Source organism: Chitinophaga sp. (assembly GCF_017745275.1).
Lineage (GTDB): Bacteria > Bacteroidota > Bacteroidia > Chitinophagales > Chitinophagaceae > Chitinophaga.
Genome location: NZ_JAGHZS010000001.1, coordinates 230,686 through 346,028 on the forward strand (window position 1 = coordinate 230,686; position 115,343 = coordinate 346,028).

Annotated in this window: 82 protein-coding genes, 2 tRNA genes and 1 pseudogene (2 of these 85 only partly in view); 45 read left to right on the plus strand and 40 right to left on the minus strand. The window is 45.3% G+C overall.

Annotated features, from left to right (window positions below):
* The 8 genes from J7623_RS01020 to J7623_RS01055 form a co-directional block, all read left to right on the plus strand.
* On the plus strand, positions 1-1,097 hold the 3' portion of the coding sequence (locus J7623_RS01020; protein WP_291916192.1) for a porin. It extends 79 nt beyond the left edge of the window; 1,097 of the gene's 1,176 nt are visible here — the last part of the coding sequence; its start codon lies beyond the left edge, outside the window; it ends in the stop codon at positions 1,095-1,097.
* A gap of 11 nt (positions 1,098-1,108) precedes the next feature.
* Positions 1,109-2,539, plus strand: a complete 1,431-nt coding sequence (locus J7623_RS01025) for an anion permease (RefSeq protein WP_291916194.1) — start codon at positions 1,109-1,111, stop codon at positions 2,537-2,539.
* Positions 2,540-2,561: 22 nt separating this feature from the next.
* Positions 2,562-3,230, plus strand: a complete 669-nt coding sequence (locus J7623_RS01030; RefSeq protein ID WP_291916197.1) for a succinate dehydrogenase cytochrome b subunit — start codon at positions 2,562-2,564, stop codon at positions 3,228-3,230.
* 6 nt (positions 3,231-3,236) lie between these two features.
* Entirely contained in the window at positions 3,237-5,147 is a 1,911-nt protein-coding gene (locus tag J7623_RS01035) for a fumarate reductase/succinate dehydrogenase flavoprotein subunit (RefSeq protein ID WP_291916200.1), read from the plus strand.
* A 15-nt stretch (positions 5,148-5,162) separates the two neighbouring features.
* Positions 5,163-5,909 carry a succinate dehydrogenase/fumarate reductase iron-sulfur subunit gene (locus tag J7623_RS01040; RefSeq protein ID WP_291916202.1) on the plus strand — a complete coding sequence of 249 codons (747 nt, stop codon included), beginning with the start codon at positions 5,163-5,165 and terminating at the stop codon, positions 5,907-5,909.
* Positions 5,910-6,117: 208 nt separating this feature from the next.
* Positions 6,118-6,456, plus strand: coding sequence for an IPT/TIG domain-containing protein (locus J7623_RS01045; RefSeq protein WP_291916205.1), 339 nt, complete (start codon positions 6,118-6,120; stop codon positions 6,454-6,456).
* A gap of 89 nt (positions 6,457-6,545) precedes the next feature.
* A complete protein-coding gene (locus J7623_RS01050) occupies positions 6,546-7,313 on the plus strand; it encodes a helix-turn-helix domain-containing protein (protein ID WP_291916208.1) in 768 nt (255 codons plus the stop codon).
* Positions 7,314-7,402: 89 nt separating this feature from the next.
* Positions 7,403-7,831 carry a VOC family protein gene (locus tag J7623_RS01055; protein WP_291916211.1) on the plus strand — a complete coding sequence of 143 codons (429 nt, stop codon included), beginning with the start codon at positions 7,403-7,405 and terminating at the stop codon, positions 7,829-7,831.
* 77 nt (positions 7,832-7,908) lie between these two features.
* Here J7623_RS01055 and J7623_RS01060 read toward each other — a convergent pair whose 3' ends face one another.
* From J7623_RS01060 to rlmD, 11 genes are all read right to left on the minus strand, one after another.
* Positions 7,909-9,306, minus strand: coding sequence for an META domain-containing protein (locus J7623_RS01060; protein WP_291916213.1), 1,398 nt, complete (start codon positions 9,304-9,306; stop codon positions 7,909-7,911).
* Positions 9,307-9,415: 109 nt separating this feature from the next.
* Positions 9,416-10,321, minus strand: a complete 906-nt coding sequence (locus J7623_RS01065) for a hypothetical protein (RefSeq protein WP_291916215.1) — start codon at positions 10,319-10,321, stop codon at positions 9,416-9,418.
* A gap of 16 nt (positions 10,322-10,337) precedes the next feature.
* Positions 10,338-10,958 carry an alpha-ketoglutarate-dependent dioxygenase AlkB gene (locus J7623_RS01070; RefSeq protein WP_291916218.1) on the minus strand — a complete coding sequence of 207 codons (621 nt, stop codon included), beginning with the start codon at positions 10,956-10,958 and terminating at the stop codon, positions 10,338-10,340.
* Between the two features lie 41 nt (positions 10,959-10,999).
* A complete protein-coding gene (locus J7623_RS01075; protein WP_291916222.1) occupies positions 11,000-11,641 on the minus strand; it encodes a DNA-3-methyladenine glycosylase 2 family protein in 642 nt (213 codons plus the stop codon).
* A gap of 58 nt (positions 11,642-11,699) precedes the next feature.
* Complete coding sequence (locus J7623_RS01080; RefSeq protein WP_291916225.1) at positions 11,700-12,692, minus strand: M28 family peptidase; 993 nt, start codon at positions 12,690-12,692, stop codon at positions 11,700-11,702.
* Positions 12,693-12,712: 20 nt separating this feature from the next.
* Positions 12,713-14,257: a cysteine--tRNA ligase gene (cysS, locus tag J7623_RS01085; protein ID WP_291916228.1), complete on the minus strand. Its 1,545-nt coding sequence runs from the start codon at positions 14,255-14,257 to the stop codon at positions 12,713-12,715.
* Positions 14,258-14,370: 113 nt separating this feature from the next.
* Positions 14,371-15,513 (minus strand): endonuclease/exonuclease/phosphatase family protein, encoded by a 1,143-nt coding sequence (locus J7623_RS01090; protein ID WP_291916230.1) that lies wholly within the window; start codon positions 15,511-15,513, stop codon positions 14,371-14,373.
* Between the two features lie 28 nt (positions 15,514-15,541).
* Positions 15,542-16,597 (minus strand): endonuclease/exonuclease/phosphatase family protein, encoded by a 1,056-nt coding sequence (locus J7623_RS01095; RefSeq protein WP_291916232.1) that lies wholly within the window; start codon positions 16,595-16,597, stop codon positions 15,542-15,544.
* A 180-nt stretch (positions 16,598-16,777) separates the two neighbouring features.
* Positions 16,778-17,710: a rhomboid family intramembrane serine protease gene (locus tag J7623_RS01100; protein WP_291916235.1), complete on the minus strand. Its 933-nt coding sequence runs from the start codon at positions 17,708-17,710 to the stop codon at positions 16,778-16,780.
* Positions 17,711-17,757: 47 nt separating this feature from the next.
* Positions 17,758-18,585, minus strand: a complete 828-nt coding sequence (locus tag J7623_RS01105) for a rhomboid family intramembrane serine protease (RefSeq protein ID WP_291916237.1) — start codon at positions 18,583-18,585, stop codon at positions 17,758-17,760.
* Positions 18,586-18,591: 6 nt separating this feature from the next.
* Positions 18,592-20,007, minus strand: coding sequence for a 23S rRNA (uracil(1939)-C(5))-methyltransferase RlmD (gene rlmD / locus J7623_RS01110; protein WP_291916239.1), 1,416 nt, complete (start codon positions 20,005-20,007; stop codon positions 18,592-18,594).
* 119 nt (positions 20,008-20,126) lie between these two features.
* Between rlmD and J7623_RS01115 the strand changes: the two genes are divergently transcribed.
* From J7623_RS01115 to J7623_RS01130, 4 genes are all read left to right on the plus strand, one after another.
* On the plus strand, positions 20,127-21,533 hold the full coding sequence (locus tag J7623_RS01115; RefSeq protein ID WP_291916242.1) for a TlpA family protein disulfide reductase: 1,407 nt from the start codon (positions 20,127-20,129) through the stop codon (positions 21,531-21,533).
* A gap of 112 nt (positions 21,534-21,645) precedes the next feature.
* Positions 21,646-22,356, plus strand: coding sequence for a porin family protein (locus tag J7623_RS01120; protein ID WP_291916246.1), 711 nt, complete (start codon positions 21,646-21,648; stop codon positions 22,354-22,356).
* Positions 22,357-22,490: 134 nt separating this feature from the next.
* On the plus strand, positions 22,491-23,108 hold the full coding sequence (locus tag J7623_RS01125) for a porin family protein (protein WP_291916248.1): 618 nt from the start codon (positions 22,491-22,493) through the stop codon (positions 23,106-23,108).
* Positions 23,109-23,276: 168 nt separating this feature from the next.
* Positions 23,277-23,960, plus strand: coding sequence for an outer membrane beta-barrel protein (locus J7623_RS01130; RefSeq protein WP_291916250.1), 684 nt, complete (start codon positions 23,277-23,279; stop codon positions 23,958-23,960).
* A gap of 104 nt (positions 23,961-24,064) precedes the next feature.
* Here J7623_RS01130 and J7623_RS01135 read toward each other — a convergent pair whose 3' ends face one another.
* From J7623_RS01135 to mazG, 4 genes are read right to left on the minus strand one after another with little or no spacing between them, the layout of a single operon-like run.
* Positions 24,065-24,988: an IS3 family transposase gene (locus J7623_RS01135; protein WP_366838372.1), complete on the minus strand. Its 924-nt coding sequence runs from the start codon at positions 24,986-24,988 to the stop codon at positions 24,065-24,067.
* Positions 24,883-25,500 (minus strand): helix-turn-helix domain-containing protein, encoded by a 618-nt coding sequence (locus tag J7623_RS01140; protein ID WP_291916252.1) that lies wholly within the window; start codon positions 25,498-25,500, stop codon positions 24,883-24,885. The genes J7623_RS01135 and J7623_RS01140 overlap by 106 nt, the downstream gene beginning before the upstream one ends.
* A 33-nt stretch (positions 25,501-25,533) precedes the next feature.
* Entirely contained in the window at positions 25,534-29,337 is a 3,804-nt protein-coding gene (locus tag J7623_RS01145) for a HAMP domain-containing sensor histidine kinase (protein ID WP_291916255.1), read from the minus strand.
* 18 nt (positions 29,338-29,355) lie between these two features.
* The gene (gene mazG / locus J7623_RS01150) at positions 29,356-30,126 is read right to left on the minus strand and encodes a nucleoside triphosphate pyrophosphohydrolase (protein ID WP_291916257.1); all 771 of its coding nucleotides are present in this window, start codon (positions 30,124-30,126) and stop codon (positions 29,356-29,358) included.
* 302 nt (positions 30,127-30,428) lie between these two features.
* On the opposite strand from mazG, the gene J7623_RS01155 reads away from it, so the two are divergent.
* Complete coding sequence (locus tag J7623_RS01155; protein WP_291916260.1) at positions 30,429-32,702, plus strand: Tex family protein; 2,274 nt, start codon at positions 30,429-30,431, stop codon at positions 32,700-32,702.
* Positions 32,703-32,812: 110 nt separating this feature from the next.
* Here the strand turns inward: J7623_RS01155 and J7623_RS01160 are convergent, their stop codons facing one another.
* From J7623_RS01160 to J7623_RS01170, 3 genes are all read right to left on the minus strand, one after another.
* A complete protein-coding gene (locus J7623_RS01160; RefSeq protein WP_291916263.1) occupies positions 32,813-33,337 on the minus strand; it encodes a hypothetical protein in 525 nt (174 codons plus the stop codon).
* A 142-nt stretch (positions 33,338-33,479) separates the two neighbouring features.
* A complete protein-coding gene (locus J7623_RS01165) occupies positions 33,480-34,259 on the minus strand; it encodes an enoyl-CoA hydratase-related protein (protein WP_291916265.1) in 780 nt (259 codons plus the stop codon).
* A gap of 8 nt (positions 34,260-34,267) precedes the next feature.
* Positions 34,268-35,278, minus strand: a complete 1,011-nt coding sequence (locus J7623_RS01170) for a DUF3667 domain-containing protein (protein ID WP_291916268.1) — start codon at positions 35,276-35,278, stop codon at positions 34,268-34,270.
* 147 nt (positions 35,279-35,425) lie between these two features.
* On the opposite strand from J7623_RS01170, the gene J7623_RS01175 reads away from it, so the two are divergent.
* The 3 genes from J7623_RS01175 to J7623_RS01185 all read left to right on the plus strand — a co-directional run bounded on the left by J7623_RS01175 (position 35,426) and on the right by J7623_RS01185 (position 36,585).
* Positions 35,426-36,265 (plus strand): hypothetical protein, encoded by an 840-nt coding sequence (locus J7623_RS01175; RefSeq protein WP_291916269.1) that lies wholly within the window; start codon positions 35,426-35,428, stop codon positions 36,263-36,265.
* A 141-nt stretch (positions 36,266-36,406) separates the two neighbouring features.
* Positions 36,407-36,479: transfer RNA gene (locus J7623_RS01180), tRNA-Gly, on the plus strand.
* Positions 36,480-36,499: 20 nt separating this feature from the next.
* Positions 36,500-36,585, plus strand: a tRNA-Leu gene (locus tag J7623_RS01185).
* A 135-nt stretch (positions 36,586-36,720) separates the two neighbouring features.
* Here the strand turns inward: J7623_RS01185 and J7623_RS01190 are convergent.
* Positions 36,721-37,344: a hypothetical protein gene (locus J7623_RS01190; protein WP_291916272.1), complete on the minus strand. Its 624-nt coding sequence runs from the start codon at positions 37,342-37,344 to the stop codon at positions 36,721-36,723.
* Between the two features lie 280 nt (positions 37,345-37,624).
* Between J7623_RS01190 and J7623_RS01195 the strand changes: the two genes are divergently transcribed.
* From J7623_RS01195 to J7623_RS01215, 5 genes are all read left to right on the plus strand, one after another.
* Complete coding sequence (locus tag J7623_RS01195) at positions 37,625-38,986, plus strand: Fic family protein (RefSeq protein ID WP_291916275.1); 1,362 nt, start codon at positions 37,625-37,627, stop codon at positions 38,984-38,986.
* A 704-nt stretch (positions 38,987-39,690) separates the two neighbouring features.
* Entirely contained in the window at positions 39,691-41,160 is a 1,470-nt protein-coding gene (locus tag J7623_RS01200; RefSeq protein ID WP_291916278.1) for a DUF3375 domain-containing protein, read from the plus strand.
* A 5-nt stretch (positions 41,161-41,165) separates the two neighbouring features.
* Complete coding sequence (locus J7623_RS01205; RefSeq protein WP_291916281.1) at positions 41,166-41,762, plus strand: DUF4194 domain-containing protein; 597 nt, start codon at positions 41,166-41,168, stop codon at positions 41,760-41,762.
* Positions 41,740-45,138, plus strand: coding sequence for an ATP-binding protein (locus J7623_RS01210; protein ID WP_291916284.1), 3,399 nt, complete (start codon positions 41,740-41,742; stop codon positions 45,136-45,138). The genes J7623_RS01205 and J7623_RS01210 overlap by 23 nt, the downstream gene beginning before the upstream one ends.
* Complete coding sequence (locus tag J7623_RS01215; RefSeq protein WP_291916287.1) at positions 45,135-46,274, plus strand: DUF3322 and DUF2220 domain-containing protein; 1,140 nt, start codon at positions 45,135-45,137, stop codon at positions 46,272-46,274. Before J7623_RS01210 ends, J7623_RS01215 begins: the two co-directional genes overlap by 4 nt.
* Positions 46,275-46,367: 93 nt before the next feature.
* Here J7623_RS01215 and J7623_RS01220 read toward each other — a convergent pair.
* The 3 genes and pseudogenes from J7623_RS01220 to J7623_RS01230 all read right to left on the minus strand — a co-directional run.
* Positions 46,368-47,042, minus strand: a pseudogene (locus J7623_RS01220) (IS481 family transposase); the annotation flags it as partial.
* Between the two features lie 151 nt (positions 47,043-47,193).
* A complete protein-coding gene (locus J7623_RS01225; RefSeq protein WP_291916290.1) occupies positions 47,194-48,180 on the minus strand; it encodes a hypothetical protein in 987 nt (328 codons plus the stop codon).
* A 200-nt stretch (positions 48,181-48,380) separates the two neighbouring features.
* Positions 48,381-48,812 (minus strand): VOC family protein, encoded by a 432-nt coding sequence (locus tag J7623_RS01230; RefSeq protein ID WP_291916293.1) that lies wholly within the window; start codon positions 48,810-48,812, stop codon positions 48,381-48,383.
* A gap of 118 nt (positions 48,813-48,930) precedes the next feature.
* On the opposite strand from J7623_RS01230, the gene J7623_RS01235 reads away from it, so the two are divergent.
* The 3 genes from J7623_RS01235 to J7623_RS01245 all read left to right on the plus strand — a co-directional run bounded on the left by J7623_RS01235 (position 48,931) and on the right by J7623_RS01245 (position 51,564).
* Positions 48,931-49,908, plus strand: a complete 978-nt coding sequence (locus J7623_RS01235; RefSeq protein WP_291916296.1) for a helix-turn-helix domain-containing protein — start codon at positions 48,931-48,933, stop codon at positions 49,906-49,908.
* A gap of 70 nt (positions 49,909-49,978) precedes the next feature.
* Positions 49,979-50,548: a Crp/Fnr family transcriptional regulator gene (locus J7623_RS01240; protein WP_291916299.1), complete on the plus strand. Its 570-nt coding sequence runs from the start codon at positions 49,979-49,981 to the stop codon at positions 50,546-50,548.
* A gap of 68 nt (positions 50,549-50,616) precedes the next feature.
* Positions 50,617-51,564: an amidohydrolase family protein gene (locus J7623_RS01245; protein WP_291916302.1), complete on the plus strand. Its 948-nt coding sequence runs from the start codon at positions 50,617-50,619 to the stop codon at positions 51,562-51,564.
* Between the two features lie 214 nt (positions 51,565-51,778).
* Here the strand turns inward: J7623_RS01245 and J7623_RS01250 are convergent, their stop codons facing one another.
* The 7 genes from J7623_RS01250 to J7623_RS01280 all read right to left on the minus strand — a co-directional run bounded on the left by J7623_RS01250 (position 51,779) and on the right by J7623_RS01280 (position 63,821).
* Positions 51,779-53,296: a discoidin domain-containing protein gene (locus tag J7623_RS01250; RefSeq protein WP_291916305.1), complete on the minus strand. Its 1,518-nt coding sequence runs from the start codon at positions 53,294-53,296 to the stop codon at positions 51,779-51,781.
* A 24-nt stretch (positions 53,297-53,320) separates the two neighbouring features.
* Positions 53,321-54,418, minus strand: a complete 1,098-nt coding sequence (locus J7623_RS01255) for a discoidin domain-containing protein (RefSeq protein ID WP_291916308.1) — start codon at positions 54,416-54,418, stop codon at positions 53,321-53,323.
* Between the two features lie 36 nt (positions 54,419-54,454).
* Complete coding sequence (locus tag J7623_RS01260) at positions 54,455-56,320, minus strand: RagB/SusD family nutrient uptake outer membrane protein (protein WP_291916310.1); 1,866 nt, start codon at positions 56,318-56,320, stop codon at positions 54,455-54,457.
* A 32-nt stretch (positions 56,321-56,352) separates the two neighbouring features.
* The gene (locus J7623_RS01265; RefSeq protein WP_291916313.1) at positions 56,353-59,625 is read right to left on the minus strand and encodes a TonB-dependent receptor; all 3,273 of its coding nucleotides are present in this window, start codon (positions 59,623-59,625) and stop codon (positions 56,353-56,355) included.
* Positions 59,626-59,922: 297 nt separating this feature from the next.
* Positions 59,923-61,191, minus strand: coding sequence for a FecR family protein (locus J7623_RS01270; RefSeq protein ID WP_291916316.1), 1,269 nt, complete (start codon positions 61,189-61,191; stop codon positions 59,923-59,925).
* Between the two features lie 161 nt (positions 61,192-61,352).
* Positions 61,353-61,934: an RNA polymerase sigma-70 factor gene (locus J7623_RS01275; RefSeq protein ID WP_291916319.1), complete on the minus strand. Its 582-nt coding sequence runs from the start codon at positions 61,932-61,934 to the stop codon at positions 61,353-61,355.
* Positions 61,935-62,204: 270 nt separating this feature from the next.
* Entirely contained in the window at positions 62,205-63,821 is a 1,617-nt protein-coding gene (locus J7623_RS01280; RefSeq protein WP_291916322.1) for a glycoside hydrolase 43 family protein, read from the minus strand.
* A gap of 482 nt (positions 63,822-64,303) precedes the next feature.
* Between J7623_RS01280 and J7623_RS01285 the strand changes: the two genes are divergently transcribed.
* From J7623_RS01285 to J7623_RS01315, 7 genes are all read left to right on the plus strand, one after another.
* Entirely contained in the window at positions 64,304-64,867 is a 564-nt protein-coding gene (locus J7623_RS01285) for a TetR/AcrR family transcriptional regulator (protein ID WP_291916324.1), read from the plus strand.
* Between the two features lie 69 nt (positions 64,868-64,936).
* Positions 64,937-65,824, plus strand: coding sequence for an alpha/beta hydrolase (locus J7623_RS01290; protein WP_291916327.1), 888 nt, complete (start codon positions 64,937-64,939; stop codon positions 65,822-65,824).
* Between the two features lie 69 nt (positions 65,825-65,893).
* Positions 65,894-66,661, plus strand: coding sequence for a sulfite exporter TauE/SafE family protein (locus J7623_RS01295; protein WP_291916329.1), 768 nt, complete (start codon positions 65,894-65,896; stop codon positions 66,659-66,661).
* Positions 66,662-66,718: 57 nt separating this feature from the next.
* Positions 66,719-67,606, plus strand: coding sequence for an alpha/beta hydrolase (locus J7623_RS01300; protein ID WP_291916331.1), 888 nt, complete (start codon positions 66,719-66,721; stop codon positions 67,604-67,606).
* 252 nt (positions 67,607-67,858) lie between these two features.
* Positions 67,859-69,064 carry an FAD-dependent monooxygenase gene (locus J7623_RS01305; protein ID WP_291916333.1) on the plus strand — a complete coding sequence of 402 codons (1,206 nt, stop codon included), beginning with the start codon at positions 67,859-67,861 and terminating at the stop codon, positions 69,062-69,064.
* A 129-nt stretch (positions 69,065-69,193) separates the two neighbouring features.
* Positions 69,194-70,627 (plus strand): amino acid permease, encoded by a 1,434-nt coding sequence (locus J7623_RS01310; RefSeq protein WP_291916336.1) that lies wholly within the window; start codon positions 69,194-69,196, stop codon positions 70,625-70,627.
* Between the two features lie 340 nt (positions 70,628-70,967).
* Entirely contained in the window at positions 70,968-71,858 is an 891-nt protein-coding gene (locus J7623_RS01315; protein ID WP_291916338.1) for an EamA family transporter, read from the plus strand.
* 4 nt (positions 71,859-71,862) lie between these two features.
* Here J7623_RS01315 and J7623_RS01320 read toward each other — a convergent pair whose 3' ends face one another.
* Entirely contained in the window at positions 71,863-73,278 is a 1,416-nt protein-coding gene (locus J7623_RS01320) for a cation diffusion facilitator family transporter (protein WP_291916340.1), read from the minus strand.
* Between the two features lie 142 nt (positions 73,279-73,420).
* Positions 73,421-74,725 (minus strand): hypothetical protein, encoded by a 1,305-nt coding sequence (locus J7623_RS01325; RefSeq protein ID WP_291916343.1) that lies wholly within the window; start codon positions 74,723-74,725, stop codon positions 73,421-73,423.
* Positions 74,726-74,841: 116 nt separating this feature from the next.
* Here J7623_RS01325 and J7623_RS01330 point away from each other — a divergent pair, with 116 nt between their 5' ends.
* From J7623_RS01330 to J7623_RS01370, 9 genes are all read left to right on the plus strand, one after another.
* Positions 74,842-75,957, plus strand: a complete 1,116-nt coding sequence (locus tag J7623_RS01330) for a hypothetical protein (RefSeq protein ID WP_291916344.1) — start codon at positions 74,842-74,844, stop codon at positions 75,955-75,957.
* 113 nt (positions 75,958-76,070) lie between these two features.
* The gene (locus J7623_RS01335; protein WP_291916347.1) at positions 76,071-76,868 is read left to right on the plus strand and encodes a hypothetical protein; all 798 of its coding nucleotides are present in this window, start codon (positions 76,071-76,073) and stop codon (positions 76,866-76,868) included.
* Positions 76,869-76,883: 15 nt separating this feature from the next.
* Complete coding sequence (locus J7623_RS01340) at positions 76,884-77,783, plus strand: LysR substrate-binding domain-containing protein (RefSeq protein WP_291916349.1); 900 nt, start codon at positions 76,884-76,886, stop codon at positions 77,781-77,783.
* 78 nt (positions 77,784-77,861) lie between these two features.
* A complete protein-coding gene (locus tag J7623_RS01345; protein WP_291916351.1) occupies positions 77,862-78,131 on the plus strand; it encodes a hypothetical protein in 270 nt (89 codons plus the stop codon).
* Between the two features lie 165 nt (positions 78,132-78,296).
* Positions 78,297-78,863: a sigma-70 family RNA polymerase sigma factor gene (locus tag J7623_RS01350; protein ID WP_291916353.1), complete on the plus strand. Its 567-nt coding sequence runs from the start codon at positions 78,297-78,299 to the stop codon at positions 78,861-78,863.
* Between the two features lie 113 nt (positions 78,864-78,976).
* Complete coding sequence (locus tag J7623_RS01355; RefSeq protein WP_291916355.1) at positions 78,977-80,029, plus strand: FecR domain-containing protein; 1,053 nt, start codon at positions 78,977-78,979, stop codon at positions 80,027-80,029.
* A 266-nt stretch (positions 80,030-80,295) separates the two neighbouring features.
* Positions 80,296-83,475, plus strand: coding sequence for a TonB-dependent receptor (locus J7623_RS01360; protein WP_291916358.1), 3,180 nt, complete (start codon positions 80,296-80,298; stop codon positions 83,473-83,475).
* A 17-nt stretch (positions 83,476-83,492) separates the two neighbouring features.
* Positions 83,493-84,971 carry a RagB/SusD family nutrient uptake outer membrane protein gene (locus J7623_RS01365; protein ID WP_291916360.1) on the plus strand — a complete coding sequence of 493 codons (1,479 nt, stop codon included), beginning with the start codon at positions 83,493-83,495 and terminating at the stop codon, positions 84,969-84,971.
* A gap of 57 nt (positions 84,972-85,028) precedes the next feature.
* Positions 85,029-86,024: a hypothetical protein gene (locus J7623_RS01370; protein WP_291916362.1), complete on the plus strand. Its 996-nt coding sequence runs from the start codon at positions 85,029-85,031 to the stop codon at positions 86,022-86,024.
* A 114-nt stretch (positions 86,025-86,138) separates the two neighbouring features.
* Here the strand turns inward: J7623_RS01370 and J7623_RS01375 are convergent, their stop codons facing one another.
* The 4 genes from J7623_RS01375 to J7623_RS01390 form a co-directional block, all read right to left on the minus strand.
* On the minus strand, positions 86,139-87,731 hold the full coding sequence (locus J7623_RS01375) for a hypothetical protein (RefSeq protein WP_291916364.1): 1,593 nt from the start codon (positions 87,729-87,731) through the stop codon (positions 86,139-86,141).
* Between the two features lie 32 nt (positions 87,732-87,763).
* Positions 87,764-88,783 (minus strand): type IX secretion system membrane protein PorP/SprF, encoded by a 1,020-nt coding sequence (locus J7623_RS01380; protein ID WP_291916366.1) that lies wholly within the window; start codon positions 88,781-88,783, stop codon positions 87,764-87,766.
* A 33-nt stretch (positions 88,784-88,816) separates the two neighbouring features.
* Complete coding sequence (locus tag J7623_RS01385) at positions 88,817-102,097, minus strand: gliding motility-associated C-terminal domain-containing protein (RefSeq protein ID WP_291916367.1); 13,281 nt, start codon at positions 102,095-102,097, stop codon at positions 88,817-88,819.
* A gap of 393 nt (positions 102,098-102,490) precedes the next feature.
* Positions 102,491-104,596: an alpha-L-fucosidase gene (locus J7623_RS01390; RefSeq protein WP_291916369.1), complete on the minus strand. Its 2,106-nt coding sequence runs from the start codon at positions 104,594-104,596 to the stop codon at positions 102,491-102,493.
* A 294-nt stretch (positions 104,597-104,890) separates the two neighbouring features.
* Between J7623_RS01390 and J7623_RS01395 the strand changes: the two genes are divergently transcribed.
* From J7623_RS01395 to J7623_RS01410, 4 genes are all read left to right on the plus strand, one after another.
* On the plus strand, positions 104,891-107,800 hold the full coding sequence (locus J7623_RS01395) for a SusC/RagA family TonB-linked outer membrane protein (protein ID WP_291916371.1): 2,910 nt from the start codon (positions 104,891-104,893) through the stop codon (positions 107,798-107,800).
* Positions 107,801-107,810: 10 nt separating this feature from the next.
* Positions 107,811-109,121, plus strand: a complete 1,311-nt coding sequence (locus tag J7623_RS01400; RefSeq protein WP_291916373.1) for a RagB/SusD family nutrient uptake outer membrane protein — start codon at positions 107,811-107,813, stop codon at positions 109,119-109,121.
* 305 nt (positions 109,122-109,426) lie between these two features.
* Complete coding sequence (locus J7623_RS01405) at positions 109,427-109,939, plus strand: hypothetical protein (protein WP_291916375.1); 513 nt, start codon at positions 109,427-109,429, stop codon at positions 109,937-109,939.
* On the plus strand, positions 109,936-110,634 hold the full coding sequence (locus J7623_RS01410) for a hypothetical protein (RefSeq protein WP_291916377.1): 699 nt from the start codon (positions 109,936-109,938) through the stop codon (positions 110,632-110,634). The genes J7623_RS01405 and J7623_RS01410 overlap by 4 nt, the downstream gene beginning before the upstream one ends.
* A 26-nt stretch (positions 110,635-110,660) precedes the next feature.
* On the opposite strand, the gene J7623_RS01415 is transcribed toward J7623_RS01410, so the two are convergent.
* From J7623_RS01415 to J7623_RS01425, 3 genes are all read right to left on the minus strand, one after another.
* A complete protein-coding gene (locus tag J7623_RS01415) occupies positions 110,661-111,395 on the minus strand; it encodes a DUF92 domain-containing protein (RefSeq protein WP_291916379.1) in 735 nt (244 codons plus the stop codon).
* Positions 111,396-111,504: 109 nt separating this feature from the next.
* A complete protein-coding gene (locus J7623_RS01420) occupies positions 111,505-112,005 on the minus strand; it encodes a DUF5946 family protein (protein WP_291916381.1) in 501 nt (166 codons plus the stop codon).
* A gap of 77 nt (positions 112,006-112,082) precedes the next feature.
* Positions 112,083-112,838: an MBL fold metallo-hydrolase gene (locus tag J7623_RS01425; protein WP_291916383.1), complete on the minus strand. Its 756-nt coding sequence runs from the start codon at positions 112,836-112,838 to the stop codon at positions 112,083-112,085.
* 93 nt (positions 112,839-112,931) lie between these two features.
* Between J7623_RS01425 and J7623_RS01430 the strand changes: the two genes are divergently transcribed.
* Positions 112,932-113,759: a phosphatase PAP2 family protein gene (locus J7623_RS01430; protein WP_291916385.1), complete on the plus strand. Its 828-nt coding sequence runs from the start codon at positions 112,932-112,934 to the stop codon at positions 113,757-113,759.
* Positions 113,760-113,823: 64 nt separating this feature from the next.
* Here the strand turns inward: J7623_RS01430 and J7623_RS01435 are convergent, their stop codons facing one another.
* Both J7623_RS01435 and J7623_RS01440 read right to left on the minus strand, forming a co-directional pair.
* Positions 113,824-115,158: a sulfatase gene (locus tag J7623_RS01435; protein ID WP_291916387.1), complete on the minus strand. Its 1,335-nt coding sequence runs from the start codon at positions 115,156-115,158 to the stop codon at positions 113,824-113,826.
* A gap of 9 nt (positions 115,159-115,167) precedes the next feature.
* A protein-coding gene (locus tag J7623_RS01440) for a RagB/SusD family nutrient uptake outer membrane protein (RefSeq protein ID WP_291916389.1) crosses the window boundary here: on the minus strand, positions 115,168-115,343 show its 3' end. The gene runs 1,399 nt beyond the window's last position; the window shows 176 of its 1,575 coding nt (coding positions 1,400-1,575); the start codon falls outside the window, past its right edge; its stop codon occupies positions 115,168-115,170.

Genomic DNA, 115,343 nt, shown 5'->3' on the forward strand with positions numbered 1-115,343 from the left:
TAACCCCTGTACAAGACAGCACTGCAAAAGATTCTGCTGTACAGAAGCTGGCCGGTTTTATTAAGAAGATCTCTTTTGGTGGGGTTTTTCAGGCACGTTACACCGGTTCTTTGGTGAAGGATGTAGATGTTAATGGTGTCCACCAGCCTAACACGGATGAAGTAGTACGGAACAGCTTCAGTATTAAAAGAGCGCGTTTACAGGCCAAGGCACAGGTCAGCGACCGATTTACGGCTGCTATACTGGTGAATCTGGCGGAGTTTTCCGGCGACACAAAAGGGAAAGTCCTGGAAAATGCCTATATCTCTTACCGTTGGAATGATGCCTTCAACTTTACTATTGGGCAGTTCAGGCCCTCTTTCGGATTGGAAGACCTTTTTCCGGTAGACATTGTTCAATCCATGGATTTTTCCAATCAATACTATGCTTTTGGCAGCAATGGCTGGCAAAGTTTCCAGATAGGGGTATCTATGTTCGGCGCCTTTAATAAAGAAAGTAAGGTGCCGATGAAGTATGCCATCTCTGTAGTAAATGGTAATAACCGCAACCAGCCATCAGATAACGATAATGGCAAGCTGGGTACAGCCCGGCTGGAATTTGGAGATATGAATAAAATATCGCTGGGACTGAACGGAGGTTTTGGCAAGGTAAAGAAACAAAGCGTATATGCGTTGGGGATAGATGTTAACGGAGTAATCCCCCTGTCGCCCCGGTGGGATCTGCAGTTACAATCTGAATATAAGCAGGGCAACAATCACCAGTTGTATTATGCATTGCCGGATAGCCTGCGGAAAGGAGGCGTTGGTAACTATACTATGAACGGGATATATGTACTTCCCAACTTCCGGTATAAGATTAATTATCATAAGCTAACCTCCATTGAAGTGTCTATGCGGTATGAGTATTTTAATGAAGATGAGCAACATAATGGAAATGTACGCCGGTCTTATATTCCTATGGTGAGCCTGGCTTTTTTGAAAGACTACGGAGGGCGTATTCAGTTAGGAATGCAAATAGACCAATACAATAAAGATATTTCAGGAACCAAAACACACAATAGCAATCTTCTGATTGCACAGGTACAATGTAGATTTTAAAGGCTGTGTATATGAAAGAAATCAAGTATCCTCAATTATTAATTACCGCGGCCCTGGGCCTGTTAATCTGGTTTATACCGCCTCCCGCAGGTGTAAAGCCGGAGGCCTGGCATCTGTTAGCCATCTTCCTGGCTACTATTATAGGTATTATCATGAAAGCAGCCAGCATGGGCACTATGTCGATGATCGCCATCACGCTGGTGGCCGTTTCCGGCGTATTGGCGCCCGGAGATCCGGCAAAATCAATTTCCCTGGCACTCAGCAGTTTCGGCGACAAGGTAATATGGTTGATTGGTATTTCTTTTTTTATTGCGCGTGGATTTATTAAAACAGGATTGGGTAAACGGATTGCGTATTTGTTTATCCGTGTATTTGGCAGGAGTTCATTAGGACTGGCTTATGGACTGGGGTTGGCAGATCTGGTGCTGGCGCCCGCGGTACCCAGTAACACCGCCAGGGGAGGTGGGATCATTTATCCTATTATGAAGTCTATGGCAATCAACTTTGGATCTGTACCAGAAGAACCTGCTACACATCGCAAGTTAGGTGCTTACCTCACACTTAACAGCTATAACATGAACCTTATTACTTCTTCCATGTTTTTAACTGGTACTGCCAGTAATCCTATGTGTCAGAAGTTTGCGAAAAATATGGGGATTGATATTTCCTGGATGTCGTGGTTTACGGCCGCTATTGTGCCGGCTATAGCTTCTATTCTTGTAGTGCCCTGGATTTTATATAAGATATATCCACCGGAATTAAAGTCGACGGGTGATGCGCCGGCAATGGCAGCAGAGAAATTAAAGGAGATGGGCCCGGTACACAGAGATGAATGGTTGATGCTCCTGGCCTTTGTGATTCTTTTAGTGTTGTGGATCACCGGAGATCTTTTTGGTATTGACGCTACCTCTACTGCCTTGATAGGGTTGGTATTCCTGTTGATTTCCCAGGTGCTTACCTGGGAGGATGTGAAGTCAGAGAAAGGAGCCTGGGATACTATTGTATGGTTTTCTGCACTCGTAATGATGGCCAGCTTTCTGAATACGCTTGGCTTTATTCCCTGGTTCAGCGATCTGATGAAACAACAGGTGGGGGGCATGAAATGGACAATTGCCTTTCCGATTATTGTGCTGGTATATTTTTATAGTCATTACATTTTTGCCAGTGCTACAGCCCATGTAGCGGCAATGTACTCTGCTTTCCTGGGAGTAGGTATTTCAGTAGGAGTGCCGGGTACGTTGCTGGCGTTGGTGTTGGGATTCTGTGGTGGCATCTTCGGCACACTTACGCATTATGGACATGGTCCGGCGCCGGTATTTTTTGGTAGTACTTATGTAGATCTGAAAGACTGGTGGAAATGCGGGTTTATTTTAAGTGTGGTATTGATTATTATATGGATGGGACTGGGAGGCATTTGGTGGAAAATATCAGGTATTTGGTAAATATATCGTTAAATATATTTTTATGGGTCAATGGAAGCAGCAAACATTATCCAGGAAAAACTGGATGGCATTTACAGGATTATTTCTATGCTTTTTCCTGGTGATACATCTTGCTGGTAACCTGCAATTGTTTTTGCCGGCACACAGGGCGCATACACAGTTTAATCTCTATTCCCGTATCCTTTCAGACAACATCATTATCAAGGCCATCTCCTATATTCTCTTTGCCAGTATCATCGGACATGTGATATATGCTATCATTATCACGCTGGCTAATAACCGGGCAAGGAATGTAAAGTATCACTACGACCGGCGGGGCGCCGTAAGTACCTGGTACAGCCGTAATATGGGGCTGTTGGGTACCATCATTTTTATTTTCCTGGTTATTCACCTGAAGGACTTCTGGTACGTATACAAATACGGCAATCTGCCACTGGACGCCAACGGACATAAAGATTTATATATACTGGTGGTAAGTGTTTACAGCGAATTATGGTATGTGATCTTATATGTGATTTGTATGGTGGCGCTTTGTTATCACCTGTTACACGGTTTCTTCAGTGCGGCCCGCACGCTGGGGCTTTATCACCCCAAATATGCGCGTTGGGTCAGGATGATAGGCTGGATATTTAGTATTGGCATCAGTGCCGGATTTGCCGCCATGCCCATTTATGTTCATTTCTTAAAATAGTTGGTTATGCTGGACGCAAAAATACCGGGCGGGCCACTGGAAGACAAGTGGAGTTACTATAAAGCACATGCAAAGCTGGTAAATCCGGCCAATAGAAAGAAGCTGACTGTAATTGTGGTGGGAACGGGGCTGGCTGGCAGCTCTATTGCGGCTTCGCTGGGAGAGATGGGATATAACGTAAAGAGTTTTTGTTTCCAGGATTCACCCCGGAGAGCTCATTCTGTGGCCGCGCAAGGCGGTGTTAACGCCTGTAAAAATTATAAGAATGACGGGGATAGCGTTTATCGTATGTTTTATGATACCATTAAGGGCGGCGACTTCCGCGCCAGGGAAGGCAATGTATACCGGATGGCAGAATGTAGTGCTAACCTGATTGATCAAGCGGTGGCACAGGGAGTGCCTTTCGGCCGTGAATATGGCGGGTATCTGAACAACAGGTCTTTTGGTGGCGTACAGGTATCCCGTACTTTTTATGCGAGGGGGCAAACAGGTCAGCAGTTGCTGTTGGGTGCTTATCAGGCGCTCATGCGACAGGTGGGCGCCGGCACGGTGCAATTGTTTGCCCGTCATGAAATGCTTGACCTGGTGGTCGCTGGTGGAAAAGCGAAAGGCGTAATTGTTCGCAACATGGATACCGGGGAACTGGAGCGTCATGGCGCACATGCGGTGGTACTTGCCACCGGAGGATTCGGTAAAATTTATTATTTGTCTACGCTGGCTATGGGCTGCAATGGTTCTGCCATCTGGCGGGCGCATAAACGGGGTGCTTATATGGCCAACCCGAGCTGGACCCAGATTCATCCTACCAGTTTACCACAGTCCGGCGAATACCAGTCAAAGCTCACGCTGATGTCGGAGTCCCTGCGAAATGATGGGCGTATCTGGGTACCGAAGAAAGAAGGGGAAGAGCGGGAGCCGAACCAGATACCAGAGGAAGAAAGAGATTATTACCTGGAAAGAAGGTACCCGGCTTTTGGTAACCTGTCTCCCCGCGATATCGCTTCCCGTGCCGCCAAAGAGCGGATAGACGCGGGTTATGGCATTGGCCCGCTAAAAAATGCAGTGTATCTCGATTTTTCCAAAGCCATAAAAGATCAGGGAGAAGATACCATTCGTAAAAAATACGGCAACCTGTTTCGTATGTATGAAAAAATTACCGGCGTAGATGCGTATAAAGAACCGATGCGTATTTCTCCGGCGGCCCATTTTTCTATGGGCGGACTGTGGGTAGATTATGAGTTGATGACCACCATTCCCGGGTTGTTTGCTTTGGGAGAAGCCAACTTCGCTGACCATGGCGCAAATCGGTTAGGTGCCAATTCTCTCTTACAGGCCTGTGTTGACGGTTATTTTATTGCACCTTACACAATGGCCAATTACCTCGCAGATGAAATAAAAGCAGGGCCCATAGATGTCAGGGATGCTCCCTTTGCGGCTGCTGAAGAAAATGTACATCAACAGTTAAAAAGGCTCATGGGCATACAGGGCAATTTAAGTGCAGATTATTTCCATAAAACGTTGGGGAAGATCTTATATGATAAATGTGGGTTAAGCCGGTCGAAAGAAGGACTGGAAGCAGCGATTAAAGAAATAGCAGCATTAAGGGAAGAATTTTGGCAGCGTTTATACGTGCCCGGTGGGTATGCGATTAACACAGAGCTGGAGAAAGCCGGTAGAGTAGCGGATTACCTGGAGCTGGGAGAATTGATGTGTTATGATGCACTTGCCCGTGACGAATCCTGTGGTGCACATTTCCGGGTAGAACACCAAACACCGGAAGGAGAGGCGATGCGCAATGACCAGGATTTCTCTTTTATATCTGCCTGGGAATGGGAGGGCGCAGATAAACCGCCATTATTACATAAAGAGCCTTTGCATTTCGAATTTGTAACACCTACAGTAAGAAGCTACAAATAACTTAAACTAACGGTTATGCGTATACGATTAAAAATATGGCGGCAGGAAAATCAGCAGGATCCTGGTAAAATGGTGAATTATACGTTGGAAGATATCAATCCGCACATGTCTTTCCTGGAAATGCTGGATACGCTGAATGAGCAGTTGTTGCAGGACGGTACGCGTCCGGTGGAGTTTGATCACGACTGCCGGGAAGGTATTTGCGGGCAATGTGGTGTTATGATTAATGGACGTGCGCATGGACCCTTAGCGAATACAACAACGTGCCAGTTGCATATGCGCACATTTACCGATAATGAAGAAATTGTAATAGAGCCTTTCCGTGCAACTGCTTTTCCCGTAAAATGTGACTTAAAGATAGATCGTACTGCCTTTGACCGTGTGATACAATCGGGGGGATTCATTTCCGTAAATACAGGACAGGCACCAGAAGCAAACGACATGGCCATCGGCTCCCCAACAGCGGAAGCCGCCTTTGATGCAGCGGCTTGTATCGGTTGCGGCGCCTGTGTAGCGGTGTGTAAAAATTCCAGTGCCGCCTTATTTACCAGTGCAAAAATATCGCACCTGGTACTGTTGCCGCAAGGCAAAATAGAGGCACAGGAAAGGGTGAGAAAAATGGTGGATCAGATGGACAAAGAAGGCTTCGGCCACTGCAGTAATACGGAAGCCTGTGAAGCAGAATGTCCGCAACAAATATCCGTGCTGCACATTGCCCGCATGAACTATGAGTATAACAAAGCACAGGTACTGAAAAAGTAAAATCAACTTTTCATAGGCCCGTACACGTAATACTACTTATTTTAAAAATAAGTTAGGATACGTGTCTTTTTTTGAAAATTACGTCGTAAATTTGCGTCCGTTTGAATACCGAAATATGCTGTTGCTGATAAGAGTTGCAATTGCAATAGTGTTAACCCCGGTGAATTATTTGTTAACAGGGCTGTGACCCCCCAAAAGAATTAATAAGATGAAATTTAGAATGTTTGTAGCAGCTATTATGCTGTTGATAACAGCCATGACGGCTTGTTCCCCTAATCAGAAAGAAAACACCACTGAAGTAGTAACTGGTAATGCAGGTAATTTCCTGATCATTAAAGGACATGGTTTTAGTGAAGACAAAAACCTGAACAAAGTAATCTTTGGAACGGTGCCTGCACAGGTGTTGCGGGCAGAGTCGAATTACCTGCTGGTACAGGTGCCTGCACAGAAAGTTGCCACTGTTCCTGTTGTAGTTACAGTTGGTGAAAATATCTCTAACGCAATGATGTTTGCATATCATCCTAAGTTGGTAGCGGCCAGCTTTTAAAAGAGTGTGAGTTAAATGTAGTGGGTAGGGATCTGTTAAGATCTCTACCCATTCTGTTTTAATTCACTTTTTTTGCCTACACTTGCTATATGTACAAGGAGATACGGCCACATCATTTGCTAATGGATTATGTTGATGCCTATTGGGTAAGCACCACGGTGTCGTTGGGCCAACAGCGTATTTTACCGGATACTTGTGCCGATATTATATTTAATATCGGGGAAGAAATAATTACCATCGACAATGGTGACAAAATTGCCCCACATACTGCTTTTGCAGTAGGCACCATGACAGCTTTCCAGGACTCGCAGATAGCAGCAGGTACGCAATTGCTGGGAATCCGTTTCCGGCCGGGAGGCCTGTATGCCTTTATCGGGTTGCCTTTACAACTGATTACAGATATACACCTGCCATTAAAAGTAATGGCGGGAAATTGGCATACCCTGTTGGAACCTATATTGGCAAAGGAACGTTCAGTGCCGGCAAAAATCCGATGCCTGGAAAAATTCCTGTTGCAACAACTTCCGGAAAAGAAAGTGATCACCGGCAGTATACACCATACTATTACGCAGATCCAGCAATCCAAAGGCAATGTTGCAGTAGAAGCACTGGCTGCATCTGTGTTTATGAGTCCCCGTAATTTCGAAAGACATTTCCTGCAAACAGTAGGTGTATCTCCCAAGAAATTTTCCCGTATTGTACGCTTTATCGCCATTAAACAGCAGTTGAAAGGAAGTACCAATACACCCTTATTATCATTGGCATTAGAGAATGGATTTTATGATCATGCACATCTGACACGCGAGTTTAGCGCGTTTGCAGGCGTGAGCCCTACTACGTATTTACAGCGCCTTTAAATAGAGAGGTACTATAATTGTCGTTTTTATACAAATCATATTTTTCAGGTCGTCTTACCTTCATAAATCAGTTATAAAGCCACTATTTTATGGAACAGCGATTAACACTAATAACACTGGGCGTGCGTGATCTTTCACGTGCATTAAAATTTTACGAACAAGGACTAGGCTGGAAAAAATCTGCGGCCAGTAACGAACACATTGCATTTTTTTCGCTGGGCGGAATGGTGCTTTCGCTTTATTCCCGGGAAATGTTAGCAAAGGATGCGCTTCAGCCGTCAGTGGGGAAAGGCTTCAGTGGTATCACGCTGGCCTATAATACCAGGAGCAGGGATGAAGTAGATGCCGTATTAGAACTTGCTGCTAAAGCGGGTGCGGAAATTCTTAAACCGGCACAGGAGGTTTTCTGGGGCGGTTATAGCGGCTATTTCAGCGATCCGGAAGGGCATATATTTGAAGTAGCACACAACCCTTTCTGGGAGCTGAATGAGCGGGGAGAAGTAGTACTTCCTTCCTGATGATATATACCTATAAAAAGTGAAGGCAGCTGATAACCTGGAGATTATCAGCTGCCTTCACTTTTTATAGTTCATTATTATTTATCCTGCATACCAAACATGACAATAATTTTTCCATCCTTATACAGGTTGAGTGTTTGATCAGCTACATCATACCGGTAAGCATTTTCACTGAGCAGTTTGATAAACTCGGATTCACGGCGCATGGCAGTAGCATCGGGGCAAGCCATGCGGGTGCTGATAACAGCAGAGAATTTAATTTCCTCTTTTGTGGCGTTATAACCACCGGAAATGCTGTTGCAGCCACCTTTACCGTGGAAACGTTTTTTATCTGTATCAAATTCTATCCACATACCGGCATTGGTCAATGTGGCATCATTCATTTTAATTACGTTCCATTTTTTGCTGGCAATGAAAGCCCATTGTTTGCTGTCAGGGCTTGGATCTTCTATTGCAAACTGCATCACTGCTTTCCCATTTTGAGAGAACGTTACAGTTTGGCCTTCTACGGAATAGGTAAAGCTGTGTCCTCCAAGTAATTGCTGAAAGGTGGATTCGCGGCGCATTACATCGGCATCCGGGCAGGCCATCATGGTGCTAACGCCTCTGGTGAAGGAGACTTTATTTCCTGCCATAGTATAACCACCGGAGATACCGTTGCAACCACCTTTACCGTGAAAGTTTTTCTTTTTGGCATCCAGCTCAATCCATACACCAGAGTTGCTGATACTTTCATCATTGAGTTGGGTGAGGGTTAGTTTTTTGCCGGTAATGCCTGCATTTCCGGAAGTACTACCTTTCGGCTGCAGGTTGAATTGCATCACAGTTTTACCGTTTTGAAGGAGGTTTACATTGCTGCCTACCACTTCATATTTGAAAGTCTGGTCGCCTAAATGTTGCTGGAAGGCGCCTTCGCGTTGCATGATATCTCTATCCGGGCAGGCCATCAGCGTACCGGCCATTTTACTGAAAGTAATATTATTACCAGCGGAGGTGAAGCTTCCCATGGTGCGGTTACAACCGGCACTACCTGAAACGCGTTTGTTGGCAGCGTCAAATTCCAGCCAGGTTTTCCCATCAGAAATGTTGGCGTCATCCATTTGAACCAGTACCCATTTTTTGTTGAGGATACCTGTTAACTGGTTACTGGTACGAATTCTCTTTTTCTCCAACACTTTTGTTAAAGTGTACTTAATGTTAGGGGCGTCTGCTGGCGGGTTTTTTACCGGGGTAATTCTTACTCTCAATTTATAACGGTAGCCAGGTACGTATTTAAAGCCGTTTATGTTGGTGTATAAATTGGACCAGTCTGCGTCATTAACGCCTTTTATCTGCAAACACTCCATAGGCGCCACTCCTGTGCAGGGCTCCTTGGTTTCTTTCACATAGATCACCTGTGTTTTTGCAGGTGCTGGCTTGTTTTGAATGGGGGCCATGAAAGTTGTGGCGAGCGTGATGGCTAATTCGAATAGCATAAAATATAGATTTTAATAAATAACAACAAAAGGAACGATCAGGTTTTATCTTTTGTTACAATAGGCTATATTTTTCAAAAACGCTGCCAGACTCACTCTGAGGCATATACTATTCGCTAACACAGCCATGGTGGGCTGTTTTGTTTGTTTTGCCAATGCCATATATAATAGATTCATAATAGGCCAGCTTATCTTTTCCCGGCAAAGCAATGATCGTTACATCATTGGCAGCAAGTAAATCCAGCTTGAATTTGGATGCCACTACATATTCTTCGGGGATGTAATAATATATTTTATTAGGTACCGGCACATTTTTATGGTGAAACTTTTGTCGCGCTCTGTAGGTCAGTAACCACCACAGGTCTGTTTCTACAAAGTCGAGCGATAAGCCGAAGATGTGAATATCATCCGTAAAGAATAAGTCAATCCACGAATGAAAGTATACTTCTTTGGAATGTATACGACGTAGTAATGAACGCCGTGGTACTTCTTTAGACGTATACACGGTACCGCTGACTACATAGTTGCGCATCATCTGTAATTGTCCGCCATAGTGCTCAAAGCCCAGGTTAATACTCATTGGATTGAGGCAGTCACCGTGTATATGCCAGTAATTAGTATCCCCAACTTTATATTTTCTGAAGATGCTGTAAAACTTTTCGTTGATCAGACTGGTATTTTCCAACGGAGTGCTGCCTTCCAGTGTGAACTCGTAATTGGTGGTAAGGATATGCGCCGGTTTAAGCGCCCTGATGGCGCTATGTATAGGATTGCCTTTAATCTCCGCCGCTTTGATAGCGATGAATGATTTCAGGTCTTTCTCCCGGATTTTATGATTTTTGCTGGCGGTTAAAAAGATTTCTTCATACAACAATGGGAAAGGTTTTTTATTGTCCAGCTCTACACAGTCGCCTGCATGGCAGAAGGTGATAATATCCTGTAGCAGGTCTTTCCAGCTTTGTCCGCTGGAGATGTTGTTGATGTCATTTCCAATTAATAGCACGTGGTTTTTCATAAGATACATTCGGTTTTTAAGGGTTGATGAATCGGAAGGTGAGGTTAATTCTTCCCGTATTTACTTTAGTAGTTTTAGGCACCTGGTGTTCCCAGTAGGTTTGCAGGGAGCCTTTCATAATGAGTAAGGAGCCATGTTGTAGCGGCAGCTCATATTTGCGGGAATGATCATTTTTATACCGGAGCATGAAGCGCCGGGTAGCGCCGAAGTTTACAGAGGCAATCACCGGTTCTGGGCCCAGCTCCGGCTCATCATCGGCGTGCCAGCCCATAGAGTCGTTTCCGTTACGATATAAGTTCAATAGTACACTGTTGAAAGCATGTCCGCTTACCGGGGTAATCCGCTCGCGTATTTGTACCAGGGCGGGCGTCCAGCTTTCGGGGGAATAAGTAGTCCCGGCAAAGCGGTAAGAAGAGGTAGCGTCGCCATACCAGGCCATCAGCCTCGGAAATAAAACAGGTTTCCCATACATCATCATTGACTCCTGTTTCCAGGCAATGCTGTCTGTTAGTATACGCATGAAATCGTCGCTTTCCACTGTCGTAAAAAACTGTGGATAATAGGCCAGCTCTCCATTCAGTAATGAAATCTCTTTGGCTGCATCCCCATCGTCGAAGAAACTTCCCTGCACATTCATACTATAAATTTAAGAACACGCTACGCAGTGTATATGTGGAGTTATTTGTCGGGCGTATTATCTTTCCAGGACCACAGATAGCGACAGGCATGAGTACGGTAGGGCGACCATTTCGCCGATATTTTGCGCAGTTGATCCCTGAATTCTTTCTTGTTGTCCCGGTCCAGTTTATATAGTTTAATCATGGCCTGCTGCAACCCCCAGTCATCTATGGCAAAAACATCTTCCCGGCCCAGGTAAAACATCAACAGCATTTCCACCGTCCAGCGGCCTACGCCCTTGATTTGCGTCAAATAAGCGATGATGGTTTCATCATCCATTTTTTTCAGCTTACTATCGGTGACTTTTTCTGCAATCACAAAAGCAGCAACGTTATGCACATAGGTGACTTTGGCGTTGGACAAACCAATACCGCGAAGGGTCAGTGCCGGGGTATCCAGTATTTGTTGGGCAGTAGGTTCCTTGCGGCCGTAAAGGTCCAGGAAGCGGGAGTAGATCACATCCGCTACCTTAACGGACAGCTGTTGACTCATAATAGAGCCGATCAGCTTCAGGCAGATATTTTTTCGTATAGTCAGCTCCGTTAATGGGCCGTCAATAATTTTTCCGAGCTTTTTATCTTTGCCCAGGTGGTCCAGGTAGTGAATCCGCCTGGCTTCCGGAGCGCCTGTTGATTTGGGCATAATACGTTTTTTAATGAAATACGTCACTTGTCATCCACCCCGGAATACCAGTCCCTGATTAATAATTGAAAGGCTGTGTATAGATCACCTGCAGCAGGGTTTGACCCACTGATTGCAGTGTTTTTTTATCTATCACATCCATGTTGTCGTTCTGTGTATGCCAGTGAGGAGCAAAGTCGTTATTAGCCTGCAACGCAATGATATCAAATGTCGGGATATTAGCGATGGTGTTTACCGCAATATGATCATCTGTGATAAAAGCGCCATTGTTTTCATAACGGAACTGATCAGAGTAGCCCAGTTTGTTAGCTACATCCCAGAACATTTTCATTTGTGCAGGTGCATATTGCTTGGAAGAGCCTTCCATATAAAACTGTGTACCACGGCCGCCTACCATGTCCAACAAGATACCATAGTTAGCCTTGTAGCCTGGTACATGAGGGTTTTTAGCCCAGTACTGGGTGCCAAGGCAAAAAGAGTTTTCATCATTTTTGGCACCGTAGTCTTCCACATCTACCAATAAAATATCAACACCCGCTTCCGGCTTCTGTAAACGGAACTGACGGGCCACTTCCATGAGTACTGCTACACCGCTGGCGCCATCATCCGCGCCATCCAGCTTCTTCGTTTTGTCAAAAGCATCTTCATCTGCCCAGGGACGGGTGTCCCAGTGGGCCAGTAGTAATATGCGCTGTTTGGCTGCCGGATTAAAGCTGGCGATGATATTAATACAGGGTAGCTTCTCATTTTTAGGGCCGGTAACGGTGGTTTTTTGCACATATACCGTATCCGCCCAGGAACGGAAACGACCAATCAGGTAATTGGCGCATTTTTCCTGTGCTGGTGTATTGGGTATTCTGGGTCCGAAACTCACCTGCTTTGCGGTGTAAGCATATGCAGAATCTGCCTGGAAAACAGGCACCGGTACATCCAGCTTGGCTACCTTGCTGGCGCCGGTACTGTCGTTGTTGTTGTCGCTTGTTTGGCCATTCTGCTGACAGGCGCCAGCCACAAGGGCCAGCGCAGTCAGCGTAATAAGAGCTTTACGCATTATCTTCGGAAATATTTAGTTTATTGAAGACTGTATGAAACAGATCCGTCTTTTTCATCTTTTAACTGCACGCCAATAGATAATAATTCATTCCGGATTTTGTCGGAAGTGGCGTAGTCCTTACGGCTTTTCGCTTCTTTCCGCATTTCAATCAGCATCTGTAACACCCCATCCAGTTTATTATCTTCACCGGTAATTACTTCCTGTTGAATGCCCAGGATGTCTACCAGGAAGGTTTTCCAGGTTTCCTGTAACAAGGTGAAAGTAGTTTCGCTGAGTTCGTGCATTTTTATTTGCCCGCCTTTCAGCGAGTTGATGACAGGTGTCAGTTCAAACAGATTTGCCAGTATTTTTGCCGTGTTGAAGTCATCATTCATGAACTCCGTGCATTCTTCGCACCAGGTACGTACCTGTTTGTCCAGTTCCTCATTAATGCCTTGTCCGTTGCTGCCGGTATACGTGAGCTTTTGTAAAGTTTCATAGGCGGCCCATAAGCGCTGCAGGCCTTTCTCAGCAGCCTGGAGGGCTTCATTGGAGAAATCCAGCGTACCGCGGTAATGTGTCTGCAACACAAAGAAACGAATGGTCATGGGGCTGTAAGGCTTATCCAGCTGCGGATTGGAGCCGGAAAACATTTCAGTGAGCTTAATGGTATTGTTGTAAGCTTTTCCCATTTTGCGGCCGTTAATGGTGATCATGTTATTGTGCATCCAGTAACGGGCCATCATTTCTCCATGTGCTACCTCGCTTTGCGCTATTTCGCACTCGTGGTGCGGAAACTGCAGGTCCATACCACCACCGTGGATATCAAACTGACCACCGAGATATTTGGCGCTCATGGCAGAGCACTCAATATGCCATCCGGGGAAACCTTCGCCCCATGGGCTTGGCCAGCGCATCAGGTGTTCAGGCGGCGCCTTTTTCCATAATGCAAAATCCGCTTTGTTGCGTTTATCATCCTGTCCTTCCAGCTCCCTGGTGGTTTCCAGCATATCTTCCAGTACACGGCCGCTTAAAATGCCGTAGTCGTGGCTGGCGGCATATTTTTTCACGTCAAAGTATACACTGCCATCTACTTCATAGGCATAGCCTTTTTCCATGATGGTTTTAATCATTTCTATCTGCTCAATGATATGACCGGTAGCAGTAGGTTCTATGCTGGGTTCCTGGCAGCCGAATTGCAGCATGGCCCAGTGGTACAGGTTGGTGTATTTCTGTACCAGCTCCATAGGTTCCAGCTTTTCCAGGATGGCAAACTTTGAAATCTTATCTTCTGCGGCGCGGCCTTCTTCTTCAAAGTGACCGGCGTCGGTGATATTACGTACATAACGTACTTTATAACCCAGGTGCTTTAAATAGCGAAATACCACGTCAAATGTGATGTACGGGCGGGCATGGCCCAGGTGCGACTCTCCTGATACGGTTGGTCCGCACACATACATGCCTACGTGGCCAGGGTGTAAGGGGGTGAATACTTCTTTTTGTCGATGTAATGAATTGTATATCCTGAGTTCTGACATATGCTGTAAATGACAGATGCCGTCCGGGCTACCGGATTCCGACATCTTATTTTTTATTGATGGATGGCAAAGATAAAAATTGTTTTCCGGGTACGATTAAATCCCGGAACAACATCGCTCTATCCAATAGATATGATACATTTTCATAATGATTACAGTTATTTATTTACTTCTACTTCCGTTTTTCCACTGCCCATTAAACTCAGATTGGCAATTACAGGATAATGATCAGACAGGTCGGAAATGATTTTCCGGAAGCTATTTACCTTAAAATGGTTGCTCACAAAAACATAATCGATACGTAATGTAGGCGCCAGCCCTGTAAAAGTACGCCCTATTCCGAAACCTTTTTGCAGAAAAGCATCTTGTAAATCCCCTTTAATGGTAAAGTAGGTATAAGAGGCCGGGGTATCATTAAAATCACCACAAACGATTACAGGATAAGGGCTTTCCCGGATAAAACTGCCTACAATATCGGCCTGTTGACTGCGACGTATATACGCTTCCCGCATTTTTTGGATAATGCTTTTAGTCGCTTTCAACCCCGTATCTTCCTGCTTTTTTATTTTCTCAATGGCCGTATAATCTTTTTTATCAAACCGGTATGATTCCAGGTGCATGTTAATAATGCGGATGGTATCATTTCCCTTTACGATATCTGCATAAATCAGGCTCTCGCTTCTGGGACCTACGCTCATCTTCACTTTATCGGATGCAATGATCGGAAAACGGGAATAAATGATAGATCCCCAGTGTTGCATACCATCACGGTTAAAATCGCTGGAAAAGTAACGATACGGCAGGGACATCTCCCTTGAAATATCTTCCCGGTTGTTAAAATCATTCTTTTTTTCCGAGGTATAGAAGTCCTGGAAGCAGGCAATATCCAGCTCCTGCTTTTTTATCATGGCAAACATCGCCTGACGGTTGTATTTACTGTCCCTTTCCCGGTATAGTCCAAACTGGCTAACATTATAGCTCATGATGGTGAGCGTATTGTCGCCCTTTGCCGCCTTATTGCCCGAAGGCAGATGAAAAGCCACAAAAGCACTGATAGACTTCCATCCCAATAATAGCGCAATCAGGGATAGCAAGGCATAGCGATAATTAAAAAATAGCCACCCGATAAGGAATATGGTCAACACACCCAGTAAAAACGGGAATGCCAGTGTAATAAAACTGATGGGCCAAAACCACGCCGGCGAAATATAAGGCGCCAGGCAGGCTCCCAGGAAAAGTAATACCACGGCGAAGTTGATGATCAGAAAAAATCCTTTCGTAAAGAGTCGTAAAAATCGCACCGCGTCGTACTTTGTTGAAGTACTAAAGTTAGTATTTTTTCAACGACAGACAGGCCATAACCGGGAAATGCTCTGAAGGATGTGTAGGGAGCACCTGCCCTCCATGAATACGAAAGAGCCGCTGCGCCAGGATATAATCGATCCGCAGGGAGGGCGATAAAAAAGATAAGGTACGTCCCCAACCACGGCCAGTTTCCAGGAAAACGTCCTGCAAATTCCGGCTAACCGTTCTGTAGGTATATGATACCGGCGTATCATTGAAGTCGCCACAAACAATAGTCGGGTAGGGGCTTTTAGCTATCAGTGCCGCCAGTTGCTCTGCCTGCGAAGCTCTTTTCCGGAAAGTGGCCCGCATTTTATGAATCAGCCCCGAGCTGCCAGGGGCTTTCATATTTTCATAATCATCACCTTTAAACATATACGAAGTTAGCTGCACCGAAAACACCCGGATAGTATCGCTTTGTACCACCAGGTCTGCCTGTAGGAAAGTGCTGCCGCTGCCTGCCTTGCTTTCTCCACAGGGAATAGCTTGGGCAGTCGCTATTGGAAAGCGGGAAAACAGTGCGATGCCGTAATGCCAGGTATTCCACCCGGTTTTGTCGCAGGTAAAATAATGGTAGGTGTAATGTCCTGCCTGCATCAGGCTGTCTATATGGTGTTCCAGGTCCGGTTTATCATTGCTGTAGAATTCCTGCATGCACAGGATATCCGGACTGTTTTTCAGTACCACGTTATAGATAGCAGCAGCTTTGTCTTTATCCGTTTTATAGGCCATCAGCCCCATGCTGCTGGTATTGTAGGTCATGAGGGTAAACTCCTGGCTATTGGGGTGCTTGGCAATATTGTTATTAGGGAAGATGTGAACGCCCCAGGTAGTCAATGCCGCGGGAATACAACAGAGTACTGCGATACCGCACAGCCACCACAGTTTTTTGTATTTAAGCCACCACAGCACAGGTATCAAAAGTAAACTAACAGGAAACAGGAGGGGAAAGAAGAAGCCAGAGAACCCGGTAATCCAATATTTGCCGGGGTTGAGATACGGAAGATAGGCACTTAATAGCAGGCCTGTCAATATGATCAAACTACCCCAAAGCAAAAGCTGTCGAAAAATTTTTTGTAGCATAGGGTTTACAAGCAGTTGCGAAATACAAATTACGGATTACAGCCATTAAATTAAAAATTAATGGGAATACATGAACGGATAAACACCGTTTCTGTATTCCCATCTATCGTAATTCAGAATTCGTAATTCGTAATGCTTTTATTCTGTTCGGCTTGCCCGGACTAAAGTGTCTCTTTCGTCAGGAGTAAGAGAGGACAGGCCGTTTTCATTGATCTTATCAAGAATTTCATTCAGTCGTTGTTCCGGCACTTTGCCAATACGTCTGAATGGTTGTTGCTCAGTATCGACTGTTCCCAGCTTTTTTTTAAGCTCGTCGGGATTTACCTGTTGGGAGGCCGGATGAAAAACGTGTGTCAGCTTAAATGCAAGCCTGTTAAAACCAGCGCCCCAGTCGTTACCTTTTTTCCACTGTGTCATGTAAATCAAACCTGCAATGCCACCGCCTGCCAATAAAGGAATGTAGGTATAACCATAGGCAGATGACATGAGCAGCGATCCCACGGAAAGTACAACAAATAACAGGGTGATCACCCAGAGGGATATACCACCGGCCAGTAAAGGGAAGATGCGATAACGCGGTGCAATAGCGGTAACGCCCACGGCTATTGCCATAATGCTGCCACCTGCTCCCAGCCAGTATTCGGCACCGGCAATAACGTGGAAGGATGGAATTACAGCCATAGCTGCTACATAAAAGAGATTACCTACAATACCACCGAAAAGATATAAAGGTAAAATTCGTTGATGGCCGGCCAGGTGTTGCATAAAAGTGCCAAAGCACCACAACCACACCATATTGGTAAATACCTGCCAGACACTGATATGTGTAAACAGGGAGGTGACCAGCGTCCATGGACGTGTTAACAGTTTAGCCGGGCTGGCCGGAAGCCTTAACCAGGACATGATATCCTGATGAAATCTTGGCTCTCCCACATTCTCCATTTTGTAGATCACAAGGGTGAAGAAGAGGAATATAAAAACAGTGAGATTAACGATCAACAATTGTGTCACCATATTTCGTCCTTCTCCTAAAGAGAGGCGGGGCAATTTCTCTTTTTCCAACGCATGCATGGTACATAATTTTTTCAATACAAAAATACGTTATTAATACAGTTGTATTAATAAAAATCTGTTCGGTGTTTGTTCCAGTTCCTTAGCAGCAGGTAGGCAAAAAGGGCACCGCCCAGGTGAACAAAGTGAGCTACGTTGTCGCCCGGATTATTCTGGATACCAGACCATAATTCTCCTACTATCATGAATGCTACCACGTATTTCGCCTTAATCGGAAACATGGCAAAGAAATACAGGTACCTGTTCGGGAACATAAAGCCAAAGGCGAACAGGATGCCGTATACTGCTCCGGAAGCTCCCAACGTTGGGATATTCCGGTAAAAGGTTACATAGTCGTGTACATATATCTTGGCAATCTCTACTGCCCGTGGATCGCCGTTAGCCAACGCATTTTTGAGCCCCTCCATATCGAAGTTCGATACGCTTCCCAGGTCAAATTTGTTGTCCAGTGGTACGAAGTTGCTAAAAGTGGGATCACTAAGGAAGGCGTCTGCATACCTGGTCAGGTTCATGTTTTCATAGGTCAGCACTCCCATATAACAGAGGGCGGCGCCAATACCACAAATCATGTAGAAAATCAGGAAACGCTTGGAGCCCCAGATGTTTTCAAGCGTGGAGCCAAACATCCACAATGTAAACATATTGAAGAGCACATGCGTAAAGTGCTTCGGGTCGTGGAGAAATAAATGCGTGACAAGCTGATGTGGCCGGAATAGTTCAGAGCGCCAATAGTGCAGCGCAAATAAACGACTCATATCATAATCATACCTTTTTAGCAGGGTAATCTGCACTAACCAAACCAAACCATTAATGATCATCAGGTTTTTGATCACCAAGGGGAGGTACTGAAATTTTCCGGGCCTGTAATCGTTCATTGTTGCTTAGTTATTATCTCTTTTTTTCAACAACACCACATTCTCAATATGGTGTGTATGTGGAAACATGTCTACTGGCTGAACCTTTTCCACTGTATACAGCGCATCCAGCAAAGCCAGGTCCCTGGCTTGTGTTGCCGGGTTGCAGCTTACATATACAATTTTAGGTGCTGCAATTTCAAGCAATTTGTTGACCAGCTTTTCGTGCATGCCTGCCCGTGGTGGATCCGTGATAATTACATCCGGCTGCCCATGGTGTGCAAAAAAGGCATCATCACAAATATCAACTACGTCGCCTGCAAAAAACTCGGCATTGTTAACATTATTTCGGGCGGCATTTTCTTTCGCATCATCTATGGCTTCTTTTATCAGCTCAATACCCACTACTTTGCCGGCATTGCGTGATACAAAAATGCCGATACTACCTGTACCGCAATATAAATCGTATACAGTTTCCGTTCCTGTTAACCCGGCAAAATCCCTGGTTACCTTATACAGAACTTCGCCCTGGTAAGTGTTGGTCTGGAAAAAGGATTTAGGTCCTATTTTAAATACAAAGTCTTCCAACTTTTCCTCTGCATATCCTTTACCAAAATATACTTTGGGCTCCAGGTCGAAAATGGTGTCGTTACCTTTTGGATTAATGGTATACAGCAGTGTGGTAATAGCGGGAACCGTTTTCAGTAAATGATCCAGCAGTGCAATCCGGTTCTCTTTATCCTCATGACGGATCACCAGGTTCACCATAATCTCGCCGGTGGTACACAGGCGGATCACCAGGTTTCGTAACCAGCCTTGTTGGGCACGGATATCGTAAAACGGTAGCTCATGCGCAATGGCGTATTCACGAATGGTATTACGGATCAGGTTTACCGGTTCCTGCATAAGATAGCAGGTGTCTATATTAAGGACCTTATCGAATAATTTGGGTACATGGAAGCCCAGTGCGGGTTTTACAGGTATTTCCCCTTCATTGGCCTTTATCTCCTCATTGGTCAGATAAGCTTTATTGCTAAAAGTAAACTCCAGCTTGTTACGGTAATGTTCTGTGTGCACCCCGCCCAGGATAGGATCCATAGGAGGCAATACCAGTTTGCCGATACGTTGCAGGTGGTCAGCCACCTGCTGCTGTTTGAATTCCAGTTGCTGTGAATAAGGAAGCATCTGCCACTTACAACCGCCACAGATGCCAAAGTGCTGGCAAAATGGGGTTACCCGCTTGTCAGAATAGCTATGAAAGTGGACCACTTTCCCTTCTGCCCAGTCTTTTTTGTTTTTACTAAGGCGAACATCCACTACATCTCCGGGTACCACACCACCTTCAATAAATATCACTTTCCCGTCGTGACGGGCCAGGGCTTTACCCTCTGCCGCATAGGCAGTAACAGGTACATTTTCTAAAACAACATTTTTTTTCCTCACGGCTGCAAAGGTAATTGGAAATGCTGAATCCTCGTCTTAATTCATGTAATTACCACTCACCACACTGCTTTCGGTTTTTACTTTTTTCCGCTTACATTTACATATTGCTTGTAAATATTATGCGTAAATTATTTGTTACACTAATAGCCACCCTTTTAGGCCACTTTACCCTGCAGGCACAGGGATACCAGATTGCTGTTAAACTGAAGAATTTTACAGGTGGAAAGTTCTTTCTTGCCCATTATATGGGCAGATCTACTTACCTCGCCGATTCGGCAGAGGTAAGCCCCACCGGCGATGCCATCCTGAAAGGCAAAGAAAAACTGTTGCCAGGCATCTACCTGTTGGTATTGCCGGGAAAGGAAAAATATGTGGAAACGCTGATCGATAAACAACAATTCTTTAGCGTTACACTTGATAGCGCTGACCTGATCAATAAAACAGTATATAAAGGCAGCCCGGACAATGATCTGTTCCTCTCTTACAATAAATTCCTGTTCCAGCAGGAAGCCCTCAGCCGCAATATTCAGCAACAGTTGCAGGCAGCCCATTCCGCAGCCGATACGGCAAAAGTGCTTCCGCTTCAGAAAGAGCTTGGGAGGAAGATCCAGGACTTCCGGAGCAACTTTATCGTTCAACATCCCGGCACTATCTTAAGCACCATATTCCTGGCCATGAAAGAACCGGAAGTGCCCCAACAGCCGGCCGGGGCGGATTCTACCTTTGCTTATCGCTATTTTAAAAGCCATTATTGGGATGAGGTAGACCTGGAAAGTGACCGGTTGGTAAGAACACCGATCCTGGAAGGAAAGTTGAAAAAGTATTTTACGCAACTGGTAATGCCCTCACCAGACTCTATTATCGTTGATTGTGACGCTCTCATTGCCCGCACGCGAAAGAGCAAAGAGACATTCAAATTTGTGCTGTGGTGGCTGACCTACAACTATGAAAGCTCTCCCTACATGGGAATGGATGCCGTATTTGTTCACCTGGTGGAGAAATACTATGTACCCGGGGATGCTTTTTGGTTGACTAACGAGCAACTGAATAAAATTGTGGACCGGGCTTATGCCCTGGCGCCTAACCTGATTGGAAAGCAGGCCGCTCCGCTGGAATTTAAAGATTCTGCTTCCAATATGCTCTCATTATATAAAACCCAATCGAAGTATACCGTCCTGGTTTTCTGGGATCCCACCTGCGGGCATTGTAAAACAGAGCTGCCCCGTCTAGATTCAGCTTTCAAGGCCAGTTGGAAAAGCAAAGGAGTGACTATGGTGGCTGTAAAAACAGAAGGTACCCGGGAAGAGTGGTTGCAGTTCATAAAAGATCACGACCTCCGTGATTGGGTGCACGGTTCTGATCCTCAATCTGCCACTAATTATCGCCGTTTATACGATGTATATAGTACGCCCATGATTTACCTGCTTGATGATAAAAAGAAGATTGTGGCAAAAAAACTGGGAGTGGAGCAATTACAGGAGTTTTTGGATCGAAACACCGCAAAAAATGCGGCGGCTTCGCGGTAACGGCAGGAAATGGCAAGTGTGGTTGTGTTTGATAATCAATCTATTATGGTATTTTAACAATCCTTTGGCATAGTCTTTGGCTGTGGGCTAGCAGACCATAAAACCAAAGATTATGAAGAAGACGTTATTATTATCAGTTGCGGCTCTCAGCATATCTTTTGCTGCCATGTCGCAGGCCCGGGTCGGGATTAAAGCTGGGTGGAATCTTTCAAACATTACTACTGACAACGCCGGAAGTGTTAAAAACGATCGTTCACTATCCGGGTTTAATGCAGGTGCCATCGCAGATTTACCTTTAGTCCCTAAAATATTATCGTTTCAGCCGGGAGTATTTTATACTACTAAGGGTACTAAATTCGAAGTAGGGGATAAAGACCATATCACACCAACTACACCGTACACTAAGTTTACTTCTTCGCCATCTTACATAGAAATTCCATTGAATTTCGTCGGCAAATTACCCATCGGTGAAAATGCCCGGTTATTTGCAGGAGTAGGACCCTATTTCGCATTTGGCGTAGCCGGGAAAAACAAGTGGGAAACCATTACCAGTGTAGGATCTTCCAGTTCTTCCTCCAGTATTAAATGGGACGATGATACGCCTTTTAACAACGGAGACCCCAACCAGGGCTTCGACAAGTTTAAACGTTTCGACTGGGGAGGTAACGTACAGGTGGGTGCGGAATTACACAATTTCCTGATTTCAGCACAGTATGGTATTGGATTTGCTAAGATCCGCTCCGGACAGGACAACAGTACAGATGACAAAGGTAAAAACCGTGTTTTCAGTGTATCCGTTGGTTACCTGTTTGGAGGAAAGTAAAACAATTCATTGAATAAGTTGTAATAACAGCAGCAAGCAAAAAAACAGGTTCATTTTTAGTTGGCAATCAAAAAAATTAGGAGGCGGTGCCTCACCTGTGGCACCGCTTTACTATTCATCAAATTACATCACACATGAAAAAGGTATTATTATCTGCAGCGGCTTTATTAGTAGCCAGTCTTTCTTTTGGTCAAACTAAATGGGGTATCGTTGCAGGCCCGCAGTTTTCCAGCATTACAGGAAAAGCATCAGGTTCTTCAAAAGAAACAAGCAATCTCCTTGTTGGAGTAAGAGCCGGTGTTACTGCAGATCTTCCATTGGGAGATGATTTTTTTATTGGAACAGGATTATTGTATTCCGGTAAAGGTGGCAAGGCAAAAAATTCAGATATAAAAACAACGCTATCTTACCTGGAGCTGCCTGTTCACTTTATGTTTAAACCAGAAGTTGGTAGTGGTAGACTGGTATTGTCTGCCGGTCCTTATTTCGCCTATGGAATCAGCGGTAAAATGAAGGATGTTCCATTACTTGGCGACGTTGACGTATATGACGACAAGGCTGGATTCTCCAAACAAAAACGTTTTGATGCCGGTGCCGGTATTAATGTAGGCTATGAAATGCCTATGGGGCTTTATTTTGGCTTGAACACAGACCTTGGCCTTATTAATACTGCTGATAACACCAGCAACGACCGTAAATTTAAAAATACCTCCTTCGGAGTATCTGTAGGATATAAATTTGGTGGAAAATAAGCCCCCGCAAAATGAATTCTTTATTAACCACCCGGTAAATCCGGGTGGTTTTTTATTTTTATCAAAACCTTTTTATACTTTAGCGGCAGTAACCAGCTGAGCATTAAGACTTTTCCCCAAATCGTGTGTCACAGTGAATATTTATAATCTTTTAGTACCGAACTACTGATGAAGTTTTTTACACTCCTATGTGCAGCACTGCTGCTGTTTGTTGTTTCCAATTCTCATGCCCAGGTAAGCTTAGGCATACGTGGTGGCTACGTAAATGCCGGGCTAGCGGTTCCAGAGCATAGCACTGCCCCGGGAACCTCTCACCAGGACCGTTGGCAGGTGGGTACCTATTTAAATATTCCCTTGTTTAAGGGAGGGTATCTGCAACCAGGTGCCAGCTATATTGTAAAAGGGGCAAACCTGAATTACATCTCTCCTCATCCGGATCTGTTCACTTCCGGCGCCACCAAATTAACGCTGCGATATCTGGAGTTACCTGTAAATTTTGTTTATAAGGTACCGGTAGGCTTTGGAAAGCTCCTGGTAGGTGCAGGGCCTTATGCCGCTTATTGTGTACGCGGCGATTATAAGCTGGAGGCTATTGATGCCGGCGGACAGGTGTCTTCCGGATCGAAGCGCATAGATTTTAAGTCATCTCCTAATATTTTTGGTACCGGCATGAATATCCAACGCTGGGATGCAGGGCTGAACTTTACTGCCGGCGTGGAGTTGAATTGTTTTCTTACATTGACCGGCCATTATGGCTATGGACTGATGAATCTGGATAAATCAACGAACAATTTAAACAATCGCTATTGGGGCGTAAGCCTTGGGTTTATATTTGACCGCGAAGACTGGTAATTTGAGCAGAAAGCAGAAGGCAGAAAGCTATTATAGCGAATGATCAAAGCGATTTTATAGTGAAGTGCACCCTAAAGGTTAGACTTTTTTTAAACGTTTAAAAATTATGCGGCTTGAGTTCGGTATTCAACTGGGCTCAAGCCGTTTAGTTTCAATTTGATCCTGTCGTTGTTATAATAGTGTATATATTCAATTAGTCCCTGCTTTAAAGCTGATATCGAATCAAATTTTTCAAGATAAAATAGTTCTGTTTTGAGGATAGCGAAAAAACTTTCCATCGCTGCATTATCCAGACAATTTCCTTTTGCAGACATACTTTGTTTAATTTTCTTGTCTCGAAGAATCGCTTGATATTGCTTCATCTGATACTGCCAGCCCTGATCGGAGTGCAATATCAGATTATTTTTCTTTGGTAGCCTGACAAAAGCCTTTTGTAACATATCAACAATTTGACTAAATGTTGGACGTTCCGATATGTTATAACTTATTATTTCCCCATTGTATAGGTCCATTATTGGAGAAAAATACAGCTTTTTATCCCCGATTGAAAACACTGTTACATCAGTAACCCATTTCTGACAAGGCTTTTCTGCTTTGAAGTTCCGCATTAAGAGATTGGGCGCTATTCTACCTTGCTCTCCTCTATATGACTTATACTTTTTCACTCTAACCAGGCTTTTGATATTACGGGATCGCATGATTTTTAGTACTGTCTTATGATTAACCATTTTGCCTGTCTTCTTTATATCCCTGGTTATGCGCCTGTAACCGTATCTGCCTTTATGACGATGATAAACAGCCATGATCTCCGTTTCTAATGCCGCGTGCTTTTGAGGCTGCGCTGATAGTTTCAGACAGTAATAATATGTACTGCGTGCCATACCCGCTGCTTTTAGCAGTAAGTTAAATGGATAAGAAGGCCTTAATTCCCTGATGGCTTCTGCCGCTTGTTTTGACCGGCTTGTTCTTTTTGAATTAAGGCCTTTAACTTTTTTAAAAGTGCATTTTCGGTCCGCAGATATTGCAATTCGGCCTCTAAAGCGGCCAACTTTGCCTTATCGGGGTCCGTTATTATTTCATTCGCCTTACTTTTTTTTCCCATTTGATTCTTTTTTAAACCTCGTTTACTCTTAAGTAAACCTGCAGCCCCTTCACGTTCATACTGCCTTAGCCATATGCCAACTGTATGATCCTGAGCGATGCCAAATAACATCGCTGCCTGCATTAAAGATAATCGCTTTTGGAATACGGTTCGGATAACTTCGAGTTTAAACTCTCCACTATAGGTAACACCTGCACGAGGTTGCAAACCTGCTATTCCATGATACTTGTAAAGCTGTAACCATCGCTGAACGGATACATCTGTTGTCCCTAGCTTACGAGCCGCTGATGCTATATGGTCTTTACCTGAGATAACTGCATGCACTGCTGACAGCTTCTGTTTTAAACTGAATTTTGTCTTTCCTGCCATAAAAATGCCCCCTAAAAGTGTCCAACTTTTAGGGGGCATTTCAATATCCACTTCTGTCAATCGCTTCAATAGCTTTTTGCTTTACGCTTTCTGCTTTCTGCTCTATTTCATATCCAACGGCAACTTCACATAGAATGTAGTTCCTTCATTCAGCTTGGTTTCAAACCAGATCTCTCCCCTCGCCTGCTCCGCAATATTTTTACACATCGCCAGCCCCAGCCCAGTACCGGATGATTTGGTAGTGAAGTTTGGCACAAAGATGCGCGACTGCACTTCCGTAGAAATACCTTCTCCATTATCTGCCACACTGATAATTACGTTATGATCTGCGGTAGCCCATAATTTTACTATAATCTGCCCTTTCCGGTCGTCCGGAATGGCCTGAATAGCATTGAGCAACAGGTTGGTAAAGAGCCGGTTCATCTGGGTTTTATCGGCAAATACAAAGTAGTCCTGCTCCGGTTCTACATAGGTAACCTCACAATCTTCGTGCCCCTGGTAAAGAGAAGTCAGCGAATGCAATACTTCATTGATCAGCACCTCTTCATTATTAGGCTCACCGATACGGGCAAAGGCCGAGAAGTCGGAGGCTATATTCGACAGGTGTTCTATTTGCTCAACCAGCGTACCCGCTACGTTGCGCGACAACTCCTTCACATTGGGTGAGTCGTTGGCAATAGCACGCTGCAGGTATTGTATGCTCAGCTTCATTGGCGTCAGCGGATTCTTGATTTCATGGGCTACCTGCCGCGCCATTTCACGCCAGGCTCCCTCCCGCTCACTCTTCGCCAACCGCACCGCGCTCACTTCCAGCTTACGCACCATCTTGTTGTATTCTTTTACCAGCGCGCCAATTTCATCATCTTTATCCCATTCAATTTCATCATTACGTTGCCCGAGGTTTACGTGGCGCAGTTTTTCTGTGACCAGTGAGAATGAACGGGTAATAGAGTTGGTAATCAACAGGGCCACCATCCCTGCAATGAGGAAAATGAAAGCGTTGAAGTTAATCAACGCTACCAGGAAGCTGGATATCTGCTCATTCAGTTCCGTTTGCGTGGCAAAATAAGGGACGTTCAGGTAAGCAATCACTTCATGCGTATCATGATTACGCAACGGCATATAACCCGACAGGAATGGCATCACGCCAATGTATTCCGTATGTATAAACTGGATTTGCTCCATCCGGAATAACCGGTAATAAGCCTGTGGATCCATTTTCGCGGAAATGAGCCCTTTGTCGGTCATCATAGGCTGCGTAGTTAACTGCAGATTTCCATCCCGGTCGTATACATTGATATCCAGTGCCCGTTCGTTGGCGATATCTCCCAGCGACGTTGACAGCTTCTTCATCAGCTCAGAATCGTAGATATCCCCTACCTGGTCCAGGTCGCGCTGATTCTCGAACACCTTCTCCACATCTTTGGCTACTTCCCGCATTGTTTTACCCAATCGCTCACGGTTCTGTGCTTCTGAGCGATAAATAAAGAACTTGATCGTGGTAATGGCCAGGATGAGGAATGAAAAGATGACAACAAAGATGATAGTACCATGCACCTTTTTACGGATACTCACGTTGATGAGTGTACGTAAATTACTGATCCGCATCCTTGCTTTAATGAGCAGGTCGAACACCTTATATACGGCCACTATGAGCAGGAACAGGCAGAACATGTATGCAAAGAGCGTAATGAATTCCACAAACATCCTGTTCTCTTTTACCACCATTACTACCTTGTCCGGCGAGGCGCGATATAATAATTCAGAATAGCCTTTGATAGATATCACCGACACATCCGACAGTGGCAGATCATGCGGATAGAGGCGGATAGGGAATGGGAAATCATTGTTATTGGTAACGAGTATACCTTTATCATAAACTGCATAAGAATAGGCGCCGGCGTATTCACGGCCCGGGTCAGCGAGGTCTCCTTCTACCAGTAGTTCCGGGTAAAGCCGGTCGCTGCTGACGGGCTTGGGCACCAATGTATACACCAGCCAGCCACTGATATCGCCGGTGGGTTTATGAAATTCCTTCTTGGCAATGTAGCTGTAATCATTAAAGCTGCGTTCGTAGTAATAGAGATCGTTTCCCGGCACCAGTGATGGCGTGGATTCAGAGAACATCAGCTTATTGAAAGTGGGCAGGCTCATGGTATCTGAGCCAAACAGTGATGCGCCGTTTTCATCGTAGGCGTAAATATTTACGCGAAAGCGGCTCAGGTAGCCCTGGAAATATTTCTGCAGCAGGAGGCTGTCGAACCGCGCCTTGCTTTGCTCCCTTCCCACGCTGTCCTGGAAAAAATACTGGATGGTTTCATCGTGCTCAATCTTTCTTCCTATATCATTCAACAACATTTCCAGGTAAGGATCTTTTTGCCTGGACAGGTCTTCCGCCAACTTTTGGCGGGCCAATACTTCCTTGTGGTTATTATAGTGTACCAGTGCCCCGGAGGTGGTGACAGTGAGCAGGAAGAGCCAGAACAGGAACGGCACGGTGGCCATGCTGCTTTCAAAGCGATCGGCCAGGAAGTCGAGTAATACAATGTAGGCCAGCAGCCAAACCACCATGGAAATAGAGAACGGCAATTCCGGGTTGTGTACCCGTACCAGCAGCCAGATAATTCCTACGGCACCCAGCCAGATGTATTTGGTACGATACTGGAAATTGGTGAGCTCATTCAGCAGGTAGTTAATAATCTGGGAGAAGAATAAAAAGCTGAACGAAATGAAGCCCAGGACCACAAAGCCGATGACACTATATTCTGTAATGCTGAAGGAATTGGTGACATCAAAAGATATTTTGGAATCTATCACCAGGCTTTGGATCAGGTCTGCCAGGAATTGTTCTACCAGGTATAAAATGAGACTGGCAATAATGATCACCACGCTCTGCGCCCATCGTTTTTTAAGTACAGGCGGATTGATGGTTTTCACGTGTTCCCGGAAGAAGAGGATCATCCAGAAAGTAAGCAGTACGTTGATCAGCAGATCCCCCAGCGAATAAAAGATCTCATCTTTTGCGTAGATACGGGGATCAAAAATGTTCAGTTCCTTCAGGTTAAACGGAAACGGGTATACGTAACTGAGTACGCGAAGTCCAAACACCACCAGCAGCAGGAACAGGAAGCCATACAGTGGATTCGTTGTTTTAGCCAGTAGTGTGGCGAAGAGATTCAGGAATATCAGTACACAAAGGCATCCCAGTACACGCAACAACACACTCAGGTTATTGGGTGGATGTACGTGCATGCCACTGTTGTAATCGAGATAGAATAGCGTTTCTCCGTCGCCGTTATTCACGGCAAAAGTGGTGTGTTCCGGCAGCATCAGGGCGGGTTGTTCCCGCAGAATGCTGTACTCTTCGCCCAGTTCTTCCTTGTGATAGAAATGGCTAACGAGGTAATTATTTTTGATAGCATATTCCAGGCGAACAGGGATGACTCCTACCAGGTACTGTCCGTGGCCGGAAGCCGACTTCACTTTGCGGGTCACTACCTCGTAGTAGCCGTTTTTCAGCTTCATAAAGCGGGAGCCATCTGCGAGTGTTGTTTGGAGTTCTTCCGGTTGTACCTGGCTGGTATTCCAGAAGGTGAGCCAGATGCCACTGCTGCTGGAATCGTAGGCGAAGATGTAATATTCCAGGTTGGTGAGGCGGTCGAGTGTTTGTTCGCTATAGCTGCGTTGAAACAGGGAGGTGGAGAGACTGGTGTCTTTCGCCAGCCTAATGAATTCTTTTTCCCGTTGCTGGATACTTTTTTCCATACTGCGTTTCACGCCCTGTGGCGAGGAATAGTAGGACCAGTAGTTACTGAACAGGAAGGCGAAGGTAAACAACCAGGCCGCGATGATCAGGAGATAGCCATGCCGCAGGAAAAAAAGCCGTATTTCTTTAGTATCGATCAATGCGAGTGGTTATGAAATTTACAATTGCTCTGTGGTTTTCACCTGGTTCCAGAGTGTATCCATTTCCGTTAAAGTCATGTCATTGAGTGTGCGTCCCTGTTGCAATGCCAGGGCTTCCATGGCCTGAAAGCGGCGCTGGAACTTTTTATTGGTACGTTCCAGTGCATTTTCCGCATCTATATCAAGGAACCGGGAATAGTTGACGAGGGAGAACATCACATCGCCAAATTCATCTTCCATAGCATCTTTATTCCCTTTATTAACGGCTTCTTCCAGCTCATCCACTTCTTCCTTTACCTTTTCCCATACCTGGCTGGTATTGTCCCATTCAAAGCCGGTTTGTTTGGCTTTTTCCTGGAGGCGCATAGCTTTAACGAGGGCAGGGAGCGACACAGGTACGCCACTGAGAACGGACTTCTTACCTTCTTTCAGTTTGAGTTTTTCCCAGTTTTGCTTTACCTGGTCTTCTGTTTCGGCTTTCACATCGCCGTAGATATGAGGGTGACGGTGGATGAGTTTATCGCACACGCCATTGATGACATCATTGATATCAAACTTTTGCTGTTCTGCGCCTATTTTAGCGTAAAACACGATATGCAGGAGAATATCGCCCAATTCTTCCTTAATTGATTTCCAGTCTTCGTCGGTAATGGCGTCTGCCAGCTCATAAGTTTCCTCGATGGTGAGCTGCCGAAGCGTTTGAATGGTTTGCTTGCGGTCCCAGGGGCATTTTTCCCTTAAATCGTCCATGATCTGCAGGAGGCGATCAAATGTGGCTGTCTTTTCCATATTTTGTAAAAATAGGGATCATTTTTTAGCTTTTAGCCATTAGCTGTCAGCTTTTAGCAAATGCCCCGAAGACCGTTTACAGTATTTACTATGGGCTAAAAGCTAACGGCTAAAAGCTAAAAGCTGGTTGGGGAATTCTTTTTCTTGGTAAAAAGCCCATTTTAATTACATTTGCGAGCTATAAAATGGTAGTGATTTCATGGTTTTGAGACGATGGGATTTTGTTGTGGCAGTGCATTTTTACTGCGATAATATCTTTCTAAAAATCTTATAATCAAAAGATCCCAAAAATGTACTGATTTATGAATCCGAAACACATTGCGCTTATTTCATCGGAGTTAGGTATTTCCGGCAAACAGGCAGAAAATACTATGACCCTTTTATCTGAAGGCTCTACGGTACCCTTTATCAGCCGTTATCGTAAAGAGGTAACAGGTAGTCTGGATGAGGTGCAGATAGGCCGTATTGAAGACTTGCAGAAGCGCTACAAGGAAGTAGATGATCGCCGCGAATTTATTATCAAAACGATCACCGAGCAGGAAAAAATGACGCCTGAGTTGCTGGAGAAATTAGAGCAAACCTGGGTGTTAGCGGAGTTGGAAGATATATACCTTCCCTATAAACCGAAGCGTAAAACACGTGCTACAGTGGCCATTGAGAAAGGTCTGGAGCCATTGGCCAAACTGTTGTTTGAGCAGCAGGATGGAGATGTTGACACGGCGGAAACATTTATCAATGAGCAGGTAGCTACTTCTGAAGAAGCCCTGAAAGGTGCGCGGGATATCATTGCCGAGTGGATCAATGAAAATGCCGAATGCCGCGACAAACTGCGTAAATTATTTGCCAATACCGGCAAGCTGACTTCTAAAGTAGTAGAAGGTAAGGAAGCGGAAGGCGATAAATATAAAGACTATTTCGAGTTTTCGGAAGACCTGCGGGAGATGCCATCCCACCGTGTACTGGCGATATTACGCGCAGAACACGAAGGTATTTTGTTTAGCTCTATTGCGCCTGAAGAAGAAGAAGCGAATGCGCTGATCAACAAACAATTTGTAACGGGTAAAGGTAAAGCGGCGGAACAGGTGACCAAAGCGGCAGCAGATGCGTACAAACGTTTACTGCGTCCATCCCTGGAAAATGAATTCAGGGCGGTAGCGAAAGAAAAAGCAGATAGTGAAGCCATCGAGGTATTTGCTGAAAACCTGCGCCAGTTGCTGCTGGCAGCGCCACTGGGCCCTAAAGGTGTGATTGCCATCGATCCGGGTTACAGAACAGGTTGTAAGGTGGTAGCGCTGGACAACCAGGGTAATATGCTGGATAATGATGTGATTTACCCGCTGGAAAAGAATTACAAGAGAGATGATGCAGAAGCCCTGCTGAAGAAGTGGGCTGTGAAATATGAAACGGAAGCGATTGCCGTAGGTAATGGCACCGCAGGCCGTGAAACAGAAGAATTTGTGAAGAAGATTGATTTTGGTAAAAAAATCAATGTATTCATGGTGAACGAAAGTGGCGCCTCTGTATATTCTGCGTCTGAAGTAGCGCGGGAAGAGTTCCCCGACTTCGATGTAACGGTACGTGGTGCGGTATCTATTGGTCGCCGCCTGATTGATCCGCTGGCTGAACTGGTAAAAATAGATCCGAAGGCTATTGGCGTGGGTCAGTACCAGCATGATGTGAGCCAGTCGTCACTGAAGCAGAGCCTGGACCGTGTAGTAGTAAGTTGTGTGAACAATGTAGGGGTGAACCTGAATACGGCTTCCAAACACCTGCTGGCGTATATTTCCGGTCTGGGTCCTTCCCTGGCAGAAAATATCGTCAAGTATCGTAAAGAAAACGGTGCTTTCAGTAACCGTATGCAGTTGAAGAAAGTACATCGTTTGGGCGACAAAGCTTTTGAGCAATGCGCGGGCTTCCTTCGTATTGAGAATGGTGACAACCCATTGGATAATTCGGCGGTGCATCCTGAGCGCTATGACCTGATCAGGGAAATGGCACAGAAGCAACACAGCACTGTGGAGGATCTGATGGCGAAAGAAGAAGTACGCAAGCAGATTAATCCAAAAGATTATGTGAGTGCGGAAGTAGGTTTGCTTACTTTGGAAGATATCTTAAAAGAGCTGGCGAAGCCCAGCCGCGATCCCCGCGACGAGATTTCGATTTTTGAATATGCAGAAGGTATTCACAAAATGGAAGACGTAAAACCAGGTATGGTACTACCAGGCGTAGTAACGAATATTACTGCATTTGGCGCCTTCGTGGATATCGGTGTAAAACAGGATGGGCTGGTGCATATTTCCCATCTTTCCAATAAATTTATCAGCAATCCTAATGAAGCAGTAAAGCTGAATCAGAAGGTACAGGTAACGGTATTGGAAATAGATGTGGCCCGTAAGCGTATTTCTTTATCTATGAAAGATAATGAGAAAGGCGGTGGTAACAGATCTTCACAAGGTGGAGAGCGTAGGTCAGAACCGCGTAAAGAAGTGCGTGGTAATAAGCCTGCAGCGAAAGAAGCGCCATTGAATGACTTCCAGGCGAAGCTGGCAGCGCTGAAGAACAAATTTGATAATTAGCAGAAAGCGTAAAGCATAAAGCAAAAAGCTATTGTAGCGAATGAAAAGAGCGGATATACGCTTTAATCATTCGCTACAATAGCTTTTTGCTTTATGCTTTACGCTTTCTGCTATCGTTCATATTTCTGCATCCATTGCAGGAATTTTTCCGGGTAATCGGTATCTCCTTTTTCGCTGAAGAGCATGAGGCTCCTGTTGACGGTGAAGCCAAGGTAGATAATATCGCGGTCCAGGTCTACTGCAATAACGGCTTCATCATAGCCTGATTTACCGGGCATATAGCCTTCATTAAAAAGAATTTTATTTTCCACTTCCACGGGTGGTGTTACCTTAAATCGTTCAAAGAAAGATTTTTTGGCTTTGCCAATGAGGGTGTTAAAGCGGGTTTTAAGTGGTTCATTATCGAAGAGGCCATTTTCCATGGCGTACTTGCCATCGTAGCTGAGGAAGCTGTTCCAGGAAGCTACAAGGTCTGTTTGAATCGCATCGCCGCCGGCGATCATTGTATCTGTGTGTGGTAAATTAGTTTGGTCTGCCAACTCCACTGATCTTATTTGCCGGGCCGGGCCATTACAGGCGGCTACAAGGAAGGTTAAAGGTAACAGTGACGCTACCCGAATCCGTTTCACACTCATGGTTAAATTTTATTTTTTGATAGTAACGGGGCTCACAGAAGCCAGCGGGTACCACTTTCCCGGCAGCTACAGTAAAATGTGTCAGTGGAAGGTTAACAAGTCAGATAACAAAAAAGTTTAATGGTTTTCAATAAAATGGGTGTTACTTTCCTTTAAATACAGCGGGCCTTTTTTCCATAAAAGCCTGCATGCCTTCCTTCTGATCTTCAGATGCAAAGAGAAGATAAAAATTCTTACGTTCAAAATGTAATCCTTCTTCCAGGGAAGAATCGAATGTTTTTAGCACTGCCTCTTTGGCCATTTTAAGGGCGACAGGGCTCATGGCAGCGGTTTCGCTGGCCAACTTCACGGCTTCCTTCAGGAAGAGCTCTACAGGCACCACGCGATTAATTAAGCCGGCTTGTAATGCTTCCTGTGCGGTAATAAAGCGACCGGTGAGTACCATTTCCATGGCCAGGGCTTTTCCCACGGCACGGGTCAATCGTTGGGTACCGCCGGCACCGGGCATTACGCCCAGTTTTATTTCCGGTTGTCCGAAGCGGGCAGTTTCGCTGGCCACGATCATATCGCACAGCATGGTGAGCTCACAACCACCACCGAGGGCGAAGCCGCTGACTGCCGCAATGATAGGTTTCTTTATTTTTTTGATGGCATCCCAGGTACTGAACTGGTCGATATTATACATGTCCATGGCCGTTTTATCGGCCATCTGCTTAATATCTGCGCCTGCTGCGAAAGCTTTTTCGTTGCCGCTGAGTACAATCACCCTCACCTGTTCATCAGCATCCAGCATTTTCAGTGCATCTCTCAGTTCTCCCATGAGTTGCAGGTTCAATGCATTCAGTTCTTTGGGGCGGTTTAATTGGATGTGGGCTACAAAAGGCGCCACTTGCTGGTGTATGATAATGTATTCCGGGTTCATCTTTAAAGTTAAAGAAATATGCTAAAAATAAGGAACAGGAAGCCTAAAAATACGAATACAGCTGCCGCAAAATAAGCGGTGAGCAAGCCTACGGCTTTCCAGAACGACTTGAAGAAGCCCTGGCTGTAGTTGTTCATCAACGCCCGTATCAGGTAAAGGAAGATCAGCCAGTATGCGATAGTCATGAACAGATCGCTATGGAAAATAGCTTCCCATAAAAACCCAACCAGGAGTACTATAAAGGCAAAAGAATGAAAGTGAATAGCGAAGATAGCATGGTCCGCATAGAGCCATCTTTTCTTATCATACAGCCATTTCATAAACAATGCAAACAGTGGTAGCATCAGGAACATCAACTTTGGCAGGTTATGCATGAATATTTCCACGATAGCTGCCTGGATATTTTTCCCATATTTATGACGGATTTCCGCTATGCGCCGGAAGAAAAGTCGTGACGCACCGTGATAACGTTCGCTTTCCGGCAGCTTCGCCTGTGCGGAGTCAAATGCTTTCACGGAACTAAAGTTGCCGGCATCTTCGGCTAATCTTTTTATCTTCTTTGTTTTCGCCGATGAATCCCCGGCGAAGGCCTGATCAAGACCTTCATTCAGTGTTAAATTCCTGATGGTATCTCCCTCCGCCTTAGTGGCAGCGTTGTCAGACCTTGTCTCTGCTGTTTCCGGCTCTTCTTCTTCAGGGTGACTGGAATGAAGGGCAAAAACGCCAAAGAAAAAGACGAAAGAAACGAAGACGTATAGTTTGATTGGGTTTACATAACGTACTCTCCTGCCAGCCATATATTCCCTGGAAAGGAATCCTGGCCTGAAAAGCAGGGATTTCAGCGTCATCAGGAACTGAGAATCATAATGGAAAATATCGGCTACAAAGTGCTTAAAAAGGTGGCCAAAAGTTTCATGAGGTACTGTATTTTCCTGCCCACAATGGGTGCAAAAACGCTCAGGAACTTCTGTGCCACAGTTCAGACAGTGTTTATCCTCTCGTAAAGGTTGTGTTTTCAAGTGATTTAGATGGTTGTTGTACTCAAAAAGTATACAAGATAAAGAAGAAATTACGAATTATCCGCCAGAACCATACGGTTAAAAAATTTTAATATGATTTTTGCGTTTTACCTTTGTCACAATTAAAAATCAGCGATTTTTACATTCATGAAGAAAACGATTCTACTGGCACTAGGGATGCTGGCCTTTGCAGGCAGGGGGTTTTGTCAATATTACTTCCAGGATATCTACAATACGCAACAGACTATTGCCACGATGGCGCTGCTGAAAAGCAACAAGGTGAAGACCCAGAAGGTACAGACGCTGGACGCCAGCCTGGAAATAGATCCGGACTTCCGTTGTGAACGTAATCTGAGCCCTACCTACCACCAGATGCGGTCGCAAACGCAGTCCAGTGCAACCGGCTATTCAGCGATGACCTCTTCTTTTTCCACCAAGGGGCAGCTCACCAAAACAGTAGACAGCTCTTCTGCCAGTGTGACCACTACTTTATACCGGTATAACAACGAGGGTCAGCTGCAATATATCAGCAGCACATCGATTGCGTTACAGAGCAAGATGCGTTTTGATGAAACGCGGAGCTATAGCTATGATGCGGCCGGCCGACTGCAGCAAATGATACAGAAGAAAGGGAACGGCAGTGATTCTACCGTAATTGCATTTAAAACAGATAGTCTTGGTCATGTTATAGAGGAGTTTGATCAACGTCAGCGTAAACGGACTTACTACAACTACGATAAATCCGGGCATCTGACAGATGTATATCGTTATCAGCCTGCGAAGAAACGGATGTTGCCGGATTATATTTTTGAGTATAATGCGCAGGGCCAGGTAACAAAGATGACTACCGTGAACGCACAAACGTCGTCTTATACGATCTGGGCATATGAATATCAGCCGAATGGGTTACCTTTGAGGGAAACCTGCTATGGCAAAGGAAAAGAGATGTTAGGAATGGTGAAATACAGCTATGATCTGAATCCGTAAAAACAGTTTAGAAAAAAAGAGATTTATAAAATATTTCAGTTCAGGCAGAAAAAAATTTTGCAACTTCAAAAAGAATCCTATCTTTGCAATCCCAACGAAAAAAGCTGATAGCTGAAAACGTTGTAAAGTTCTTCATTTCAAGCGAAAGTAGCTCATTTGGTAGAGCACGACCTTGCCAAGGTCGGGGTGGCCGGTTCGAGCCCGGTCTTTCGCTCAGTGTAAAATTCCCTACACACCCTGGTGGTGGAATTGGTAGACACGCGGGACTTAAAATCCCGTTTGCAGCAATGCAAGTGTGGGTTCGACTCCCATCTGGGGTACTTTTAGAGCGGACGCTCTTAAGTTTTGAGAAAAGGCATCGACGATAGTTGGTGCCTTTTTTGTTATGAATGAATCCAATTTTCTACTTACTCTCTAAAAGAGTTATTTTCATCGGTTATCTAATATCTTTTGTTTCATACTTCATTATTTCGTGCCTCATACTTTTTCTTTAATCTTAAATATTCTCTGAACTCTCTTTCATCCTCTTCCTTTTTTACAGCATCCCAATATTCTCCCAGTTCGTTGCTATTACGATCCATATAGCCAGGAATAATAATCAAAGCCCATTCATTTGCGATATCAGTCCAAGCTTGTGCAGCTGCATCTATAATAGATGTTATCTGGATTTTCTTTCGCTCTTCAAATGAACGTGGAAAATAGTGATGATTGATGCTACTATAATATGGAAATATATGCTTTGCGCTGGCATTCCACCAATCACGATAATTCTCATTGAATTTTTTAAACGGCTCGTCAATAATAAAATTAAAGGAATCATCTAGTTGATTAAATCTTAAAAAAGCAAATATTTTATATGCAGCTATTAACTCCTTAGGTTTGTCTTTTAAATAACGTCCCAGATGAGCACCTGTATTCAAAATGGGATTTTCCGAAAAGTAAAATTGAGCTTGTCTATTTTTTTCAAACCAAGGAGAATGCGGCGAATGCTTTTCACGATTAAATTTAATAAACGTCACATCAGGAACATTCAAAGAAATCCAATATTCATAGATGCTACTCCAATTTTTCAAATTCATAACAAACAAATTTTTTGGGTAAATACTCAGATAAAATCCATAAATGGATGAGATAAACTAAAATTCTCAAAAATTGAAATTACAATATTTATGTATTATAACTTAGCGTTCCATAGTAGTAAAACCAAATATTGAAAGCTATTTGAGATGTGGGCTTTATCTGAAAAAATTTAAACTTGGCTGAAATATCCGCTTTATAAATATTTACGACAAAAAAAATGTCGCAAAATAATTTAACGACATTTTTTTGTCGTAAATTCAAACAAATATTATAATAATCATGGCTTTCTCCACTCCTGAAAAAACTGCTATTGTGAAAGCAATTCAAGAATTTCCTGATGGCGCTACTCTTGAAGATATTATCTCATCAAGCGGATTGGTGTTGAATCGTCGTACATTTCAACGAAGGTTAGAAACTATGAGAAAATCAGGTGAAATAATAATATCTGGCGCAACTCGCAACCTACGTTATCACTTGGCCGATCAATATTTGGAAGAAAAGAAGATCCAGTCCTCCGATATTCTACTATCTAATCCGGCACAAGAGATTCTTTCAATTGTCCAAAAGCCGATCCAGCAACGTGCTCCAGTTGGCTATAATCGCAGTTTTCTGGAGAAGTATCAGCCGAATATCACTAATTATCTATCTCCAACAGAACTGCAAAAGCTGGCGGTGTTAGGTAATACTGCCAGACTAAATGAACCTGCAGGTACCTATGCGAAAGAAATCCTGAATAGACTATTGATAGACTTATCCTGGAACTCCAGCCGCCTGGAAGGTAACACTTATTCCCTTCTCGACACCGAACGACTGATTTCTTCCGGACATATCGCAGATAACAAATCCGCGAAAGAGGCTCAAATGATCCTAAATCACAAGGATGCTATTGAATTTATTGTGCAATTAGCAGATGAAATTGGATTTAACAGGTATACCCTGTTAAACCTTCACTCTCTCCTTTCTAACAACCTTTTACCTAATCCTGCTGCATCAGGAAGATTGAGACATATTCCAGTAGGCATTCAAAACAGCGTTTATACTCCACTAGCTGTTCCACAGCTCATTGAAGAAATGTTTGATCTGATACTTGATAAAGTCTCTCAAATCGAGAATCCCTTTGAACAGGCATTTTTCATTATGGTACATATACCTTATTTACAGCCTTTCGATGATGTAAATAAAAGAGTATCCAGATTAGCTTCTAACATTTCATTGAATAAGCATAATCTGGCTCCTTTATCCTTTATTGATGTTCCGAACGAATTGTATACAAAAGGCCTGATCGGGGTTTATGAGCTTAACAGCGTAGAACTACTAAAGGATGTCTTTCTCTGGGCTTATGAGCGCTCAGCGGCCCAATACTCGGCACTCAGACAATCTCTCGGCGAGCCAGATCCATTCCGGCTGAAATATCGCGATCAAATCCGTTCCATTATCCGTAAAATAATATCCGAGGCAATGACTAAATCCAAAGTAGAGCCATACTTGCAAGATCAGGCCCAGGAGTTGCCTGAGATGGATAGACCTAAGTTAATCGAGGTGGTAGAAACAGAATTACTATCGCTGCATGAAGGGAATTTCGCCAGATATATGGTTCGCCCCTCTGAATTCAAGAAATGGCAGAAAGAGTGGAAAAATTAAATATCCGTGATCGTAATCATAATACCACGGATTTCGGATAAGAATGAAATAACATTTTCCAAATAACTCCCATCTGGGGTACACAATCAAAACTGGCGTTCTGAAAATTTTAAAAGGCAACGCGTGAGCGTTGCCTTTTTTGTTTGTGCAAGATTCGATAATAGCTACTGCGCCTTACAAATAACAATACTATCAGTGCCGGCAAACACGAGGTGCCTCCGGAAAAATCAGTTTCATTAGTTTAATTTTTTCCGCCTTTCTGTATGTAGTAAACAACTCTTTCAAATGCATCAATTTCTCCTCCGCTATTGAGCATATCCAGTACTGGTAATTTCTTGATGATGAAGATGCCAGGGGATTTCTATTCAGCTATGAAAAGTTATTCGGAGTTAAAGATCTTTCAGAAACGGACATAAAAAGTCAAAAAGAATCCAAAGAGACGAGTATTGACAGAACATTGTGCCTGTTCTACGTAGGATGTAGTAGAGCTGAAAAAAGTCTTGCTATAGTCATTTACACTAAGGAGCCGGACTTAGCTAAGCAAGATATGCTCAGCCAAAAATGGTTCACGGAGAATGAATTAATAATGATCTAAAAAACCAATTTTCACTTCTATTATATTGAACAAAACCAAGATGAATCTGTATGATAGTCTCTATAGGTATATAGATGTAATAATCAATTGAAAATGTTATATTAGGGATATGACGTTTGAGAAACTATCCTTACAATTTAAAACTGCACGCCCACTAATCATCCTCCGCGCTGGGAGCGCCCCATTTATGCTTTCCTTTTTCCAGAAGGTTTTCCGTCAGTCTCACATCACTACTATTAGCAATCATGAGCTAAGAAATAAACTGGAGTCCTTCATGGAGGACTTAGAATATTCACAAAGAGATGACGAACTAGATAACAATACGTTATTTGACGACTATTCTCAAAAGGCATCCCAATATATTGATAAATGGAGTAATGCAGGTTTTCTCAGGAAATATCCTAATGACTCTGGTGAAGATCTTCATGAACTTACTACTGATACTATTAAAGTATTTGACTGGTTGGAAAGCCTAGACAGACCGGATCATATTGGAGCCAATAGTAGGTTTAGGGATATATTCTTTAAGCTTAAAACAATAATTGAGCAAAATACAGAAAATACAGAACTACGTATACAGAAGTTGGAGCAAAAAAAATGGGAGATTGAGAATGAAATTAATCTTCTAAAATTGGGAAAGCAACCGACCTTCTCCGACAATACTGAAATAAAGGAGGAATTCTACAACTTAAATAAAATGGCAAGAGAACTCCTGAATGATTTTGCAGAAGTGGAACAGAATTTCGAACAAATCAGAAAAGAAGTACAACGCAAATACACAGAAAAAGATATTGTCAAAGGCTCTTTATTAGTATATGCCTTAGATGCACTTGATGAAATTGAAAATAAAGATCAGGGAAAAAGCTTCAAAGCATTTTGGGAATTTCTGATGGATGAAAAAAAACAGCAGGAATTCATGGAATTGACCGACAAATTATATCAATTACTACAAGATAGGGAAATTGATTTTAATAATGATCGTTTTTTAAGATACATTAAAAGATACCTATATACATCTGGTCGTCGAGTAATCGATTCTAACCAAAAATTAAGTGAAAAAATAAGTCGGGTTCTTTCGGAGAAAAATTTATTAGAACGCCGGCGTGCATTAGATTTGATAAATGATATTAGGAAAATGGCCTATGATCTGGTTGAAACCAAGCTAAAAGACGATGCCTTTATTTCGATCGAAATGGAGTCTGATATTGCTTTATTTAACCGTTGGGAATTACATGACGGAAAAGAAATAAACATCAACACTATCTATCCAGATGGTGTTGGTGGCAATCTTTCTGAAGACGTTAATCTTAGAGCCTTGTTTGATCAATTTACCATTGACAAAAAGAAACTACAACAAAATATTGACTCCATGCTTATTGGAGAAACCAATCAAGTTACATTAAAGCAGATAATTGATAAATATACCATACAGAACGGCCTGAGCGAGGTAATTGGTTATGTATCCATTGCCAGTAGTTCTGATCAACATCTTATTTTAGATGAAATTAACGACCCTATCTGGATAAATAATAGGAAGGTAAATGTACCAATGATTATATATACTAGGCCCCCAAAATAGTTTATATGGAACAGTCAAATACTCGAACCCATTACGCCCATATTATAATTAAACTTCTACAAGGTCCTATTTACGTAGAGGAAAAGGCATCATGGCGCGATCTACAGGCATGGAAAACCTCCATATTGGAATATATATCCAAAATCGGGCTTGAATTGATTTTAAATGAAATCGATGGATTTGCATATTTGATTCAACCTGATGCAGACGAACATGACGAAAATCCTTTACCTAGGCTCATGCGCAAGCAAAATCTCAGTTATGAAACCACTTTGCTTTGCATTATACTTAGAGAAATGCTTGAAGAATTTGATATACTAAAGGAAGGGAATACGTTGTTTTTGACTCAAAAAGAAGTCAAGGAACGAATTGAGTTATTTTATAAAGAACAAGCCAACAAGAGTAAATTATGGCGGGAACTAGCAAGACCAATAAATAACTTACAGACTATTGGCATTTTAAAATTAAATCGTGAGGATCCACTCAACAAGGATAATAATCAATATGAAGTTAAGCGAATTATAAAGGCGTTGATAAATAATGAGAAACTGGAAGAAATCAAACAAAAGCTAGCATCCTATGTCAACACTGTTCATGAATAATAATGCTGAAGGCGGATACCGTTTGCGCTACATGGAGATTTATAACTGGGGGACATTTCATGGCAAAGTTTATAAATTGATTCCAAATGGGCGAACCTCTCTACTGACAGGTGCTAATGGTAGCGGTAAAACAACACTTATTGATGCCTTACTTACTTTGTTAGTTCCATCAAATAAACGGTTCTATAATCAATCTTCCGGCGCAGAGATAAAAAAGGAACGCGATGAACAATCCTATTTTTGGGGATATCATGGAAAAACATATTCCGAGGAAGACGAAACATCTAAGACTGAGCAACTACGCAATAAGGCAGAGAATCCATACTCGGTTTTGTTGGCATGCTTTCAAAACTCTGGCACACTACATACAATCACGCTTGTACAAATCAGGTGGTTTTCGGGAGGCAGTCTTAAGAAAGCATATATTATCGCGCCTTACCCCCTTACTGTCGCGGAACATTTTGGAAAAGATCAATTTGATATTAGAGGAGAATGGCGTAAAAAGATAAAAAAGCAATTCCCCAAATTAGACTTATATGATAGCTTTAAGGACTATAGCAGCCGATTTAGCGACCTATTTGGATTAAAAGAAAAAGCGCTATCTCTCTTTAATCAAACGGTAGGGATCAAAGTGCTAGGTGATTTAACCCAGTTCGTTAGACAACAAATGCTGGAGGAACCCGAGTCTGAAGAACAATTCAAGCATCTACATAGTCACTATATGGATTTGCTTATTAGTCATAATGCTATCAAGAAAGATGAAAAGCAACTGGAATTACTAACTCCTATTGTAGATAATAAAATTTCATTGGTAAAACAAGAAAACGATCTTGATATCCTTTTACACCTTTCTACTCTGGCTCCCTTATATGCGGATAAACTAGAATTTACCATATTAAATAAAAAAACTGAATCTTTAGAACAAAGCATATCAATACAGAACCAAAAGAAAGAAGAACTAAGTAATATAGTCCGACTAGAAGAGATGGAAAGGGATCAGCTTATTTCTCAAAAGGCAGCATTAAATATTGACCACCAAATTGGATTACTAAACAAGGATCTTACCTCTGAAATTGAAAAGCGAGATCGAAAACAAGCACACTCCACCGACTATAACAAACTGGTTGTTCATCTCGGGTTACATACCGTCGCCAATGAAGTGGATTTCCATGAGAATTTAAAAATTCTTCAGGAAAAGAAAACCAAATTAGAAGATCAATTGGAAGAACTAACTGAAAAACGCTTTGACTATAAGTCTATCCAAAAACAACTTCAGGAAAAAACTGAACAATTACAAGCTGCTGTTAACTCTTACATGAACCGGAAAAACCGAATTCCTCCGGATTTAATTCATGTAAGGGCTCAACTACTAGATTTATTGGAAACAGGAGAGGAAGAGCTACCATTTGTAGGAGAGCTTTTAAGAGTAAATGATAGTGAATCTCACTGGGAAGACTCAATTGAAAGAGTTTTAAATAGTTTTTCTCGCCAATTGGTTGTACCCGAAAGATACATTAAACAGGTCAATCATTTTGTACATTCCAATAACTTGGGCACCCGGCTAATCTATCAGTTGGTAGATACAAAAAAAGGGCAATCTTATATTATTTGGCCAACCGAAGAGGAGTTACTTATTAATAAACTCGAGATAAAAAATTCTACATCTTATAAAGATTGGCTAAAGAACCAGCTATTTGAGCGATATAATTACCTCTGTACAGATAATCTAGAAGTTTTTTATGGGTCAAGGAAATCCATTACATCTAATGGACTGATTCGTAATCTCCATCGTCACGAGAAAGACGACCGTCCAAATAAATGGAGTAAGCTTAATTACACATTAGGCTGGGATAATAAAGAAACTATACAACTTCTTATGGGTGAAAAAGAATTGGCCCAGAAGGAATACCGAAGCATCAACAAACAGCTTGAAGAGCACTTACTCGTCATAAAAAAACTAGAAAACGTCAGACCTCTACTAATACAAATGTCCCTAGTAGCTTCTTTCGATGAAATTAATTGGGAAAAACACGCTGTCAAAATTGAATCCATATTACGTCAGGTTGAAGAACTAAAAGGATCCTCCGATCAATATCAGGCAATTTCAAAGCAACTGGAACAGATAGAAGCATCATTGATCGAAAAAAAGAAGACTGTAGAGACCTATATAAAGGAGATTACAAAACAAGAAAGTGATTATCTAAGATTTAATCAGCGAAAAATAGCTATTAAATTTGATATTTTATCAGAGGAGGAAGAAGCATCTATACAATCATTCTTTGCTATAGAAAAAATTGAAACGAATGAAGTTATTACCCTGGAAGCTTTGGCAAAATTTAAAGAGGAAACGCAAGAATTATTAAAAAAGAAGACCACTGTATCCGCCGAAAACATTAGAAAGATTAAGGAAAGTACTATTGAAAAAATAGCTGAATTCTTACATCCTCCCGACAACCTACTGCGCGAATTTCCCGACTGGAGTGGTGATGTGATTAATATTTCAACACAGCTCACAAGTCTGGACGAATTGGAGGATATATATAATAATATCCGCCACCAAAGACTAGTAGAACATAAACGGCGATTTAGAGAATATATGGATAAAAGTATGCTTGATGCGCTGACTAGTTATCGCACCTGGCTAAACAATGAGGAGGAAAAAATTAAAGACGTAATAGCTGAACTAAATATTCCTTTACGTAAGATTACTTTCAACAAAAATCCAGACACCTATCTTCAACTAGAGTACCGTCCAACAAAGGAGCAAGAGATTAAATTATTCAAAGAGCAGCTTAGCTCCGCTATTCCCAGTGCGCTTGAATTCAGTATCCAAACAGATGATGCCTATAGAGAGAATGTATTTCAACAGATAAAAAATTTGATAACTGAATTACAAAAGGAGGAAACATGGCGAAAAAAGGTTACCGACATTCGAAACTGGCTTAGTTTCAGTGCTAGGGAACATTCAGCTGCAGATAATAAACCTGGACAATATCATGATAATACCGCCAGTTATTCAGGTGGACAAAAGGCGCAATTCACCTATGCTATCCTAGGTGCAGCTATAGCCCATCAATTTGGCATTTTTGAAGAAGGGAAGCAGCATCGAAGTTTAAGATTTATTACTGTGGATGAAGCTTTTAGCAAACTAGATCCCGAGAAAAGTCAATTCTTAATGGAATTCTGCGCTCAGCTTAATTTACAGATTTTGGTTGTAACCCCATTGGACAAAATTAATATAGCAGAGCCTTATATCCATGCAGTCCATTTCGTCGAGATTAAAAATAAACGGCATTCCGTAGTCTATAATCTAACAATGGACGAATACAGAGATAGGAAAGAGGAATTTAATCACCTAGCCACAATTACAGAATGATCACTCCCGCTGAACTAAAGACAAAAGCAGATAAACAATTTTTTAAAATAATGTCTGCTCAATTAAAAGGTTCTCTCATTTTTCCTATAGCTATTCGTAGTGATAAACAAATCACAGGGAGTAACTACACTGACTGGAAAAATGATGTACTCCCTCTTTACCAAGGCTCTAAATCGATTATAGGAAAAGGATATTCGGTTGACTGGAAATACAAAATCATCAACGGTACCCGTCAACAGGTACCGACAAATATTTACATCGAAACACTGGAGGACTATTTATACTTAACTCATCGCTCAGTCGATTATAAAAAAATTAGCCATGCCCATAGCTTGATAACTATATATTTTGCAGAATTGGTAATTTGGGCAAGCAACAATCCTTCAATTCTGCTTACTTATGCAACTGAATGGGAAGAGCTGTTATTAGTTTGCAAATTCTTTACATCAAATAGTGCCCCTTATCCATACTACATCCGAGAACTACCATTTGAAGTCCATTCAAAATTTATTGAACAACATACAGGCATTTTAAAAAAATTATTGGATATCCTGCTACCAGAGAAAATGATTAACAAGAATGAGACTGATTTTACTTTAAGATACTATTTAAAAAAAGCAAATACTTTCACTCAGATCCGATTACTTGATGATGAGCTCAAACCTTACCTTGGTTATAAAGAATGTAGTCTTCCGTTAGACGATGTTGCATGGTTAAAATGGACTCCATCAAAAGTTTTTATAATTGAAAACAAGACCTGCTTTCTAACATTTCCCAAGATCAAAGACGCTATCGCCATCTTTGGAGAAGGGTTTAAAAGCAGTCTAACTAAACATATCCCCTGGCTGCAAAATACAGATATTTATTGTTGGTTTGATCTAGATGGATCAGGATTTGAAATGTTAAATATGATTCGTCAATACTATCCAAATGCATCGAGCTTTCTGATGGATATCAAGACATTTGAAGCTTTTGAAAACTTTGTAGTTGCAAATAGTCCAAAAATAAAGACGCTTAACTATCTGATGCCAGATGAACGAAAGCTTTATCACTATCTTGTCAGCCAAAAACTACGATTAGAACAAGAAAGAATTTCTCAACAGTTTGTCCAACAATCTATACAGAAATTAAATTAATAGCTAATGGAACATGAGATAAAATCTAATTCAGTTAAAAATGAAGTGTAATAGCTACTACTTGATCTGACAGTACGAGGGATTTTTGTATGGTTAAGTAGTAGCTAAAGATAGCTCATTTATTTGTTTTTCTTTAGCCCGGTGCTTACTTACCATAAAGGTCTCCATTGGCGTTTTTCCGTAACAATATTTTCCGCTGTGTGGCCTTTGATTATTATAATATTCCAACCACCCGTCCAGGTCAGCTTGTAGTTGTTCTAATGTTGTGTAAAGTCTTTTACGGAAAGCAACCACATAAAATTCCTCTTTAATAGTCCGATTAAGCCTTTCACAAATACCATTAGACTGAGGGCTTCTGACTTGTGTTTTAGAGTGTTCTATGCCCTCTATTGTTAAATACAGCTCATATTCACGATGCTCATACTTGCCTTTATATTCAGATCCTCTATCAGTTAAAATGCGCATCATAGGTACCTGCTGTTCTTCAAAAAATGGCAGCACCCTGTCATTAAGGAGGTCCGCTGCTGTAATAGCATTTTTCCGGTCATAAACTTTTGCAAAGGCAATCCTGGAATAGGTATCAATAAAGGCTTGCTGGTAGATCCTTCCAACTCCTTTAATATTACCAACGTAGTAAGTGTCTTGTGCACCAAAATAGCCTGGGTGCTCTGTTTCTATTTCTACGAAGGCTTTCCTTTTCTCTTTTTTGCGCTCAATTGCCATCATCTGTGCTTCTGTAAGAACTATTCCATCCTGAGCGACCCTAGCAAGCCCTAATGATGTTTCATCCCCGAAAATAAACTGCTGCCTTCTATTTGGATTGTGTCTTCCGGGAAATACTCTGCCTAAGAAAAAAAAATTGCGTGTCTATGCCTGTTTATCAAAGTAACTTTTGCAGATGTTGATATAACGCTAACGACTATTGCGTCCGACAAATAACAATACTATCCGTGCCGGCAAATACCAGGTTGGAATGCCGGTTCACTAACAAAAACACTTCATTATTATGATCAATTACCCGGTAATCCGAAAGCGCTTTCGGAAGTTCCAGTTCTATAAGCTGTTTCGTATCCAGCTCTAATAACTTCTGTTTGTTTTTCCAATCATCTGATTTAAATGCCGGCGTCAGTATGGCATACTTGCCCGATGAAGAGAATATGCATTCTTTACCTCCCTTTTTATTCTCTTTGTACAATCTCCCCAGAGAAAATAATGTTTCTTTTACTGTTCCTTTTTCATCTACCGTACTTAATTCCGAGAACTCCATTCCAGGCTTTAAATAACCGCCATCCCTGTCGCCGATCCCGTACAGGAGTGAAACGTTCTTTTTATTCAGCGCATGCAAGATTGTAAATGCTTTCTGCGGCTTATCGAAACTTTCGTTTTCCACGGCGATCGGTTGTTTGTTGTTCCAGTATTTTAAATCCAGCCAACTGGCAGTCTCTTTTTCTACATCGACCAACAGGTTGGCTGCATATACAGGTAACATGCCTGCATTGGTGAAAAGTATAGGTATTATGTTGGTATCAGTGTTGCCGGCCGAATAGTAATTAGACAGGGCTCTATCGAAATTTGGATACTTTGTTTTAGGAAGATGATTAGTGATAGAAATCCTGGTGGGTGTGTTTTTATTGCCTTCACTATATAGAATGACGATATCATTTTTAGAAGAATAAAGCCCTGCATAGTTTTGAAAATGGAAGAAAGCCGGCGTTTCGAAAACATCACAGGCTATTTCATCTACCCGTGTTTCCACGATTTCATTCCCTTTAAACCACGCTAAAAAGCAGGTGTCGTCCTGTGAATAATATCCCACAACGGTTCCCGTATTTAAGAGTACGATCCTGTGAAATTGTTTTTGTGCGGCATCCTGGATTTCAAATGTCTGGGTAGGTGCTAATTTCATTATGCTTTATTTGGGCTTTAGAGCTGGTTAGTACAGTGGTTAAACTAATATAAACAAACCTGCAAATAGGGGCAAATTTTATTAGAATGAGCTGAATATATACAATATAACACACAAAATTAAAGGCACTGATAAAGCTTATCAGTACCTTTAATTTGGGTCAGAATAAACCGATCGAATCAATCAGGAATTCTGCTTTATTAATTAGCGACAGGATAGGTATAATTAAACATCCATTTGATACCAAACTTATCTTCACACATGCCAAAATAAGCGCCCCAAAACGTTTTATTCACAGGCATTTCAATTTTTCCACCAGTTGAAAGTGCTTTAAACAGGCTATCCACTTCTTCTTCTGAATCGGCCTGAATCACCAGGTGTATATTATTTCCCAACTGCACTTTCTGTTCCATTGACTCCAGGAAGTCTGTAGCCATCAGCACAGCTCCACTTTTCGTGGTGAGTATTATATTCATAATTTTATCCCGCTCATGCGGCTGCATATTTTCGCTACCGGGAGTATCCCTGAAACGGGCGAAGGAAGTGAACTCTCCGCCAAAAACAGACTTGTAGAAATTCATGGCCTCTTCAGTATTACCCTGAAAATTGAAATAAGTGGTGATTGCTTGCATGATAAAGATGTTTTATGCTGAAAACAAAGGTAAAGACAGAAAGCAATCACCATAAACGGTAAATCCGGCAACTTATGACAGGTGTTTGCGTCATTTGTTTGATTTACATTTGGTCATTATGATCAAGATATTCATCCTCGCCGTAAGAAATGCCGGCGTGGCATCCATTGTGGACTGCCAGCAAGTTTTTACCATGGTGAACACCTTTCTGACCGAGCGGGGCAAAAAGGCGCTGTTTGAGGTACGACTCGCAGGCATTACAGACGACGTAAACTATAATGGAGGCCTTTTTAAAGTAAAACCGGAAGTGAGGCTGCAGGATATACAAACTGCAGATCTCATTATAATCCCTGCCTTAACAGGTGATATGACTACTGCGGTGATGCTGAATACACCCTACTCGCTGTGGGCCGCCGAACAATATAAAGAGGGTGTTGAAATCGCCTGCTTAAGCTCCGGTGTTTTTATACTTGCCTTCTCCGGGCTCCTGAAAGGCCGGCAATGTACCACCCACTGGAGTTATGCCAATGAGTTAAAGTTCTACTACCCTTCCATCGATGTGGCAGATGAACGTATGATCACCGACCAACATGGCCTGTATTCCTGCGGAGGTGGTAATGCCTACTGGAACTTACTGCTACACCTGGTGGAAAAATACGCAGGCCGGGAAATTGCCATCTACGCTGCTAAATATTTCGTTATTGACCTCGATAAAAGTATACAGTCACCCTTCATTGTGTTCCATGGCCTGAAAGAACATCACGATGACAATATCAAAGAAGTACAATCATATATTGAAAAGCATTATAAAGAAAAGCTCACGGTAGATGAACTGGCGAAGGCATTCAACATGAGCCGAAGGTCCTTTGAACGACGATTTAAAAAAGCCACCAGGAATACCGTTGCTGAATATATACAACGGGTTAAAATTGAAGGAGCAAAAAAACAACTGGAAATAGGAAGAAAATCTATCCGGGAAGTAATGCTGAATGTTGGCTATACAGATACCCAAAGCTTTAGAGACGTTTTCCGGCGCTTTACAGGCATGACTCCTGTAGAATACAAAAACAAATACGCGAGGAAAATACTGGACTGACCAAAATCTATGCTTCTATCAGCGGAGTACCTGCTTCTTTTTCTTATTATTGTTACCACAATTCATTAGCATGCAGGAGCAACTGACTAAATTTATTACAGACAGGATTCAATTAACCGAAGCTGATCTACAACAAGTACTTTCCTGTTTCCATCTGCTGGTTGCAAAAAAGAATGAAATAATTGGAAGAACAGGAGAACCATCGAGACGAATGTTTTTCGTCAACAAAGGATGCCTGCGCGTATATTACATAAAACCCGACGGAAGAGAAGCTACGCGCCGGTTTGCTTTCGAAAATTCCTTTTCTACCTCTTTAACGTCTTTTATCGGTGGTACATTGCTCAAGGAAGATACGCAAGCCGTTGAGCCATCACAGTTGCTGTATATTAACCGGGAAGATTTTTACAGGCTGCTTAACACCATTCCTAACTGGGAAAAATTCTATCGCGGTTTCCTCGAACAAGCCTATATCATTAATACCAGCAGGCTGGAAGACTTTATTACCCTCAATCCACGGGAGCGTTATCAGTTACTGCTAAAAGAAAACCCCGAAATGGTGCTCCGACTCCCTAATAAGTTAGTGGCAAATTATCTCAATATTACCCAGGAAGCACTCAGCAGAATAAAATCCGGATCCTGATTATTTGATCCTGATCAATGTTATAGAAAACAGATAGCTGGACTTTTGTGTCTCAAATTAATTCAGCTATGCGTATTATCACATTAGAAGAACACGTTACTTTACCTGAGTTTGCCCACGAGATACAACAATGGCCTCTTCCACCACAAGCAATGGAAAAACTGGAAGACATCAACAATGCCCGCTTACAATCCATGGACGATAACGGTATTGATATACAGGTATTATCTGTAGTAGGCCGGGGCGCGGAAAGTTTACCTCCCCGGGAAGCCCTGCAATTTGTTGCCAGGTATAATGATTTGCTGGCCGCAAAAATTGCCGTACATCCTACCCGGTTCAGGGCATTTGCGCATTTACCCATGTGCGCTCCTGAAGCAGCTGCAAACGAGCTGGAAAGAGTAAAATCAGCACATCATTTCTGTGGCGCTTTAATCAACGGGCTTACCAATGGTAAATTCCTCGACCATCCTGATTTCACGCCACTGCTGGCAAAAGCAGAGCAATTACAAATGCCGCTGTACCTGCATCCTGGCCTGCCACCCAAAGCGGTTGCCGATGCCTATTACAACGATCTGCCGGGATCATTAAGTGTGATGCTTGCGTGCGGCGGTTGGGGATGGCATGCGGAAACAGCCCTGCACATACTACGTTTGATTACCACAGGCACACTGGACCGGTATCCCCGGTTAAAGCTTATCATTGGTCACATGGGAGAAATGATACCGATGATGATGTCCAGGCTGGATGAAAAATTCGAGGCAGGCACGGGCTATCATCAGCGGTCTGTGAGCCAAACCCTGCGTGATCAGGTACACATTACTACCAGTGGCATTTTTACATTACCTCCACTGATGGCCGCACTGGGAACTTTTGGTATTGATAATGTCATGTTCTCGGTAGACTATCCTTTCAGTACAAATGAAGTAGGGAAGCAATTACTGGAGAGCATTCCATTGCCACCTGATCAAGTAGCGAAGATAGCAGGCGGAAATGCAGAGAGATTATTGGGCTTGTGAGGGTAAACAGTGAACCCGGTTAATGGTAGTGTTTAATAACATTCTAATCCGTCTTCACGGTCAGGCCTACCGGGAATTACTTTTTGTCAGAAATTCCGAAAAATGTCACAAATCGATGCATTAAATTAAACAAGCGAGGCCTTCCCCAGGGAAACGCCTCGCCTGTATTAACCACCTCTATGTTTCACAAAAGCTTCTCCTGTTGCCAGGTGAATTAATAAGCTCCGATCTCCGCCAGCGCGCAAGATCTGCCATCATCATAACTGCTGCTGGTTACGATCCGGAAATACCGGGCATCTACCGGTGTAGTAAAGGAAATAAACTGGTCCATATCACTTTTTCTCAAAGTAAACACTCCTGCCTGCGTCCAGTTACCGGTGGCTGTTTTAGTGTATACGGTCACATCTTTTATGCCTGGCCATACTCCCTGACGATCCCTGAAAGTGAGTCCATTCAATAAATGCGAAGTACCCATATCTATTGTGAGTTGATGAGGGTGGGTGGGCTCTGCACCACTGTATTGAGTATGCCAATAGGTAGATGGATCATTATCCAGTGCGTTGGTAGCAGGATAGCCGCTTTCTTCTGAATCAACATCCGCGATCACCCAACCGGTTTTAGGAATTTCCGGTTTGGAACCGATAGCCGGATCCAACACGGGTTCCTGGTTGATAAACGAATAATGATACGTTACAATGGTTTGCCGGTATCCATTTGTTCCTAACAGGTCAACACGCAATGCATAAGTGCCGGTCAGGTCCCAGAGCTCACTGATGGGCGTTGAAATATTAAAACTATCTGTTCCTATTGGAGCGGCGGACCAGCTGGGTGTATCATAGGAATCTGCATTTGCATCAGGGTCCTGGTACACATTGATGCCATTCACAGGTTGTGCGGCAAAGAAACGTCCGCTAACTACCATGTTACCATTGGAATAGCTGACATTCACTTTTTTTACATAAGATTTAAAAGACTGCTGGTAATTGGTCACCGGTGTATTATTAAATAATTCACAGTTGTTTAAAATAGCACAGGCAGCTTTTGATAAAATAGTTCCTTTAGTGAAATCGTTCCAACTCATCAGCGAGGTGCCAATGGTAGCGGCTTCACTCTTCTTTTCTTTGTCGTGCGGTAACCCCAGTCCATGGCCCAGTTCATGTGCATTGCCTGCTACCCAGTCGATTCCCACACCGTACTGTTTGATGTCCAGTTTGGAGTGGTCCAGAATAAAAGCCCAGTTGCCAATACCATAGTAAGGTACATCTGCATGTGTCACATCGGGTACTGGTGTAATGACGAGATAATGCTCACTTCTTTTTTCGTCAGGATGCTGCTGGAAGTAAGCATTGATATCGTCCATCATAGGTCCGGCGCCGCCGTTATATGGATACGAAGACGCCGGATGCGAACCGTGAATAACAGAAAATACCACCTGGGTACCGGCAGCATTGGTTTGGAGGCCGAAGGTTTTAGAACCAAATCCATTGCGGTTCATTTCACCGCGATAAAAGTCCCGGTAAAAAAACAACATGTCCGTCATTCGTTCCCGGTAGCGTGTTAATGTATCTTGCCCTTGTGGTAGGAAATAGATGACATTCAGTTTATAAAGACTTTGATTAGCAGGCGGTGGTTTCTTTTCCTCCGTATTCTTCTCCGCTATTTTAGCGCAGGAAGCTAATGAAAGTACCAGGCCGATAAAGGCGGCGTAAGTCCAGCTTGTAATTGTTTTCATATGTTTATTTTGAGGATGAAAAATCTACAATGCTCCATACAGGTTGATTTCAGCCAGGAAGCCGAAGAAATTCGGCCCCTTGGTGAGTACCACTTTTATATATTTCCAGGACTTTGGCGCTACAGAAAAAAATTGCTCTTCATTTTTCTGTTGGAAAGGAAATGTTCCCAGGTCTGTCCAGGTTTGACCATCGTTGCTTCCCATGAGTTGTATTTCTGTTTGTCCGCCTTTATTATTCTGTCGGTTCACCAGGCCTACCCTGGAGATGGTAGCCGTTGTTCCCATATTCACCGCAATCCAGTGTGGATAAGGGGTTTCGGCTTCCGCCCAACTGGTATGCCAGAACGTACCGATGTTGCCATCTATAGCTGCCGTAGCGTAGCCACTTACCGGGCCCTCCCCTCCTGCTTCCTGGTCACTGAAACCGGCGATAGACCAGCCGGTGCGGGAAAGTTTGATTTCAGTTAATGGGGTGATGGTAGCCGTTACCGGGTTGGATTGACGTCGTGATATATCCGTCACCGTTACTACCACTGCCAGCGGACTACCACCCGGCATGCCGGAAAGATAGCCGGCACCGTGCTGCGCGGCAGAGGTAAACGACTTAGCCATTACTTTATTGGTTGCCGGATCTGTATAGGCAGCATTTACGATCACGGTTTTACCGGAATTATTTTCCCAGGTAACCAGTGCTCCTCCTATAGATGGCGATATCTGCAGCGTACCGGCAATAGCGATATATACCGGTGGCTTGGGTGTCAGCGTCAAAGCAGTAATACCACTCACAGCGCCCGAAGGCCCCACTGCTTTGATGGTAAAAGCATAAGGCTTATCTGTGAGACTACTCACTACGGCAGTATCGGTATAGCGACTGAATTTAAATTCATTGACCTTCCCGGTACTATCGGTATAACTAATGGAAGTATAGAGATAATTAGCGGAATCGGCGGGCTTGTTGCTTACCGGATCCCAGGTAAAAATAGCTTCGCCATAACCGGCCACTCCTTTCACATTATTAAGCGGAGCAGGTGGTATACCTGCTTCTTCTTTCTTCCTGCAACTCACCAGGTTCATCAATAGCATCCCTGACAGGATACCTGCTAATAGTTTTTTATGCAGCATAATGAATGTTTTGAGATAAATACTTTTTTAAGATGTTTACCAACCCGGGTTCTGGACAAGGTTTACGTTTTTGCTCAGTTCCTGTACGCTGATCGGGAAAAGGTAACTGGCGGGTGTTTTAAACACCTGTGTCAACACTGGCGTCACCTGGTTAAAAGTACCTTCATCGCTTCCCTGGAAATTCATTCCGTAGATAGTTTGATTCAGGTATTTATCCCCCTGTTTCCAGCGGCGTATATCCCAGAAATATTGTCCTTCGAACACCAGTTCTATGGTACGTTCCTGCCGTATAATGCTCCTCATTTCCTCTTGCGTAAACACCGCCGCATGGCCCGCCATTGCCCAGGAAGCCTGTACGGTGGGCAACATAGATCTTTGCCTGATCGCATTCAGGTTATCCAATACCTGTTGTTGTGCGGTGGTACCATAGTATTCATTCAATGCTTCTGCATAAGAAAGATATAATTCCGCCATGCGCATGAGTGGCCACGGATAATGCACTAATGTGAAATTGTTATCGTCTGCCACCGTTTGCGGATGCACCACTTTCTGTACCAGGAAACCGGTAAGCGAATAGTTGGTAGCTCCGGAGCGCCATCCATGCGCTTCTCCGGCTTTGAAGTGCATGGTTTCAATGGTACCATTTACCAGGTAGTTACCATTATCATAAGCCACAGATGCATAATACCGTGGATCGCGATGCAGGTTTACATTCATAGTATGTGCATCCGGATCTACTTCATATCGTTTCGCATAAGCCCAGGCAGGATCTTTATCGATCGGTAATCCATTTTCTGTATAGAATGTTTCCACCGTTCTTAAACTCGGGCCAATACCATTGTAGGTGTTACCACTCAGCGGCGCACAGTTCTGCTGCCATTGGTAGTTTCCTTCCGGTACAGAATATCCCCATATCAGTTCTATATTCCAGGGATCTACCATGGCAAAGCGATAAGCAATCATGCCGGTATCACGACGCGTTTTTTCGAAGATATTGGTCGGACCTTTATAGTCGGCAAACTGGTAGAGGCGTCGGCCTCCTTGCGTAGCCGCATCCATGGCATCTTTGATGGCATCAATGGCGCGCTTCCATTTTTCTTTATCATAGGCCACATTCATGAGTGGCTGGCCATTCCTGTTTTTGAAATTGGCGTAGTATTCACTGTTACCATTAAACAGCGGAGATGCGGCAGTAAGCAGCAATCTTGCTTTCATGGCTTTTACGGCAACCGAGGTAACACGGCCTAATTCATTCTGGGCAGGAATGGTAGCTGGCAACAGCGCCATAGCTTCATCAAATCTGCGTACCAGGTAATTCACGCAGGAGTCATACGACTGCCGCGCCGGGAAGATATCGTCACCGCTGGTGGCAGTGAAATCTATCTGATGATCAATCAGCGGAATAGGCCCATACTGACGCAGTAGGATATAATGATAGTAGGCAGATAGAAAAACGGCTTCTCCTTTCCAGCGCTTCGCTATTTCAGGAGTAACACCGGGTACTTTGTCTACATTATCGAGAAAGATGTAACACTGCCGTATGCCCTCAAATAAACTGATACCGGGAATACTGTTTTTTCCTTCCCAATAGTTGAATAAAGGATCAGAAGAGTTCTGTTCTCCTCTCAATAACCTGGCAATTACGTTGTTCTGCCATACAATCACCGCCTGGTCGGTAGCACAGGCGCTGATGTTACCCACACCTGCATCATTTTCCGTTGGCATATAACCGTACAGGGAATATAAAAACCGTAATGCGGTGCTATAGTTTTGAAAAGCAGTATTAATAGTAGCAGTATTGGGAGGAACTATGTCGAGGTACTTTTTACAGGACAACAATCCTGACAGCAAGAGCCCCACCAAAAGGCTGCTGAATATATATTTACGTTTGAAGAGATTCATAAATTTCTTTTTCGACTGATGAATGGATGTTATCAGAGATTAAACTGCGCGCCTAAATTGACTACCGCCTGTGGAGGATATCCCAGGCCATTACCGCCTCCCTGTTCGGGATCCCATAACTTAAACTTCGAGAACGTAAGCAGGTTGATACCTCTCAGGTATACCCTGGCAGCTTTTACCGGGTTGTAACCTATTTCCACTTGTTTCAGGCGAAGGAATGAGAAATCCTGCAGCCACCAGGATGAGCGCTGCTCATTGTTGGGCGCCGTTTCCAACGCAGTGAGTCTTGGATAAAAGGCATACAGGTTCTGATTATCGGGCGACCAATGACTATCAGCAATGGCGGCTATCACGTTATTCTGAGAACGTCCGAAAGGCCGGAACCCACTGATGTAATCAGACATATGGGATAATCCCTGGAAGAAAACACCTACATCAAATTTTTTATAGGTCACTGTAAACCCGGCACCGTATACAATTTCAGGTACCCTGGGATAGCCCATCGCTATACGGTCGTTGTTATTGATCACTCCATCGCCGTTGAAATCTTTATACTTAATATCTCCCGCTTTGGAAGCAACGAATACCGGGCTGTTAGCAGCTTCTTTATCGTCGATAAATAACCGTTCTGCTATTAATCCAAAATTGGTATTCAGCGGATGATTGACGAACGACAGGTTAGGCAGACCTGCTGCTGCATAATTCGGTTCATCGTAATATAATATTTTGTTGGTAGCGTACGTGAATGTTCCGCGGAAAGACACCTGCAGATCATTGCTGATGGTGTGGTTATACAAGAGCGTTGCATCAATACCATGATTCAATACCCGCCCGATATTGGAATAGGGCAATGCACTCAGCACTCCTGCTGTTGCCGGTATGGTAGCCCGCTGCTGATAGATATTGCTACGTATCTCGCGGAACCAGTCGACATTCAGGGTCAGGTCGTTGAACAAGCCCACATCTACCCCCAGGTTCAATTTTTTACTTATCTCCCATTGAATATTATTATTCGGATAACGGGTAATTTGTATACCAGACATCCCATTATCGAAGTTGTAACCGGTAGTGAAACCATTACCACTATTCATATTCACCACACTCAGATAAGGAAACCGGTCGCCCCCGATCTGGTCATTACCAGACAAGCCATATGAAGCACGGACTTTGAACAGGTTGATGGCATGAGTCCATACCATGTCTTTAAAGAAAGATTCATTAGACGCTACCCAGGAAATACCACCTGCAGGGAAGAAACCGTAACGATGTCCGGCGGCGAAGTTTTCAGAACCGGTATAACCTAAGTTCGCTTCCAGGTAATAGCGGGAATCGTATCCATATGCCAGGCGGCCCGCCCAGCCTTGCTTACGGGAGGGTAACGCATCTACAATTTTATCACCGGGCTTGTTGGTATTGTATTCATTTCTTAAAAACACCAGCATACCGGCTACATCATGTTTATCGCTAAACACGCGGTTGTAGTTCAGCGTGGTTTGCATGTACAATGTTCTGTCGCCGTTGTTATCACCAGATTGGGCCAACGCCGTGGAACCACCTGCCGCTGCAATCCAGTTCAGATTATAAATATATCTTCCATCGGCCTCTTTACGATAGCTATCCAGGGTATAGTAATAAGGCGTATAAGTTCTTTCAATACTACTGCTGGACCAGTTTTTAAAGGAGATGAGGGCATTAAAACTTAATCCTGGCGTGATCATATCCAGTTGTTGCTTTCCTCTCAGCGTGGTGAGGATGGTGGAGGCAGCCGATTGATTATATCCTTTGACCATGTCGGCATATGGATTATCGCGTGTATTGGCTCCCAGGAACCCATCCGTTTTATTGCCGAAATAAATATGATCCGGTGCTCCGTCGGCCGGCGTAGGATAATAAGCCGGGAAATCTACTCCATTGGCTCCCATTACACTACCAAACAGGTCAGAAGCGCTGGTAGCGGGTCCAATGTTCCGGTAATAATCAGCGTTGATATTCAGTTCCAGCTCCGTTGTTTTTGTAGCTTTTACGCTTACGTTATTAACGAAGTTGAAACGGTTGTTATCGATGTTGTTTTTAAACCCGGTGAGTAAGCCGTTGTTCAGGATCCCCATGTCTTTGTAATAAGCGATCCCCATGTAGTAGCTCGCTACCTGTCCTCCGCCCTGCACATTCAGGTTGGCGTGATGACTCAGCGCATAATCTTTAAACAACATTTTATACCAATCTACATTAGGATAGATATAGGGATCTAATCCCTGCGCAGTGCCATTAATTTTTTCAGGAGAATAACGATCGGCATTATAGGGGTTATCATTCCGCAATGCTTCGTTGTAGAGCTTCATATAGGAAACACCATCCGTAAACTTTACAATCTGTGTAGGTGAGGAAACCGAGCTTTCCACCAGGCCTGTGATCCTCGGCTTTTCCATGATCCTGCCCCGTTTGGTTTCGATCAGTATTACGCCGTTGGCGCCTCTGGCACCATATAATGCCGTGGAGGAAGCATCTTTCAGAATAGAGAAACTTTCTATATTACTGGGATCGATGCTATTCAGGTCGCCGGAAGAAATTTGTACCCCATTGAGAAATATCAGTGCACCGGTTCCGCCGTAGGTAGATACTCCCCTGATCCAGAACTGGGCGCCGCTGCCGGGTTCACCGGTTGATTGCCGGGCAATCACACCTGATAGTCTACCTGCAAATGAAGAAGACAAAGTACTGGAAGGCGTTTTCAATTCCTGCGGAGAAATAGTAGTGATAGCGCCAACGATACTGATTTTCTTTTGTTTGGTATTAAAACCGGTGACTACCACAGAGTCGATACCGATGGAAGATGGCGCCAGCTGTACTTCTACGAAGCTTTGATTATTCACGGCTACTTCTTTGGTGGTATAGCCGAGATATTTAAAGAGCAGGATAGCATTCCCATCTCTGACGGTGATCACAAATTCACCTTTCTTATCGGAGTAAACACCGTTGGTAGTTCCTTTTTCCTGGATACCTACTCTTTCAAGGGGCAGTCCTTTTTCGTTGACCACGTGTCCGCGGATGGTCATTACAGGGGCAGTAGTGCCTTCTGTATCGGCGGTTTTCTTCAGTATAATAGTATTGTAACGGACCACATAGGTGAGTCCCTGATTTTTAAGGCATACATCGAGTACCTCCTGCAAAGAAGCCTCTTTCAGATTCAGGTCGATATTGGCAGCATGCTTTACCAGGTCGGGGTTATATATAATCTGGTAGCCACTCTGCTGACCAATCATCCAGAACACCTTTTCCAATGAAAGGTCTTTTCCAGAAAGATTCATCTTTTGAGAATAGGCGTTGCCCCGTACCTGCAGACAGACGACTAATAAAACAAAAAAAGCTAGTCTCATAACAATGTGTAACAAGATTCTGGTTCTTCGCATGCTCCAATAAAATGAGCGTGCATATTGCGTAAGCAAATACATATATTTGTATAGTTTCGTTTTAGACAACAGGAATTCTACGCCTTGTGGAAAAAGCGGACGTTTACTACCGGAATACCGCCTGGCCGCGGATTCCGGTTTATTTTGGCTGATGTGTGCTGGTATACTTTTTTTATTTCATTGTTCCTCCTTGTTTTATTTTGAAATGCGTGATACCATAATTTTGTTCCCTGTGATGAGGAAGCGCAACCGGCCGTCCGCTTCCAGTATTTCTATTAATTCCCTGATATTTTCTTTTCGTTCAATGTTTCCGGCAAAACGGATATCGGTCATATCTCCGTTGTAGTCTACGCTTACATCATACCACCTGGCGAGTTGCCGCATGATGGTTTGGATATCTGTAGAGCGGAACAGAAAACGCCCGTTTTTCCACGCAGTTTCCGCCTCCAGGTCTGCAGGTTTTACCTGCAGGGTATTGGTTTGTGGGAACCATAAGGATTGCTGACCTGGTTTAAGCACCACTGCATTTGTTCCTTTTTGCATACTCACAGATCCTTCTACCAATGTGGTTTTCACCGCTTTTTCATCATCGTAGGCCATCACGTTAAAATGAGTGCCCAATACTTTTACGGTACCTTCCTCCTGGTTTGCGCGGCGTATTTTCACGAGGAAAGGCCACGCCTTTCCTTTCTCCGACAGATGTGTTACTTCAAAGTAAGCTTCCCCTGTGAGCACCACTTCACGGCTATTTGGATGGAACGGTACCGGGAATTTAACCGTAGAAGCAGCGTTAAGAAAAACATGTGTACCATCGGACAATACAATTTCATATTTACCGCCTTTGGGCGTGGATACGGTATTCCAGGTACTGGCGTCCTTCACGGCTGCAGCAGCTTTTTGATAAACCAGCACTCCTTCCTGGTGCTGGGCAATGAGGCTGCCCCCCTGTAATGCCACGGTATCTGCCGCTACATCTTTTAACGCGATGGCATCACCGTTGCCTAGCACCAGTGTAGCTTTATTGCTACCTGGTGTTATGGCCACGGGGGGGATTACCGGCTTATTCACTGGGATATGCGTATTTGTTTGCATATTGATCACATACCGGATCATGAGTGTTCCCATGCAGATCACTGCCGCGGCCGCCGTTAACTGCCATAAAACACGGCGAAGTCCGCGCCGGGAAGCGTTCTGCGGAATGCTGGCAGATGTTTCGGGCAATGATAAACCAGCCGACTTAAAAACCCGTTCGGTAAGTGCGTTGATATCATGTTTTCCAATAGCCTGCCACTCATGCTCCCAATGTGACGGGTGGCTAAGTTGCCGGAATGTGGCCTCATTTTTCTCATCGGCTGCTCTCCACGCCTGCAGGGCCTGTAACTCTTCGGTTGTTATTTTTCCCGTTCTCAGTTGTTGTATCAGCGCTGCTATACGCAAGGCCTCATCCATTCGTTCATCGTTCATGGCATGCAAAAGAATTTTCTGCTTATATGATTACAATGCCGCATACCCTGCTTTGTACCATCGGTTTGGCAAAGTTTTTTTTCAGTGGGTAAATGCAAAAAATAAAAGCGTTCTGACAGGGAATTAAAATCGCCCCATTGGCGGCAGGATACGGCTATACACTAACGAAACAGCAATAATATAGCAAGATAAATTTCGAGATGTGACCGGTATCCCAGCTTATTCCTGAGGATAGTGAGGGCTTTGGTTTTCTGATTCCGGACCGTTTGTTCCGAGAGGTTGAGTTGCAGCGCTATTTCCTGGTTAGTGAGTTGGCGCACATATCCCAGGATAAATACTTCTTTCATTTTGGCTGGTAATGCTGCAATGGCTTTTTGTAATTCTGCCATCATTTCTGCATAAATCACTTCATCCACCGCGATGCCGTTATGCACTTCGTTGAATGCCTCGAATTTCCGCTGCTCCCGCTGCCGGTCGCGTATGTATTGCAATGCGGCATTCCTGGCAGCTACGTAAAAAAAACGTTTTACGTTATTAAATGAATTGAATGTTTCCCGCTTCTCCCATACTTTTACCAATACTTCTGTTACAATATCTTCGGCCGCTGCACTGTTCATAATCATCCTGTCGGCATAACGGCATAATACCGGCCCATACACGCCTATCAGATGACGAAATGCGAATTCATCACCTGCCCTTAACCGGTTGTAGCAATCTTCGTCATCTAATACATCTAACACCATATCAAAGGCAAGTACCTATGCGGTAAATTAAAAATGCAGATTTTCAGGCGATCAAAAATAGTAGCGCAGATACTGCACCAGTAAGCCTCACGCTGCTTTCATCAGGAATAAAAACCGCATGTGCGCTAAAGTAACGGGCAATCGTTCATAAAACTACACCAAAATTGATTGATTCATATCTTTTTTTCACCCTTGCTGTTTTACCTGATGCAAAATAAAAGGCAGGACTCAAAAAAAGAGATACCCTGCCTTTCATTTTTAGCAGCACAGCTACTTCGTTGGTAGGCTGCCGGTAAAATGGAACCAGTTAACATCTACGTAGCCGCCATCATTTCCCTTGATAGTATTAAAATTAAACAGGGCAAAACGGTTAGCGGTCCATGGATACCCCAATCCCATTTTCAATTGATCTCCGAAAGGAGTAAAATGTTTACCATCGAGGCTATACGAAAAGTTGGCAGTGAAACCTTTATCTGTTATAGCCGCACTGAACCATATCCTGGTTTGCGACACGGGGATACTGTCTATCACTTTACCATCGTTGACCATTACCAGTGTATTGGCATTTTTCTCTTTCCTGATACCAATAAAAGCGTAGGGACTTTGGAAGATGCCCAGGCCGCTGATATCTCCTTCTTTTAGGCCGCTCATATCCATTTCTGCCTTACCAGTGGAGGATGGTCCCTGCACCCGTTGGGTTAGTGTATTACGCGCTTCTGTGAGTGCGTTGGCATATGAAGCATGTAACCGCATGCTGCCTTTCTTTTCTGTAAGCGACCATTTGCTGTTATCAGGGTTGTGATTCCATTGCCATTGTAGTCCCAGCTGCGGGGTATTAAATTCATCGGAGGTAGCAGGTACGGTCACTGCCACAGCTTTTCCTATGTCTGGTTTTTTTCCACTGTTGTATCCTTTCCCATTGTCACCAAGGATAGGCCATCCATCCACCCATTTAACAGGCAACAGGTGTGGTACGCGTCCGATAGCACCGCGATCCTGCATAATGATAAACCACCAGTCGCCATTCTTCAGTTGTACCATGCCTCCCTGGTGAAGCCCGTTGGATGGATAACTGCTTTCATCCTGGTAAATAATTTTTGATTCGTATGGTCCGGTAATCTGTTTGCTGCGCAAACACACCTGCCATCCTTCTGTACCGCCGGCAGGATTGGTGATATAATAGTAGCCGTTGATTTTATACATATGAGAACCTTCCATGCCATAAGCCGTGCCGGGCGCGGAAGAGCCCTGGGGACGGGTAATAGCGCCCTGCCATATCTTTACCTTTTCTCCTTTCACGGATAAAGCATCGGCTGCCAGCTCCGTTAGGTAAAGGGTTCCGGTGCCATGTACCACATATACTTTGCCGTCGTCGTCAAAAAATAATCCGGGATCATAGAGGTATTCCGGGAAAATAGTCCTGGTCCAGGGCCCCTTGACATCTTTCGCAGTGCAGATAGAAAAGTGCCCTTTTTCTGTGCCCCATCCATACGGTGTACAAAATCCCACATAGAACAACCCGTTATGATACCGGATGGTATTGGCCCAGGAGCCATTGAGGTACAAAGTTCCTCCCTGCATATCATACCGGGGATCTTCATCGTAACGGTCTACAGCATAACCCGCCATTTCCCAGTTCACAAGATCTTTGGAGCGCAATATGGGACTGCCCGGAACAAAATGCATGCTGGTAGTGACCAGGTAGAACCAGTCGCCCACGCGGATAACATCCGGATCGGGCCAGTCGCCCCACAGGAGCGGATTCTTAAATGTTCCATTGCCATTATCTGCAGTCCACTGTTGGTTGTTTCCTTTCTTTTGCGCATGTACAATACCGGGTATTACGGCCATTGGCAGCAAAAAAAACAAGCATACTATTTTTTTCATGATGACGATTACATTTTTAATGATTCCTGTTTGCGTACCCTGTTTTCCGGACAGGATCAGTTTCCGGGGCGTAGCTGTTAAAAGACTTCCGCCACCATCTGCTGCTGATTGCAACAAAAAGGAATAGATACTGATGACAACGTGTCCCGGCCGGGGAGCTATTATCGTGGAATAACAGTAAGGAACACGCTATGTTTAATTGTTCACTGAGTGCCGACCTCATTTACCATTTATGCAAGACAAGCATCTGTTTATATCAGCCAATTACAGATCACCTTGTTACCATGGTCATGTGTCCATCTTTCTTTATTATAAAAATACCAGGGGCTCAAAGATGCAAAATATTTTTTGTTTTTTCTTTCCCAAAAACCGGCAGATCAAATTTGATCATCTCCCTAAAAGAAAAAAAGTCTTGAGAAAAATTTTAAAAAAATATTTTACCGAACGTTTGGTAATATCAAAAAACGCCTTACCTTTGTTTCATGAGACCGCAGAAAATAGACGACGCAAAATTGATAGAAGGACTGATGTCTGTGTTACAATCAAAGGGTTTTGAAGGCGCCAGCCTCAATGACCTGGCTAAGGCTACTGGTTTGCAGAAAGCAAGTTTGTATCACCGGTTTCCTGGCGGGAAGAATGAAATAGCCGTGATGGTGCTTGAATTCGTGTATACGTGGATAAAAGACAACATCTACCTGGTACTGACAGAAAAAGGTGTGGCGCCGGCCACCAAATTACAACGGGCTATCCAACACACCAAAGAGTTGTATCAGAATGGTGAGAAAAGCTGTATACTGAATGCGCTGTCGCTTGACTCAGGATTAGTAGCAGTAGGTGATCAGATCAGCAAGATAATGCTGCTGTGGATGGAAGCGTTTACCGCGCTGGGTGTAGAGCAGGGCTTCACTGCCGCGCAGGCGAAAGCGAAAGCAAGACAATCTCTGGTACTGGTGCAGGGAAGCCTGGTATTGTCCAAAGGATTAAGTGATCCCTCCCATTTTCAAAAAGCGATGGTTGATGTGAAAATGCTTTTCACTAACGAGTAAAATTTTTTTCACTTTAATTTTACCGAACGTTCGGTAATAATATTTAAAAAACTTTAAAAACTTAATAAGATGAACAACGTTAAACACCACACCACCCAGGTAAATGGCATCGATATCTTCTACAGGGAAGCAGGTCAGCAAGACAAACCAGTACTGGTATTATTACACGGCTATCCTACTTCTTCCCACATGTACCGCAACCTGATGCAGGAGCTTTCTGACGAATACTACCTGATAGCGCCCGACTATCCCGGCTTTGGCAGAAGCGCCCAACCACATATGGCGGACTTCCCCTACACCTTTGCCAGCCTGGCCGACATTGTACAGGGCCTGCTAGACCAACTCGGACTGAAACGTTACAGTCTTTACCTCATGGACTATGGTGCACCGGTGGGCTACCGTTTGGCGGCTGCACACCCGGAAAGAATTGAATCATTGATTGTACAAAACGGATGTGCCTATGATGAAGGACTGCAGCAGTTCTGGGATCCTATCAAAGCATACTGGAAAGATAAAAACGATAAAGTAGCAGAACGTACCCTGGAAGGATTCCATAGCGTTGATGGCCTGAAATGGCAGTATACACACGGTGTACCGGATGCCACTGTGATCAGTCCCGATAACTGGGAACTGGATCTGCGCCACCTGCAACGCCCCGGCAATGATCGTATACAGTTACAATTATTCTACGACTATCAAAACAATACCACCTTATACCCTCAATGGCAGGAATACTTCCGCACGCATAACCCGGAAATGCTGATTGTATATGGTAAAAACGATTACATATTCCCCGTAGCCGGCGCTGAAGCTTATAAAAAAGACGTAAAGCACCTTGAATATCATTTATTCGACGCCGGTCACTTTGCCCTCGAAAGCCATGGGAAAGAAATTGCCGCCACCATCAGGGAATTCCTCGGAAGAAAAGTAGCCCGCAAATCATTAGCCACTGCCTGATTGTCCTGTTACACACCAGGGACGTAAAGCGCGTCCCTGGTTTTCACACCGCTAAATTGTACTTACGCCATGATACTTGCACAAGATGCCCTCGTTTTATTTGGTGCCGCCATTTTTGGCAGCTCCATGAATGCTGCCGCCGGCGGTGGTGGTTTCGTTGCTTATCCTTCATTGATATCCATCGGGACCGCACCATTAGCTGCCAATGCCAGCAGCACCGTAGCGCTGTGGCCGGGGAACATCGCCAGTATCAACGCATACCGTACAGATACCGACTATAGCTGGAAACACACAGGGCCACTCATTATTGCCATTACGCTGGGAGGCCTCATCGGCGCCAGCCTGGCGGTGATGTCATCCCCCCGCCTGTTCAGTAAATTCGTTCCGTTTTTCCTGCTTTTCACCTGGCTGCTATTCGTAGCCAGCCCTGTACTCATCAACAGGTTCCTGAACGGACGGCAATATCATATCGGCCCCACAGGCAAAGCAGTTACTTTATTACTCATCGGGATTTATGGCGGCTTTTTCGGTGCCGGGCTGGGCATGATACTGCTCACTGTTTTCAGCTTCTTTGGATACAGGCAACTCAACGAAATGAACGGCCTCAAAGTATTGTTAGTGTCCTTTAACAACGGGATTGCAGCCATTGCGTTTATCGTTTCCCATATGATTGTTTGGGAGTACACACTGATCATGCTGGCTGGCGCTTTACTGGGAGGATATTACGGCGCAAAATTAACACGGAAAATACCGCAAACGATACTACGCAACATTATCATTGTACTGGGAGCCACTATCACCTTATTATTCTTTCTAAAAGAATATTATCAACATTAAAATTATCAACAGATGAAATACCGATTAACTTTGCAAATCTTTTTAATATTCATACTTATGACAACTTCTTTAGCCGGCACCGCACAGGAAAAATACCCGGTATACCACAAAACTCTGAAGATAGACGGCCTTAATATCTTTTACCGGGAAGCAGGCGACCCTGCCAAACCTACGCTGCTCCTGCTTCATGGCTTCCCCTCTTCTTCCCATAATTTCAGAACACTGATACCTTTGCTGAAAGATCAGTTTCACATACTGGCACCCGACTATCCTGGTTACGGATTCAGTGATATGCCGGCAATGACAGACTTTGACTATACCTTCGAAAATTATTCCCTCATCGTAGAAAAATTCCTGCAACTGAAAGGCGTGACTAAATGCAGCATGTACATCTTCGATTACGGTGCACCGGTAGGAATGAGAATTATCCAGCGCAACCCGGCCATACTTGACCGGCTGATTGTACAGAACGGAAATATTTATGCAGAAGGATTAAGCGATATCCTGAAATCATACAGGAAAAATATCGACGAAAATACAGAAGCATCCCGCGCAAAAGTATACAGTGCGTTTGAACTGGAGTATACCAAATTTGAATACCTGCATGGTGTGAGCGATTCCACCAAAATAGCCCCCGAAAGCTACCTGCTGGATCAATTACTGATGGACAGACCCGGTAACAAAGAGATACAATACAAATTGAAATATGACTATCGCTTTAATATAGCAGAGTATCCAAAATGGCAGGAAACCCTGCGCAAACTGTCTCCGAAAGTGCTGATTGTTTGGGGTGAAAATGACCCGGTATTCCTGAAACCTGGCGCACTGGCTTATAAAAAAGATATGCCGGATACAGAAATGCATTTCTATCCAACCGGGCATTTTGCATTGGAAGAATATGCAGTAGAAATAGCAGCACGCATCAGGACTTTCCTGCAACACTAATGGCTAATATTAGCAATCATACTACACTAACAATAAAAAAGCGTCGCGTCTGCGATGCTTTTTTATTGTTAGTGTAGTAATAGTATTTACTTTCCGGGCTTATCCACATCATAAAAAACACCTGGTATGAAAGGCGCCTTTCTATTTCACCGTTATAATTACTCCTTTCACCGGCTGCCACCCGTTATCTCACCTGTTTCCCATTGTTATGGCTACCCGGCGTGAATAGTTTTGCATCATAAATGTTTTATTATGATCAACAATACCCAATCACAGCATGTATTGATTATTGGTGGAGGAGTTGCCGGTCTTGCACTGGCCTTATTCTTAAAGAAAGCCGGTATTTCCTGTAGCATTTACGAAGCATACGCTTACAAAGGAGCAGCCGGCGGCGGAATGAATATTGCCCCCAACGGCATGAATGTATTGGCTGCGCTGGGATTGGCAGATAAGCTGGCCGCCCGCGGCGCTGTTACCCAGGAACATTGTTTCCGGAGTGAAAACGGCAAAGTATTGGCGCGTATTCCCTATGGAAATACCCGCAAATATGGACAGCCGGGCGTAAGTATATCCAGGTCGGCATTATACGAAGTATTGACCAGTGAAATCAATAACGCCGGTATTGAGGTCAGCTACAACAAACGACTGCAATTTATTGAAGAGCTGCCCGGCGGCGTTACTGCTTATTTCGAAGATGGATCCAGCGACAGCGGCCACATACTCATTGGTGCAGATGGTATCCGTTCCAAAACGCGCAGCCATGTTTTGCCTGTGGGCCCAACACCCTCTTTTACCGGTATAGTAGGCGTTGGCGGATTTGTGAAACTGGAAAAAGTACCGGAGCTTACTTCACAGGATTTGAGCAGCCTGAATTTTACTTTTGGCGCCAAAGGCTTTTTCGGCTATTGTGCCGCAGATACAGGGTATGCCATGTGGTGGTCTAACCTGGAGGCAGCTCAACCTATGAGCGAAGCGGCATTGCGGGATACTTCCATGGATAAACTACAGGAGGAAATGCTGGGTATTTACAGGGATTTCCACGTGCCCGTAGCCACCCTGATTAAACATACAGAACGCCCCATCCGGCAAAATATCAGCGACATCCCCTCACTACCCACCTGGCATAAAGGGCGTGTATTGCTGATTGGTGACGCCGCGCATGCCGTAAGTCCCAATTCCGGCCAGGGCGCCTCCTTAGCATTGGAAGACGCGATGTATCTCGCAAAACTACTCCGGGACGGACAAGCTGATTATAAAAAGGTATTTACGCAATTTGAAGCTGGTCGCAAGCAGCGTGTGGAAAAAATTGTAGCAGAAGGGCGCAGACGTGGCAACGACAAAAAAGTACTGAGTCCCATGCAGGCGAAAATACGCAACTTCATGATGAGCGTGTTTCTTAAACTATTTGGCATCAAAGGAATTGATTGGGTATATCGATATAAAATTGATTGGGAATAACGCTCCTTCCCGATAGATTTATTCCGCAAATGTTCATGTAAATGTGGCTGGCATCTGATATTTGAAACAAATATGTTTATCTTTTTGCGGAAATTAACTCAATTTGCAATCTTATCCAGCGCATTTACATTGAAAGCAACCGACACTAAACCAGCCGCGCAGCAACTGCGAAGAGGACTACAAAACAGGCATATTCAGCTGATTGCCCTTGGGGGCGCCATCGGTACGGGCTTATTCCTGGGCATTGGCCCGGCAGCCGTACAGGCAGGACCCTCTGTTATTTTAGGTTATGCCTTTGCGGGTATTATCGCCTTTTTCATTATGCGACAACTGGGAGAAATGGTGGTAGAAGAACCGGTGTCCGGTAGTTTCAGCCATTTTGCCTATCAATACTGGGGCACTTTTGCAGGCTTTGCATCCGGATGGAATTATTGGGTGCTCTATATCCTGGTGAGTATGTCTGAATTAACTGCTATCGGCATGTACGTGCATTTCTGGTGGCCGGGCATTCCGTTATGGTCGTCCAGTTTGTTCTTTTTCATTGCGATTAATGCGCTCAACCTGAGTTCTGTTAAAGTATACGGAGAAGCCGAGTTTTGGTTTTCTATTGTAAAAGTAGCGGCTATTGTGGCCATGATCTGTTTCGGTACTTACCTGCTGATCAGCGGTAGTGGCGGATCTCAGGCCAGCATACAAAACCTGTGGAACGATGACGGATTTTTTCCGAAAGGGCTATTACAGTCAGACGGGAAAGGAGGCTACCAGGGATTATTTGCGGCCATTGCCATGATCATGTTCTCTTTCGGAGGCCTGGAACTGATCGGGATTACCGCTGCAGAAGCAGATCAGCCGGAAAAAACAATTCCGAAAGCCACCAACCAGGTGATTTATCGTATCCTGATTTTTTATGTAGGCGCACTGATTATCCTGTTTGCATTATCTCCGTGGAGAAGCATTACCACAGACAGTAGTCCTTTTGTAACGGTATTTGAAAGCTTAAAAGGCTTCCAGTTCACGCTTTTAGGCCATACGGTTTATTTCACCAGCCTGATTGCCAATGTATTGAACCTGATTGTACTCACGGCTGCGTTATCTGTTTACAACAGCTGTGTATATAGCAATAGCCGGATGCTGTATGGCCTGGCTGAACAGGGGAATGCACCTAAGTTCCTGTCTTCCCTAAACAAAAATCATGTACCGGTAAAGGCGATACTGGTATCCGGTGGCTTTGCTGCCGTGTGTATTATTATCAATAAACTGATTCCTGAAAAAGCGCTGGAACTATTGATGTCACTGGTAGTATCCTGTTTGATTATCAACTGGATCATGATTACCGTAGTGCATTTCCGGTTCAAACGCACGAAGAGAGAAGCACAGATAAAAACGAAGTTCCCTTCTTTCCTGTACCCGGTATCTAATTACATCTGCCTGGTGTTCCTGGTTGGTATATTAACCCTGATGTGTATAACGGGCATGTGGGTGCCGGTGGCCATGATACCGGTATGGGTGATCTGTTTGTTTATTTGTTATCAGTTGGTGAGGAAAAATAAATCGCAAGCATAGCCTGTTGCCATCATATCATTGATGGCTCAAAATATACACTGAGAAATATTACCAAACAAGCACTGATACTTAATGCGCTACCAACATTGTTGGTAGCGGCATGTCCTATCTTCCTGAGCAAATTCCCCGAGACAATTTTGATATAGTTTTTGAACATAAGGGCGGTGTGAGTTAACTGCTATGTAATAAAAATATGCCAATCGCGGAGCTCCTTGATTCTATTGCTATTAATGCCGCGCACTGTCAGAAAAAACGTCCGCTTATGATAATATTGTGTCCGGAGATGGACAGGCTGTTAAATAATTAAGAAAACGGTTATCTTGTACTACGGAAACATGCTATGAGAAAAATAGTTTTAACGAATCGTACCAAAGGATTCATCAGTATCATTTTCGTGATGCTTATCTGGGGCAGTTCTTTTTCTGTTACCAAAACGGTGGTACAGGAGGTACATCCTTACCTGTTTGCTGCTTTACGTCACCTGATTGCTGCTGCAGTATTGCTGCCTTTCTATCTTAACAGGAGAAGAAAAATAAGACAGTCTTTACCAATGAAAAAACTGGCGCTGATGGGCATTGCCGGCATTACGGTGTACTATGGACTCTTCAATTTTGCCATGACTTATATTCCAGCCTCCAGTGGCGCCCTGATAGAAGGGTTAATTCCGGTAGCGATAGCCATACCGGCGGCGCTTATTTTAAAAGAACATTTGTCGTCCAGGAGCATTGCTGGTATTATACTTTGTGTAACTGGTGTGATACTGGTGGGCTTCGTGGGTGCACCGGATGGATCCTCGCATACGCTGATTGGAAGTGGCCTTATGGCCCTGGCAGTTTGCTGCTGGAGTGTATACACGTTGTTATCCAGGAGTATTAAGGAGACGGATACCTTGTTATCGACTGCCGTCAGCACATTTATAGGTACGGCTTTACTTTTGCCGGTGGCCGCTATAGATGTGTACAACCATGGGATGCCTGAGATCTCCGGAAAAGCCTGGGCAGGTATTATTTACCTGGGCGTATTTGCTTCTGCACTGGCTTATTTCCTGTATAACCAGGCGCTGGAAAGTTTGCCCGCTGCACAGGTAGGAAACTTCCTGAATTTAAACCCGGTGATAGGCGCCATCATTGCTATTATATTTCTGAAAGATACATTTACCGCCTGGCAAATGACAGGCGGAGTGCTGGTACTGGCAGGAATATGGCTCAGCTCCCGCCGTGTGGCCTCTTAGCTTTTTACGCCATCGGCTCCGGATCTATATGCACACGGATAATATCCGGTACCTCTACTTTCAATGCACGTTCCAGGTCGTACATGATGGTATGTGTATATGCCAGGGAGGTATCGCCCGCGAGGTAAATAATCAGGGTGACCACCAGGCCTTCGTCTGTTTGCAGTACTTCGTCGATCTTTACATTAGGCCACGCCGTTAGTTTGATCAACGCCACTTTCACCCGTTCAAAGGCTTCTACCTGCCGCCGGGCCGCTTTAGGCATTTCATTTCTGGGTTCAATATGCACCGCTACTTTTACAGGCAATGGGAATTCCTGTATCAGCGCAGATTCCAGCAATTCCGATTTCATATGCGCTTCCCGCAGCGTTACTTCTTCCGACACTTCGAGGTCCAGTTCTATCCTCATTTCGTCTCCTACCAGGTAGAGGTTGAGGTTATGGATACGCAGGTCCAGCCGTGCAGCCACGGATCTTACGGTGATGCTGTAAGGCTCATCAGTGGTATGAATAGGCTCTGCATGTACAATCACTACGGTCTCCGGGTCCAGCTCTTCTTTGATGGCATGCTCTATTGTTTCCGTGAGCTCATGGGCTTTTTCAAATGTTAAGCTCCTGAGTGTACCTACAGTAGCTTCTACATATGGTTTGTTGCCTACAAAGCGGGGCTTGATAGTGACCGCGCCGGGCACTACACCCGGAATACGCTCCACCCGTTGCTGCAGGCGGGGTTGCAGGTCTTCGGGCACGTCGTCCATCAGGGAACGGATGGCTTGTGATCCAACACTCCACACGGATTTAAATGCAATAAATACTACGCCTAATGCAGCAAAGGCATCTGCCCGTTCTACCAGCCAAACAGGTAATGGCAGGTATCTTCCTAAAAAAATAAATAACAATCCTATCAATATGGCGATAGACCCCAGCATGTCATTTCCGAAATGTTCTGCATCAGAAGCCAACGCCTGGCTTTGATAAAGCCGGGCCGCTCTCTTTAAGGTACGGACCCGCATAAAATCCACCACAATACTGATAATGATGATGGCAAACGACCAGATGGTCACTTCCGGGGCGCCGGGCTCCCATAAAATTTTCACGATGGCATGATAGCCGATAATGAGTGCAGTAGCACCGAGTAAAATCATACCGGCCAGTGCGCCCAGCGACTCCGCCCTTTCATGTCCGTAAGGATGGTTAGCATCCGGTGGCCTGGCGGCTACCCGCACAGCTACAAAGGTGACCAGTGTAGAAAGCAGATCCAACAGGGAATGTATCCCTTCTGCAATCAGGCCAAGGCTCCCGGTGAGAATGCCAATGATAAATTTAAGCGCCGCTAGGCTGCCGCTGGCAATTACTGAAATAGTAGTAATCTTACTTTTACTTTCTACATTAGCCACTTCGGGGACTACTATATTTGCCATAATACTGATTAAAAAGCGAATGTATGTGTAAATAGCCTGGTATACCAAAAAAATATACCAGGCCCATTTTTTTATTATCCTTCTTCTCCGCTGTTCTACATTTTCATCAACAACATTCTGATGAATGCAACATCAAAGGAATTTATAGCGGAATCACCTGGTTACCGTTAATGAAGCGGGTATCTTTAATGGCGCCGGTACCGGAGAAGCGATATTGTAAACCTACAATATCTGTGGGTGTATGTGGAAGAGTGAGTGTATAAGCGGTTTGTCCGTTTACGATAAACCGCATTTGTTTGTTTTTAGCTTCTACGCGTAGGGTGGCCCATTGGTCCAGGTCACAGCCGAAGCCGGAGAGGTCTGCCTGCTTGCTGCTGACATCCCTGCCGGCAGCGTACAGGAAGATATCACCCACGCAGCCTTTGGCGCAGAGCGGGACGATGATCACATCATTTTTACACAGTATGAGTACCTGTACGTTTTGACAAGCAGCACTGCCCCGGTGAAAATCGCTTTTCAGGGTGGTTTCAAAAACAAACTGGTCATTTTTCAGCGCGCCCATGTCCTGTACATTGAAAAAGCGCAAAGCTGGTGGAGAAGGTTGTAGCGGGAGATGATATTGCGATAGCAGTGCTTCATCCACGCTGATCGTTTCATTTCTTTCTACTTCATCTTTTTTGAAATAGAGCGGCGCGCCTGATTCATTTTCAATGAGGGTTACCCAGCCATCGGAGGCAATCATCAGGTCATCTTCCTTTACAATTTGTTGGCCTACCATCAGTTTAGCGCGGAAATAGCCAGGTGTATAGTAGATAGATGAATGCTCCGTTTTATCAATCGGCACTGCCGTTTTACGGCTCACATCCCATGATTGCGCAATGAATACAGTATCTGTAGCCGCCAATGCCCGGTAATGAAAGATCACGGAATTAGGAACGCCGGAGCGCCTGATTTTATCGCAACGGAAAATGTACGCCGACGGATCTACAGGCGCTGTGCTCCTGTTATTTAATGATAGTAATCCATATACCAGGAATGGAAGGAGCAACAGCAGTCCCCAGGCCCATTTGCGGGAAATGCGTTTGGCGGGTATTTTTTCGGGAGATATCAACGCCGTGTTGTGTATCGGAGGCTGTGGTTCCAGCCGCGTGGTATTCAACTTACCAGGAGGTGCCGTTTGATTTTTGAAGTCACGCCAGTCCTTGTAGCCTACAAATTGAGCCAGCGTATTCAATGTGGTAGTGGTAGGAATGTGTGCGTATTTGAGTTTTCCCCATAACCGTTTCAGGGTGGTAACGCTCAGTGTTACACCCGTGTCCGTGGCTATGGCGATGCTTAGTGCTTCAAAGTCGTAGCTACTCCATGCATCAGCAGATCCCCGGTTTAAACGGTCTTCGGCCAATAACAGGCATCTTTTTATATCATATAATTCCTCACTGTTAGTCATTGCTTATGAACATTTTACCAACTTGTACGCACTTGCACCAACTTGATGCAGCGTTGAATAGCCCAAATAAATACGGTCCTCCATCTTTGCCGGATACCCATTCAAAATAAAAGATCATGACAAAAACAGCTATTCGCCTATTGTTATTATTGTTGCCATTAAGTGTGGCAGCACAACAAAAAAAGGGAACGATCCGGGTGCCATTAATGGCGACCAACTGGGACTTTAAACCGGGTACCGTGGAATTCCTTACCTGGCAATCCGTGCCGGCTATGAAGATATTAAACAGTATTGATACTGCCGTATTAAAAAACTTTGATTTTACCGATGGTACTGTAGAATATGACATCCAGCTGGTAGATACGGTATTCACTGCTTTCTTCTTCCGGCGCGCCAGTAAAGCAGAAACGGAATGTTTTTATTTCCGCACCGGGGAATCGGGCAACCAGGCCGCCATACAATATGCCCCTTTTATTGGTGGGGTGAATCTCTGGAATATGATGTATCACTATCAAAATGCCGCCTGGTTTGAGAAACAACAATGGAACCATGTAAAGCTGCTCATCTCTGGTAAACAATTACGTGTATACGTGAACGATATGCTGCGTCCGGCACTGGAAGTTCCCCGGCTGGAAGGCAATACCACGCATGGTACGCTCTCTTTCGACGGACAGGCAATCATTGCCAACCTTGTTGTGAAACCTGGACAAACCGAAGACCTTTCACCGCTGGAAGGCGTAGACATCACCAACAACGATCCCCGTTATCTGCGTAAATGGCTGATCAGCCCGGTGATTCCCATGTCTGAAAAAAATGACTTCCGTGATGCCTACCTGCCTGATAAAGCCACCATATGGGATACTATCCGCGCCGAAAGAAGAGGCCTCATTAACCTGACCCGCAAATTTGGTGGGGCTCCCCAAACCCGCCGCCTGGTATGGCTCAAAACAAATATCCATGCCGCTGCCAACCAGGTACGGCAACTACGCCTCGGATTCAATAACGAGGTATGGGTATTGGTCAACGGAAAATTCGTGTATATAGATAAAAATACTTACGGTTCTCCTATCATGAAACAACCCGAAGGACGATGCACGCTCGAAAACAGCACCATTAACCTCCCGCTCGCAAAAGGAGATAACGAGCTACTGGTTGGCGTAGCTAACAATTTCTATGGCTGGGGCATTATAGCACAACTGGATAAATTTGAACACCTCGTTACAGAAAGATAATCTGCCTTATCGCCACGCTGTACGGCGTGGCGATAAATACATAAGGATTATATATTTATGCCATTTTCTGCGCTGATTAGCATAAATTGATATAAATATTCATAGTATCCACCATGAGAAAAACCATTACAGATGATGAATTAACGGGGAAAGTCCGGCAAATGAAATACATGACCACCGATCCTGCCGGGGCCCGGTATGATTATGAGATATCGCATTATAATGCGCAAGGCACCCTGCTGAAATGGGAAAAGTACAGTGAAACAAATGCACTGGTGAAGCATCTCTTATATGCATACAATGACCACGGCGTTTTACAGGAAGAAACCCTTCAGGAAAGTGATGGCCGCATCGTGTATACAAACAGCTATTACCCCGACGGAAATTACAGGGAAACCATACAGTACTACGGCGAGGATACTTATAAAACGTGTTATGATGAAGCCGGTAATGTGACCGCGCAATTTGAAAACGACCAGCCCACAGACATTGAAACAGATCCGTACAACGAGCAGTGGAACACCCAATCCATCACCGATACAGATGGACATCCGGCAGAACTGATCCATTACTACGCCTACGGCACCCTGCATGATATCACAAAGCGGAAATACAATGCACAGCGGCAACTGATCTACGAAGCCACCTACGCAAGCGAAGCAGCCCTGGCGGCCGATAAACCGGGGTCCGTTAAAACGAACAGCTACAACCAGCAACATCATTTAACAACGTATACCCATGACCGTATAGACGAGCAGGGAGATACCCGCCGCACCACTTTCCGGTATCATTATCAATATGATGAACACCAGAACTGGATAGAAAAAACAGAAACAATGAATAATAAAATTACCGGCTTCCAGGATAAAGTACAGTTTATCCGGAAGCGGGAAATTACTTACCATCCCTGATTAACACCCTACGATATGCTATCTAACCGTCACCTGATTTTCATGGAAGTTGCACACCAGAAAAGCTTTTCCAAAGCCAGCCAGGCACTGTTTATTTCACAGCCGGCCGTAAGCACGCATATCAAAGGACTGGAAGAACAGTATAAAACGAAATTATTTGAACGGAAAGGCTTGCAGATAGAACTCACAGAAGCTGGACAGTTGCTCTATAACCGCCTGTTAACCGTCAGGCATATACAACAGGAAACAGAGTTCGATATATCGGTGATCCACGATCAGCAACAGGCTACCGGTATGCTGAACCTGGGCGCCAGCACCACGGCAGCGTTGTATATTCTGCCCAAGGTGATGTCGGCCTTTCACCGGGAATATCCGCTGGTAGATATTTCCCTGCTCAACCGCAACAGTGAAATTGTATTACAGGCCCTGCTGGACAAAGAAATAAACATCGGCGTTACCGAAGAAAAAGGACAATTAAGTAACATTACTTATCAACCTTTTCTGAAAGATAAGATTGTGGCCGTGTGCAGCAGAAATAATCCACTGGCAAAGAAAAAGAATTATGCCGTGAAAGATATCCTGAACATGCCCGTTGCCATCCGGGAAAGAGGTAGCGGCACACTGGAAGCCATCAAAACAGGATTGCAGAAAAGTAAAATACGGCTGAATGACCTGAAGATAAAAGTACGACTGGGCGGCACGGAAGCATTAAAGAATTTCCTGCTGGAATCCGGCTGTGTGGGGTTTTTATCTACCCGCTCTATTGTAAAAGAGCTACAGCACGGAGAACTAACGATCCTCCATTTTGACGGTTTGCGGATAGAGCGCAGTTTTTACTTTATCCAACGAAAAGGCGAAACCAGCGATCTGAACAAGCGATTCATCAAAATGGCCAAAAGCATTTATAATTTATAATTATAGGTCATAATAATTTCCAATAGACAAGATTATAGGTATAAGCCTACATTTGAATACCACAAAATGTACGTTTCTATGAACATGCTTTTTTATTATGATGAGTTATACAAGGCGGCTGTAGAAAGAATCAATAAAATTGTCGACATTTCTGTACAACAAAAAAACTATTTATTATCAACGCTTAAGAGCCAGGCTCCTTTCTTATCAACCACACAGGAAGACATCGACCTCGTTGCGCAGCGCATGATGAGTTCATTAGGTTCCATTTTATGCCCGGATGCAGCAGCCGATTTTGCCGGCGGCAGCAAACTGCTGGAAATGGAAATGCTGTACAATGGAGAATAAAAGTCATCAGCAGGCATAAAGGCAAATTCCTTTATGCCTGCTGATGATATATTGATGGCGCTGTCACCCTTATCCCGGCCGGATTCCCCTTCTGTCTTACTCCTTATTTTCCCTCTCCCCGCAATAATGTAGCAGCATATCATCTTTTTTTGTAGCTTCCCGCCTGTGCCGAGGTCGTCCAATACAACAGATAGTAATGAGCAATATGTTGCCTTATACCGGCAACACTATCCTTATTTATTTAAAACAGGCCAGAATGCAGGCTTCGCACCAGATATTATCAAAGATCTTATCAATCAAACCTTCCTGGCTTTTATAGAAAAACACATCGACTGGTCACAAATAGATCAGCCCAAATTCTATATTGCCAGCAGCTTTAAAAACAAACTCACCGACTATGCCCGCAGCAAGGGTAAAACATACACGATTCCGGATACGGAAACTACGGACGACAGCATAGAAGAAAAAATTATCCTCACAGAAGAAGCCGAGCAACTAAAAGCGCAAATGCAACAGGCCTACCTGGCCCTACCACCTCGCTGTCGCCTGGTGATCCGCCTGAAATATTACGAAGGACTGACCCACGACCAGATTGCTGCCCAAACGGGGCTCAGTCACCGCAGCATCTATAACAATCTCTCTGAAGGCTTAAAAGCCATGCGCCTCCTGCTGGCAGATAAACCCCAGCGCCCTGGTCAACTCCTCTCCCTGCTCGCCCTGTGCATCGTCTGAAGCGCAGACTGATGGCGGCAGAACATATCTCCCGAAAAAAATTATAAAAAAGTTGGAAAAAAGTTGGTACATCCGGTAAGTCCGGCCGTCTGTTGTATTATAAATACGGCGGAATGACCAAAATTTACACGTACGAAGAACTGATCACCCACGATACATTTATCGCCTGGTGTACTACGCAGAACGCCGATGCTGCGCAGTACTGGGCTACTTACCTCTCGCATTTTCCCGGCGAAACTGCCCATGTGGAAAAGGCCAGGCAAACAGTACAACAACTGCATGCCGTCCTCACACCACTGGCGGCAGACGAAGCGGCTTCGGAGTTCCGTCAACTGCTGGAAAGCCAACAACCGAACACACTGCACATTTGGTACAAACGGATCGCTGTAGCGGCTGCCATTGCCGTTACCGTCACTGCCGGCGCTTGGTACTGGCAACATACCACACAAAAACCTGCATTGCCGGAAGTGGTCCAATCCCTTCCCGGTGAACGGAAATCGCTGGTGCTGGCCGATGGTACCAAAGTAAACCTGAATGTGAACAGCCAGTTACAACTGCATCCGCAATTCAAACAGGGCGTGCGGGAAATTACGTTACAGGGAGAGGCTTTCTTCGACGTACACCAGGACGCCCAGCACCCTTTTATCATCCACACCACACATATGGATGTGAAAGTATTGGGTACCACATTTAATATTATGGCGTATCAAAACGACACCAAAACAGAAACATCGCTGATCAGCGGCGCCGTAGAAATAACGCTGAAAAGCAAACCAGGTAATCACATTGTGCTAAAGCCCAATGAAAAAATCACGTTGGAAAATGGGGTACTACCAGCCAACAACAGCAACAGCATGGCCATACAGGTCAGCAAAACGAGCCTGCAAAGCAAAAACCAACTGATCGCTGAAACCGCCTGGACCAACGACAAACTGGCCTTCAATGATGAAACACTGGCAGAAGTAGCACACAAGCTGGAACGTTGGTATGGCGTACAGATACAGGTAGACAGCACCATTGCTGACAACTACCACTACACGGCCGTTTTTGAAAAGGAAACATTGCCGCAAACATTACACATCCTGCAATTAATTCTACCATTTCAATATACCATCCATGGCACAGAGGTAAAAATAAGTAAACAGAATATCAACCAATCGAATTAGCTGTTAGCTTTTAGCTTTTAGCAAATGCAGCGAAGAGTATATTATATGAGATCCGCTGCATTTGCTAAAATGCTAAAAGCTAAAAGCTAAAAAAAGGGGAACGATAAACATCCCCCCTTCAGTTCAGTTAGTATTACCCTGCTCCCAACTTCGCGGGCGTGGAGCGAGGTAATGATTTAGCAACTAAACAACTCAAATCTATGCAAAAAAACAGGCAATTCCGAACCCTCGGAACAGGGCCGTTATGGGCTAAAATGCACTTGAAAATGAAAATGCTGGCAATCCTTCTATGTTGTGTTGTGATGCAATCTACTGCGATGGTCTATTCGCAGGATGTAAAGCTCACCCTGAAGGCAGAAAATGTTCCACTGAAAAAACTCTTTAAACTCATCGAAAACAAGTGCGATTATCATATCGCCTACAGCAGCAACCTGCTGTCGAATAACCAGCTAGTCAATATCGACGTGGTAGACCAGCCCCTGCAACAGGTGCTGCAAACCGCCCTCGCCAACACCCGCCTTACTTTCCAGGTGATGAACGATCACCTGGTGATCATCAAAATGCGGGAGAACACCCCTCCACAGGAAAAAGAGATCACCGTAAGAGGCGTTGTAAAAAACGCAGCCGGCCAACCGGTACCAGGAGCCACCGTACTAGCCGGCAAAAAAGTAGCGATCACCGACCAATACGGTCGCTATGAAATCAGTACCGCTCCTAACGACATCCTCTCTTTCAGCTTCATTGGCTACGAAAAACAGGAAATAAAAGTGAATAACCACGCCATCATCAATGTATCGCTTGAAGAAAAAAAGGGTGCCCTGAATGAAGTAGTGGTTGTAGGCTACGGCGCTCAACGCAAAAAAGACCTCACCGGCGCCGTTAGTACCGTTTCTGCCAAAGACCTGGAAGACAGACCTGCCACCAACTTTGGCTACTCCCTGGAAGGCAAGGCCGCCGGCGTACAGGTAATCCGCTCCTCCGGCAAACCACAGGCAGGCTTCTCTATCCGCGTGAGAGGTACTACCTCCATCACCGCCGACAGCGAACCACTCTACGTGGTAGATGGTGTACCCAGCGCCACCACCTACGATATCAATCCTAACGATATTGAGAATATTGTAATTTTGAAAGATGCCTCCTCAGCAGCCATCTATGGCGCTGCAGGCGCCAACGGCGTGGTATTGATCACAACAAAACGCGGTAAGAATCAACAGCCGCAACTCGCGTTTAATACTTACTACGGGCAGTCTGAAGTCACCAAAAAATTACCGGTACTCAACAACAAAGAATATATTGACCTGATGACAGAACTCGGCCAGGTGGCCGACTGGAGCAAGTATACCGCTAACACCGACTGGCACAACGAAGTATTCAGGAAAGCAGCCACGCAAAATTATCAGTTGTCCCTCAACGGTGGCAACGACGCCACTGCCTACTATATCTCCGGCGCCTGGATGAAACAGGATGGCGTAGTACGCACCAACACCATGAACCGGTATAACTTCAAAATCAACCTCGATCAGAAAATAAACGACTTCATTAAAATCGGTACCAGCATCTCCTACTCCAAATGGTATGATCGCAATGTGGACGACAGCAAAGGTACCGGCAACGGTGGTGTAATCATGAATGTACTCACCACCGCGCCTGTCATCGGGATATACAATCCTGACGGCACTTTCACCGCCAATCCTTTACGTTTATCTTTCCATAACCCTGTCGCCTATACGGACGGTGCCACCAACGGTTTTAACAACAGCCGTTTCTTTGGCAATGTATATGGAGAAGTAAAAATCTCCCCCAGCCTGAAATTTAAAAGCCTGTTTGGTTATGATCAAACTACCGGTAGATACAACTACTTCCTGGATCCCTACAAAACAGACTGGGGCCGCGTAAACAAAGGCGTAGCCGATCTTAACACCGACCAAACCATCTACTGGCTATCGGAAAATACGCTGAGCTTCTCCAAAAAAATGGGCAAACATAACCTGGACGCACTCGCCGGCTTCAGCGTTTCAAAAACAAACACAGAAACATCTTCTATAGAAACTAAAAACTTCTCCGGCATCAGTGTACCTACCGTAAGTGGTGGCGCCGTGGTGAACTTTGCTACCGGTACCCGCATCGCCCGCGCCAACGATGCATTGATCAGCAGAATTAATTATACCTATGCAGATAAATACCTGTTCACCGGTAACTTCCGCGCAGATGCTTCTTCTGTATTTGGCCCCGGTAACCGCACTGGCTACTTCCCCTCTTTCTCCGTAGGATGGCGCATTTCAGAAGAACCTTTCTTTAAGGGCATCCATAACGTAGATGAATTAAAGCTACGCTTCGGCTGGGGTAAAGTAGGTAACGACCATATTGATGCTTACGGCTGGTATGGTAAAGTAGGCACCGGCGCCAGCTATATCCTGGGTGGTGTAGTACAACCTGGTACCGCACCACTCACTCCCGAAAACAGGAACCTGCGCTGGGAAACCACTACCCAAAATAATATCGGGTTAGATGTAGCGGTATTGAAAACAAGAATTAACCTCTCTGTAGATGTATACCGCAAGTTCACACACGACCTGCTCTTCGATAAGCCACTGGCCACTTCCAGCGGATTCACCGGCGCACTGCAAAACATCGGCAAGCTGGAAAATAAAGGACTGGAAATTACCGTGAACACCAAAAACCTGGTGGGAGCATTCAAATGGAATACCGACTTCAACATCTCCTTTAACCGGAATAAAGTAATTGACATCGGTCACGAAGTATTGCCCGTAGGAATGATCCCACAAAGAGAAGAAGCGGCGCTGATCCGCGAAGGTTCTCCACTGGGCACTTTCTGGGGATATGTAGCTACCGGCGTAGATCCTAAAACCGGTATGATGACCTACGCCGACCTGGATAAAAGCGGTGATGTGAGCGATGGCGACAAAACCGTGATTGGCAATGCCAATCCTAAGTTTACGTATGGCCTCACCAACACCCTCAGTTATAAAAACTGGCGCCTCAGCATCTTCGTACAAGGAGTGCAGGGCAACGATATTTTTAACGGTACCCGCATAGAAGTTGAAGCCATGAATGATTTCAGGAATCAGTCGACCGTCGTATTACGCCGCTGGACCAAAGAAGGACAGGTCACCGATATTCCCAAAGCAGTGCCTGATGATGCCTCCAATACCCGCATCTCTTCCCGCTTCGTGGAAAACGGCGCTTATGTACGTTTAAAAGCACTCACACTGGGTTACCAACTGCCTGATGCACTCGCCAAACGCATGCGGTTGAGAGGTGCCAACATCTACCTCACCGGAGAAAACCTCCTCACCGCCACCAAATACTCTGGTTATGATCCGGAAGTAAGCGCGTTCGGTTCCCAGAACGGTGCCATGGGCGTTGACTTTGGTACTTATCCGCAAACCAGGCAATTGATTGCCGGATTGAACATTTCTTTCTGATCTTCTAATCTGATTTTATGCGCAACAAACTATATTTTCTCCTGTTATTAACGCTTTTCACCAGCATGAGCGGGTGTAAGAAATTCCTGGACCTGGCGCCAGAATCCAGCGCTACCACCGGCAACGCTTATCAAACTGCCGAAGACATGGAAGCTGCACTGGTAGGACTCTACAGCACTTTCTTCGGAGAATATTTTATCTGGGATGATGTATTACTGGGAGATATACGTGCGGACAACGCCTACTCCGGCGGCGACGACGCAGAAATTGACCAGTACGATAATCTAAAAATTGCCACGGTGAACAGCCGTATTTTTGCCAACTGGAAACTGCTGTATAACGGTATCTCCAAAGCCAACCTGGTACTGGAAAAAATAAAAGGCGTAACAGATCCCGCACTCGATCTCAACAACCGCAGAGCTACCCTGACGGCAGAAGCTAAGTTTATCCGCGCCTACTGCTATTTTGAACTGGTAAAAATGTATGGTCCGGTGCCACTGGTATTTACCTTCGGAGATGTAGCACCCGCGCAGGCCAACGTACCCCGCTCTTCCGAAAAAGAAGTATATGCCGCTATTGTGAAAGACCTGGAAGATGCCCTCGTATTACCAGCGGACTACGGGCAAGGATTATCACTCAATACTTCCAGGGCTACCAAAGGTGCTGTGAATGCCCTGCTGGCAAAAGTATACGCCCAGATGCCAGACCGCGACTACAATAAAGTAATCAGCTACTGCAATGCTGTAACCGGTTATGAACTGACGCCGTCTTACGCTACGCTGTTTGATGGCGCTAACTATCTGAACTCAGAAGTAATTCTGCAGGTACAGTTTATTCAAAGCACACCACAAGCCAACTGGGGCCCGCAAATGTTCCTGCCACCCTCCCTCACCGGCGACGACTGGCGTAAATATGGCACCCCTTCCAAAGATCTCGTAAAAGCGTATGACGACGAAGGCGATGAGATCCGCAAAAATGCCAACATCCTGTTTGATAATGCTTCCTGGTCCGATCAATACTGGAAGCCCTGCGCCAGCGAAGGCTCCATTCCATTTACCTATAAATGGAAACATGCCAATGGCTGGGCCAGCGGTGATCATATTTCCCTGCTTCGCTTAGGCGATATCCTGCTACTGAAAGCAGAAGCACTCAATGAAATTGGTCAACCTGCGGAGGCGTTGAACATCGTGAATAACCAGATTCGTAAACGCGTGAACCTCCCACCTGTTCCCCTGGCTTCCAAAGAAGTATTACGGGATGCTATCCTGAAAGAACGCCGCCTGGAACTGGCCTTTGAAGGTCAGCGCTGGTACGACCTGGTGCGTTTGAATAAACTCACCACTGTTATGGGTAACCTGAAAGAATATAGATTATCGTGCAACAGCAATTCCCAGGTGTTGGTTAATTACGGTATTACGGACGACAAGCGCCTGTTACCGATTCCACAAAGTGAAATGAACCGTAACCCGAAACTCACGCAAAACAAAGGCTACTAATTAACGGCGGGTGTATGAAATGTACACCCGCTCTTTTCACCACTTAATCTTTATCATATGAAACTGCTATCGCTCAGTTGCAGCTTTGTCTGCATCCTGCTCTCCTGCGCCTGCTCTAAAAATGATAAGGCAGTCGCCGACAACACTACTACGCCTATAGTCGCCCATCCCGACACAGCGGTGCCTGCGGCTACCAAACCCACACTCAGCGGCAAATTATTATTCCACCGTTACGATTGCTACGGTTGCGCAGATACAAAAATGTTCCTGTACAACTTCGCCACTAACCAGCTCACGTGGCTCAATCAAAACTGGAATATCGACTACCCAATGAATGCACACTTCAACCCGGACGCTACCAAAATAGTTTTCATGGGGCAACCCAAAGGCTCTGGTGACTGGGACATTTACACCTGGGATGTAGGCAGCAGCAGCGCACCCACCAACCTCACGGCGGGCAACGGCCTGCGCGATGAAGATCCGAAATTCTCTCCCAACGGTTATCGCATTACCTTCAAACAGGATGGTAATCTCCGTATCATGGAGCTGAATGGCAACGTTACCAACAACGTGACCAACACTCCTTCCATTGAAGAAGGCATGCCCTATTACACGGATGACGCCACCGGTTTAATCTTTGCGCAAGGCGCCGGCAGCGGATCAGACATCTACAAAATAAATATTGATGGTACGGGTAAAACAGCGCTGGCCAATACAGCCAATGTACAGGAGTACTACCCCATTACCCGCGATGCCAACACCTTCCTGTATTCCAGGTGGTATAGCAGCGGCAATCAACACGACCAGGTATACATGGGTTACTTCGGTAACAACACCCGTACAAGGTTACCTTTCAACAACAGCAATGCAGACTATTCTGATGCGTATCCCTGCGGTACAGACTACGTGATCATCTCCAGTACCCGCAACGGCACCGTGGGCGCGTATGACCTTTATATCGCCAATATCACTACAGGTGATATATGGTCGCTAAGCTCCTACAATGCAAACATCAACAGTACGCTAAATGAATTAGGGGCATGCTATAAGTAGCAGAAAGCAAAAAGCAGAAAGCAAAAAGCTATTGAAGCGAGTGATTAACGCGTAAGGTTATACGCTACGATCAATTGCTTCAATAGCTTTTTGCTTTCTGCTTTCAGCTTTCTGCTAAAAACAAATATCTTTCTTCAACGGCTGTCCTTCCGTCATTCCTCTTGTATTAAACTCCATTCGCTGTTGACGGCCATTCGGGTAAGTCACCCTGATTTCGTAGTCGGTATCTTTTTCCAGCATCATATTGATTTCTCTTCCGGGTGCACCTACGAAGCACCAACCGATTTCGCGCTGTTTGTTATAGATGTAGATACAAGCATCACCCAATGGTGGACAAACGACGCCGGTGAATGGAATTACCAGGCCTGGCGTAATTTTCTTCAGCGTATATGTTTCAGGTGTAGTAATACTGTAGATGTCATCGCTGCCTTTACCGCCAGGGCGATTCGACGAAAGGTAAGTAGTACCATTGCTGCCGGTTACGAAGTAAAAATCATCGGTGGGTGAGTTAGTGGGATAGCGCAAATTTTCCGGTGTACTCCATTGTGCTTTGCTACCGGTGGCATGGAAGATATCGAAACCACCCATGCCTGTCCAGCCTTTGCTGGAAAAAAACAAACTGCCATCCGGCGCAATGGTGGGGAATTCCTCATCTCCGGGGCTGTTAATGGCAGGGCCGCAATTGATGGGTGTGCCCCATTTACCATCGCCTTGTTTTTCACTATACCAGATATCTGTACCACCTACGCCGCCGGGCATGTCGCTGGCGAAGTACAGGGTGTTGCCATCGTTGCTGAGTGCAGCGTGGCCAACCGAATACTGATCGGCTTTGTTGTAAGGAAACGGTACCGGTTTGCCCCATTTACCATCTTTATCTTTTTCGGAGGAGAACAGCTCCAACCGGCGATAGCCGTACGTCACCCGGTGCTCTTTTACGCCGGGAATACGCCGCTGCGGGTAAGTCATGGTTACATAAGCCGTACGATAATCTTTGTCGAATGCCGCCGGGCCTACGTGGTAACGTGACCAGTTGAAAGACGGGGAAAAGTCTTTGATATATACGCTACCGTAGTTAGCGGTATCTCCCACATACAAACCATAATAATCGCGGTTGGTACGGCCATATTTATTGCGGTTAAAATGGCTGCCGTTTTCCAGTTGATTCCGGTATAAAGTATCTGAAGTAAATACGATACCATTGGGATAATATGTAGCGCCCCAATCGGATTTTGAAGTATTCAATCTTGCTACATTACTAATAAAAACGGGCGTAGGTGACGCTATCCAGCCGGGAGCTGCATCACAACCGGCGAGGCGGTTCTTCACAGCTTCCTGCTGCGGTAGTGTTTGTGCATACTGGGTGTAGGCGGCTTTGGCTTCAGGATATTTACCGAGACTCATCAGCATATCGCCATAGTACAAACGGGCATCCGCAGCAGCATCGGGGCGGGCAAGCAACTTTTCGTACCAACCGGCCGATGCCGCATACTGGTTCATTTCCCGGTACGAGCTGGCCAGTCGCTCCAGGACCAGCGTAGCTGTTTTCTCCTTCCGTTTGGCGGCTATCCGCTCATACAAAGATGCTGCTTTGGCAAAATCGTATTTGGTATAATAAATAGCGGCCTGTTTGTCTAACGACAACTGCTCCTGTGCCGATAAACAAGATGCTGATAGTAGTAGTAAAATTATTCCAACATATTTTTTCATAGTACTTGTTTAAAAGGATAGCCTGGCGATGATTAAAAATACCTTGGACTGATGATCCTGGCTTTTTTTCCAGGGAATAAAAAGCCAAGGGATATTTCATGCGATCCACTCTGGAAAGAGGCCATTTTATTGATGGTCAGATCATATGCATATCCTATTCTGAATTGTTGATTGATGTTGAATTGTACCAGTATACTGGCAGCATCCAGTTGCTCCAGGTCACTTTCCAGCGCCGGTTTACTCCACAACTTCACCCCTGTTCTATAGGAGCCGCCTACCCAGAGACGATCTGCCAGCAGTAATAAGGCGGTGAGGTCTACGTTGGTCGGCCCTTTGAAATCTTCTTTTAAGAGAATAGAAGGCTTGAACTTTACATTTTCTGAAAAGTCAAACATCATCCCGGCATTTACGTAGAGGTGCTGTGTTTTACGGATGGTTTTATACTGATACCCTTTCCAGTAGTACCGGGAAGCGTCTGTATACAGTGAGAAGAGGTCCATCACGGAAGCGCCCACATAAAACTTCGAAGTGTAATAGTAAACCCCGAAGCGGGCATCCGGCACCCAGGTAGAGGCCCTTCCCAAAGGAATGGAAGGGTCGTTCTCATCATTGTACTGCAGTGCTTTTCCATCAATGGCGTATTGGGTAACGCCAGCGCCTACACCGAGACACAGTCGTTTATCTCCATCTTCGTTTAGGGGTATCCGGTAGGAATACATCCCATAAATAGAGGTGGCATCCTGTGGTCCCAGCTTATCATACATTACCTGCATGCCCAATCCTACACGGTTATCTTTGGAGGCATTGAGGGCGCCATCCACTGATATGCCGCCGGTTTGTGGTCCACCGGGGAAATTGACCCATTGCTTGCGATAGATCGCATTTGCATAGAGATCTTCTTTATACCCTGCGTAAGCAGGATTCACGCTCAGCATATTAAAAATATACTGACTGAACTGTAAGTTTTGCTGAGCCTGTGTCAGCGCCGGTTTCAAGATACCAGCGGATAACATTAACATCAACAATACACTTGATTTCGCGCTTATGCTCATACTAAATTCCTTTAAAATTTCTGTAGGTGATTATTATCGCAGCAGCTCTATCCATCCTTTGTAATTTCTTTCTCCCTGCGCTGTACGTAATTTCAGTATATAGTAGTAAGTACCTTCATTGAGTCCGTTGCCATCCCACTTGTTATCATAGTTCTTATTCTGATATACCTGGTTACCCCAACGGTTGTAAATCATCAGCGACGATCCCGGATAACGATCCAGTCCCGGTATCACGAAGTGATCGTTCTTACCATCACCGTTCGGTGTTACTATATTCGGGATGAAGATGTCATCGCCATTCACCGGTTGCGTGATGGTAACTGTGTTATCAGAGAGGTCCAGATCCGTTTCGTTACCACGGATGGTAGCGGTATTACTGAGCGTACCGCCGCTGATCAGTTTAGCCGTAAACGTGAGTGTTTCCTGTGTACCTGATGCCATATCCGGCAGTTGCCAGGTGATGGTTTTGGTAATCGGATCAAAAGTGGCGAGTCCCTTGCTGGTAGTAATGGTAAGTGGTTGTCCTACCATACTTTCCAGTACATCTTTCACCACTACACCGGTAGCTACATCTGGTCCGTTGTTGATGGCTGTTACTTCAAACTGCAATATCTGGTTTACACTCAATGGTTCCGGTGTAGTTTGTTTTTTCAACACCTTGAGGTTTGCATAACGGTCTGTATTAATAATTACGGTAGATGTATCAGGTGTACTTACATCCGGCGGACCGGTAATCACCACGGTGTTTTCTACCTTGCCTGCCGCCAGGATGGTTACCTGGTAGCTCCATACCACGGTTTCTCCGCCATTCACCGCACCGATGTTCCATTGCAGGATACGTTGTCTGCTATCGTAGGTAACGCTGCCTTTTGGTGGTGCGTTGTAAGTTGGATCACTCACCAGGCTGGCTGCCGGCAATTGGTCAGTGGTGATCACCGGATTCACCGCAGCGGTACCGGTATTGGTAGCGGTAATGGTATAGGTGAGCTGTTGACCTACACTATACGGGCCTGTTGCCGGTGAGATGGTTTTCACCACTTTGAGCGCCGACTTGCCTTCTATGGTAGTAACTACCGTGCTGCTGGTATTGTTACTGCTATCTATATCCGGTAATCCTGCAGGCGTATTTACTACCGCCACATTGCTGAGTGTACCTGATGCCGGCGCGTTACCGGTAATTTGTAATACTACCTGTGCGCCTGCCGGGAACGTTCCCAGTGTAGCCGTGGCCGTATTACCGGTGATGCTGCTTTGAATGTTGCCCGCGCCGCCGCTGCTGGTTTGTACGCTGATAGCAGTTTGTGTTAACCCGGCTGGTAATACATCATTCACGGTGGCACCATCTGCGGCCAATGGGCCGGCGTTATCCACAGTGAGTACGTACGTTACTTTACCGCCTTCAAACACGGTGGCAGGACCGGCTTTAGTAATTTTCAGGTCTGTATTTTTTTCTACCGGAACTATTACGATAGATGTATCAGGTGTACTTACATCTGGTGGACCGGTGATCACCACAGCGTTTTGAACACTACCTGGTCCTTTGATGGTCACCTGGTAGCTCCAACTGGTGGTTTCTCCACCATTGAGTGCGCCAATATTCCATTGCAGGATACGTTGGGTAGCATTGTAATTGACGCTGCCTTTTGGTGGCGCACTGTAAGTTGGATCACTTACCAGTGTAGCCGCTGGCAACTGATCGGTAGCTACCACCGGATCCACTACGGTAGTGCCGGTATTGGTAGCGGTGATGGTATAGGTGAGTGTTTGTCCTACGTTATATGGACCTGTAGCCGGCGATACCGCTTTCACAATCTTCAGTGCTGATTTCGCCTGTACCGTTGTTACTACCGTGCTGCTGGTGTTGTTGCTGCTGTCTTTATCCGGTAATCCAGCAGGTGTATTCACCACAGCCACATTGCTGAGTGTACCTGGCGTTGTTGCGGTACCGGTAATTTGTAATACTACCTGTGCGCCTACCGGGAACGTTCCCAATGTAGCCGTGGCCGTATTACCGGTGATGCTGCTTTGAATGTTGCCCGCACCGCCGCTGCTGGTTTGTACACTAATAGCGGTTTGTGTTAACCCGGCTGGTAATACATCATTCACCGTAGCACCATTTGCTGCTAATGGACCCGCGTTATCAACAGTGAGTACATATGTTACTTTACCGCCTTCAAACACGGTATCTGTACCGGTTTTTGTAATCTTCAGGTCTGTATTTTTCGGCACCGGAATAATTACGACAGATGTATCCGGCGTACTTACATCCGGTGGACCGGTGATCACCACGCTGTTTTGAACATTGCCAGGGCCTTTGATGGTCACCTGGTAGCTCCAGCTGGTGGTTTCTCCACCATTGAGTGCACCAATAGTCCATTGCAGGATGCGTTGAGCTGCATTATAGTTCACACTGCCTTTTGGTGGCGCATTGTAAGTTGGATCACTTACCAGTGTGTCTGCCGGCAACTGATCAGTGGTCACCACCGGGTTTACAACAGTGGTACCGGTATTGGTAGCGGTGATGGTATATGTCAGTGTTTGTCCTATTTCGTAAGGACCTGTTACTGGCGATACCGCTTTCACTACTTTCAATGCGGCCTTGGCTTGTACCGTTGTTACTACCGTGCTGCTGGTGTTATTGCTGCTGTCCTTATCCGGTAATCCCGCAGGGGTATTCACTACCGCCACATTGCTGAGTGTACCTGGCGTTGTTGCGGTACCGGTAATTTGTAATACTACCTGTGCACCTACCGGGAACGTTCCCAGTGTAGCCGTGGCTGTATTACCGGTGATGCTGCTTTGAATATTGCCTGCACCGCCGCTGCTGCTTTGTACACTGATAGCGGTTTGTGTTAACCCGGCTGGCAATACATCATTCACCGTAGCACCATTTGCTGCTAATGGGCCCGCGTTATCCACAGTGAGTAAGTACGTTACTTTACTACCTTCAAACACGGTATCTGTACCAGTTTTTGTAATCTTCAGGTCTGTATTTTTCGGCACCGGAATAATTACGACTGATGTATCCGGCGTACTTACATCTGGTGGACCGGTGATCACCACGGCGTTTTGAACACTACCAGGTCCTTTGATGGTTACCTGGTAATCCCAGCTCAGTGTTTCCCCGGCGTTGAGCAAACCAATGTTCCATTGCAGGATGCGTTGGGTAGCGTTATAGTTAACGGTACCTCTTGGAGGAGCATTATAGGTTGGATCACTTACTAATGTATCCACCGGCAACTGGTCGTTGGTGACCACAGGGTTCACGGCTACAGTGCCGTTGTTGGTGGCCGTAATGGTATATGTTATGGTTTGTCCTACTTCATATGGACCGGTGGCAGGTGTCACTGCTTTCACTATTTTCAGCGCGGATTTTTCCTGCACCGTGGTGACAACGGTCGTGCTGGTATTGTTGCTGCTGTCTGTATCCGGCATACCGGTTGGCGTGTTTACAACCGCCACATTACTCAGCGTGCCTGGCGTAGTGGCGATCCCGGTAATTTGTAATACTACCTGTGCGCCTACCGGGAACGTTCCCAGTGTAGCCGTGGCCGTATTACCGGTGATGCTGGTTTGGATATTGCCTGCACCGCCGCTGCTGCTTTGTACGCTGATAGCCGCATTGGTGAATCCGGCTGGCAGCATATCGCTCACGGTAGCACCGTTTGCATCAGATGGCCCGTTCTGGTTATTCACGGTTAACACATAGGTTACCTGGCTGCCCTCATACACTGATGATGGACCCGTTTTAACAATACTCAGATCTGCGGCGCTGACAATTTTGCTGATGACCGGCATAGATGGGAAGTCTTTTCCGCCCTGGTTGCTGATCACTGCATGTGCGATGTTGGTCACCGTACCTGCCGGTGCATTTTGTGCAACGATGCCGTGTACCACGATCATAATGCCGCTGGTATCTATAGCCGGGATATCGGCAGTAACTTTTACATTATTACCAGTGCCGGTGGCGCCGGCTGTGATGAGTGCTGTACGTACCGGTGTAGCCGTCCACGTTACATTCGTGAGCACTGCCGGAATGATATCCGTGATATCTACGTTGGTAGCTTTGCTTGGACCCGGGTTGATGACATTGATCACATAAGTAGCTTCTTCTCCCCTGGTCATTATTGCCGGACCGGTTTTACTGATATTGAGCAGTGAGACTATATTCAACGTAGTGCTGGCACTGGATTGAGCAGATGCAGCACCTGGTTCCGCAGGCGTTACCGTTGCGGTATTCACAATGGTACCAGTAGTAGCTGGCAGTACTCTGCCTGTAACGGTAATCACGATGGTATTGGCATTGCCTGCAGCAATATTGCCATGCAGGTTAATACTGTTACCGTTGCCGGATGCAACCCCATTGATAGTAGCCACACCCTCTGCCACCGCCTGCCATTGTACATCCACGATAGACGCTGGTACGGTATCCGTGATAGCGAGGTTCACCGCATCACTCTTACCGCTGTTGCTCACCGTAATGGTATAACTGATGTTTTGACCAGCTATTGCGGTAGCAGGACCGGCTTTAGTAATAGACAGTATAGGGTTACCTGTTACCACCGTCTGTACAAGCTCAGAAGTATCTGGCAACGCACCAGGTTCTGCTGGTGTGATAATCGCCTTATTTTTCAGCGTATCACGGAATGCCGGGTCTACGGTACCATTTACCTGTATGGTGATGCTGTTGCCTGCTCCGGGTGGAATGCTGGCCAACAGATCCACAACGTTACCACTACCGCTGGAAGTGCCATTGATAGTGGCTTTACCAGCTGCAGTAGCTGTCCATGTTACTTGCTTGATGGCGGTAGGTACGGCATCATGTATGTCTGCATTTACCGCTGTACTAGGACCGTTGTTGGTGGCAACAATAGTATAGCTGATATTTTCTCCGGATTGCAAAGTAGCAGGACCGCTCTTCGTGATATTCACAGATGGCTGCAATGTTACCTGTGTTTGTATTCCGCTGCTATCCGGTGTATTGCCTGGTTCTGCTGGTATCACAATACCTGTGTTGGTAATAGTACCGGCAAAGGAGGAATCTACTTTACCTGTTACCTGTACCAATATAGTGGCGCCTGCAGGCATATTGGCAGTTACCTGAACCTGGTTACCGGTACCGCTGTTGCCGGCGGTTACCACGGCTCCGCCGGTAATATTTTGTACACTCCATTGTACCTGGCTGATGGTAGCAGGCACCTGGTCGGTGATCTGTGCATTGGTAGCATCACTGATACCATTGTTGCTCACCTGCAGCGTGTAATGAATCATTTCACCTGCATGCAATGAACCAGGTCCGTTCTTCGTAATCGCCAGCATCGGGTGCTGCTCAATTGGTGTGATCACCGGCGGTGTTACCACAGGTGGGTAGGTTGAATCCGGTGGTGTAACTGTAGCGGTATTGCTAAGCGTACCGCTGGCACCTGCCGACAGTGTACCCGTTACAGTTATAGTCACCAACGCGTTGGCGGCAGGTGGAATATCGGCGTTAACGGCCAGCAATGCACCACTGCCACTGGCGCCACTGTTGACCACTGCGCCATTGGTAGTTTGGGTCGTCCATGTAGGTTGTTGTATGCGGGCATCAATGGTATCTGTTACCTGCATATTGCGGGCGTATCCCGGACCGGTATTACCCAGGGTGATAACGTAGGTAACTTTATCACCGGCAGTAATGGTAACCGGGCCATCTTTGCGGAGTTGCAATCCGGTTTCCCTGGTAACAACCGTATTGACAGAATCACTCACAGCAGGGATGCCTGTACCGCTTACGTTTACTTTATTCAGGATAGTGCCGGCAAAGTCGTTATCCACCGTTCCGGTAACAGCAATCGTAATATTATTGCCCACACCGCCGGGTATAGTAGCAGTAGTGCTGATACTATTGCCTGTACCGGAGAATGGTCCTGTAACTGTAGCGCTACCATTCACGGCTGCCTGCCAGCTTACGTTGGTCACGGCAGCAGGTACCAGGTCAACGATATTAACACCGGTAGCATCTGAAGGACCGCTGTTGGTCACGATGATATTGTAGGTGATGGCATTACCGCCAACAGCCTGTGATGGCCCGCTCTTATGTACCTGTACGCCGGTAGCTACGCCTACCGTAGTGGTAACGCTGCTGGTATTATTAGACGGGTTGTAGTCGGTAACACCCGTCGCTATTGCAGTAGCGGTGTTGGTAATGGTGCCGGCTGTAGTGTTGCCACTTACAGTGCCCCGGATAGTGATGGTAATGAAATTGGCTGCACCCGGACCCAGCTGGGCAGGCAGCTCAATATTTCCACTACTATCTATTCTTACACTGTCGAGTACCGATGCATCACCGGTGGCGATGGCGGTCCAGGTGACATTAGTGATGGCAGCTGGCAGCACATCAGTAATCACCAGGTTATTGGCACGTTGTGGCCCTGCATTAAATATTTGGAGGGTATACGTAATTGGCTCTCCTGCCAATACCTGCTGAGGACCGTTCTTGATGATACTTACATCCAGTGAACGATCTACAGAAGTGGTAACAGAACTTTGTTTATTAGCGCCGGCTGTTACAGTTGCGGTATTGGTAATGGTGTTGCCAGCGGTATTATTCACTGTACCCTGGATCACTATTACGATGGTATTATTAGCACCCACAGGAATATCACCGGTAGTGCTGATGTTATTGGTGTTACCGGAAGCGGCGCCGGTAACCGTAGCAGTACCGGTAGCAGTAGCGGTCCAGGAGGTAACTGTAACGGCACCTGGCACCATATCGTTTATCAAGGCGTTGGTAATATTACCGGAGCCACCGTTGCTCACTACAATCCGGTAGGTAATAGGATCCAGCACATGTGTAATAGCCGGACCGGTTTTACCGATTCTTACGATCGGATCATTATCTATCACGGTAGCTACCGTGCTGGTATTGTCTGCGAGATTAGGATCTACAATGTTGCTGCCCACCGGGAATCCAACAGTGGCTGTATTATTCAATGTGGTGCCATTCACCAGTGCAGGCGATACAATGCCATTGATGGTGACCAGCAAGGTGCTGGAATCAGCAGGAATGTCTGCAGTAAGATCTACATTACCATTACCTGATGCCGGCGAAATGTTCTGTACATTACCGGTGCTGCTGGTGGTCCAGGTGGCATTGAGTAATCCCGGAGGCAGCGCATCCTGCACCCGTAAGCCAATCGCATTGGATGGGCCCTGGTTGCGGATCAGCAGTGTATATTGCATGGGCTCACCAGCGGCGCCGTTAGCTGGACCACTCTTCACGATGCCCAGGTTCGCCTGGCGGTAAGTGGATGTCACTACGGTAGCGGTATCTCCCACAGGCGTGATAGATGGGTCATTCAATGCAATAGCGGTATTGGTAATGGTAACACCGGTAAAGCCGGGATCAACCTGTCCCTTTACAATGATGTGAACAGCAGCCAGCGAAGTAGCAGGTATATTGGCTTGCAACTGAATATTGCCGGTACCGGTATTACCGCTGGTAATTACCGCGCCATTCATGCCGGTAGCCACCCAGGTAGCATTCACAATACCCACAGGTATAGCATCTTTAATGGTGACATTGGTGGCGTTGGAAGGCCCGTTGTTAGATACTTCTACTGTATATTGAATAGGACTGCCTGCAGCAGCGTTAGCCGGACCTGATTTGCGTACCTGCAATACTGCCTGCCTGGTGACCTGTGTAGTAGCAGCAGAGGTAACAGGAGGATTGCCTGGAATGGCCGCCTGTGCTTTATTGACGAGGGTTCCCGTGAAATCTCCATTGATAGTACCATCAACCTGTACATTGATATAATTGGTTTCACCTGCAGGAATATTAGCGATGATCTGCAACAGATTACCCGTGCCGCCCGCGCCGGAAGTAATCACCGCGCCGCCGCCTGTAGTAGCGCCCCAGGATGGATTATCCACAGCCGCCGGAATCGTATCCGCAATCACTACGCCTATAGCATCACTAGGTCCTGTATTCACTACTTTTATTCCGTAATTGATAGTCTCTCCTGCCCGCGCAGTAGAAGGACCAATTTTGGTGATCAGTAACGCTGATTTCTGTTGGATCGTAGTCACCACTGTATCAGAGTTCACCGGAGGAATACCAGGTGCTGAAGGAGTGGCTACCGCAAAGTTCTGCATACTGCCCGCCGGTGTGGAAGGCGGAATCGTAGCTGTAATAGAAATATTTACCACACCTGTTTTAGCAGGAACATCTGCTTCTACAGACAGCGCATTACCGGTACCGGTAGCACCCGTGTTGATAACAGCACCACCGCTGGCAACGGCAGTCCAGCTAACATTACGCAGCAATGCCGGCAACTGGTCCGTGATCACTGTATTCATGGAGTTGGATGGTCCCAGGTTAGTGACCCGCAGGTTGTAAGTAATCACATCACCAGCATTGGCTTTTGCAGGACCTGACTTAATTATTTTTACGTTCGGCTGTTGACTCACCGTTGTTACCACCACGTTGGAACTGCCTGGAGTAGCGCCAGGTTCTGATGGCTGATATACTGCCGAATTCGAGAACGTACCACTAAACGAAGGATCCACTGTTCCCTTGACAAAAATGAGGATACCATTATTTCCCCCGCCTGGAATATCTGCGGCGAGATTTACATCACTTCCGGTGCCAACAGCTCCTCTTGTAATAGTAGCTGCACCAGTGGTAGCCGTGGTCCAGGTAACATTTTGCACCATCGCCGGAACTATATCATCGATTACCAGGTTTTGTGCATCGGACGGCCCGATGTTGTTCACCGCAATGGTGTACACAATTTCTTCACCTGCATTCAATGTAGCCGGGCCGGATTTACTGATGGTCAGCTTAGGGATCCTTCTTACCCTGACTGTTTTATTAGCACTTACCGGTGGTACACTTTCTGACGGCGTAGCGGTAGCAATGTTATTAATGAATCCATCCAGTGAAGGATCTGTTTTACCTGTTACGGTAATGGTGAGCATGTTACCACTGCCGGCAGGAATAGAGCCAGTAAGACTAATATTGTTACCGGTACCGGAGCTGGCGCCACTGATAGTAGCTGCGCCCGCGGCAGTAGCGCTCCAATGTACACCGCTTAATGAAGGAGGTATCACGTCGGTCACCACCAGGTTCTGTGCGTTGGAAGTGCTCAGGTTAGTGACCTGGATGGTGAAGGTAAGACTGTCACCTGCCACCATGAAGTCTACTGCCGTTTTGGTAATGGCCAATTTTGGCAACCGGTTAACGGTAGTTATTTTCACCGCAGAATCAGCAGTGCCGGTACCTGGCGCCGGTGTGATCACCGCCTTGTTATTGATTTGTCCGGAGAAGGCCGGATCAATGGTGCCTTTTACGGTGATGGCTATATAGTTGGCGGCGCCCACACCAATGTCTGCGCTCAATGAAATATTATTACCCGTTCCTCCCGGTGTGCCATGAATTACCGCGTTACCATGCACCACAGCCGCCCAGGTGACGCCCTGAAGAGTGGCAGGTACTATATCTGTAATTACTACATTCCGCGCAATGCTTGGACCATTATTGGAGGCATTGATAATATAGGTAATGGTATTACCGGCGCTGGCGGTATCCGGACCAGATTTGGTAATTGCCAGCGCAGACCGTTGTGTTATTTCTGTAATGATTTCATTGGAAGTTACCGGTGGCGTATTGGGTTCTACGGGTATTACCTGTGCTGTGTTTTTAATTGGATTAACAGTAGCTGGTAAGATGGTGCCGGTAATAATGATGCGGATCGTAGATCCTGCGTTCATGTCTGCAATTACATCTACGCTGTTCACATTACCGGTGGCGCCGGATTTAATAACAGCGGTACCACTTACCACAGTGGCATTCCAGCTAACGTTCACCAGTGAAGAAGATACGATATCCCTGATTTCCGTATTGGTAGCATTAGACGGGCCATCGTTCTTTACATCTACCGTATAGGTGATAGGCTCACCCGCCACGCCTGTTGCAGGGCCATCTTTGGTAATATCAAATTTCACATTCTTTTCAACAGTGGCAATATCGTCGTCGCTTACCGGTGGTACACCTGGTTCTGCTGGTGTGGCGGTTACCCGGTTGAGAATAGTACCCGCGTAATCCGGGCTCACCGTACCACTAACTTTCACCAATATACGATTTGTGCCTCCGGCGGGTATGTTCCCCGTTACCCGAATCATGTTGCCTGAACCGGAAGCACCGGCAGTAACAGCGGCGGAGCCCTGGATGGTGGTAGTCCAGGTAACATTTTGAATCATAGCAGGTACTGTATCTGTGATGACAGTACCTACCGCGTTACTAGGTCCGTTATTCACCAGCGTGAGTACATAGTCAATACGTTGTCCTGCGATGGCGATTACTGAACTGGTTCTTTCCTTATTCACCAGCAATCCGGGAGAACTGGTGATCAGGGTATTGGTGGTGTTGGAGTTTACTGCATTACCGGCAGGTTCGGAAGGTGTTACAGTAGCCACATTAATGATAGTACCGGTAGCGGCGGCATCTACCGTACCTGTAACGGTAATATACACTTTACCGGTATCTTCGGTGCCTCCAGGCATATTGGCCACTACGCGTATGTTGTTGCCCGTGCCGGTTGCGCCGCCTGTAATTACCACCCCACCTGTAGCAAATGCTGTCCAGCTAACGTTGGTGAGTTTGGAAGAAATAACGTCTGTAATAACGGCGCCTACAGCATCACCGAGGCCTGTATTATCTACCGTAATATTAAACTGTAATTGTTCACCAGCCACAGTTGAAGCTGGCGCTGTTTTCACTGCGGAGAAGAATGGCTGCCGGGCCACTGGTATAGTCACCATACTGCTGATACCTGCAGGATCTGCAATATCCGGAGAAGTAGCAGTAGCTGTATTGGTCAGGTCTCCTTCAAAAGAAGATTTAATATTTCCTTCGATCGTGAAGATCACAGAACTGGATGCCGGAATTTTTGCGGTCAGATCTATTTGGGTATTCGTAGAACTGTTGGTCAATATCTGCGCAGTACCGGAAGTAGTATAAGTAATGTTGGTAGCTACGAAATCAGCCGGGATCGCGTCTTTTACAGTTACGCTGGCAGCATCACTCCGTCCTGCATTAGACACTACTACCTGGTAGGTCAGGTCTTGTCCGGCCAGGTAAGGTCCAGAGTTGAGCACCATTTTATTAATCCTGATATCTGGCTGATGGGTATAGGTAATCACTACCTGGTCTTCAGATGGCGGGCAATTACCATTGGTGATAGTCCATGCCAGTGTAGCGGTGGTATTTGCTGCAATAGTGACAATGGTATGTGGATCGCTGGTATTGACAATGTTGGCAGTACCACTTACTATTGTCCATTTGCCGGTACCCACCGCCGGGGTGTTAGCAGCCATTGTAAACACGCCGGAGTTAAATTGAAGCTGATCCGGCCCGGCATTGGCTACAGTAGGCGCCTGGTCAACAACTACCTGCACCCTGCTATTACTGGCTGCACAGGTACCATTCGCTATGCGCCAGTTGAAGATATAGGTACCAGGTACCAGCCCGCTAACAGTGGTAGAAGGATCATTGATATTGGCAAATACCACGGTGTTAGGACCATTGATCTGCGACCAGGTACCCGTTCCATTGACGGCAATATTGCCGCCCAGAGTGGCACTGGTTACAGCACACAATTCCTGGTTGGTGCCGGCTGATGCAATGGAGGAAGGAGCATCTATGACTAATGTAAACGGATAAGCTACTGAATTACATCCCGAAGTGCTATTGGAGAAAGTGATATTAAAATGATAGGTGCCTGCAGGTGCATTACCAGGAATAGCAATCGCCAATGGAGATCCGGACAAACTTGCATTATTCACTGCTACAAAACCCGGCATATCACTACTGGTCACGCTGTATCTATCCGCACTGCCGGAGTTAATGGTATAAGGCAACGACATCACCAGGCTGCCCTGGCATACGTTAGCTACGGCACTCAACGTAGCGGTAATATTTGGTGTCACATTTACTACAAATGGACGGGACACACCATCCCCCTGACAACCGTTCACAGTGGCCGTTACACGATAATAGCGGGTAGCAGTGAGAGCACCTGTATTGAGCGTAGCGGTGACCTGGCCTGGCACTATTGTCCAGCCGGTAGTACCATTGGCGCTGGTTTCCCATTGGTAAATATACCCGGTAGTGGGCGTACCCGTACCGGCTTTGGGGGTAACTACTGCGGAAAGTTGTGTGGCAGTATTATAGCAAATAGGTTGCTGGCCGGTAATGGCCACGGTATAGTCGATTACTTTTAATTCGATAGGATTGGAAACTACCCGGCAATTCAGGTTATTAATTTCTGCACTGCCACCAGCCGCCACTACGCGATATTCAAATCCGGCCTGCGCATTGGTCACCGGAAATGTATACTGATTTGTGGCCCCGTTATTTATAATACTACCTTCATTATTCCAGTCGGTGGTACCTAACGGACGTTTCTGTAACTGGAAAAAGTAAGTAGAATAACTACCTGCCGGTAAGCTTACACTCAGACTAGTATTTCCTCCGGCGCAAACCACGCCAGGCGCCTGTAAAAAGGTAATTGGCGGGCCACAGGCGGCGAAGGCAATATCATCTAACGCGAGGTCATTACCATTGCTGCTGGGCGTATTACTGATGATCCTTAAAATAACAGCGTTGGTGGTAGACGGCATCTGGAACACACCAGCCTGGCGTACCCAGGTACCCGGACTCTGAAAAGGTACGGTGCCGGTAGACACAGAAGTAATTGGTGCCCCATTGGGGTTATTGGCGTCCAGGATATCGAACCGCAGACTGGGTTGAGATACACCATTCTGAGGATTTATATTCATGATCCAGGCGGAAAATTCAAAGGTCGTTCCCGCGCAAAGACCTGTAATCGTTCTCTGGTAGAATTGTCCGGGTTTGGCTTCCGCATCTACCACCATACAATAACCGGTACCATTTGTAGTAGTATGATCGGGGCGGTCAACGAAATAGGTATTGTTATATCCCCTGGTAGTATTGCTGATGGTGTATTGCCCGGGATAGGGGCCGGTGGGACGACCACCCACGCCGGGACTATAATAAGTATAAGTAGTAATACCGGCAGGTAAAGGGCCTCCCAGGGTGGGTTTGGTAGCAGAAGGCGCTTGTCCGAAAGTTTCCTTAAACACCGGGTCACCTAAGGATCCATTACATTGCTGTGCGTTGGCAGGGTTAACTGACAAAAAAAGAAAAAAAATAACAAGCAGGCGCCCATAGTTCATTCGTATAACGGAATCTATAGCGGCCAATTGCCGTTGCCATTTCGAAGTAAATGAGGATACGGTAAACTTACTGACCATAAGGATCACGATTTGGTGGGTATATCACAGACAAAACAATTCCAGCTCATTCAATACTGTCCGGGGATCAACCAGCATTCTGACAATCAGGCAAAACGAGTCCCTCACGTGTCAGACTACACGCAGTTACCCAGAGAATTTTCGCTGTAAAAATTTATTACGTTTTCAATTGGAATCAACGGATACTATAGCCTCTGCATACATTCACCTCAGCATCAGTACCTTTTTTGGAATTATCAACAATAAAAAGAGCAGAAAGTTTAATAAAAAGAGCAGAAAGCAGAAAGCATAAAGCATAAAGCTATTGTAGCGTGTGAACACAGCGAATAATTATACGCTTTGACCACACGCTACAATAGCTTTATGCTTTATGCTTTATGCTTTCTGCTTCTCTTACCGGGTAATAATTCCAAGCTCTGCCACCGCTACCCCATCACCTTCATTGATGTGTAGTGCGGAGAATTTAAAATATCTTGCTTTCACCGGATGATCCAGGATCACCAGTTGCTGCACCGGGTTAGCTTCTATATTATGGAAATCGCCGGCACGGGCTTTCTCCCAGTTACGGCCATCCTGGCTGATATAAAACGCATATTTACCAATCAGCCCTTCGTCTTGTTTATCCTGCCGTGGCAGGTAGGTAAAGGCCTTGATCAAATGTGTTGCCCCCATATCAATGGCTACATCCACCGGGATTTTCCCGGCCAGTCCGGGTGTCAGGGTATTCCAGTCGGTGTGTTCATCTTCATCAATTACATTATCCGCGTGACTGTTGAGTGGCGCTTCAATCACCTTCCAGCCTTTTTTACCAATGCCATAGATCCGGGTTTTAATATCGCCCATCAATGCCTTACTGGCGCTCCTGGCTTTGATGGTACCACCATCCGCAAAGCTAAAAGGGTGCTTATATACCGGCGACTTCAAGGTAGGCTCGCTGCCATCCAGGGTATAGTAAATGGGCGCTGTGGATTGTTCCGAATAGATGGTGACCATGCCCGACTTTTCCCTTTTTATCATCGGCGCTTTAATGTGCGGTGGTTCTTTATACAACCCGATGTCGCTCACGGTAATGCTAACGGGCGCATATACACGTATCCTGATTTTATCCGTTGTAACATTTTTATCGAGGCGTATCAAGCGATTGGCACCTATGCTGGTAGCGCCGCCGATGGAAGTCCAGGAGCCGTTCTTCATGATGTCCACACCTACCGAGTCAATGCGCTGACCTAACTTTATATTTTCCCGGATGCGGATAATGTTGAATGTTTTAGCGCCGTGCAAATCGAGGGTTAAGCTGGCAGTGGTTACCTCATCATCGGTAGCCCAATAGGAATAACGATCTGCATCCAGTACCTGTTGCGGTCCATATTCTGTGCTGTTATTCCCTCTTATATTGCTGGCGGTGACGGTAGCCTGCTTCGCCAGGTTGACGGCGAAGGTTTTGCGCAGCAGATCGCCCAGGCCTTTCAGGGAAGCCACATCGATATCGTTAAGTAGTCCGCGTTGATCAGGTGATAGTCCCAGGTCCAGTGAGGCACCGCGGCCTACTGTTTCGAAATAAAGGTCCAGTAGTTCAGAAGGAGTTTTTACCTGCGGATTTTGGGAGGTATGATAAAACCATCCCGGGCGGATAGGCACATCGCATTCAGCGGGCAGCCAGTATTTACCATGACGGGTACCTTCAATCCCCAGCTCAGATTTCACATAGCCGTTAGCGGGGCGGCGGCCTTCTTCCGGAGCTTCAGGTGTATAGGTGGCCCAGCAGGTGGTGCTGGTTTTTCCTTCTTCATTTCCCAGCCAGCGGCTACCCGGGCCTACATCGCCGAAAATAACGGCATCAGGCTGCATGGTACGGGTAATATTCCAGGTAGAGTCCCAGTCGTAGTACGTAGTACGATCAATACTACGGGTTTCATTGGCGCCGCCATAGTATCCGCTGCCGCCATTGGCACCGTCGTGCCAGGAGGTGAACAGGGGGCCGTAATTGCTATACAGTTCTTTAAGCTGGCGGCGGTAAATATCCAGGTAGGTAGGCTTCCCGTATTCCGGGTTATTCCGGTCCCACGGGGAGCAATATACGCCCAGCTTCATGCCCAGTTGTTCACAGGCCAGCTGGTATTCTTTCAGGATATCTCCCTTGCCATTTTTCCATTTGCTTTGGGAGATGTTGTGGGTAGTTGTTTTGGAAGGCCAGAGGCATAAACCGTCGTGGTGCTTGGCTACCACGATCACGCCTTTAAACCCGCCGGCTTTGGCGGCGCCTACAATCTGGCGGGCATCGAATTGTACGGGATTCACGAGATTGGGATCTTCATCACCGTATCCCCATTCATGATCGAGGTAGGTATTGGCGCCGAAATGGATCAGGCAATACATTTCCATTTCATGCCATTTCAATTGAGCGGCTGTAGGCAAGGCGCCATAAGGCTTTGGCGCCGACTGGCCGAAAAGGTTGGCCGACAACGCCAGCAATCCTATAAAAAAACCTGTTTTTTTCATTGTAGCAAACTGTTTTAAACATCCGGGTGAAGAGACGCCCGCATAAACATAATAAAATTAATGTACCGGTTCATTTTTCATTTCCGGCAGTTCTCATTTCAGTTACCAATTTTCTCATTCTGATCATTAAAAAAAGCAGTTCATCCGGAGGAGTGTAACGGATAAAAGGTTGCGTGCTACATTTATGCTTATAGCCCCTGGACAAAGGAATGATCGACCAATGCCATGCCATTTATACAACAATATCAACAACCTCAATCGTCTACCTGAAATGTCAAAATAAGTTTTATGTTTATGAGAAAACTACTAGCATTGCTATGTACCCTGTACCTGTTACTGCCGCTCTTTTCCCAAGGGCAAAATACTTACACAGGCAGGATCACAGACGCCAAAGGAGCGCCGCTGCCCGGCGCCAGCGTCATGATACAACATTCCCGGAAAGGAACTGTTACAAACGCCGACGGGCAATTTAGTATTGCCGGGCCATCGGATCTTGTACTCGTTGTTAATTTCACCGGGTATAAAACCAAAACGTTTAAGCCAGGCGCTACCCCTGTCACGGTGGCGCTGGAAGAGGATGTAGCGCGCCTCGATGAAATTGTGGTGACAGGTTTGGCCACCACCGTTAAACGAAGAAATGCGGCTAATGCGGTGGCGGTGGTATCCGCCAAAGAGTTGTCGGGGACGGCGCCGGCGCAGACTTTTGATGCTGCGCTGAGTGGTAAAATTACCGGCGCTAATATCGTTGCCAACTCCGGTGCACCGGGTGGTGGTATTTCGGTGAAGCTGCGGGGGGTATCTTCCGTGTATGGTACCACGCAGCCGTTATATGTTATTGACGGTGTAATTGTCAGTAACCGTAGTATCTCTGCGGGTCTGAATGCCGTTACCAGTGCGCAGGGCGGTGGATTCCCCACTTCCACACAGGATAATGCCACTTCCAGGATTGCAGATATCAACCCGGCGGATATTGAAAATGTGGAGATTCTGAAAGGGGCTTCTGCTTCTGCGATTTACGGATCACAGGCATCTGCAGGGGTGGTGATTATTACCACCAAAAGAGGAAAGGCAGGTAAAACAAGGCTCAACATTTCGCAGGACTATGGCTTTGTTACCGCCTCGCATCTGTTGGGAATGAAAACATTAGATACCGCATCGGTAAGTGAACGGGGATGGGACGCAATACGTTACGACGCCGCACAAAAAAGTGGTAAGCTGTACAACTACGAAAAAGAAATGTATGGCAACCGGGGAACCACCAGGAATACCAGCATCAATGTAAGTGGAGGATCAGACAAAACCACGTTCCTGTTTTCCGCCGGCATGAAAAAAGAAGATGGTATCATCAAACGCACTGGTTATTCCAACAATAGTCTGCGACTGAATATCAATCATCGTGTAAACGACAGAATTAACCTTGGCCTTACTTCTAACTATGTCAATTCTTCCTCCGACAGAGGGTTAACAAATAATGACAATCAGAGTGTATCCCTGGGGATCAACCTGTCCTATATCACTCCTTATGATGAGTTACATCCCGATGCCAAGGGCATTTATCCAAACCCTTTCCGAGGCGCCAACCCATTACAGACCATTGCACTGATGACAAACAATGAGAAAGTAAACCGGGTGATCACGGGTGTAAATGCAGATGTTGTTTTACAGGAGTCTTCCAGCTCTGTTACGAAAGGAATTATAAGAGCAGGGGTAGATTTCTATCATCAAAAAACACAGGCATTATTTCCTCCTATCCTCTACTTTGAAATTGCCAGGGGAACAGGCGGGCACAATGTGCAGGGCAATTCAAGTGACCTGAATACCAACTGGTCTGCCTTCCTGGTGAATACACTTACGCCCAATCAATCTATGACGTTTACGTCTTCTGCAGGATTAACCCATGAATATGGTTCGTTTGATCAACTGATCAACGTAGGTACTAACCTGATTGGCGGACAATCCAGTGAATCACAGGCTGCTTCTGTGCGGGCCACACAAACCCGTTACCTTTTCCGTAATGATGGTATTTTTTTACAGGAAGAAATAGCCATTAAAGATTACCTGAATTTCACCGCGGGCGTACGGTTCGATAAATCTACCAATAACGGGGATTACAAAAAATACAATATCTATCCGAAAGCCAACGCATCCTGGAACCTCACCCGGATGGGCAATTGGGACAATAGTATACTGAACGACCTGAAACTGCGTGTAGCCTATGGTGAAAGTAGCGGATTCCCATCTTTCAACAGCCGCTTTACCACTTTACCTATAAATAATATTGGCGGACTACCAGGTTCTCTCATCAGCATTACTATGGGTGATGGCAACATCAAATCTGAACGGCAAACAGAATTGGAAGGTGGTGTAGACGTTAGTTTTCTGAATGGCCGAATTGGACTGGAAGCCACCTTTTATAATAAAATCATCAAAGATCTCCTGATGGCCGCCCGTGTACCCGGTTCCACCGGATTTTCCACACGATGGATCAATGGCGCCAATGTCCGCAACAGGGGGATAGAACTGGGATTAAGAATGATTCCGGTGAGCAATCGATCTATACAATGGACCTCCAACCTTAACTTCTGGATGAACCGTTCCAAAGTATTAAAATTGGATGTACCAGCTTTTGATCAGGGCAATGGATTTGGTACCGCTTATGGCACCAGCTATATAGAAGAAGGACAATCCATCACACAAATAAAGGCCACGGATGTTAACAAAAAGCTGGTGACATTCGGAGATATGGAACCTAAGTTCCAGCTGAGTTTTTTCAACGAAGTTTCTTTCCTGAAAGATTTTAGTTTGCGTTTCCTGCTCCACTGGAAAAATGGTAATTCCAATGTCAACTTAACTCAAAACACCAACGATGGAGGAGGTACCTCCTACGACTGGAACGATAAAAATGAAAAGGGTCAACCTATCGGATTAGTACGTCAGCGTAGCCCATGGATGTATGTACAGGATGCCAGTTATATCCGGCTTCGTGAATTTGGTTTGTACTACCGTATCAGGATACAATCTGTTTTCAAGCCGGTGAGAAATCTGCAGATAGGTATTTCCGCCAATAACTACTTTACCTGGACTCCATACAAAGGATATGATCCGGAGGTTTCCAACTTCGGTACCGGTTTCGGATCAGGGATAGACTTAGCGCCTTTTCCATCTTCCAAACGCCTGCAGTTTCATTTATCACTTGATTTCTAAAAAAATATTTATGCAACGTATATTTTCATTACTCGTACTCACGGGCTTACTGCTCACGGGTTGTAAAAACGAACCGATACCTAACCCCAACGCCCCTACGATTGATCAGGTGATAAAGAATCCCACCATTGCCGATTTAAACAACCTGGTCACCGGCTGCGAAGGTGGTATGCGGCAGGAGTTATCTCTACAGATAGATATCTTAAGCATATTCGGGCGGGAATACTATCGCTTTTCCGGTTCAGAACCCAGGTGGACAAAGGACCTGGTGGGGAAAGAAGACTTTTCCCTGAATCCAAGTTCTTACTATTGCTTCAACTATTGGCTATATCGTTACAACGTGGTAAAAAATGCCAACCTGTTACTGACCGGTGTAAAAAACTCTGTTTACCTGTCGAACGACAAACAACGTAATGGCTATATTGCTTTTGCCAAAACCATTATGGCGTACCAGCTGCTGATATGCCTGAACCTGACGTATGAAAATGGGATCCGTACAGATGTAGCAGATCCTGATAAGCTGGGACCTTTTTTAACGAAAGATGCCGCCTATACTGCCATTGCTCAAATGTTGGAGGATGCGAATACTGCTATGTCAAATGCTGATTTTCTGTTTCAACTCTCGCCCGGCTTTGATGGCTTTAGTGATGTTGCCGGTTTCCGGAAATTTAATCGTGCGCTGGCGGCCCGTGTAGCTGTTTATCGCCAGAAATGGACAGATGCGCTGGGCTTCCTGCAGGCATCCTTTATGAACAAGGGAGAAGGCGCTGATCTGAATACCGGAGTGTATCACATATATGCCGCCGCCAGTGGTGATCTGGTCAATGACCTCGTTACCCTGCCAGATGGTATCGCCGAAATAAGATTTGTACAATCCTCCTTTGCGCAGGATATAGATCCGGCAGATAACCGTATTAATAAAACATCCCTAAGATCAGCACCTATCACCAAGGATAAACTTACTTCCGATAGGGACTTTGCCTTGTATCCAAAGGAAACCAGCCCGGTTCCGATTATACGCAATGAAGAGCTGATACTGATTTATGCAGAAGCCAGTTTGCAAACCAATCACCTCACAGAAGCAGCGGATGCACTCAATCATATCCGTACCGCTCATGGGCTGACGGCAAGACATGATTTAGATACAAAAGAGAAACTGCTGGATGAAATGCTGGTGCAGCGCAGGTTTTCACTGTTTGGAGAAGGGCATCGGTTTATTGATATGCGCCGGTATAACCGCTTGAATACGTTGCCAAATGACCGGCCGAAGGATCATGTGTGGCAACAGTTGCCGCTACCAGCGCAGGATGTGCAGCAATAAGTGAAATTAATATGTTAGGGAAAAGGCATTAAGGGAAAGACTTAATGCCTTTTTTTGTACCTTTAAAAGGTTAACCGTTTTCCCCTGAAGAGGGCTTTAAATTAAAGCTTAACCCCAGCCAATCATGACAATAAATACTTGCCTATTATCACCGGGATTTTCAGCCGTATTTTATGATGATCTATCAACAAGTAGTGATAGATGTATTTATTCATTTACGTATTCATTTTCAACGTTAAAGATACGTATTTCTGTTCTTTGTTCGCGAATCGCGAACAAAGAACAGAAATACGTATCTTTGAAATATGAGAGTTCACAATGGTATGCGTCCCCAGGACGTAGTCGTTTTACTAAAGATATTAACCATACAGGGAGACTGGCAGTACCGGGACCTGTCTGCGGCCCTGTCTATCAGCGTTTCTGAAATAGCGGAGTCGCTGCACCGCAGCTCAGTAGCAGGCCTGATTGATGGACAGAAAAAGAAAGTATATCGCACTTCCCTAATGGAATTTATCCAGTATGGATTGCATTATGTCTTTCCACAAGTGCCTGGACAAACCGTAACCGGTATTCCTACTGCTCATTCCCATCCCTTTTATAAAGCACATTTTTCCAGCGAGTCTAATTATGTATGGGCGGATGATAAGGGCACTATGAGAGGCATGTTGATTGAGCCTTTGCATAAAGGTGTAGTGCAGGCGGCTAAAGAGGATGCGTTATTATACAAAACATTAGCCAGTATTGATATTATCCGGGTAGGTAAAAACCGGGAAAAAAAACTGGCCATAGAAGAGCTTAAAAAAATCATACTAATATGAGCCACAGAGAAAACATCACAAGAATTAAAGCTGTTTATAATGCTTTGGAAGAACTACAACGGGAAGTTGTATTCGTAGGCGGAGCTACTGTTTCCCTATATGCGGACCGCGCTGGAGAGGAAGTCAGGCCCACCAACGATGTCGATATTCTTATTGAGCTACTCAACTACAATGATTACCAACAGCTGGAAAACAAGTTAAGGGCGAAAGGATTTGTGAATGATCATGAATCCCGTATTATCTGTAGATATAAGGTCCAAGGTATTGTAGTGGATGTGATGCCCACTTCTCCAGACATTCTGGGATTCACCAACAAATGGTATCAGAAAGGCTTTGCCAATGCAGTAGACTATCGGTTGGCTACCAATGAGCAGGAACACTATGTCATCCGGCTTTTCTCACCCGAATACTTCATTGCCACCAAACTGGAAGCATTCAATAACAGGGGACAATTTGACGGCAGAACTAGTTCCGATTTTGAAGACATCGTTTATTTACTCAATAACCGGACTACTATCTGGCAGGAATTAGCCTGTGCTGAAGAAGATGTAAGGGATTACCTGTTAACCGCCTTTACAGCATTAATTAACAATCCTTACCTGGATGAATGGATAAGTGCCAATATGGAGTTCTCTGAAAAAGGACGGGTGGCATTTATTATAGCGCACATAAAACAGCTCATCGCGTCCAACTAAAGCACTACAAGCCCAACCAATAAATATCATACTACACCCTTTGTCATCACATACCCCCCTGCCGCTATCACCCCTGCCAACGCTGTATTCAAAAAATTCACCACATCATTCCCGATATAACGCCCACGCTCCAACGTAGCACCCAGTAAAGAATCAATTACATTGCCCAATACACCCGCCAGCCATACTATCAGCACAGCAGCATTTAAGCCAAAGAAAGCACCGTATACCACTGCAATGAGTAACGCGCCGGCAGCGCCCAGCATCGTTCCTTCCAGGCTGACAACACCATCCAGGCCTTTGGGCTCTTTTTTAAATGTGAGGATATTATAAAAATTACGGCCATATACCATACCTAATTCAGAAGAAAGGGTATCTGCAGTGGCGGAAGCCAGGCTGGCCGCGAGCATCAGGCACCAGATATACGTATATGACGGATAGCCTAATGCCAATAATCCCATCATTGCCGCTACTCCACCGTTGGCAAATACCTGTCCGGCGGTACGCTGCTGTGGATGAGGATCTGCGGATACCTGCTTCAGTTGTTTTTTATGTGAAGTAGCTTTTACACCCAGTACAAAAAAGGTTCCCAACAATACAAGGCCTCCATAGCCTGCTCCCAGCAGCACCAGCAAGGCAACAAAAAATGCCATTACAGCCCCGGGTATCGTGAGTTTGTTGAGTTTAACACATAAGATGGCTATAGGGATGATGAACATCACCATTACCAGGGTGCCAGAAGAAAAAGAGAGTTGCGTCATGGGACGCAATTTAAGCAGAAAGCAGAAAGCAGAAAGCAAAAAGCTATTGTAGCGGATGACTAAAGCGTATAATATCCGCTACTGTTAATCGCTACAATAGCTTTTTGCTTTATGCTTTCTGCTCTACAAACGGTGATGCCTTTTCTTTCACCCATTCGTGGTGCAGCGCCCAGCTATCCCATACGGACTTGGCCCATTTGCGGATTGCGGCGTAAAGCGCATCATTGGTGCCTGCTTTGAGCACTTCCTGTACCGTGATGGCAGCAGGTTGACCGGGAGGCGTAATGGGCCCCCATTGTTGTTTGGGAATAATACTGTGAATATGTTGTACTTGTCTGCCGGTATACCGGAGTTCCAGCGCAAGATAAAGTCCTATCAGTGCATAGGCAGTGGTGATACCTTTAGCTATACCGCCGGCGTGTTGGGCACTGTAGGCATCTATGGCCAGCTGATGATGGAAATCGGGGTGTTCCAGGGCAAATGTGCGGGCGGAAAGTTGTTGAAAGAGATCCAGGCATTCACCGGATGCATTGTATCTGTCGGAGGGGGCGAGTTGCTCGTCTGCCAGGTGCAGGTGACAACCGGGGCAAATAATTTTGTTTCCTGTCATAGCTGCGGAATTGATGCTGGTGTAAAAGTTAAATGTAACGATTTTACACCAGCATCGATGTTAATCCGCCGAAAAGCTTATTTGGCGTACCAGTCTCTCAGCCTGACGTCAATTTTTTTATTGCCGGCATCTACCAGCGATTTAAACTTGCTCACGTCGCTGAATCCATCTTTACCACGGTAGTGGTATGGATATACGATTTTAGGAGCAAAGGCCAATACTGCATCTGCAGCTTCGGGTACATCCATCGTATAAGGCAGGTTCATACAAACAAAAGCCACATCGATATTTTTCAGGCTACGCATTTCAGGAATGCCCTGGGTGTCGCCGGAGATATAGATATTCTTTTTGCCGTAGTTCAGTACATACCCGTTGCCTCTGCCTTTGGTGTGCATGGTATTAGGCCCTTCCGGCAAGTTGTACATAGGAATCGCCAGGATGTCAATACCCGTTTCTTTTTTCTTATCACCGTTTTTCAGCACCACTACATTGGCTTTATCTTCCGCAGGTATTTTATCTGCCACTACCTGTGGTACGATGATGATAGTTTTGGCGGTTTTCACGGCTTTCAGCGTAGCGGCGTCGAAATGATCCCCGTGAATATCGGTGACCAGGATCAGGTCTGGCGCAGCGAGGCCTTTATATTTTTCAGCACCACCTACCGGATCTACGTAGATAGTGGATTTGCCGGCTGTTAATACCAGGCTGGCATGATCAATGGGTTGAATGGTTAACTCCCCGCCGGTAGCGGGAATAACATCTGGCTTTACCCGTTGTGCAAACACCACGGTGGTGGCCAACAGGAAGCATAAAGAGAGCATACTGATTTTCATATGAAGTTGATTGTACCTGTTAAAGTTAGCTCGTTTATTCGTCTTTTTTAATAAAATGCTACATTCGTTATTACTCCAAATTCATTTATGTAGATGAGGTCCGCGCTTATTACCTTTTTACTCTTCGTACTTGCCTGCCCTGCTCACGGGCAATCAGACAGTACCGCTGTGACGGATAGCGTTGTTACGCACATACAGGCCACCGATACACTCATCCGTTATCGTATCAATGGGGCTTACCTGGGCAGTATCTGGCAGGACCTGAAGTATACTGTAGCCAGGCCCGCTCATTGGGAAAAAAGGGACTATATACGGTTGGGTGTGATCACCGGGGCGACAGGTATTTTGCTGGGCAGCGACTACGGCATCAAACAATTCTTTATACACCATCAAAGTAATTTCGTGACCAGCGTTACGGATCAGATAGAACCCTTCGGCAACGCGTATTCTCCTTACCTGGTGGCGGGTATGTATGTAGCGGGTGTAATAGCCCATGATCGTAACCTGGAGCATGGCGGGCTGATGGCGGCGAAGTCACTTATTATCTCCACCGTCATTTATGCCACTATTAAAAGTATTGTGAGAAGAGGACGGCCTACTTACTACGACTCCCCCTTTACTTTTGAACCACCCTTCTCCAAAGATAAGCAACATACCTCCTTTCCTTCCGGGCATAGCCTGACGGTAATGACAGTAGCCACCGCCATGGCAGAGTTATACGGCAAAGATCATCCCTGGGTGCCGTGGGTGGCGTATAGTATCGCCGGGCTTACCGGCATCACACGGCTATACGAAAATCGTCACTGGAGCAGTGATGTGTTGATTGGATTATCGCTGGGGCATTTTGTGACCAAAAGTATTTTCCGGCATCACCGGGAGCTGGAACATAAAAAAGCGATGCAGTTACTGACCCTTCATTGATTCACACAAAGAAGCAAAGGAGCAAAGGAAATAGATCTTTGCGTCATTGCCTCTTTGCGTGCAACTAGTTCGCTGCATTGCCATTATACTTATCCAACAATTGTTCGAGGTCACTTACTTTATCCGGGTACTCCGCCGCTACGTTGGTACGTTCCCGTACATCCGACTGCAGGTTAAATAATTCGATGTTTTTGGTCCCTGTTGTTTTATCCACGATGCGGCGCAGTTTCCAATCGTCTACACGGATCGCTTCCGGAGTGCCATTGTTAACGTAATAAATAGGCTGGTGTGCAATATGTTCCTGTTGGCCCGTGAGCAGTCCTGCTACAGATTCTCCGTCCAGTGTTCTGCCGGCTGGCAGCGGTGCTTTTACCCATTGTGCCAGCGTAGGTAATACGTCCATACTGGTAAATGCATCGGTGATGGTTTTGCCGGCAGGCACATGATTTTTCCAGTATACGATGAAAGGTACACGGTGGCCTCCTTCATAAGTTTCTCCTTTCTTACCACGGAAGATACCTGTGCTGCCTACATCCCATGGCTTAATTACGCCGTCGGCCGACATCCGCGCGGGGTAATCGATCCAGGGACCGTTGTCGCTGCTGAAAATGAAAATGGTATTATCTGCCAGCCCCTGTTTCTCCAACGCTTTCCAGAGCGCCGCCAGGTTGGTATCTATCTCCTCAATTACATCTCCATACAATCCACCTGCTGATTTTCCCCTGAATCTTTTGGACGCTGCCACCGGCAAGTGCGGCATGTTGTGCGCCAGGTACAGGAAGAAAGGCTTATCCTTCTTTTGTTGTTGTACATATTTGATGGCTTCCCTGGTGTACAACTCCGTGAGCGACGTATCTGCCGGACGATAAATTTCCGGTGTTCTGTCGCGGTAGATTTTCAGCACGGTATCTGTTTTCACGTAAGGAGAACGGTAATCGTGGCTGTACAACAACCCGAAGTAGTGATCAAATCCCTGTGCTACGGGGAAGTTATACGGCTGAATATCTCCCAGGTGCCACTTGCCTATCATGCAGGTATTGTAGCCCACACCTTTCAGCATTTCTGCGATGGTCACGTCTTCATCCGGCAAGCCGATTTTATAGCCCGGAGGAATGGGGAAATTTAGTTGCGAACGGGTGGGATAACGCCCGGTCAACAGGCTTACCCGCGAAGGTGTACAGGATGGTGAGGTGACCATATAGCCCGTTGCCTTCACGCCCTTATCTGCCACGTGATCCAGGAAGGGTGTCCGGATTTGCGGGTTGCCATAACAACTCAGGTCACTATATCCCATATCGTCTGTGAGCACAAAAATAATGTTAGGGCGCTGCTGTGCATACAACTGATGACTGCCGCCAATAGAAAGCCCTGCCAGTAAACAATAGAGATACTTCTTCATAAATAATTATTACCAGTTAGGATTTTGTGATAATGCCGGATCCAGGTCACGCTCTTTTTGCGGCACCGGCCAAAGATAATGCCTGGACTTATCAAATGCACGATTAAACGAAACTACCTGCACAGTAACAGGTTGCCCGTTGTTATTCCAGGTAATGCCGTATACGGGGCCTGTCATCACAGTTT

What these genes read in the sequence shown, in the direction of transcription:
- J7623_RS01370 (WP_291916362.1), top strand. Translation starts at nt 85,029, where the DNA reads ATGAAACTGCTATCGCTCAGTTGCAGCTTTGTCTGCATCCTGCTCTCC.
- J7623_RS01210 (WP_291916284.1), top strand. Translation starts at nt 41,740, where the DNA reads ATGTCAACACTGTTCATGAATAATAATGCTGAAGGCGGATACCGTTTG.
- J7623_RS01280 (WP_291916322.1), bottom strand. Translation starts at nt 63,821, where the DNA reads ATGAAAAAAATAGTATGCTTGTTTTTTTTGCTGCCAATGGCCGTAATA.
- J7623_RS01045 (WP_291916205.1), top strand. Translation starts at nt 6,118, where the DNA reads ATGAAATTTAGAATGTTTGTAGCAGCTATTATGCTGTTGATAACAGCC.
- J7623_RS01100 (WP_291916235.1), bottom strand. Translation starts at nt 17,710, where the DNA reads ATGCATGCGTTGGAAAAAGAGAAATTGCCCCGCCTCTCTTTAGGAGAA.
- J7623_RS01255 (WP_291916308.1), bottom strand. Translation starts at nt 54,418, where the DNA reads ATGCTGCATAAAAAACTATTAGCAGGTATCCTGTCAGGGATGCTATTG.
- J7623_RS01335 (WP_291916347.1), top strand. Translation starts at nt 76,071, where the DNA reads ATGAGAAAAACCATTACAGATGATGAATTAACGGGGAAAGTCCGGCAA.
- J7623_RS01420 (WP_291916381.1), bottom strand. Translation starts at nt 112,005, where the DNA reads ATGACAGGAAACAAAATTATTTGCCCCGGTTGTCACCTGCACCTGGCA.
- J7623_RS01395 (WP_291916371.1), top strand. Translation starts at nt 104,891, where the DNA reads ATGAGAAAACTACTAGCATTGCTATGTACCCTGTACCTGTTACTGCCG.
- J7623_RS01175 (WP_291916269.1), top strand. Translation starts at nt 35,426, where the DNA reads ATGAAGAAAACGATTCTACTGGCACTAGGGATGCTGGCCTTTGCAGGC.
- J7623_RS01430 (WP_291916385.1), top strand. Translation starts at nt 112,932, where the DNA reads ATGAGGTCCGCGCTTATTACCTTTTTACTCTTCGTACTTGCCTGCCCT.
- J7623_RS01230 (WP_291916293.1), bottom strand. Translation starts at nt 48,812, where the DNA reads ATGCAAGCAATCACCACTTATTTCAATTTTCAGGGTAATACTGAAGAG.
- J7623_RS01075 (WP_291916222.1), bottom strand. Translation starts at nt 11,641, where the DNA reads ATGCCCAAATCAACAGGCGCTCCGGAAGCCAGGCGGATTCACTACCTG.
- J7623_RS01275 (WP_291916319.1), bottom strand. Translation starts at nt 61,934, where the DNA reads ATGGTGTTAGATGTATTAGATGACGAAGATTGCTACAACCGGTTAAGG.
- J7623_RS01155 (WP_291916260.1), top strand. Translation starts at nt 30,429, where the DNA reads ATGAATCCGAAACACATTGCGCTTATTTCATCGGAGTTAGGTATTTCC.
- J7623_RS01065 (WP_291916215.1), bottom strand. Translation starts at nt 10,321, where the DNA reads ATGAAAAACCACGTGCTATTAATTGGAAATGACATCAACAACATCTCC.
- J7623_RS01295 (WP_291916329.1), top strand. Translation starts at nt 65,894, where the DNA reads ATGATACTTGCACAAGATGCCCTCGTTTTATTTGGTGCCGCCATTTTT.
- J7623_RS01105 (WP_291916237.1), bottom strand. Translation starts at nt 18,585, where the DNA reads ATGAACGATTACAGGCCCGGAAAATTTCAGTACCTCCCCTTGGTGATC.
- J7623_RS01120 (WP_291916246.1), top strand. Translation starts at nt 21,646, where the DNA reads ATGAAGAAGACGTTATTATTATCAGTTGCGGCTCTCAGCATATCTTTT.
- J7623_RS01205 (WP_291916281.1), top strand. Translation starts at nt 41,166, where the DNA reads ATGGAACAGTCAAATACTCGAACCCATTACGCCCATATTATAATTAAA.
- J7623_RS01035 (WP_291916200.1), top strand. Translation starts at nt 3,237, where the DNA reads ATGCTGGACGCAAAAATACCGGGCGGGCCACTGGAAGACAAGTGGAGT.
- J7623_RS01300 (WP_291916331.1), top strand. Translation starts at nt 66,719, where the DNA reads ATGACAACTTCTTTAGCCGGCACCGCACAGGAAAAATACCCGGTATAC.
- J7623_RS01340 (WP_291916349.1), top strand. Translation starts at nt 76,884, where the DNA reads ATGCTATCTAACCGTCACCTGATTTTCATGGAAGTTGCACACCAGAAA.
- J7623_RS01240 (WP_291916299.1), top strand. Translation starts at nt 49,979, where the DNA reads ATGCAGGAGCAACTGACTAAATTTATTACAGACAGGATTCAATTAACC.
- J7623_RS01270 (WP_291916316.1), bottom strand. Translation starts at nt 61,191, where the DNA reads ATGAACGATGAACGAATGGATGAGGCCTTGCGTATAGCAGCGCTGATA.
- J7623_RS01345 (WP_291916351.1), top strand. Translation starts at nt 77,862, where the DNA reads ATGAACATGCTTTTTTATTATGATGAGTTATACAAGGCGGCTGTAGAA.
- J7623_RS01380 (WP_291916366.1), bottom strand. Translation starts at nt 88,783, where the DNA reads ATGAGCATAAGCGCGAAATCAAGTGTATTGTTGATGTTAATGTTATCC.
- J7623_RS01305 (WP_291916333.1), top strand. Translation starts at nt 67,859, where the DNA reads ATGATCAACAATACCCAATCACAGCATGTATTGATTATTGGTGGAGGA.
- J7623_RS01130 (WP_291916250.1), top strand. Translation starts at nt 23,277, where the DNA reads ATGAAGTTTTTTACACTCCTATGTGCAGCACTGCTGCTGTTTGTTGTT.
- J7623_RS01025 (WP_291916194.1), top strand. Translation starts at nt 1,109, where the DNA reads ATGAAAGAAATCAAGTATCCTCAATTATTAATTACCGCGGCCCTGGGC.
- J7623_RS01405 (WP_291916375.1), top strand. Translation starts at nt 109,427, where the DNA reads ATGAGAGTTCACAATGGTATGCGTCCCCAGGACGTAGTCGTTTTACTA.
- J7623_RS01435 (WP_291916387.1), bottom strand. Translation starts at nt 115,158, where the DNA reads ATGAAGAAGTATCTCTATTGTTTACTGGCAGGGCTTTCTATTGGCGGC.
- J7623_RS01050 (WP_291916208.1), top strand. Translation starts at nt 6,546, where the DNA reads ATGTACAAGGAGATACGGCCACATCATTTGCTAATGGATTATGTTGAT.
- J7623_RS01290 (WP_291916327.1), top strand. Translation starts at nt 64,937, where the DNA reads ATGAACAACGTTAAACACCACACCACCCAGGTAAATGGCATCGATATC.
- J7623_RS01165 (WP_291916265.1), bottom strand. Translation starts at nt 34,259, where the DNA reads ATGAACCCGGAATACATTATCATACACCAGCAAGTGGCGCCTTTTGTA.
- J7623_RS01265 (WP_291916313.1), bottom strand. Translation starts at nt 59,625, where the DNA reads ATGAATCTTTCTGGAAAAGACCTTTCATTGGAAAAGGTGTTCTGGATG.
- J7623_RS01195 (WP_291916275.1), top strand. Translation starts at nt 37,625, where the DNA reads ATGGCTTTCTCCACTCCTGAAAAAACTGCTATTGTGAAAGCAATTCAA.
- J7623_RS01390 (WP_291916369.1), bottom strand. Translation starts at nt 104,596, where the DNA reads ATGAAAAAAACAGGTTTTTTTATAGGATTGCTGGCGTTGTCGGCCAAC.
- J7623_RS01285 (WP_291916324.1), top strand. Translation starts at nt 64,304, where the DNA reads ATGAGACCGCAGAAAATAGACGACGCAAAATTGATAGAAGGACTGATG.
- J7623_RS01330 (WP_291916344.1), top strand. Translation starts at nt 74,842, where the DNA reads ATGACAAAAACAGCTATTCGCCTATTGTTATTATTGTTGCCATTAAGT.
- J7623_RS01235 (WP_291916296.1), top strand. Translation starts at nt 48,931, where the DNA reads ATGATCAAGATATTCATCCTCGCCGTAAGAAATGCCGGCGTGGCATCC.
- J7623_RS01215 (WP_291916287.1), top strand. Translation starts at nt 45,135, where the DNA reads ATGATCACTCCCGCTGAACTAAAGACAAAAGCAGATAAACAATTTTTT.
- J7623_RS01225 (WP_291916290.1), bottom strand. Translation starts at nt 48,180, where the DNA reads ATGAAATTAGCACCTACCCAGACATTTGAAATCCAGGATGCCGCACAA.
- J7623_RS01425 (WP_291916383.1), bottom strand. Translation starts at nt 112,838, where the DNA reads ATGAAAATCAGTATGCTCTCTTTATGCTTCCTGTTGGCCACCACCGTG.
- J7623_RS01080 (WP_291916225.1), bottom strand. Translation starts at nt 12,692, where the DNA reads ATGCGTAAAGCTCTTATTACGCTGACTGCGCTGGCCCTTGTGGCTGGC.
- J7623_RS01410 (WP_291916377.1), top strand. Translation starts at nt 109,936, where the DNA reads ATGAGCCACAGAGAAAACATCACAAGAATTAAAGCTGTTTATAATGCT.
- J7623_RS01250 (WP_291916305.1), bottom strand. Translation starts at nt 53,296, where the DNA reads ATGAAAACAATTACAAGCTGGACTTACGCCGCCTTTATCGGCCTGGTA.
- J7623_RS01325 (WP_291916343.1), bottom strand. Translation starts at nt 74,725, where the DNA reads ATGACTAACAGTGAGGAATTATATGATATAAAAAGATGCCTGTTATTG.
- J7623_RS01320 (WP_291916340.1), bottom strand. Translation starts at nt 73,278, where the DNA reads ATGGCAAATATAGTAGTCCCCGAAGTGGCTAATGTAGAAAGTAAAAGT.
- J7623_RS01125 (WP_291916248.1), top strand. Translation starts at nt 22,491, where the DNA reads ATGAAAAAGGTATTATTATCTGCAGCGGCTTTATTAGTAGCCAGTCTT.
- mazG (WP_291916257.1), bottom strand. Translation starts at nt 30,126, where the DNA reads ATGGAAAAGACAGCCACATTTGATCGCCTCCTGCAGATCATGGACGAT.
- J7623_RS01115 (WP_291916242.1), top strand. Translation starts at nt 20,127, where the DNA reads ATGCGTAAATTATTTGTTACACTAATAGCCACCCTTTTAGGCCACTTT.
- J7623_RS01040 (WP_291916202.1), top strand. Translation starts at nt 5,163, where the DNA reads ATGCGTATACGATTAAAAATATGGCGGCAGGAAAATCAGCAGGATCCT.
- J7623_RS01400 (WP_291916373.1), top strand. Translation starts at nt 107,811, where the DNA reads ATGCAACGTATATTTTCATTACTCGTACTCACGGGCTTACTGCTCACG.
- J7623_RS01245 (WP_291916302.1), top strand. Translation starts at nt 50,617, where the DNA reads ATGCGTATTATCACATTAGAAGAACACGTTACTTTACCTGAGTTTGCC.
- J7623_RS01315 (WP_291916338.1), top strand. Translation starts at nt 70,968, where the DNA reads ATGAGAAAAATAGTTTTAACGAATCGTACCAAAGGATTCATCAGTATC.
- J7623_RS01070 (WP_291916218.1), bottom strand. Translation starts at nt 10,958, where the DNA reads ATGAATGTGCAGGGAAGTTTCTTCGACGATGGGGATGCAGCCAAAGAG.
- J7623_RS01415 (WP_291916379.1), bottom strand. Translation starts at nt 111,395, where the DNA reads ATGACGCAACTCTCTTTTTCTTCTGGCACCCTGGTAATGGTGATGTTC.
- J7623_RS01360 (WP_291916358.1), top strand. Translation starts at nt 80,296, where the DNA reads ATGAAAATGCTGGCAATCCTTCTATGTTGTGTTGTGATGCAATCTACT.
- J7623_RS01365 (WP_291916360.1), top strand. Translation starts at nt 83,493, where the DNA reads ATGCGCAACAAACTATATTTTCTCCTGTTATTAACGCTTTTCACCAGC.
- J7623_RS01355 (WP_291916355.1), top strand. Translation starts at nt 78,977, where the DNA reads ATGACCAAAATTTACACGTACGAAGAACTGATCACCCACGATACATTT.
- J7623_RS01385 (WP_291916367.1), bottom strand. Translation starts at nt 102,097, where the DNA reads ATGGTCAGTAAGTTTACCGTATCCTCATTTACTTCGAAATGGCAACGG.
- J7623_RS01375 (WP_291916364.1), bottom strand. Translation starts at nt 87,731, where the DNA reads ATGAAAAAATATGTTGGAATAATTTTACTACTACTATCAGCATCTTGT.
- J7623_RS01190 (WP_291916272.1), bottom strand. Translation starts at nt 37,344, where the DNA reads ATGAATTTGAAAAATTGGAGTAGCATCTATGAATATTGGATTTCTTTG.
- J7623_RS01200 (WP_291916278.1), top strand. Translation starts at nt 39,691, where the DNA reads ATGACGTTTGAGAAACTATCCTTACAATTTAAAACTGCACGCCCACTA.
- cysS (WP_291916228.1), bottom strand. Translation starts at nt 14,257, where the DNA reads ATGTCGGAATCCGGTAGCCCGGACGGCATCTGTCATTTACAGCATATG.
- J7623_RS01260 (WP_291916310.1), bottom strand. Translation starts at nt 56,320, where the DNA reads ATGAATCTCTTCAAACGTAAATATATATTCAGCAGCCTTTTGGTGGGG.
- J7623_RS01055 (WP_291916211.1), top strand. Translation starts at nt 7,403, where the DNA reads ATGGAACAGCGATTAACACTAATAACACTGGGCGTGCGTGATCTTTCA.
- J7623_RS01160 (WP_291916263.1), bottom strand. Translation starts at nt 33,337, where the DNA reads ATGAGTGTGAAACGGATTCGGGTAGCGTCACTGTTACCTTTAACCTTC.
- J7623_RS01060 (WP_291916213.1), bottom strand. Translation starts at nt 9,306, where the DNA reads ATGCTATTCGAATTAGCCATCACGCTCGCCACAACTTTCATGGCCCCC.
- J7623_RS01030 (WP_291916197.1), top strand. Translation starts at nt 2,562, where the DNA reads ATGGGTCAATGGAAGCAGCAAACATTATCCAGGAAAAACTGGATGGCA.